100 protein-coding genes and 2 tRNA genes (2 of these 102 cut by a window edge) are annotated in these 115343 nt (G+C 37.4%); 35 read left to right on the top strand and 67 right to left on the bottom strand.

Translation table 11 applies throughout. The annotated features are described in order from the left end of the window. The 5 genes in view from BW964_RS15375 to BW964_RS15355 are tightly spaced (at most 52 nt apart) and all read right to left on the bottom strand, a layout consistent with a single transcriptional unit that may run on beyond the window. A protein-coding gene (locus BW964_RS15375; RefSeq protein WP_076508478.1) for a TlpA family protein disulfide reductase crosses the window boundary here: on the bottom strand, positions 1–260 show its 5' end (the start). The gene continues 280 nt to the left of window position 1, outside the view; only the first 260 of its 540 coding nucleotides appear in the window; its start codon is at positions 258–260; the stop codon falls past the left edge of the window. 48 nt (positions 261–308) lie between these two features. Next, positions 309–872: a thioredoxin family protein gene (locus BW964_RS15370; protein WP_076508476.1), complete on the bottom strand. Its 564-nt coding sequence runs from the start codon at positions 870–872 to the stop codon at positions 309–311. A gap of 17 nt (positions 873–889) precedes the next feature. After that, a complete protein-coding gene (aroC, locus tag BW964_RS15365; protein ID WP_076508475.1) occupies positions 890–1960 on the bottom strand; it encodes a chorismate synthase in 1071 nt (356 codons plus the stop codon). Between the two features lie 50 nt (positions 1961–2010). After that, positions 2011–3642 (bottom strand): LIC_10190 family membrane protein, encoded by a 1632-nt coding sequence (locus tag BW964_RS15360; protein WP_076508473.1) that lies wholly within the window; start codon positions 3640–3642, stop codon positions 2011–2013. 52 nt (positions 3643–3694) lie between these two features. Further along, positions 3695–4246: a glycine zipper domain-containing protein gene (locus BW964_RS15355; protein ID WP_076508472.1), complete on the bottom strand. Its 552-nt coding sequence runs from the start codon at positions 4244–4246 to the stop codon at positions 3695–3697. Between the two features lie 251 nt (positions 4247–4497). Here BW964_RS15355 and BW964_RS15350 point away from each other — a divergent pair, with 251 nt between their 5' ends. After that, entirely contained in the window at positions 4498–4944 is a 447-nt protein-coding gene (locus tag BW964_RS15350) for a hypothetical protein (RefSeq protein WP_076508470.1), read from the top strand. 512 nt (positions 4945–5456) lie between these two features. Here BW964_RS15350 and BW964_RS15345 read toward each other — a convergent pair. Beyond that, positions 5457–6284, bottom strand: coding sequence for a glycosyltransferase family 2 protein (locus BW964_RS15345; RefSeq protein ID WP_084175916.1), 828 nt, complete (start codon positions 6282–6284; stop codon positions 5457–5459). Between the two features lie 1004 nt (positions 6285–7288). Here BW964_RS15345 and BW964_RS15340 point away from each other — a divergent pair. Then, complete coding sequence (locus BW964_RS15340; protein ID WP_076508469.1) at positions 7289–8740, top strand: serine hydrolase; 1452 nt, start codon at positions 7289–7291, stop codon at positions 8738–8740. 395 nt (positions 8741–9135) lie between these two features. On the opposite strand, the gene BW964_RS15335 is transcribed toward BW964_RS15340, so the two are convergent. Continuing rightward, positions 9136–9396, bottom strand: a complete 261-nt coding sequence (locus tag BW964_RS15335) for a SemiSWEET family transporter (RefSeq protein WP_076508467.1) — start codon at positions 9394–9396, stop codon at positions 9136–9138. Between the two features lie 225 nt (positions 9397–9621). Between BW964_RS15335 and BW964_RS15330 the strand changes: the two genes are divergently transcribed. Next, the gene (locus tag BW964_RS15330; RefSeq protein ID WP_076508466.1) at positions 9622–9807 is read left to right on the top strand and encodes a hypothetical protein; all 186 of its coding nucleotides are present in this window, start codon (positions 9622–9624) and stop codon (positions 9805–9807) included. 725 nt (positions 9808–10532) lie between these two features. On the opposite strand, the gene BW964_RS15325 is transcribed toward BW964_RS15330, so the two are convergent. From BW964_RS15325 to thrA, 7 genes are all read right to left on the bottom strand, one after another. Beyond that, positions 10533–10603 (bottom strand) — tRNA-Cys (locus BW964_RS15325). Positions 10604–10661: 58 nt separating this feature from the next. Further along, positions 10662–11168, bottom strand: a complete 507-nt coding sequence (locus BW964_RS15320) for an RDD family protein (protein WP_076508464.1) — start codon at positions 11166–11168, stop codon at positions 10662–10664. A 26-nt stretch (positions 11169–11194) separates the two neighbouring features. Next, positions 11195–12553, bottom strand: coding sequence for a DUF4403 family protein (locus BW964_RS15315; protein WP_076508462.1), 1359 nt, complete (start codon positions 12551–12553; stop codon positions 11195–11197). A 29-nt stretch (positions 12554–12582) separates the two neighbouring features. Next, a complete protein-coding gene (gene folB / locus BW964_RS15310; RefSeq protein WP_076508461.1) occupies positions 12583–12954 on the bottom strand; it encodes a dihydroneopterin aldolase in 372 nt (123 codons plus the stop codon). After that, positions 12951–14264: a threonine synthase gene (gene thrC, locus BW964_RS15305; RefSeq protein ID WP_076508978.1), complete on the bottom strand. Its 1314-nt coding sequence runs from the start codon at positions 14262–14264 to the stop codon at positions 12951–12953. The genes folB and thrC overlap by 4 nt, the downstream gene beginning before the upstream one ends. 10 nt (positions 14265–14274) lie before the next feature. Further along, a complete protein-coding gene (locus BW964_RS15300; protein ID WP_076508459.1) occupies positions 14275–15201 on the bottom strand; it encodes a homoserine kinase in 927 nt (308 codons plus the stop codon). Between the two features lie 10 nt (positions 15202–15211). Continuing rightward, a complete protein-coding gene (thrA, locus tag BW964_RS15295) occupies positions 15212–17662 on the bottom strand; it encodes a bifunctional aspartate kinase/homoserine dehydrogenase I (protein ID WP_076508457.1) in 2451 nt (816 codons plus the stop codon). A 533-nt stretch (positions 17663–18195) separates the two neighbouring features. Here thrA and BW964_RS22395 point away from each other — a divergent pair. From BW964_RS22395 to BW964_RS15280, 3 genes are all read left to right on the top strand, one after another. After that, a complete protein-coding gene (locus BW964_RS22395) occupies positions 18196–18396 on the top strand; it encodes a hypothetical protein (RefSeq protein WP_104669429.1) in 201 nt (66 codons plus the stop codon). A 143-nt stretch (positions 18397–18539) separates the two neighbouring features. Continuing rightward, positions 18540–18710, top strand: coding sequence for a bacteriocin-like protein (locus BW964_RS22575; protein WP_165789173.1), 171 nt, complete (start codon positions 18540–18542; stop codon positions 18708–18710). Positions 18711–18763: 53 nt separating this feature from the next. Beyond that, entirely contained in the window at positions 18764–18958 is a 195-nt protein-coding gene (locus BW964_RS15280; RefSeq protein ID WP_076508452.1) for a bacteriocin-like protein, read from the top strand. Between the two features lie 34 nt (positions 18959–18992). On the opposite strand, the gene nadA is transcribed toward BW964_RS15280, so the two are convergent. The 3 genes from nadA to BW964_RS15265 all read right to left on the bottom strand — a co-directional run bounded on the left by nadA (position 18993) and on the right by BW964_RS15265 (position 21640). Continuing rightward, entirely contained in the window at positions 18993–20012 is a 1020-nt protein-coding gene (gene nadA / locus BW964_RS15275) for a quinolinate synthase NadA (RefSeq protein WP_076508976.1), read from the bottom strand. A 103-nt stretch (positions 20013–20115) separates the two neighbouring features. Next, positions 20116–20682 carry a guanylate kinase gene (gmk, locus tag BW964_RS15270; protein ID WP_076508451.1) on the bottom strand — a complete coding sequence of 189 codons (567 nt, stop codon included), beginning with the start codon at positions 20680–20682 and terminating at the stop codon, positions 20116–20118. 112 nt (positions 20683–20794) lie between these two features. Continuing rightward, positions 20795–21640, bottom strand: coding sequence for a YicC family protein (locus BW964_RS15265; RefSeq protein WP_262484546.1), 846 nt, complete (start codon positions 21638–21640; stop codon positions 20795–20797). Between the two features lie 143 nt (positions 21641–21783). Here BW964_RS15265 and miaA point away from each other — a divergent pair, with 143 nt between their 5' ends. Further along, positions 21784–22698 carry a tRNA (adenosine(37)-N6)-dimethylallyltransferase MiaA gene (gene miaA / locus BW964_RS15260; protein WP_076508448.1) on the top strand — a complete coding sequence of 305 codons (915 nt, stop codon included), beginning with the start codon at positions 21784–21786 and terminating at the stop codon, positions 22696–22698. 90 nt (positions 22699–22788) lie between these two features. On the opposite strand, the gene BW964_RS15255 is transcribed toward miaA, so the two are convergent. The 4 genes from BW964_RS15255 to BW964_RS15240 form a co-directional block, all read right to left on the bottom strand. Then, on the bottom strand, positions 22789–24201 hold the full coding sequence (locus BW964_RS15255) for an efflux transporter outer membrane subunit (RefSeq protein ID WP_076508446.1): 1413 nt from the start codon (positions 24199–24201) through the stop codon (positions 22789–22791). Positions 24202–24330: 129 nt separating this feature from the next. Next, positions 24331–27510: an efflux RND transporter permease subunit gene (locus BW964_RS15250; protein ID WP_076508445.1), complete on the bottom strand. Its 3180-nt coding sequence runs from the start codon at positions 27508–27510 to the stop codon at positions 24331–24333. 7 nt (positions 27511–27517) lie between these two features. Continuing rightward, the gene (locus BW964_RS15245; RefSeq protein ID WP_076508443.1) at positions 27518–28711 is read right to left on the bottom strand and encodes an efflux RND transporter periplasmic adaptor subunit; all 1194 of its coding nucleotides are present in this window, start codon (positions 28709–28711) and stop codon (positions 27518–27520) included. A 357-nt stretch (positions 28712–29068) separates the two neighbouring features. Continuing rightward, on the bottom strand, positions 29069–29665 hold the full coding sequence (locus BW964_RS15240; protein WP_076508442.1) for a TetR/AcrR family transcriptional regulator: 597 nt from the start codon (positions 29663–29665) through the stop codon (positions 29069–29071). A 156-nt stretch (positions 29666–29821) separates the two neighbouring features. Here BW964_RS15240 and BW964_RS15235 point away from each other — a divergent pair, with 156 nt between their 5' ends. Beyond that, positions 29822–30376 carry a thioredoxin family protein gene (locus BW964_RS15235; RefSeq protein WP_076508440.1) on the top strand — a complete coding sequence of 185 codons (555 nt, stop codon included), beginning with the start codon at positions 29822–29824 and terminating at the stop codon, positions 30374–30376. 463 nt (positions 30377–30839) lie between these two features. On the opposite strand, the gene BW964_RS15230 is transcribed toward BW964_RS15235, so the two are convergent. The 3 genes from BW964_RS15230 to BW964_RS15220 form a co-directional block, all read right to left on the bottom strand. Further along, complete coding sequence (locus BW964_RS15230) at positions 30840–31679, bottom strand: GLPGLI family protein (RefSeq protein ID WP_076508439.1); 840 nt, start codon at positions 31677–31679, stop codon at positions 30840–30842. A gap of 49 nt (positions 31680–31728) precedes the next feature. Next, on the bottom strand, positions 31729–32031 hold the full coding sequence (locus BW964_RS15225) for a hypothetical protein (RefSeq protein ID WP_076508437.1): 303 nt from the start codon (positions 32029–32031) through the stop codon (positions 31729–31731). 314 nt (positions 32032–32345) lie between these two features. Then, positions 32346–33230: an AraC family transcriptional regulator gene (locus BW964_RS15220; protein ID WP_076508436.1), complete on the bottom strand. Its 885-nt coding sequence runs from the start codon at positions 33228–33230 to the stop codon at positions 32346–32348. Between the two features lie 123 nt (positions 33231–33353). On the opposite strand from BW964_RS15220, the gene BW964_RS15215 reads away from it, so the two are divergent. The 3 genes from BW964_RS15215 to BW964_RS15205 are packed head-to-tail and all read left to right on the top strand — an operon-like array spanning position 33354 to position 38541. Then, the gene (locus BW964_RS15215; RefSeq protein ID WP_076508434.1) at positions 33354–34583 is read left to right on the top strand and encodes an MFS transporter; all 1230 of its coding nucleotides are present in this window, start codon (positions 33354–33356) and stop codon (positions 34581–34583) included. Positions 34584–34585: 2 nt separating this feature from the next. Beyond that, positions 34586–36064 carry a trehalase family glycosidase gene (locus BW964_RS15210; protein WP_076508433.1) on the top strand — a complete coding sequence of 493 codons (1479 nt, stop codon included), beginning with the start codon at positions 34586–34588 and terminating at the stop codon, positions 36062–36064. Between the two features lie 20 nt (positions 36065–36084). Beyond that, positions 36085–38541: a TonB-dependent receptor gene (locus BW964_RS15205; RefSeq protein ID WP_076508431.1), complete on the top strand. Its 2457-nt coding sequence runs from the start codon at positions 36085–36087 to the stop codon at positions 38539–38541. Between the two features lie 249 nt (positions 38542–38790). Here BW964_RS15205 and BW964_RS15200 read toward each other — a convergent pair whose 3' ends face one another. Further along, entirely contained in the window at positions 38791–39429 is a 639-nt protein-coding gene (locus BW964_RS15200) for an MBL fold metallo-hydrolase (protein ID WP_076508430.1), read from the bottom strand. 69 nt (positions 39430–39498) lie between these two features. On the opposite strand from BW964_RS15200, the gene BW964_RS15195 reads away from it, so the two are divergent. Together BW964_RS15195 and BW964_RS15190 are read left to right on the top strand one after the other, a co-directional pair. Further along, positions 39499–40713: a type IX secretion system plug protein gene (locus tag BW964_RS15195; RefSeq protein ID WP_076508428.1), complete on the top strand. Its 1215-nt coding sequence runs from the start codon at positions 39499–39501 to the stop codon at positions 40711–40713. A 401-nt stretch (positions 40714–41114) separates the two neighbouring features. Next, positions 41115–43064, top strand: a complete 1950-nt coding sequence (locus tag BW964_RS15190) for a M4 family metallopeptidase (RefSeq protein WP_076508427.1) — start codon at positions 41115–41117, stop codon at positions 43062–43064. Positions 43065–43131: 67 nt separating this feature from the next. Here the strand turns inward: BW964_RS15190 and hemH are convergent, their stop codons facing one another. The 3 genes from hemH to BW964_RS15175 form a co-directional block, all read right to left on the bottom strand. Further along, positions 43132–44160 carry a ferrochelatase gene (gene hemH / locus BW964_RS15185; RefSeq protein WP_076508425.1) on the bottom strand — a complete coding sequence of 343 codons (1029 nt, stop codon included), beginning with the start codon at positions 44158–44160 and terminating at the stop codon, positions 43132–43134. A gap of 11 nt (positions 44161–44171) precedes the next feature. Then, positions 44172–44591 carry an NADPH-dependent FMN reductase gene (locus tag BW964_RS15180; RefSeq protein WP_262484548.1) on the bottom strand — a complete coding sequence of 140 codons (420 nt, stop codon included), beginning with the start codon at positions 44589–44591 and terminating at the stop codon, positions 44172–44174. A gap of 126 nt (positions 44592–44717) precedes the next feature. Next, a complete protein-coding gene (locus BW964_RS15175) occupies positions 44718–45596 on the bottom strand; it encodes a NifU family protein (protein WP_076508424.1) in 879 nt (292 codons plus the stop codon). A gap of 200 nt (positions 45597–45796) precedes the next feature. Here BW964_RS15175 and BW964_RS15170 point away from each other — a divergent pair, with 200 nt between their 5' ends. Beyond that, entirely contained in the window at positions 45797–46324 is a 528-nt protein-coding gene (locus BW964_RS15170; protein WP_076508422.1) for a gamma carbonic anhydrase family protein, read from the top strand. Positions 46325–46650: 326 nt separating this feature from the next. Here the strand turns inward: BW964_RS15170 and BW964_RS15165 are convergent, their stop codons facing one another. Beyond that, a complete protein-coding gene (locus BW964_RS15165) occupies positions 46651–47100 on the bottom strand; it encodes a hypothetical protein (RefSeq protein ID WP_076508421.1) in 450 nt (149 codons plus the stop codon). A gap of 82 nt (positions 47101–47182) precedes the next feature. Here BW964_RS15165 and BW964_RS15160 point away from each other — a divergent pair, with 82 nt between their 5' ends. After that, on the top strand, positions 47183–49315 hold the full coding sequence (locus BW964_RS15160; protein WP_076508975.1) for a helix-turn-helix domain-containing protein: 2133 nt from the start codon (positions 47183–47185) through the stop codon (positions 49313–49315). A 34-nt stretch (positions 49316–49349) separates the two neighbouring features. Here the strand turns inward: BW964_RS15160 and BW964_RS15155 are convergent, their stop codons facing one another. After that, positions 49350–49790 carry a hypothetical protein gene (locus BW964_RS15155; protein WP_076508419.1) on the bottom strand — a complete coding sequence of 147 codons (441 nt, stop codon included), beginning with the start codon at positions 49788–49790 and terminating at the stop codon, positions 49350–49352. 309 nt (positions 49791–50099) lie between these two features. Here BW964_RS15155 and BW964_RS15150 point away from each other — a divergent pair, with 309 nt between their 5' ends. The 3 genes from BW964_RS15150 to BW964_RS15140 all read left to right on the top strand — a co-directional run bounded on the left by BW964_RS15150 (position 50100) and on the right by BW964_RS15140 (position 52980). Then, positions 50100–51104 carry an LLM class flavin-dependent oxidoreductase gene (locus BW964_RS15150; RefSeq protein ID WP_076508418.1) on the top strand — a complete coding sequence of 335 codons (1005 nt, stop codon included), beginning with the start codon at positions 50100–50102 and terminating at the stop codon, positions 51102–51104. 67 nt (positions 51105–51171) lie between these two features. Next, a complete protein-coding gene (gene ribB / locus BW964_RS15145; RefSeq protein WP_076508416.1) occupies positions 51172–52293 on the top strand; it encodes a 3,4-dihydroxy-2-butanone-4-phosphate synthase in 1122 nt (373 codons plus the stop codon). A 105-nt stretch (positions 52294–52398) separates the two neighbouring features. Then, positions 52399–52980: a Crp/Fnr family transcriptional regulator gene (locus BW964_RS15140; protein WP_076508415.1), complete on the top strand. Its 582-nt coding sequence runs from the start codon at positions 52399–52401 to the stop codon at positions 52978–52980. Positions 52981–53179: 199 nt separating this feature from the next. On the opposite strand, the gene fmt is transcribed toward BW964_RS15140, so the two are convergent. From fmt to folK, 5 genes are all read right to left on the bottom strand, one after another. After that, on the bottom strand, positions 53180–54124 hold the full coding sequence (gene fmt / locus BW964_RS15135) for a methionyl-tRNA formyltransferase (RefSeq protein ID WP_076508413.1): 945 nt from the start codon (positions 54122–54124) through the stop codon (positions 53180–53182). Positions 54125–54392: 268 nt separating this feature from the next. Then, positions 54393–56306, bottom strand: a complete 1914-nt coding sequence (locus BW964_RS15130) for a RecQ family ATP-dependent DNA helicase (RefSeq protein ID WP_076508411.1) — start codon at positions 56304–56306, stop codon at positions 54393–54395. Between the two features lie 76 nt (positions 56307–56382). Beyond that, entirely contained in the window at positions 56383–57819 is a 1437-nt protein-coding gene (locus tag BW964_RS15125; protein WP_076508409.1) for an OmpA family protein, read from the bottom strand. Between the two features lie 67 nt (positions 57820–57886). Continuing rightward, the gene (locus BW964_RS15120) at positions 57887–58996 is read right to left on the bottom strand and encodes a flagellar motor protein MotB (protein ID WP_076508407.1); all 1110 of its coding nucleotides are present in this window, start codon (positions 58994–58996) and stop codon (positions 57887–57889) included. Between the two features lie 25 nt (positions 58997–59021). Further along, the gene (folK, locus tag BW964_RS15115; protein WP_076508405.1) at positions 59022–59438 is read right to left on the bottom strand and encodes a 2-amino-4-hydroxy-6-hydroxymethyldihydropteridine diphosphokinase; all 417 of its coding nucleotides are present in this window, start codon (positions 59436–59438) and stop codon (positions 59022–59024) included. A gap of 20 nt (positions 59439–59458) precedes the next feature. Between folK and sppA the strand changes: the two genes are divergently transcribed. Next, positions 59459–61213, top strand: a complete 1755-nt coding sequence (sppA, locus tag BW964_RS15110; protein WP_076508404.1) for a signal peptide peptidase SppA — start codon at positions 59459–59461, stop codon at positions 61211–61213. Positions 61214–61285: 72 nt separating this feature from the next. Here the strand turns inward: sppA and BW964_RS15105 are convergent, their stop codons facing one another. The 6 genes from BW964_RS15105 to rpmB form a co-directional block, all read right to left on the bottom strand. Then, positions 61286–61540 carry a GlsB/YeaQ/YmgE family stress response membrane protein gene (locus BW964_RS15105; RefSeq protein ID WP_076508402.1) on the bottom strand — a complete coding sequence of 85 codons (255 nt, stop codon included), beginning with the start codon at positions 61538–61540 and terminating at the stop codon, positions 61286–61288. Positions 61541–61605: 65 nt separating this feature from the next. After that, positions 61606–62559, bottom strand: a complete 954-nt coding sequence (ftsY, locus tag BW964_RS15100) for a signal recognition particle-docking protein FtsY (RefSeq protein ID WP_076508400.1) — start codon at positions 62557–62559, stop codon at positions 61606–61608. Between the two features lie 9 nt (positions 62560–62568). After that, positions 62569–63036, bottom strand: coding sequence for a RidA family protein (locus tag BW964_RS15095; RefSeq protein ID WP_084175910.1), 468 nt, complete (start codon positions 63034–63036; stop codon positions 62569–62571). Between the two features lie 99 nt (positions 63037–63135). After that, a complete protein-coding gene (locus BW964_RS15090) occupies positions 63136–63288 on the bottom strand; it encodes a DUF4295 domain-containing protein (RefSeq protein WP_002976755.1) in 153 nt (50 codons plus the stop codon). Between the two features lie 19 nt (positions 63289–63307). Continuing rightward, positions 63308–63490 carry a 50S ribosomal protein L33 gene (rpmG, locus tag BW964_RS15085; protein ID WP_027373683.1) on the bottom strand — a complete coding sequence of 61 codons (183 nt, stop codon included), beginning with the start codon at positions 63488–63490 and terminating at the stop codon, positions 63308–63310. A gap of 6 nt (positions 63491–63496) precedes the next feature. Next, positions 63497–63739: a 50S ribosomal protein L28 gene (gene rpmB, locus BW964_RS15080; protein WP_002976757.1), complete on the bottom strand. Its 243-nt coding sequence runs from the start codon at positions 63737–63739 to the stop codon at positions 63497–63499. A gap of 240 nt (positions 63740–63979) precedes the next feature. Between rpmB and BW964_RS15075 the strand changes: the two genes are divergently transcribed. Continuing rightward, positions 63980–65692 (top strand): T9SS type A sorting domain-containing protein, encoded by a 1713-nt coding sequence (locus BW964_RS15075; RefSeq protein WP_076508399.1) that lies wholly within the window; start codon positions 63980–63982, stop codon positions 65690–65692. A 414-nt stretch (positions 65693–66106) separates the two neighbouring features. On the opposite strand, the gene lnt is transcribed toward BW964_RS15075, so the two are convergent. Beyond that, the gene (gene lnt / locus BW964_RS15070) at positions 66107–67741 is read right to left on the bottom strand and encodes an apolipoprotein N-acyltransferase (protein ID WP_076508397.1); all 1635 of its coding nucleotides are present in this window, start codon (positions 67739–67741) and stop codon (positions 66107–66109) included. 55 nt (positions 67742–67796) lie between these two features. On the opposite strand from lnt, the gene BW964_RS15065 reads away from it, so the two are divergent. Beyond that, entirely contained in the window at positions 67797–68210 is a 414-nt protein-coding gene (locus BW964_RS15065; RefSeq protein ID WP_076508396.1) for a VanZ family protein, read from the top strand. On the opposite strand, the gene proC is transcribed toward BW964_RS15065, so the two are convergent. From proC to BW964_RS15020, 9 genes are all read right to left on the bottom strand, one after another. Next, on the bottom strand, positions 68200–69003 hold the full coding sequence (proC, locus tag BW964_RS15060) for a pyrroline-5-carboxylate reductase (RefSeq protein WP_076508394.1): 804 nt from the start codon (positions 69001–69003) through the stop codon (positions 68200–68202). The genes BW964_RS15065 and proC overlap by 11 nt on opposite strands. Positions 69004–69031: 28 nt before the next feature. Further along, complete coding sequence (locus tag BW964_RS15055) at positions 69032–69589, bottom strand: hypothetical protein (protein WP_104669430.1); 558 nt, start codon at positions 69587–69589, stop codon at positions 69032–69034. Between the two features lie 67 nt (positions 69590–69656). Continuing rightward, positions 69657–70805 carry a cytochrome-c peroxidase gene (locus BW964_RS15050; RefSeq protein WP_076508391.1) on the bottom strand — a complete coding sequence of 383 codons (1149 nt, stop codon included), beginning with the start codon at positions 70803–70805 and terminating at the stop codon, positions 69657–69659. 3 nt (positions 70806–70808) lie between these two features. Continuing rightward, positions 70809–72332: a DUF6850 family outer membrane beta-barrel protein gene (locus BW964_RS15045; RefSeq protein ID WP_076508390.1), complete on the bottom strand. Its 1524-nt coding sequence runs from the start codon at positions 72330–72332 to the stop codon at positions 70809–70811. 18 nt (positions 72333–72350) lie between these two features. Then, positions 72351–73577 carry a DUF4876 domain-containing protein gene (locus BW964_RS15040; RefSeq protein ID WP_076508388.1) on the bottom strand — a complete coding sequence of 409 codons (1227 nt, stop codon included), beginning with the start codon at positions 73575–73577 and terminating at the stop codon, positions 72351–72353. A 21-nt stretch (positions 73578–73598) separates the two neighbouring features. Next, positions 73599–76352, bottom strand: coding sequence for a TonB-dependent receptor plug domain-containing protein (locus BW964_RS15035; RefSeq protein WP_076508387.1), 2754 nt, complete (start codon positions 76350–76352; stop codon positions 73599–73601). A 139-nt stretch (positions 76353–76491) separates the two neighbouring features. After that, positions 76492–77505 (bottom strand): UDP-N-acetylmuramate dehydrogenase, encoded by a 1014-nt coding sequence (gene murB / locus BW964_RS15030; protein WP_076508385.1) that lies wholly within the window; start codon positions 77503–77505, stop codon positions 76492–76494. A gap of 4 nt (positions 77506–77509) precedes the next feature. Beyond that, the gene (locus BW964_RS15025; protein WP_104669431.1) at positions 77510–77998 is read right to left on the bottom strand and encodes a hypothetical protein; all 489 of its coding nucleotides are present in this window, start codon (positions 77996–77998) and stop codon (positions 77510–77512) included. 10 nt (positions 77999–78008) lie between these two features. After that, a complete protein-coding gene (locus BW964_RS15020; protein WP_076508384.1) occupies positions 78009–79214 on the bottom strand; it encodes a pyridoxal phosphate-dependent aminotransferase in 1206 nt (401 codons plus the stop codon). 405 nt (positions 79215–79619) lie between these two features. Here BW964_RS15020 and BW964_RS15015 point away from each other — a divergent pair, with 405 nt between their 5' ends. Next, positions 79620–81416 carry a T9SS type A sorting domain-containing protein gene (locus tag BW964_RS15015; RefSeq protein WP_084175904.1) on the top strand — a complete coding sequence of 599 codons (1797 nt, stop codon included), beginning with the start codon at positions 79620–79622 and terminating at the stop codon, positions 81414–81416. A gap of 115 nt (positions 81417–81531) precedes the next feature. Next, positions 81532–82014, top strand: a complete 483-nt coding sequence (locus BW964_RS15010) for a DUF1801 domain-containing protein (RefSeq protein WP_076508380.1) — start codon at positions 81532–81534, stop codon at positions 82012–82014. 232 nt (positions 82015–82246) lie between these two features. Here the strand turns inward: BW964_RS15010 and BW964_RS15005 are convergent, their stop codons facing one another. The 6 genes from BW964_RS15005 to BW964_RS14980 all read right to left on the bottom strand — a co-directional run bounded on the left by BW964_RS15005 (position 82247) and on the right by BW964_RS14980 (position 90900). Beyond that, positions 82247–83506 carry a TolC family protein gene (locus BW964_RS15005; protein WP_076508379.1) on the bottom strand — a complete coding sequence of 420 codons (1260 nt, stop codon included), beginning with the start codon at positions 83504–83506 and terminating at the stop codon, positions 82247–82249. Further along, a complete protein-coding gene (locus tag BW964_RS15000; protein WP_076508377.1) occupies positions 83496–86591 on the bottom strand; it encodes an efflux RND transporter permease subunit in 3096 nt (1031 codons plus the stop codon). The genes BW964_RS15005 and BW964_RS15000 overlap by 11 nt, the downstream gene beginning before the upstream one ends. A gap of 68 nt (positions 86592–86659) precedes the next feature. Next, complete coding sequence (locus tag BW964_RS14995) at positions 86660–87754, bottom strand: efflux RND transporter periplasmic adaptor subunit (RefSeq protein WP_076508376.1); 1095 nt, start codon at positions 87752–87754, stop codon at positions 86660–86662. 61 nt (positions 87755–87815) lie between these two features. Next, complete coding sequence (locus BW964_RS14990) at positions 87816–88511, bottom strand: MgtC/SapB family protein (RefSeq protein ID WP_076508374.1); 696 nt, start codon at positions 88509–88511, stop codon at positions 87816–87818. A gap of 322 nt (positions 88512–88833) precedes the next feature. Further along, the gene (locus BW964_RS14985) at positions 88834–90186 is read right to left on the bottom strand and encodes a sensor histidine kinase (protein WP_076508373.1); all 1353 of its coding nucleotides are present in this window, start codon (positions 90184–90186) and stop codon (positions 88834–88836) included. 9 nt (positions 90187–90195) lie between these two features. Continuing rightward, the gene (locus BW964_RS14980; protein WP_076508371.1) at positions 90196–90900 is read right to left on the bottom strand and encodes a response regulator transcription factor; all 705 of its coding nucleotides are present in this window, start codon (positions 90898–90900) and stop codon (positions 90196–90198) included. Positions 90901–91003: 103 nt separating this feature from the next. On the opposite strand from BW964_RS14980, the gene BW964_RS14975 reads away from it, so the two are divergent. The 4 genes from BW964_RS14975 to BW964_RS14960 all read left to right on the top strand — a co-directional run bounded on the left by BW964_RS14975 (position 91004) and on the right by BW964_RS14960 (position 94952). After that, entirely contained in the window at positions 91004–91672 is a 669-nt protein-coding gene (locus tag BW964_RS14975; RefSeq protein WP_084175901.1) for a YiiX/YebB-like N1pC/P60 family cysteine hydrolase, read from the top strand. Between the two features lie 255 nt (positions 91673–91927). Then, entirely contained in the window at positions 91928–92245 is a 318-nt protein-coding gene (locus BW964_RS14970; RefSeq protein ID WP_228431969.1) for an NIL domain-containing protein, read from the top strand. A 229-nt stretch (positions 92246–92474) separates the two neighbouring features. After that, positions 92475–93023, top strand: a complete 549-nt coding sequence (locus BW964_RS14965; RefSeq protein ID WP_076508370.1) for a LemA family protein — start codon at positions 92475–92477, stop codon at positions 93021–93023. Positions 93024–93026: 3 nt separating this feature from the next. Beyond that, entirely contained in the window at positions 93027–94952 is a 1926-nt protein-coding gene (locus tag BW964_RS14960) for a DUF2207 domain-containing protein (protein WP_076508368.1), read from the top strand. 74 nt (positions 94953–95026) lie between these two features. On the opposite strand, the gene murA is transcribed toward BW964_RS14960, so the two are convergent. Beyond that, positions 95027–96334, bottom strand: a complete 1308-nt coding sequence (gene murA, locus BW964_RS14955; protein WP_076508366.1) for a UDP-N-acetylglucosamine 1-carboxyvinyltransferase — start codon at positions 96332–96334, stop codon at positions 95027–95029. Then, a complete protein-coding gene (locus BW964_RS14950; protein ID WP_076508365.1) occupies positions 96334–97020 on the bottom strand; it encodes a DUF4290 domain-containing protein in 687 nt (228 codons plus the stop codon). Before BW964_RS14950 ends, murA begins: the two co-directional genes overlap by 1 nt. Before the next feature lie 188 nt (positions 97021–97208). On the opposite strand from BW964_RS14950, the gene BW964_RS14945 reads away from it, so the two are divergent. Further along, entirely contained in the window at positions 97209–98642 is a 1434-nt protein-coding gene (locus BW964_RS14945; protein WP_076508363.1) for an alpha-amylase, read from the top strand. Positions 98643–98724: 82 nt separating this feature from the next. Here the strand turns inward: BW964_RS14945 and BW964_RS14940 are convergent, their stop codons facing one another. Next, the gene (locus BW964_RS14940) at positions 98725–99138 is read right to left on the bottom strand and encodes a thiol-disulfide oxidoreductase DCC family protein (RefSeq protein ID WP_076508362.1); all 414 of its coding nucleotides are present in this window, start codon (positions 99136–99138) and stop codon (positions 98725–98727) included. A 10-nt stretch (positions 99139–99148) separates the two neighbouring features. Then, positions 99149–99610, bottom strand: a complete 462-nt coding sequence (locus BW964_RS14935; protein ID WP_076508360.1) for a heme-binding domain-containing protein — start codon at positions 99608–99610, stop codon at positions 99149–99151. Positions 99611–99941: 331 nt separating this feature from the next. On the opposite strand from BW964_RS14935, the gene katG reads away from it, so the two are divergent. Then, positions 99942–102221 carry a catalase/peroxidase HPI gene (gene katG, locus BW964_RS14930; RefSeq protein ID WP_076508358.1) on the top strand — a complete coding sequence of 760 codons (2280 nt, stop codon included), beginning with the start codon at positions 99942–99944 and terminating at the stop codon, positions 102219–102221. Positions 102222–102503: 282 nt separating this feature from the next. Here the strand turns inward: katG and BW964_RS14925 are convergent, their stop codons facing one another. After that, on the bottom strand, positions 102504–104696 hold the full coding sequence (locus BW964_RS14925) for a peptidase domain-containing ABC transporter (protein ID WP_076508357.1): 2193 nt from the start codon (positions 104694–104696) through the stop codon (positions 102504–102506). Positions 104697–104702: 6 nt separating this feature from the next. Next, positions 104703–107684 (bottom strand): thiopeptide-type bacteriocin biosynthesis protein, encoded by a 2982-nt coding sequence (locus BW964_RS14920; protein ID WP_076508355.1) that lies wholly within the window; start codon positions 107682–107684, stop codon positions 104703–104705. An 85-nt stretch (positions 107685–107769) separates the two neighbouring features. On the opposite strand from BW964_RS14920, the gene BW964_RS14915 reads away from it, so the two are divergent. From BW964_RS14915 to BW964_RS14900, 4 genes are all read left to right on the top strand, one after another. Beyond that, positions 107770–107967 (top strand): hypothetical protein, encoded by a 198-nt coding sequence (locus tag BW964_RS14915; RefSeq protein ID WP_167369808.1) that lies wholly within the window; start codon positions 107770–107772, stop codon positions 107965–107967. A gap of 66 nt (positions 107968–108033) precedes the next feature. Next, positions 108034–109209 carry a lanthionine synthetase LanC family protein gene (locus BW964_RS14910; protein ID WP_076508352.1) on the top strand — a complete coding sequence of 392 codons (1176 nt, stop codon included), beginning with the start codon at positions 108034–108036 and terminating at the stop codon, positions 109207–109209. 16 nt (positions 109210–109225) lie between these two features. After that, positions 109226–110053: a carboxypeptidase-like regulatory domain-containing protein gene (locus BW964_RS14905; RefSeq protein WP_076508351.1), complete on the top strand. Its 828-nt coding sequence runs from the start codon at positions 109226–109228 to the stop codon at positions 110051–110053. Further along, positions 110043–110819, top strand: a complete 777-nt coding sequence (locus tag BW964_RS14900; protein ID WP_076508349.1) for a hypothetical protein — start codon at positions 110043–110045, stop codon at positions 110817–110819. Before BW964_RS14905 ends, BW964_RS14900 begins: the two co-directional genes overlap by 11 nt. 94 nt (positions 110820–110913) lie before the next feature. Here BW964_RS14900 and BW964_RS14895 read toward each other — a convergent pair. Beyond that, positions 110914–110984, bottom strand: a tRNA-Gln gene (locus BW964_RS14895). Positions 110985–111241: 257 nt separating this feature from the next. On the opposite strand from BW964_RS14895, the gene der reads away from it, so the two are divergent. Continuing rightward, the gene (der, locus tag BW964_RS14890) at positions 111242–112552 is read left to right on the top strand and encodes a ribosome biogenesis GTPase Der (protein ID WP_047450295.1); all 1311 of its coding nucleotides are present in this window, start codon (positions 111242–111244) and stop codon (positions 112550–112552) included. Between the two features lie 83 nt (positions 112553–112635). Then, entirely contained in the window at positions 112636–113289 is a 654-nt protein-coding gene (gene upp / locus BW964_RS14885) for a uracil phosphoribosyltransferase (RefSeq protein WP_076508348.1), read from the top strand. Between the two features lies 1 nt (position 113290). On the opposite strand, the gene BW964_RS14880 is transcribed toward upp, so the two are convergent. The 3 genes from BW964_RS14880 to BW964_RS14870 form a co-directional block, all read right to left on the bottom strand. Beyond that, complete coding sequence (locus tag BW964_RS14880; protein WP_076508346.1) at positions 113291–113980, bottom strand: alpha/beta fold hydrolase; 690 nt, start codon at positions 113978–113980, stop codon at positions 113291–113293. A 142-nt stretch (positions 113981–114122) separates the two neighbouring features. Beyond that, positions 114123–114776, bottom strand: a complete 654-nt coding sequence (locus BW964_RS14875; protein ID WP_076508345.1) for a ComF family protein — start codon at positions 114774–114776, stop codon at positions 114123–114125. A 132-nt stretch (positions 114777–114908) separates the two neighbouring features. Beyond that, positions 114909–115343: the end of a helix-turn-helix domain-containing protein gene (locus tag BW964_RS14870; protein WP_084175898.1), read on the bottom strand. The gene runs 1050 nt beyond the window's last position; the window shows 435 of its 1485 coding nt (coding positions 1051–1485); its start codon lies off the right edge, out of view — the gene reads right to left on this strand; the stop codon is at positions 114909–114911.

Genomic DNA, 115343 nt, shown 5'->3' with positions numbered 1-115343 from the left:
GGCCATTCTTTTCTGCAAGGTGGGCACCATGTTCCCCAGAAATTCAGGAAAACAGGTTTATTCTTAAAAGCTTTAAGATTGGTATTCGGTACATTGATTCCTTTCAGCTCAATGTCATAATCTTCTTCGCTTACATGAACGGCATTTTCAATGGTCGCGATCGGAAAGAACTGGTCTTTCAGGTACTCTTTTACTCCCGGAACAAAAGCGATCACACCGATAATAATGATGAGGACAAGATAAATGATATTCTTTTTCATACGTAAATCTTTACTGTTATTTTCTGCCGTTTGGAATTCGATGAATGCTTATAATAGTTCTAAAATTTCTTCCACTGCATCTTTTCCTCTGTTTTTAGCATAATAGAGTTGAAGGTCGTTATAAAAATTATCTTTTGGATAAGCTTCAGGATCTGCTTTATGTTTCATTAATAATTCATGTCCGAATTTCGGACGCGGACCCCAGGAATTTTTTACATTGAAATCTTTGTCCAGAATAATTACCTTGGGAATAGATTCTGTACCGTTGGTCAGATATTGGCTGATTAAACTTTTATCACTGTCTCTGAGGAAAACTCTGACCTCATTGTGTCCTTCAAAAAATTTGACAAGTGCAGGAACGGTAGCACTTGCATCACCACACCATGCTTCTGAAATGATCAAAATCTTTCCGTCAAAATTTTTGGATGCCAATTCTTTGAGCTGTTCTTCGTCCGGAACATACTTTTTCAGCGTTCTGTCCATTCTCTGAAGCCCAAGTTCGTAGTATTGTTGATATTCGATTTCCTGTTGGTTGGAAGGATTTTCTAACCTTTCTTTTCCGATGCGCAGATATTCTTCAAAAGAAATCCCCTGATCCCAGTAATTTTTCATTACTAAAAATATTTATATTAAAAATTATTGATGTTTCTTGTTTTGTTGATCAAAAACAGATCAGCCAGCACAAATGCCGCTAAGCTTTCCACAACAGGAACTGCTCTTGGTACTACACATGGATCGTGGCGTCCCTTTCCTTCAACGATGACCGGGTTACCATATTTGTCCACACTGTCCTGAGGTCTTAAAATAGTCGCTACAGGTTTGAATGCGGCCCGGAAATAAATATCCATTCCATTGGAAATGCCTCCCTGTATCCCTCCTGAAAGATTTGATTTTGTGGTAAAATCTGTATTAAAGGCATCATTGTGCTCCTTTCCTGTCATTTTAGCGCCACAGAAACCGCTTCCATACTCAAATCCCTTGCATGCATTGATGTTCAGCATCGCTTTACCCAATTCAGCCTGAAGCTTTGAAAATATAGGTTCTCCGATTCCTACAGGAACATTTTTAATGACGCAGGTAACGGTTCCGCCAATCGTATTGCCTTCTTTTTTGATCTCTTTGATTCTTTCGATCATTTTTTCGGCCGTTTCAGCATCCGGACAACGTACATCATTACTTTCCGTTTTGGAAAAATCGAGTGCCTGATATGGTTTTTCACAGAAAATATCACCTACGGAAGAAACATAAGCATTGATCTCGATGCCGGACAAAAGCTGTTTAGCTAAAGCCCCTGCAACGACCCAGTTAATCGTTTCCCTTGCTGAAGATTTTCCGCCCCCGCGATAGTCCCTTATTCCAAATTTCTGGTCATAAGTGAAATCTGCATGACTTGGACGATATGAATCAGCAATGTGATCATAATCCTTAGACTTCTGATTTTCATTTTCGATAATAAAACCGATTGGGGTACCTGTTGTTTTTCCCTCAAAGATCCCGGAAAGGAACTTTACCGTGTCGCTTTCTTTCCGTTGAGTGACAATCGCAGACTGGCCTGGCTTTCTACGATCCAATTCATATTGAATTTTATCGAAATCTACCGTTAATCCTGCCGGAAAATTATTAATGATACCGCCGTAAGCCACGCCGTGACTTTCTCCAAATGTTGTAAGACTGAGAAGATTACCTAATGTGTTGAACATATTACAAAATTACCTATTTTTCTTCAGATATTAAAGTTTCTGGATTTGTTCTATTGATCAGTATGTTTGATAGTATTGATAATGTTCTCTGCTTCCGTTTTTTCCAGTGGGCTCAGTTTTTTCCAGATCACTCCTTTTTTTACGTTTTTGGGATCAATATACTGAGGGAAAATTCCTGACTGTATATTTTCAATAACATATCCGGATGAAATGGCAGGAATCGGAGTGTCAAAATTAAAAGGGTAATCTTTTGATATATTGAATTTTAAGTTTCCGGTTTGGAATGTTTTAAATTGGTTGTAATGGTAAGTCGACGGTTGGTACAGCTGTTCTTTTTTCAATCCCACCATAAAATTTCCTGGCCTGAAACTCGGAATATATTGACGGATAATGTTTGGAAAACTTAGAGATGCTATGATAAATAAACTTAGTGAAGTGAAGAATAGGAGTGACGTTTTTTTACTCAAATGAATGAACAGAACAAAAAAGATCACAAAAAATACATCAATAAAAAAACGATACTGCGCAGAAAACGCCAATACCAATAGACTTTTTATCCACAAGGAAATACAGATCAGCGTGACAATTTTTTTCTTTTTGATAAAAGCGAAAACTGAAAATATAGCCAAACCTGAAATAAAGAGGATATTAATTTTTGATTTTATTCCTTCCAGCGAAAACCAGTTTCTGACAGCATCATAAGGTGAAAATTTTTGAATTTCCTCATAAGTGTACTGCATATCATATGTTTTCTGAATAGCATATTCTGAAGAAATTTTCAGTACTTCCGGATTGGGTTTCCAGCTGATGCCAAGATCGCCGATAGCTACTGGAAATATAGGATAACCAAACGTCCATATATTTTTGATAAAGAATAATAAAAGGATAAGAATTCCGAAGAAGGTATGTTTATAATTAGGTTTGGAAACAAGCCCTGAAGAAAGGAATATCAGTAATGGGAGCCAGATCATGGTAGGCTTTATAGAAAAAATAAAAACAGCATAGGCCCAAAGGAGGGTGATATTTTTATTGCCTGTTATGAGCTCATTTAAAATAATCAGGGATAAAGTGATGACAGGTAAATCAGGGCTTGGCGACTGTGAAAAGAGCAAAAGCACCGGAATGAAAGATAGCTGAACCCAGCTTTTTCTTTCAAAAATATAAAGGGTATAAATAATGAGTAAAATAGCATTCATCCTTAAAAAAGGGTCTGAAAAACCAGAAAATCCAGCCTGGAAAATATGCCAGACCGACATCTGCCCCAATGTAAGATCCAGGTTGGAAATACCTTTCACCAGGCCATATTCTGTAAGCCATTTGATCGTAGGAACATAGTATCCGAAATGATCTAATATATAAGGATAGAAGGAACTGCCATATAAGATGACAAGTGAAATACTGCCAATTAAAACCGAATCTTTTTTCGAGAACCGATACAAATCGAGGTAAAGCTTCTTTTTGAAGAAAAACAAAATACCTGCTACAACAAAAGGAACCTCTACATAAAGATTGATAGGAATGAAAAAGGCAAAAACAGTCCAGATCAGACTAAGGCCTAATATCCCAGCTAAAATAAGTCCCGAAATTCCACGAAACAAATTCCCGAAAATACTTTCCATGATCTTTCCCCAACCCAAAAGGACCGAAAGAATGAAGACCGAAGAAAGTAAAAGTAGTATCATAAAAAAAGATTGCCTAAAAATAAGCAATCTTTAAATGGTATCGTGAAAAATATTAATTACGGGGTTGAACTCTTCCGTCTTTTCTGTCCCCGGCTCTACCGATCGTATAACCTGTTGCACCACCAACTACACCGCCAATCACGGCACCCAAACCTCTGTTTTTCTTAGCTACAATAGCTCCGACAGCGGCACCTCCTACTGCACCGATAGCCGTTCCTTTGGCGGCTTTACTCCATCCTTTTTTCTTTTGGGTTGTTCCTTGTGACGAACTGTTTCCATTGTCTGCATACGTTCCGCCTCCTGAGTTGGAGTTGGATCCCCGGTCTCTATATACTGTTCTCGTTTCTCTTATAACTTTAGGTTTTGAATTGCTGACAGCAGCTGCCTGGGCTTTTTTGCTTTCTGAGATGCTGTCGACTTTTTTCTGTGCCTCGTATACCAATTTTTCTTTTTCAATAGCCAGCTTCTGCTTTTCTATATCAAGTTGTCTGGCCTGGAATTCCAGTTTTTGTTCTTCCAGTGATTTTTCAGCTGTTCTGTCGTCTTTTTTGCAGGCCGTCATTAAAAAGACTGATAAAAAACCTGCTAATACTATCTTTCTCATAATTCAAATTTTAATAAGTAGTTTTAGCCAAAACGGCGGCAACTATCTATATATTCTCAATTATGAAGCCAACATTTAGTTAAGGAATGTTAAAATCTTATATTTTAAGATAAAATTTGTTTTTCATGGATAATTCGTAGAGGGTTGTTTGTGCTTCCAGCCGCGGTTGCGGAATGTAATTTTTAGTTCATTAAGTGTTTTTATTCAGTTCATATGAATTGGTTACTTTTGGAATACCAAATTACTTTCATATGAAAATATCAATTTTTAAAACAATGGCTTTTGTAGCTCTGTCGGTTATGGCTGTATCATGTTCTAATGACGAAATCATGGCAGATACTCAGCCGCAGGCTCATTCCGGAACCTCTAAAGAAGTTTCAAAAACGAAAACTTATAAAGTAAGGTTTGGCCTTATTGCTTTGGACGGAACCAAGATGCTCTCGGGTAATCATGATGTCGGAAGCTTTCTGGCTGAGAATACGGTAACAGGAGAGGTTTATGATACCTATTACAGCGGAGGTTTTCAGACGCTTCCAGGGTATTATGAAGGAATCCCTGCAGGAACATATACGTTTTCTGCGATGCAGGGACAGGGAGGCTGGACAGGTTATGGATCTGTAACGGGAACGATATCTGATGCTCAGGTAGATGCAGATGGATATGTTACCGTGTATATTCCGGTGACCTGGGCAGAGTAAACTTTGTGATAGAATAAGGATAATATAGATTTTCGAAAGAGGATTTTTTTAAAATGAATTTTAGATATAGTTTGTTTTATTCACATTGTTTTGCGTTTTATTAAATATATAACATTATAAAAACTGAAAACTATTAATTATGGACGTCTATGACTATTCATTTATCCTAAAAATGATTATTTTATTTATTCTATCAATGCTTGCTATTTCTGGATGTTGTCTGATTCTGAAAAAAATAAATCGTAAGTCGGACTTTTGGTGCTACAGCTATGATTTTCCGTACTGGAAAAAATATACTAGAAAAAGATAGTGAGACATTCAGTGTCGACGGATTTCTGTTTAGAATTTTCTAAACAGATTTTTTTCATCATTTGTGTTTTAGGCCTCCTGAATGGGAGGTCTTTTTTTTGAATTCATACGGGAACAAACGCCCCCTACGAATCATTATGATCATGATTGCTAGCGTATATAACGAATAAAAAAGGCTTCTCGATATTGAGAAGCCATGTATATTATATATTGAATGTTACCTTTACTTTATTGATCAGCCGGTGAAGTTTTTGTGTCTGATAATTCAGGAGCTCATAGATTTCCTGTGGGTTAGTATATACTTCCGGAACGGTCTGGTTGTTGATCTTTCTGATTCCTCTTCTTTTCATCGTATCATGGATGACTTTAGCAAAAGATTCTTTGGCGCTTGGTTTGGAACTCTGTTGGGAAATACCTTTGGAGTGCAGCCTGTACATATAAAGCGGTTCTTTTATGTATTTTACGCTTCCGTGTTCAAGAATCTTTAGGTATAGATCCTGATCTACAGCGCTTTTCAAATGGGGATTGATGCCTGAAGTTTTTAGATAAGTTTCTTTTTTAAAGGTGAAAAAATGGGCAAACTGAGTAGGGCAGTTGAAAAAAAATCTGCTGTTGTAAATCTGTTTTGTACTTGCAAATACCTTATCTGGAATAAGATTTTCATCACATAGCATCATTTGGGAATAGGCTGCCGTAATATCATTTTTTACAAATTCATGTGTTATCTTTTCCAGAGCATCTGTATAAATAGCGTCATCGGGGTCCAGATAAGCACATATTTCTCCTTCTGCATATTTCATGCATTCTCTTTTGGTGTATCCGCAGCCCTGATTAGTGGCGTTGCGATACATCTTGAAACGGGGGTCATTTTTAATAATGGTTTTAATAACTTCTACAGAGTCATCGGTAGATGCATCATCAACAATTATAACTTCCCAGTTTTGATAGGTCTGGCTAATCAACGAGTTATAACAGTCTCTAAAGTACCTCCCATTATTGTAATTGGCTATAAGTATAGAGAATTTTATCACGTTATATTGAATTAAATATTAATGTAAAACTATAAAATAAAATAGTTTAAAAATATGACCTGGATCAAGGTATATTTGGTAAATTTTTATTATATTACAACATTATGATACAGAATGATCTTATATAATGGATTATAGGTATAGATCTTTTATCGTTTAGGAAGTCTTTAAAATGCTATAAATGAATGTTTTTTAGACGAAAAACAATGAAAAGAGTAGCGAATAAAATTAATTTTCAGAATTTTTTTTCAATGTAGATTTTGATGCATCAATTAAAGGGTGTGGTGTAAACTCCACATTTTAACCCCGGTTTTGCTGGTAAATATGTTAAAAAAGGGCTTTATGATTCAACTCATAAAATTTACAGACTGAATGTTATACTTTTGAATATAGAATTAAACGATCGATAGTTTTATATAGATTATAAAAATTTTTTTCATCATTTGTGTTTTTTGAGGCCTCCGTCAGGAGGCTTTTTATTTTTCTCACCCTTTGAGTCAAAAAAGGGAACTGTTTCTAACGAATACTAGGGTAGTAAATAAAGCCAAACATGATATTCGTCATAAAAAGAGGAAGTATATGGTTTTTATAGTTCAATTGAAAATAAAGACATTATGCATTTTATCCCTTATAATTATACGTTAACTTCTCATTTTATAGGATTTTTTTATTTATTACCCCCGATAATTACCATATCCTGATTTTTTTAATAGATAATAACTTTTAAAAATATCCGAAAGTATTTTTGTCATCACCTACTTTTGGCATGATTTTTCAATACATGAAGCAACTCATGTTTAATTTGAGTTTTCATGGTTATTAGTTTTTATCCCCGGAGCAATTCGGGGATTTTTTTTTACTTTTTTTTTATCATTATTTAATGATGATAAAATCTTTAAGAAATGCCTGGATATAAGGATCGGGAAGACTTCAACATTGTGTTAAACTATTGACAGGATGTAATAGATTTAATTTTCAGTTGTTTTATATGTAAAATATATACCATGAAAATGTACTCTCTTTTAGTGTCATTACTCTTTTTTTCTTCTTCTTTTGCACAGCATGTCAATACTGATGTGGATGAAATCATTCACAGGGAAATGAAGCTTAGGCGAATTCCGGGAGTACAGATTGCCGTAGTTCAAAATGGTAAAATTGTTTTGAATAAATCCTATGGATTGGCAAATGTCCAGGATAGTATTCCGGTAACAGGCAAGACTATTTTTCCTCTTAATTCAAATACGAAAATTTTTACGGGTGTTGCCGTTATGCAGCTCGTTGAGCAGGGTAAAATAAAGTTGGATGCTCCCATTCATACCTATTTAAGCGACCTGCCTGTAGAATGGCAGAAAGTAACTGTTGACCAGTTGCTGACTCACATTTCCGGATTACCAGATATTTTACAGCTTTTTGATCCTGTTACCGGAAATATAGGACCGTTACGGACGGAAGAAGCTATTTGGGGAAAACTTAAAACGATTCCTCTTGACTTTAAAACAGGAGAGCAGTTCCGCTATAATCAAACCAATTATTACTTACTGGGAAAAATAATTGAAAAACTTACCAACCAGCCGTTTGCTGATTTTTTTGAAAAAAAACAATTTGAACCCATTCATTTGAAGCATACTTTATTTGGAGACTCAAGAGATGTGATTCCTCAGTATGCACCGTCTTACAGTTACAGAAGTTTTTTTGACGGGAAAAAAATGGGTGAGGAAAAGTTAGTTAATAATTATTATGAGTTTCCAGATTTTAGCCGTACGGCTGGAGGTCTTAACAGTACAGCTGAAGATGTTGGGAACTGGATCATTGCTTTACAAAAAGGACAATTATTTGAAAAGCCTGCTACTTTAAATTTGATGTGGTCACCAGGTCACTTCAATAATGGAGCTCCTACTGGCTGGGTAAGAGGCTGGGGGATTGCAAAGCTTAGAAAGCATCATAAAGCCGTAGGAATGTCAGGTGGAAACAGATCTGCTCTGATGGTGTATCCGGATGATGGTTTATCCGTCATTGTGTTGACTAATTTGGGTGGCAGCACGCCTGAGGATTTTATAGAAGAGATTGCCGGGTGCTATATTCCAGATATTATTAAGGCTGATGCATTAACTTATCTTAGAAAAAATCTTCAAAAAATCGGATTTGAAAAGGCAATAGATTTTGTAAAGAAGGAGAAGAAGCAAAATCCGGATTTTAATCCGCAGGAACTTGAACTGAACAACTGGGCCTATCGAATGCTGTCAGCCCATCAGCCCAAAGAGGCATTGGAAATTTTTAAGCTTAATGTATATTTGTTTCCTAAAAGCTGGAATGTTTATGACAGCTATGGTGAAATACTTTTAAAAGAAGGGGATAAGAACAAATCGGTTGAGATGTATAAAAAATCTTTAGAACTGAATCCGGAGAATGATAATGGTAAAAAGATTCTGGAACAGATTCAAAATAATAAAAACTAAGTGTACAAGATTCTATGCTTGTTGACAGAGTATATTTTCCGGGATGAATATCAAAAAAAAACTTCCCACATATCAGGGAAGTTAAAAGATTTAGGTGTGATGATGACATCACTAAGATTATCAATTCAAAGATAGGTGATATATTTTAATTTTATTATGATTAAGATCATAATATTTAATTTTTTTATCTGCTTTGTTTTCAAAAAAAGCCTTTCGGGATACGAAAGGCTAAAATGTAAATTTTTCAGAAATGAAAATATATTATAAAGTGATGGTGCTTTTGTATTACCAAACCGTATGCCGTTTTGTTCTATACATCCACAAATCGTGATTTTTGTGGTACTTTTTTTTCAAAACCAGAAGGCTTTCGGGAGGATTCTGTTAAATCTATGATATTATAATGCGGTAAAAAAGGCGAAAAATCCAAAAAATATTCCCGGAGAATTGGCCACTACAATAGGCCAGTCTTTTTTAGGTTTCTTTACAAATCCATACGTGACCCACAGGGTACAGTTGATTGCCGCAACCAATGGCTGGAGCCAATCGCCTTTTTCACCGTTTAAATTATGTGTGATTTGGGGAATATAAGAAAAGTACATCGCCATAGCAGTGACTGTAGCTACCCATCCTAATACCTGCATAAACTTTTCATTCATAACATTCTTTTTAAGAGTTAGCTATCAATAAGAGAAATTATTATGCCAAGCGTCTTGCCAAGAGCTTGTAGAATAGTAGGTATCTAAAGTGGTGGTTATTATTTTTCTATATATTTAATTAATTATGGTGTAAAATAAATCAAAATAATGATTTTAATGAAAAAAATAATTCTCACTAACTGGAATATTCCTATATTTGAAGCCTAACGAATAACTATTCAGAGCATGAGAAAATTAACGAGAAAAGAACTCAAAAAAACAATTGCAGGAAAAGCAATCAATCCAACTGACAAAAAAATTCCAACAGATCCGATAGGGGTTGCATGTGGAGGTTCACATTGTCCTGATGATAACTACAGATGTTGCTATCATCCAGCTGGAAATTACTGCAGTACTCAAACATGTACTTAAATAGATGACCCCTCTTTTTCAAGAGGTTTTTTATTATTTCCTTATCAATACCAAGTAGTAAACTAATTTATTGCAATGGTGTGATGTTCTGGAAGTTCCTATTTTTTAAGTATTGGGTATAATTATGATTCACTAATACCATTTTAACTGTGAATCTTTGACCGGTATTATAACATGCGGAAAACTCTGTACGAATAAAAAAATCCCCGAATTGCTTCGGGGATAAAAACTAATAACCATGAAAACTCAAATTAAACATGAGTTGCTTGATTATATTGAAAAATCGTACCAAAATGTAAAACATTTGAAAATAATTTGATTTTTTTTGTAAAACTTAATTGGAAAAGTCTGTTATATAGAGTCGTTTTCATTGCTCTCTCTTCTGTTAATGCTTCATATTCAAGCATTAACATTAATTAATTTAAATTGTAGGTGTAGCATACTATTTTTTCTGCGTACATTGTTTTTTATTTCTTCTATTTTAAAATAATCATTGATTTAAAAAAAATGAGATCGCTTATAGTTTATGTACAGCCTTATGTCAAACTATTCCATCAGTAATAAGAAGGTATTCCATTTTACACTTGTTTTTAGGGAAAGTAGAGAGGGATGATGATAAGTGGAAAAAAAGTATGGGTGAGGCTTGCTATTATAATGACTGAAAAAAATATCTGAACATATTAAAAAACAAAAAAACCTCTAATTAAATAATTAGAGGTTTTAAGAGGTACCTAGCGGATTCGAACCGCTGTAGATGGTGTTGCAGACCACTGCCTAGCCGCTCGGCCAAAGTACCATTTTTACCATTTTTGAGGTGTGCAAATATAGCAAAAATTATTAATGAACAAAAATTTTCAACGAATTTCTTTCGCGCCGATGCTGTTTATTTCTTCTTTCAATTGTCTTTCAGCAACATAGTTTTTACCTTTTATGACTCTGGTATCGCTCCAGCTGTCATGCCAACCGTTATTCCCCAAAAAAGATAGCGAGTCAAAAGGGACAGCACGTGAAAATGTACGGGCAATAATCTGTCCGGCAGTAGGTTTATTTCCATCGATACTGATCACTTCAGTTCCGGTAATATATTTAGCAATGGTTTTGCCAAGATAAAATTCCATACAAAAGAAATAGGAAAAAGATAGGATGAGGTAAATAAGAAGCGTGATCAGCTTAAACATCACACTCTGATTAGCACTTTCTGTATCAAATCCCTCCCCATATACCACTGCGTAGCCTACTCCGAAAACAAAAAAGAATGAATAATAGATGACCTGTATAAAAAGTCGGTCTAAAAAAAAGTTGATAAAACGCGTCCCTGATGTGGCTTTGTGTCTGTCCACAACTACCAGATATTTTCTCATGGTTAAATATTAGTTTTTTTATTAATTTAAATTCCGTTGATGATTAGTTTTAGAGTGGCGCTGGTTTCAATGACTGCGGTAATGCCGGATTCGTTTAAAAGAATGCTGCCGGGTTTCAGAGTGTACACCCTTCCATTCATCTTTAAACCTTTATAATATTCTTTATTGAAAGCTTCCTCAATGCTTTTCTTTGAAGCCAATTCCAGATCCTGAGTGGGAATACCATATTCATCTTCAATCATCTTTACTATTTTTCCCTTAAAGATAAGAGTAGCCGTTTTTTGCAGAATATTAGCAGTTCTAAGGTTGAATTTAGTATTAGACAATACGATTTTCTTTTTCGTTTCATCATACACCGGAATTCCCGAAATGAGTGCTCTGCCGTTGACATAGCCCTCGGTTTCAGCCTCAACGATGACTCTTCCTTCTGCACCATAGACTCTCACATCTTTGATCTTTATTTTAGAGCCTCTCACATCATATTCTTTGTTCATGAACATAGTCCTCGCGATATTCGTTGCCTCAGAGAAAGGAACATTCGCTGTGGTTTGCAGCAGAAATTTGTCCGCTAAAACCGGGACCACCTTAAAGTTGCCCACTGATTTTACTGTTGGTGACGCGGCAGGTTTACTTCCTGTAAATGTTTCCGAATAAATATCCATTCCGATATTCGTCGTGATTTCATTTCCATAGAATTTCAGCGGAGTGATATTTACGTCTACCGGACTTATTTTTAGCCATGTATTATATTCCTCTGAAATAGTAAAGGGCTGCGAAAAAACATTCCATGCCATGACCGCATACTGCTGAAAATTCAATTGAGTAGTCATTTGCTGATCAATCGTTTTAGCAAATTTTCCCTGCTGCTCCTTCAGACTTTTTTCTACAAGAGAAGTAATAGGGATCTGTATTTTGCCATAGTCAAGAACAGGTTTGGTGACCCATCTGAATCCGTTGGGCTGTGTATTGGTGGAGACAGTCCAGTTATTGTTAAAGCTGATGGTAGTATTAAAGGACATTACTGTTTCAAAAGTCGTATTTTGATACGAGTACACGCCCAAAGTCCCAATCCCTTTTTCAGCCCAGATTTTTAACGGAACTTCGATCAGAAGATTTTGGCTGGTTCCACCTACCAGTCGGATAGGGCGGGTTTTCCATACCTTTACTTTGAACTGGTCATTATTGTTATCCGTATACGAATCGTCCTGAAACACCAGATCTTTCACGGAAGCATTGATCATATTACTGATCTCCGAAAGCGGAATGGTTACCGGCATTGTAATGCTGGACCTGATCTTAGGGAAATTGTATGCAGGAGTATCTGTAGCAGTTTGTCCGAAAACGACTGCAAAACTTAGTAAAAATAATAATTTGATGAATTTCAATTGCTTTATGTTTTTTGTGAAATAAAAATTTACAGTTCGCCGGGTTGAAAGCTTCTTTCCAGTTCAATACTTGCGCCTTTCATTTCGCCCTGCATCGGTGGGGAAGTTTTTGTGATTTTCAATTTGATGTAGGAAACCTGGGGAAAACTTTCATGAATCTTCATCGTTATCCTTCCTGCCACATGTTCCAGCAATTTCGATGAAATGGCCATTTCTTGATGAATGATTCCATTGATATCTGCATAACTTATGGTGTCATTCAGATCGTCTGTTTCGGCAGCTTTCCAAAGATCCGTGTGCAGTTCCGCATTTACAATATAATAAGTACCGATGATATTTTCTTCGGGAAGTACACCGTGGTAGGCATATATTTTTACATCTTCAAGAAAGATCTTGCTCATTGTTCCTGGTTTTGATTCAGCAAAAATCGTTTTAATTCTTCAAAATCTGCATGAATTTCTACAGTTTTTTTCTCCTTTTTCATCAGATCATTCAATGCTTCCGGAATCTCAATTTTAACAGATGCTGCTTTTTCTACTGCTTCAGGGAATTTTACCGGATGCGCTGTTCCCAATATAAATCCTTTCTTACCCGGATTTTCATTCAGAAATTTTTCGAGAGAAGCAAAAGCAACCGCACTGTGAGGATCCAGCATATATCCGTATTTCTTATGAACCTCTTTTATCGTTTGCAGGGTAGATTCGTCATCTATTGAATATCCGGTGATCATGTTTTTAAGCGTATCAGAATGATGTCCGAAAAGCTCCATTATTCTTATAAAATTGCTTGGATCTCCGACATCCATGGCGTTGGAGAGTGTGGCTATGGCTTTTTTAGGTTGATATTGATTGGTTTTTAAATAGTCTGGTACTACATCATTTTCATTACAGGCAGCAATAAAGTGTTCTGAAGGCAGCCCACGGAAATAAGCCAGAAGCCCGGCGCAGATATTCCCAAAATTACCGCTTGGTACGCAGATGACAGGATCTGTATTTTCTTGTTGTTGCCATTGTTTTAAGGCTAATACATAATAAATCTGCTGAGGAAGCCATCTCGCAACATTAATCGAATTGGCGGAAGTTAAAAACAATTTAGCATTAATTCTGTCATCTGAAAAAGCTTGCTTTACCAGATTCTGACAGTCATCAAAATTTCCGTTCACCTCCAGTGCCGTAATATTTCCGCCAAGGGCTGTAAGTTGCTTTTCCTGAACCGGACTCACTCTGTTTTTGGGATAAAGAATAACGACCTTAATTCCAGGAACGTTATAGAAACCATGGGCAACGGCTCCGCCCGTATCACCGGAAGTAGCCACAAGAACGGTTACTTTTTTATCCTGATCTTGCAGAAAATAAGACAGGCATCTGCTCATAAATCGGGCTCCCACATCTTTGAAAGCCAATGTAGGTCCATGAAAAAGCTCTAAAATGGATATCTGCTCACTAATTTTTTTTAAAGGAATCGTAAAACCAATAGTTTCCGCTACAATTTCTTTTAAAACATCCAATGGAATTTCATCCCCTATAAAATCTTTCATACATCTCCAAGCAATTTCTTCATCAGAATACAAATGAAGATTCTTGATGAAATGTTCATCAAACTGAGGAATCGTTTCCGGGAAGAATAACCCTTTTTGGCTGCCCTGGCTTTTTATGGTGGCCGTTTTGAAATCAACAGCCTCCTGTTTATCTTTTAAATTATAATAATTCATGTTGTTTAATTTATTGTTCTTCAATGATTTCAATTCCTGCAGGATTTATTTTAGAGACATACACAAAACTTTCAATCTCAATCTCATCATACACCGATTTCATCAATCGGGCTATATGTTCAGCGGTTTCTTTTTTCTCCGCCAGCATGAAAATCGAAGGTCCTGAGCCTGAAATTCCGCCTCCGAGGGCACCAGCTTCCAAACTTTTTATTTTGATCTCATCAAATTTGGGAATCAGGATGCTTCTTACAGGTTCTACAATTACATCATGAAGGCTTCTTCCAATCAAAGGGATATCATTTTTTAGAATTCCGGCAACCAACCCCGCGATATTTCCCCATTGTTCTACCGCATCTTTCAGAAGGACATTTTTCTTTAAAATCTGACGGGCATCCGAAGTTTTTACCTCCACTTGCGGATGTACGGCAACAACAAACAGATCCGGAGCACTTAACGGAATAATATCGATAGGAGAGGAGGACTTCACTAATGTAATACCCCCAAAAATACAAGGGGCAATATTATCTGCATGGCGCACTCCTGAAGCAAGTTCTTCCCCGAACATCGCAAAGTGGATCATTTCTTCATCAGACAGACTATTTCCTAATAAAACATTAGCCCCGAAGGCAGCTCCTGCGGCACTTGCCGCACTGGAGCCGAGCCCGCTGCCCGGTTTGATATGTTTACGGATCGTCACTTCAAAACCCTGGGTCAGTTGAAAATGTTTTTGAATATTTTGAAGAACAACACCTGCTACATTTTGAGAAGGATCTTCCGGCAGCCCGAAGTCATCTTCATGTTTAATAATAATTTCGGGAGTATCCAGTAGTTTCAGTTCCATTTCATCATAAGGCTCATGAATTGCCATTCCCAGGATGTCAAATCCGCAAACCAGATTGGCAACGGTAGCGGGAACTTTTATTTTTATTTTTTTCATACTATTTATTTTAAACGGATCGTATAATATCTGCAAAAACTCCACTGGCCGTTACTTCAGCTCCTGCACCGGCACCTTTTACCACAAGAGGCTGTTCAGAATACCTTAAAGTTTTAAAGATGACAATATTATCTTTACCATAAAGATGATACAAATCGCTGTCCGGAGCGGCATGTTGCAACCCGACTTTGGCTTTTCCGTTTTTGAACTCGGCAGTGTATTTTAAAATGTTACCTTCTTTTTGAGCAGCATTCAATAAACTTTTGAAATGATCCTCGTAGTCGGTAAGCTTGTTGTAAAAGTCTTCCACACTTCCCTGAAGACATTCTTCAGGCAGAAAACTTTCATTTTCAATATCTTCAAATTGCAGGGTATATCCGGCTTCCCTTGCTAAGATTAAAATCTTTCGGGCTACATCGGTTCCTGTAAGATCCAATCGTGGATCCGGCTCTGTATAACCTTCCTTCTGAGCTTGGGCTACAACTTCTGAAAAAGTTCTGCTGCCATCATAATTATTAAAAACGAAATTTAAGGTTCCGCTTAGTACTGCCTGGATAGAGGTGATTTTGTCTCCGCTTTTCATTAAATCATTAATGGTTCCAATCACGGGAAGTCCCGCGCCTACATTGGTTTCAAAGTGAAAATTACAGTTATGGTTCCGGGCAGTGTGTTTTAACATTTTATACTGTTCAAAATCTGATGAGGCTGCTATTTTATTACAGGCAACGATATTGACACTTCTTTTTAATAGATCTTCATAAACGTCCGGTACCGATGAGCTTGCAGTGACATCAACAAATACTGAATTCCGTAGGTTTCTGGAAATAATCTCATTTGCAAATCCATGAACCGATGCTTCAGTCCCTTTTTCGCTCCAGTTGCTGAACTCACTTTCAGGAATTCCTTTCTCTGAAAAAAACATTTTCCGGCTGTTGGAAATCCCTACAATGCGTAAATTGATCAAATGATTTTCTTGCAGATAATTCTTCTGATCGTAAATCTGCTGCATCAGTTTTGATCCTACATTTCCGGTTCCGCAGACATACAGATGAACCTGCTTGATTTCTGATTCAAAAAATTCCTCATGAAGAACATTCACCGCTTTTCTGGTATCTTTTTCTGAGATAACGATACTGATATTCCTTTCTGAAGATCCCTGAGCAATAGCCCGGATATTAATTCCGTTGTTCCCCAGGCATCCAAACATTTTCGCACAGATGCCACTTCTGTTTTTCATGTTTTCACCCACCAGCGCAACAATGGATAGTCCTGTTTCTATCTTTACCGGAGCCATTCTGGACAGCCTGATATCATCTCCAAAACAGGCATTGACAACATTTTCGGCATGAAATACCTCCTTTTCATTAACAGCAATAGTAATAGAATGTTCAGACGAACCTTGAGTGATAAGAATGACATTTATTTTTTCAAAACTTAAACACTGGAAAAGTTTTGCCGAGATTCCGGGAATACCCACCATTCCACTGCCTTCCAAAGTAACCAGAGCAATATGGCTCATATTGGAAACTCCAGCCGAAGCCTGTTGCTGTTGGTCTGCTGACCTGTTCAGATGATGGGATACCAAAGTTCCGGACGCATCGGGATCAAAAGTATTTTTAATTTTAAGATCAATGTTTTTGGCCATCACAGGTTGTATGGATGGGGGATAGAGCACTTTAGCCCCAAAATGGGAAAGTTCCATGGCTTCATGATACGAAATCTCAGGGATGGGTTTTGCATTGGATGCCAATCTGGGGTCTGCGGTCATCATACCGCTAACATCAGTCCATATCTGGAGTTCCTCAGCAGAAACAGCCGCTGCGATAATAGCTGCGGTATAATCAGATCCGCCTCTTCCCAGAGTTGTCATATTACCATGCTGGTCTTTAGCAATAAAACCGGGTGCCACAATGATCTGATGGTGATGGCTGGCAATATAACTTTTCAAATTTTCTTCAGTGGTCTCAAAATCTACTTTCGCATGAGTAAAATTGCTGTCAGTTCTGATCAGTTCAGAAGCATTCATCCACATCGCGTCTAATCCTTCATATTGAAATCTGGCTGCGATAAGGTTTGAAGAAAGAAATTCACCATAGGAAGTAATCCTGTCCCTGATCTTATCTGTAAATTCACCTAATACAAAGATTCCGTTGTAGACATCTTCTATATCGTTGAAATGTTTTTTTACGAAGCTCAGCCATGCACTCTGTTCTAAAACGGGGATCAGTTCTTTGACGAGGTCCAGGTGTTTTTCTTCAAGATCTTTGAGGAGCGGAAGGTAACTTTCATCTTTAACAGAAGCATATTCTGCTGCTTTTATCAGATTGTCTGTAACTCCGTGAAGAGCTGAAACCACAACAACAATCCTGTTCTGCGAAGATTCTTTTTTGATAATATTTTCTGCCAGAAGAATATTCCCGGCGTTAGCGACAGATGTACCGCCGAATTTTAAGATTTTCATCTAATATGTATTTGAGGTTGGGTAAAACGAAATGATGACTCTTTAAAAAAAAGAGTACGGGTGCAGAAAATGATATGTGAAAATGTACCCCGCTACGGGGTAGTTGTTGTAGTTGTAATCGTTGATGTAGAAACAGAAGATAGCCCCGAAATAAGTAATTCCGGTAGAGAAATGGCTGATATGTTTCTTAGAAAGTTCATTCTTTACGAGACAAATGTACAAATTATTTTGAGACAGCAGCATTATTTTTAAACGTGCCATTATTGTTTTTTGCTAAAGGTGAATTTGGAGTAGGCGAGTCTGCTGAGCTAAGAGTATCTTCCATTAATCAGAAGTAAAAGGTGGAATGACGGTCTGGAAAGCCGTACTTTTTATTTGAAATGACGATAAACAATCAAAATACAACACTTACTTAATATTCGGCTACACCTGTCAATTCTGGTTTTGTTTTGAGATCTGAAGGTTTCATATTTGTCATGCCAATCAACAGAAAGTGAACAGATCGTGTAACTGTAATTTAAACTCAGAATATTATGAAAAAATTATCAAGAACAAAACTAAAAACGATTAATGGAGGGGCATGTCCCGGCGGCTGTCCTTATCCTCCCGGAACCGGTTATGGCCCAAGTTATGGCGTTCGTTCGTGTGCAGCCTATCAGGCCTTGTCCAATTGCTGTAAGAATCAGTATTTTTTAGAATGTAAATGTTCCGGAGATCCCTGCGGGCAGCATTAAATTCATAAGTCGGTCACATTGGATTTTTATCCTATAAAAGCACGGTGAAAGCGGTGCTTTTTATGTGTGTTTTGGATGATCATGAAATGTTTTTATTTAGATCAGAAGTATTTGTTATATTTATGAACCAAAATAAAATTAATATGAAAAATTTAAAAAAGCTTTCCAGAGAAGAGAAAAGTAAGATTAGTGGTGGGTTTACCGAGTTTCAGATTGAAACATGTGGTGGAGCGGCCTATGTATGTTTCCGTGGCGGCGGTGCCTGGGGTTGCTGGAGAAAACCCGGTGGTACCTGCTATGCTCCAATGGTGTAATTAATGATGTTTGCATCTTTTTGATGAATTGTAATCTTATTGATAATCTGACTATGAAAAATCTGAAAAAATTAAAGAGAGAAAATCTAAAATCGGTTAATGGAGGAAACGGCTGTTTTGAAAACTGTCCTCCCGGACCTTACGGACCTGGACCGGATTACCCAAAATCATGTGATGATTTTAATGCTTTGCCTGAATGCTGTAAATTACGGGTAAAGGTAGATTATTTGTGTTCCGGACCATTTTAAAAAAAATAAGCACTGCGAAAACAGTGCTTATTTTTTATTTTATACTTTTTGAAAGATCCAGCATCGCCTCAATGGGTTTCAAAGCTCTTAAACGAAGTTCTTCGTCAATAAGGATTTCAGGAAGTTCGTATTTCATACATAGGTATAACTTTTCCATGGTATTACGTTTCATATAGAAACATTCTGAACAGTTACAGCTTTCGTCAAAAACCAAAGCCGGAATCAATTCTTTGTGTGGAGCACGTTTTCTCATTTCATGAAGAATACCTTCCTCAGTGGCAATAATGAATTTCTGACAATCGTCTTTTTCTACAAAATTCAACAAGGCAGAAGTAGAACCGATGAAGTGTGCCAGCTTTAATACAGCTTCTTCACTTTCAGGATGGGCAATCATTTTCGCATCAGGATTGTCTGCTAATTGCTGCGCAATTCTTTCCATAGAAAATGCTTCATGTACTATGCAGCTTCCATCCCAAAGAATCATATCACGGCCGGTTTTTTTAGATAAATATCTTCCTAAATTTTTATCCGGAGCAAAAATGATCGGTCGGTCTTTTGGTAGAGCTTCAATCACTGTTTCAGCATTTGAACTGGTTACAATGATATCACTTTCTGCTTTAGTTTCAGCATTACAGTTGATGTAGGTAGCGATAAGAGCATTAGGGTGCTGTTCACGCATTTTTCTCAAACCTTCTCCTGAGCATCCGTCTGCGAGAGAACATCCTGCCAGGGTATCCGGAAGAACTACTTTTTTAGTCGGGTTCAGAATTTTGGCGGCCTCTGCCATGAAATGTACTCCACAGAATACGATCATGTCTGCATTGGTATCTTTAGCCTGTCTTGCCAGCTGTAAAGAATCTCCCAGGAAATCAGCGATGTCCTGAATTTCTCCCGGCTGGTAATAGTGGGCAAGGATGACTGCATTTTTTTCTTCTTTAAGCTTCAGAATAGCTTTTACCAATTCTTCTCCTTGAGGAATCGCTATATCTTTTATATCCAGAAATCCTCTTACAGGAATTGCAGATTTAGCTTTTTCTAATGTTTCGGTACTCATATCAACCTCAATTTTTTGATTATAGAAGTTAGACATTAGAAATTAGAGCTTCGGTGTGGCTTAAATGAATATATCGGCACAACTGACTTCTAATTTCTGGCATCTAGTTTCTTTCTATAAATTTTTTTATTAAACTTTCTATTTCTCTTTTTGCTATGTCAAGATCGGCATTGATGACAATCCTGTCAAACTCTTTTGCATAGGTCATTTCTTCTCCTGCCTTTGCTACCCGGGTTTGGATGGTTTCTGCATCATCTGTGTTTCTGGAGATCAATCTTCGTTCCAATTCTTCTATGGAAGGAGGTTCAATGAAAATGGACAGGGCTTTTTCTCCAAAATATTTTTTTAAAGAAATTCCTCCTTTTACATCCACATCAAAAATGACTACTTTCCCTGCATCCCAGATCTTTTCCACTTCAGATTTTAAAGTACCGTAATATTTATCAGTATACACTTCTTCAAATTCTACAAAAGCATTTTCCGCTATTTTCTGTCTGAATTCATCCGGACTCAAAAAATGGTAATCCACGGCATGCGCTTCACTTCCTCTGGGCTGTCTTGTCGTACATGAGATTGAAAATGCCAGTTCAGGAAATGTTTCCAGAGAATGCCTTACTAATGTAGTTTTTCCGCTCCCCGACGGTGCTGAAAATATGATAACTTTATTCATTTTTTAGTTATGAATTATGAATGACGAGTTATGAATTGTGAGTTATGAGTTATCAGTTGCTTTTTAGCGTAATTCCAATAACTCATAACTCATCATTAATAACTTATAACTTTTACAAAACGTTTAACGTCTGTTCTTTAATTTTTTCCAAATCATCTTTCATCATGACCACCAGTTTCTGGATTTCTGCATGATTGGCTTTTGACCCTAAAGTATTGATCTCCCTTCCGATCTCCTGAGAAATGAAACCAAGTTTTTTTCCGTTGAAATCTTCATTGTCCATTACTTCTTTGTAATATTTCAAATGCTGGGTAAGTCTTACTTTTTCTTCTGCGATATCCAGTTTCTCTGTAAAATAAGCCATTTCCTGGTAAAAACGGGTTTCGTCTACATTTTCAAATTCTTTTAAAGATTTTTGATAACGTTCTTTTACTGCAAGGATTCTTTCTTCTTCAAAAGGAATAACTTCAGAAAGATATTTGTCAATATTCTGAATATTTCTGGCCAGTTCTTCGTGTAAGATACCGCCTTCCGTTTTTCTGAACTCCATAAAACGATCCACCGCTGCATGAACAATCTTGGCTAAAGATTCCCATTCACCTTCCGTAAGCTCGTCTGGTCTGGATGTGATGGCATCAGGAAGTCTTACGGCCATTTTCAGATATTCGAAGTCTGGTCCGTCAGAAGCGATGTTGCGAAGTTCATTCATATAAGAATCAATTAAGCTTCTATTGATCTTCACATCATTAGTTTCCTCAAGGTTCTCCAGATTGATGTAGCAGTCTACCTTTCCACGGATAATTCTGTCGTTAAGGATTTTTCTGATTTCGAATTCTTTTTCTTTGTAACGTAAAGGAACTTTGATATTTAAATCAAAGCTTTTGCTGTTCAATGATTTAATATCTATTGAAATCTTTTTGCCTTCAAAAACACCTTCGGCTCTGCCGAATCCGGTCATTGATAAAATCATAGTTTTTTATTGTTGTACAAAGATAAACATTTAAATTAGCACTGTGAAATCGCAGTGATTTGGAAACCACAATTAATGAGGAAGATTTTAGATTCCATATGACCTTTAAAAAACAAATAGATAAACTACATATGAAAAATTTGATTTCTGTTGTAGGACCCACTGGAATAGGCAAAACGAGACTGGCTATTGATCTTGCCAACCATTTCAATACGGAAATTATTTCGTGTGATTCCCGTCAGTTTTTTAAAGAAATGAAAATAGGCACAGCGTCGCCTTCGGAAGAGGAACTGGCGCAGGCACCTCATCATTTTATTGGGAATCTTTCGGTTAAAGAATACTATTCCATCGGTCAATATGAAGAAGATGCTTTAAAAAAACTCCGTGAGCTTTTTACCAATCACGATACCGTTATTCTGGTCGGGGGAAGTATGATGTATGAAAAAGCAGTTATCGAAGGTTTGAATGATCTGCCTGAAGCTGATGAAAATAATCAGAAAAAATTACAGGAAATTTTTGAAACGGAAGGAATTGAAAAACTTCAGGGGATATTGAAAGAACTGGATCCCGAGTATTTCGAAGTAGTAGATTTTCACAACCACAGAAGACTTTTACGTGCGATTGATGTGATCTGGCAGACGAATAAAAAATATTCTGAGCAGATCGCTGTTTCACAGGATTCCAGAGATTTCAATGTGATCCGTATCGGAATTGAAGCTCCGAGAGAAGATCTGTACGACAGGATCAACAGAAGGGTAGATATCATGATGGAAAAAGGGCTTTTGGCAGAAGCGGAAGGCCTGGAGGAATTTAAAGAACTTACCGCATTGAAAACGGTGGGGTATTCCGAACTGTTCAAATATTTTGATGGAGAATGGGATCTTGAGTTTGCCGTTTCAGAGATCAAAAAAAACAGCCGCAGATATGCAAAGCGTCAGTTGACATGGTACAGGAAGGCTGATGATATTCATTATTTGCAATTGGGTTATTCACAAAATGACTTTCAGGAATTGCTTCAATGGATTTCCGGGTTGTTTCAAAAATAGATTTTCAGAAGATTTTTAGACTATTACTATTACAATAAAAAATGCGGCCCCTGAAAAGAGACCGCACTAAAAACAATATAATTAAATTTACTACTTCCAACCGCCACCAAGAGCTCTGTAAAGATCTACAATGCTGCTTAGTCTCTGTCTTTTTACAGAAGCAAGATTCAGTTCAGCCTGCAGAGAATTTCCCTGCGCTGTAATCACTTCTAAGTAATTGGCCATCCCGCCTTTATAAAGCATTTCGGCACTTTTTATTCCGTTTTTCAACGTGGTTACCTGTTCTGTTGCTTTCTGTTCCTGAACTTTTAAGCTTTCATTAGATACCAATGCATCGGAAACTTCACCTACGGCATTTAAAACAGACTGACGGAATGCCAGAACGTTTTTCTCTCTCTGGATTTTAGCCACATTCAGATCTGTTTTCAATTGTCTTTTCTGAAAAATTGGTTGGGTAATTCCTCCCAAAACAGATCCGAACAAAGATGCCGGAATCTGAAACCAGTTATCAATTTTGAATGAATTCACTCCTCCGTTGGCGGTAATTTTCAAAGCAGGATACATATTCGCCTGAGCAATTCCCACCATTGAATTGGATTCCAGCAAAACCAATTCTTGCTGACGGACATCCGGACGACGGCTTACCATGGCTGCCGGAAGTCCTGCTGAAATATCCTGGGGAAGAGAAGTGTCAGACATCTCAATCGTTCTGTTGACTTTATTTGGATTTTCACCCACGAGGATACTCAAAGCATTTTCCTGGATGGCAATATTCTGTTCCAATTGTGTAATCAAAAGTTCCGTTGACTGTTTCTGAGCAGTTGCCTGCTGCACGCCTAAAGAAGTGGTATCTCCGCTTTGCCACATTTTTTCAGTAATGGAAAGGGTATTGGTGCTCAATTCCAGATTTGATTTGGCAATCTGGATCTGTTTATCAAGCATCAATAAATTGTAATATCCCTGGGCGATAGCTGCTACAACCTGGGTCTGGACAGCTTTTGTTGCTTCGTAAGTCTGCAGATACTGCATTCTTGAAACTTCCTGCTGGTTTTTGATCTTTCCCCAGATATCTGCTTCCCACGAAAGATTAAATGCTGCATTATAATCTTCAACGTGACTCTGACCTAAAAATGAATTCAGGCTTTTCCCGTTCATACTGTTTTCTGAAGGTTTTGAAATTTGCGCCGAAACACCAAAGCCTACATCAGGGTATTGAAGATATTTTGCCTGTTTCAGTTTTTCCTGTGAAGAAGCTACCTGTTTTAAAGCAATCTGAAGATCATAGTTATTTTTAATTCCTTTTTCAATCAATCCCTGTAAAATAGGATCGCTGAAAAACTGTTTCCATTCCAGATTGGCAACGCTTGCTGTATCCGCTGTAGCGGTGTACTGGAATTTTTCCGGAAGCTGAAGGTCCGGCTCCGTATATGCCAATTTGGATACACAGGAGACTGCGCCTAAAGCCAATATAAGGGTTAGAATAAAATTCTTAATTCTTTTCATAGTTTTAAATAGACTTTTAATTGAAAACAAAACTTTGAGACGGTTTTAATAATGCAAAGAGGTCTTTAGTAGGAGAATACTTTGCTTTTATTGAACCATTAATGCCTCAAAGTTTCGATATCATATATATTAATGAGCAGTAGCCAGAAGTTCTTCCTGCTGTTTTTTCAGAAGTCTTTTCTTTTTTCTGCTCGGCATTTTTTCATGCAGATACTGGAAGATCACGTACATTACCGGAATAATGAAAATCCCGAATACCACCCCTGTAAACATTCCTCCTACGGTGCTGATACCAATGGAATGGTTACCTTTTGCAGCAGCTCCCTGGCTCCAAACCAATGGAAGCATCCCGATAATAAAGGCAAATGAGGTCATCAGGATAGGTCTCAAACGTAATCTTGAAGCCTGAAGCGCAGACTCAATCAATGTTTTTCCTGCCTTTCTTCGCTGTACGGCAAATTCTACAATCAAAATCGCATTTTTTGCCAAGAGCCCGACAAGCATGATCAAACCAACCTGAACGTAAATATTATTGTCAATTCCAGCTAGTCCCGTGAAAGCAAATACTCCGAAAATCCCTGTAGGAACTGTAAGAATAACAGCAAAAGGAAGAATATAACTTTCGTATTGGGCAGCTAATAAGAAATACACAAATAATATACTTAGGAAGAACACAAAGGCAGTTTGTCCACCCGTTTTGATTTCTTCACGGGTAATTCCCGTCCATTCATATCCGTATCCTCTTGGCAATGATTTCTGAGCTACTTCTTCAACAGCTTTAATCGCATCTCCGGTACTGTAACCTGGTTTTGGAGTTCCGTTAATGGTTACCGCGTTGAAAAGGTTATTTCTGGTTACTGTTTCAGGTCCGAAAGTTCTTTGTAAAGTAACCAGGGTCTTTACAGGAACCATTTCGCCTGATTTATTTTTAACATAAATTCCTTCCAGAGAATTCGCATCGGTACGGTAAGGAATATCTGCCTGAGCCATTACTCTGTAGTATTTCCCAAATCTGTTGAAATCCGAAACGAAACTACTTCCGTAATAGATCTGCATAGTCTGCATCAACTCTGTTACAGAAACACCCAATTGATTGGCCTTATCAGCATCTACATCAATCGTGTACTGAGGGTTTCCTGCTGCATAGGTCGTAAAGGCGAATGCAATTTCCGGACGTTTCATCAGCTCCCCGATGAAAGCTTGAGTGGTTGTTCCTAACTGTTCAAATGAACCGTTGGTTTTGTCCTGAAGCATAAATTCAAATCCGGAAACGTTACCAAAACCTTGTACCGTAGGGAAATTGAAGAAGAATGCGTTGGCATCTTTCACCTGAGATACTTTTCCTGTTAATGCAGCAGCAATTTGGTCAGGATCTTTCATTTCGCCACGGTCTTTATAATCTTTAAGTTTAATAAAACCTGCAGAATAAGGAGAAGCGTTGGCATTACTGATAAAGTTCATTCCATCGGCTACCCAAAGGTGCTTCATGGATTTTTCTGCATTAACAATTTTATCAATCTGTTCAGTAGCCCGGTTGGTTCTGTCCAGTGAACTTCCCGGAGGCGTATTCACGGCATACAAAACAAATCCCTGATCTTCTGTTGGAATAAATCCTGTAGGCGCTTTATTGATCAGAAAAACACTGGCAGCAATAATAACCGCTAAACCTCCTACGGCTACCCATTTGTTTTTGATTAAAAACTTAAGACTGTAAATGTATTTTTTAGTCATATTATTAAAGGCCACATTGAACGCGTTGAAAAACTTCGCTCCAAAACCTTTTTTATGACCGTGCTCGCCATGTTCTCCCTGAGGGTCGTTAAGTAATAATGCACAAAGAGCCGGACTCAATGTTAATGCATTGACTGCTGAGATCATGATCGCAATGACCAATGTGAAGGCAAACTGTCTGTAGAAAACCCCGGCAGGACCCTGCATGAAACCAACCGGAATAAATACGGCACACATCACCAAAGTAATGGAAATGATCGCTCCGGAAATTTCACTCATAGAGTTGGTGGTGGCTTGTTCCACAGGCATTCCTGTCTGCTCCATCTTGGAATGGACGGCCTCAACCACAACGATAGCATCATCCACGACAATACCAATGGCGAGTACCAGTGCAAACAATGTAAGCATATTGATACTGAATCCAAATAATTGAAGAAAGAAGAAGGTCCCGATAATAGCCACCGGAACCGCAATGGCCGGAATCAAAGTAGATCTGAAATCCTGAAGGAAAATATACACTACAATAAATACCAGAATAAATGCAATCACTAAAGTTTCTACCACCTGATGAATAGAGGCATCCAGGAAATCTTTAGAATTGTACATAATGATCGGTTTTACTCCTTTTGGAAGGGTCGTTGAAAACTGATCGACCTGCTTTTCAATTTCAGTCAGAATTTCATTGGCATTGGAACCCGCCGTTTGAAGGATCGCGAATCCTGCTACAGGTTTACCGTCCACTCTGTTGGCTGCTGTATAGGTATAGGAACCGAATTCTACTCTTGCAACATCTTTTAATCTTAAAAATGAACCGTCATTATTGGCTTTAATCGCAATGTTTTCGTAGTCCTCGTTTTTGCTTAATTTACCTTTATACTTTAAAATATATTCGTAAGTTTCTTTACTTCCCTGTCCAAGACGTCCTGGTGCAGCTTCAAGGTTATGATCTTTGATCGCTGCCATTACTTCCTGTGGAGAAAGATTATTAGCGGCTAACCGGTCTGGCTTCAGCCAGATTCTCATCGAGTAATCCCTCGTTCCGAAAACCTGTGCCTGAGCAACTCCCGGAATACGCTGTATCTGTGGAATAACGTTGATTTTTAGATAGTTTTGAAGAAACAGCTCATCATATTGCTTAGGATCATCACTTGACAACCCCATAAACATAATCATACTGTTCTGTACTTTCTGTGTGGAGATTCCGGCCTGAACTACTTCCTGAGGAAGCTGGCTCATAGCTTTGGATACCCGGTTCTGAACGTTTACAGCGGCATTATCCGCATCTGAACCCTGCTTGAAAAACACACTCAGGGTCATAGTACCGTCATTACTCGAGTTGGAAGTCATGTAAGTCATATTCTCAACGCCATTCACTGCTTCTTCAATAGGAACAGCAACGGAGCGGGCGACAACTTCTGCATTCGCACCCGGATAAAAGGCGGTTACCTGAACGCTTGGAGGGGCAATGTCGGGAAACAGCGTGATCGGCAGATTGAATACCGAAAGAGCTCCCAGCAATAGCAGTATAATGGAGATGACCGTTGAAAGTACCGGTCTTTCTATAAATTGTTTTAGCATAAGAAGTTTATTTTTTTAAGTCTTCCGTATTCGAAATAGAGGACAGAGGTTTAGCTCTCAACAGGCTATCAGATGAAATCGCTTTCTGCTTGATAGAAGCTCCATCTTTTAAGCTTCCAATTCCTGTGTATACGATCTTTTCTCCCGGAGCAATTCCTTCAGAAATAAAATAATAGTTTTCTGTTTTTCCGGAGATTTTAATCGGTTTGCTGGTTACTTTGTTGTCTTTCCCTACACTATAGACATAGGTTTTATCCTGAATTTCAAACGTAGATTCCTGAGGAATGACAACGGCATTGGAAAGTAATTGAGGCATACGCACTCTTCCTGTATTTCCTGTACGTAAAGAACCTTTTGTATTGGGAAAAATAGCACGAACGGTAATGGCACCAGTGGTTTTATCAAACTGTCCGTCTACAATACTCATTTTTCCTTTTTCAGGGTAAGTACTGTTGTCCGCGATGATAAGATCTACCATAGGCATATTTTTCAGTTTTTCATCTAAAGTTGCTCCGGGATATTGATTCTGAAACGCAATAAAATCCAGTTCACTTAAAGAGAAGTAGGCATAAATTTCGCTGATATCCGATAACAAAGTCAATGGGCTCGGATCCGTTCTTGAAATCAGGCTTCCTTTTTTGTAAGGAATTCTTCCGATATATCCGCTTACAGGGGCGGTAATGGTTGTGAATCCTACATTGATTTTAGCGCCTCCTACAGATGCTTTAGCCTGTGATGCGGCAGCTACTGCGGCAGCGTAATTTGCTTTGGCTGTTTTCATCTGTACATCAGAAACTACTTTGGCAGCTACCAAAGGCTGAAGTCTGTCAACTTCTACTTTAGCTTTCTGGATATTGGCATTGGCTACCTGTAAATTAGCCTGAGCCATATTCATTTGCTCGCCATAGGCTCTTGAGTCTATTTTAAATAAAGGCTGTCCGGCTCTTACGTAAGAACCTTCTTCTACGTAGATCCTGTCCAGATATCCATCGACCTGAGATCTGATTTCTACGTTGTTTTTACCTTCCAGTGCGGTAGGGAATTCCTGATATGTTGTAGCTGGAGAGGTGATCACGGTATAAACCGGAAGCTCCGGAGCAGGCGGTGCTGCATTGGAACCTTCTGCTGCTTGGGTACAGTTCTGCAAAAGGATAATACTTGATATAAGTACGATAAACCTTATTTTTCCAGGTATTTTCATTGTGGGTTTAATTTTTTTAATGAAGTGTTAGATTTAAGTAATAGTGTTCTTTTAATGATTTCTGTTATTTTTCCTAACAGTGTTAATGATAAGGTCAAAAAAAATCAGAATTTTTAATAACGGAGTCAGATCGTCATTTTCATAATAGCTGTCTGTTTTTTAATATAAGTTGTATAAAAAATGGGGTGTATTAATCATGTGTTAATTTAACTAACAGTGTTAAGCTGTTTGATAGAGGCTTCCAGAGATTTTAGATTATCGTTTTCATTGTTACTTTTTTTAGTTTTTTAAACGGATATTTTATAAATATCTGATGTTATTTTTCCTAACGCTGTTAATTTTTAATTCAAAAAAAATTTACAAAGACTTAACGAATGCTGAAACAGTTTCGTCTAAAGTTGTTTTATTCATTGTGGAAGGAATATCGGCATTTCGCATCATCATAATAGAGATCAGACCGTGCACCGCCGAAAATAGAGCGTGTGACATATGGCAGGCATTGTCAGGATTGGATCCATTCTTCTTAATGATATTGAAAGTACATTCATAGATGAGGTCCTGAAATGATGAAAACTCTTCTTTCATCTGACCTTTACCGCTGCACTGCATTCCCAAACCAAACATCAGCTGATAGTATTCTTTATTTTTAAAAGCAAAATTCCAGTACGCATCTACTATAGCAGTAAGCTGCTCTTCAGGAGTTTCAAACTTGCTCTGCGCTTTTAATAATTCTATATGAAGGCAGTGAAAGCCATTGATAGAAATTTCATACAAAATCGCTTCTTTGTTCTCGAAATAATCATAGACTACAGGAGCACTGTATTCAATGGCATCTGCAATCTTACGCATTGACAACGAAGCCCAGCCCTCTGTTTTAGCCAAACCGAAAGCCGCCTGCAAAATATTTGCACGGATGGATTCTTTCTCTCTTTGACGACGTTCATGTAGGCCCATGATATTTATTTACTAACAGTGTTAGCAAAACTACAAACTTTTCAATATAACTTCCAAATAATATTTGATAATTAACATTTAACGCAAGTTTATAAATTCACAGATTGGCTTATATTAAAAGAAACTTTATATTTGCCGTTAAAGAAAATAAAGGATATGAATACTCCCTCAAATATGTTGGCTCTAGGAACGAAAGCTCCGTTTTTTGAACTTCCGAACCCCTCAAAAACTAATGAGATCCAATCTCTGGACGACCTGAAAGGAGAGAAAGGAACACTGGTGATCTTTATGTGCAACCATTGTCCGTTTGTTCTTCACGTGATTGATAAGATCAACGAATTATATGAAGACTACAATGAAAAAGGAATTGAATTCATTGCCATCAATGCCAATAATGTAGAGAAATATCCGGCTGATGCTCCTGAAAAAATGATAGAATTCCAGATTGAAAGAAATTTTGATTTCCCTTATCTGTATGACGAAAGCCAGGCCGTAGCCAAAGCTTATGACGCAGCCTGTACACCGGATTTCTATTTCTTTGATGATAAACTAGACCTTATCTACAGAGGGCAAATGGATGATTCAAGACCTGGAAATAATAAAGATGTAACCGGAGAAGATCTGATCATCGCTTTCGAAAATCTTTTGTTGGGTGAACCACAGGAGGAGATTCAGAAACCAAGTATGGGATGCAATATCAAATGGAAGTAATCATAGGAATGGTTGAAATTTTTAAACGTTATATATAAGTATAAAGCTGTTCTTTTTTAAGAACAGCTTTTTTTATACGTAAACATCTGCATCAATCTGCAAAATGTACTAGAGGCTTTTTCAATATAATAAATAAGCAGGCTCATCATGTTATTTCTCACAGATGCAACCTACCTTAATTTGTTGGGGGATCGGGCTTATTAAGCCACACATAGAAGTAATATTATCCTAATGCAAAAGTTATCTGCAATGACTCTGATAGCTATTCTTACCGCTTAGAAAAAGTAGATAAGACAAATGCTTTACTTTCAGATGTAGGTGAAATTTTTGCAAAGTCTGAGACTAGAAAGGAGCGTTTAAATGATGATATTTACTCTGAGATTATAGGTAGCATATCGAAAGAAGAGAGTCAATGATTAATCAAAAGTACTTTATATTAACGGTGCTTTTTTAAGATAGTTAGCTACTCTAATTCTATAGGATTATAAGGAATTGGTCTTCCTTTGTCTACAATTGAATTTCCATTTGCATCATAAGAACCACCAAAGAAAAAGCCTGGATTTTCGTGAAAGTTTTTTTGAACTTTTCTAAATTGTTCTCTTGAAACGTTAATTATATGTTTTTCATTTCTCAAATATATTTCCTTAGATTTTTTATCGATTGCTATTGCAGTAAAATGATAATCTCCTTTACTGTCTTCTATTTCCATGATTAAACCAGGAAGCCCTTGAAAAATATATGGTCCGCTATTAATAGGAATTTCTTTAGCATGCCATGCAGTATATTTTCTACCTCTGTATTGGGTAGTTGCTTTTTGACAAACATAACCTAAGATTTTTTTATTCTCTTTTTCAAGAGTCCAAAGGAATTCGGGTTGCTTTTCTTCATACTGATAAATGTCTTTTGCGACATCTTGAACATAAACTTTTTGTTGTGAGATATCCTTTACTAACACATTAAACCATTTGACAGGGAAAGATTGAAGATTGCTAAATTCTTTTGCATTTATCTCATTTTGATGACTGTATTTTTCTTCTAATGAATCTGTTTTCATTCCATTATGATCAGAAAATCGAGAAAACTTTTCACTTAATTGTAGGGTACAAATGGTTTCCCGCTTGTTTTTAGGATTTTTAGTATCACGAACATAACTCAATTGATAGTATATATTTTTATTGCTGTTACTTAAAACATGTGATGAATATGGGAATGCTTTTATTGTAGAATTTCCAGTTAAGCTAATTCGCCCTTGTGCATTAAATAAAGCAAATAGTAAGCAGAAAATGAGTGAATAAATTTTCATTATTTATATTTTATATGTAGAGAGCCGTAAGAAACGGCTCTAAAAAGCTCTAATTACATTTAACATCGTTATAGTAGTCCATAGCCGCATGCAACTGTTGTGTTCCCCAATAGTTATTCCCACATAGATAATATATGGCACCACAAGGAGCTTCTATTGTATACCATTGAGTGCATGTTCTAGCCGTTTCATTTTCAGATTTTGAATCTTCTTTAAATTGCTTTTCTTCAGATATCCCCTTACTAACTTCCGTTTTTTCTTTAGGTTGTACTGTTGTATTTGGTACAGGCGCTCCTTTTGCGCTTAGTAATCCTGCAACTCCAAAGGCTGAAACTAAAATAATTTTTTTCATAATGTTTTATTTAAAAATTCGTTTCGAAAGTAAAAAATAAATCCTATAGTGTAGGAATTATTTTTTTATGTTAAGTCTCACTATCACTTATATTTGCATAGGTAATGGAAAATGATTTTATTTTTTTTACGGATATCCGTAAGGTGGTAATAAAAATAGAATTAATAAGGGTGCATTATAGAAAATAAAACTTTCAATATATTTTATTAAATGTAAAACTCCCCCCCAATAGAGTGCGTTTAAATCAGATTTAAATAGCATTAAAAATCTCGTTATTTTCCCGTGAGAAATTGGCAGTTTTAACCGTATTTTTTCTACTTTTGGTTTTGCCGATTATGCAAGTCCACATTATTATGCGAGAAGTTTTTTATGAACTCAGAAGGGGTCTTCTCCGTATACTTCTTAAACATCCGGTTGAAATAAGTCACATTATTAAATCCACAGCTGTAGCTGGATTCTGAAATACTTTTATCCTGAGCCATCAGCATACAGGCTTTATTGATGCGGTACCGGTTCACAAATTCTGTAAAGGTGATCTGGGTTGCTTTTTTGAAAAAATTACAGAAGGCCGGCAAGGTAAGATTCGCCAGTTTTGCGACATCTTCAATATTGATTTCCTTATCATAATGACGTTCTACGTAGGTGAAAATATTTTCCAGTCTTGTTTTATTTTTTGAAATAATGGTGTAGGGCATAATCTCTTTGTTCAAAAGATCATAATCCTTACATTTTGAAAGTTCAAATAAAATATCAAGCAGCAGGAGATATCTTTTGTAGCCTTCCGATTCCAGCATCAGTTTCAGCTTCGGCAGCATTGCTTTTTTAATCTTATGGTGAAAATGAATTCCGTATTTGGAAAGTTCAAGCAGATTTTTAATAGATCGGGCTTCCACTTCCTGTTCCGGAAACTGAAGAATTTCCTCCCGGAACTGAAGCACAATTTCTTCATGCGGATCTGTTGAATTTAATCCAAACCCTGAATGGGGAATATTGGAACCTATTAAAACCAGATCACCGTTGGTATAATTGCTTTTGTGATAGCCGACGTGACGGGTCCCGTTCCCCGAAATAACGCACACCAGCTCGATTTCGGGATGATAATGATATTCCCACTTGAATTCGCTGATCGGTGAATTGTTGTGCAACGTACGGAAGGAGCTCTTTTCACTTGCTATTATTCTTTCAAAACTAACTTTCATCTCATTAATCGTATTTAATCAATAAAAATACTAATTATATTAATATAGTTCAAATATTGATTTATTGTGTTAAATTAATGTTAAGTGAAATGCTTCTATCTTAGCCGACAAGAAATGATCTCCATGAAAAATTTCAATATTAAAGCGGTATTATTTTTAAATTATTTTGTTTTCGCGATTCTTTTGAATTCCGTGGGCACAGTTATTCTGCAGGTACAGCAGAACTTCGGAATCTCAAAATCTTCAGCCAGTATTCTGGAAGGTTTTAAAGATCTTCCGATTGCCCTATGTTCCTTTATTCTGGCATCATTTCTCCCCAAAATAGGGATCAAAAATTCAATGCTTATCGGGCTTTTTCTGGTGAGCTGCATGTGTTTTGTCATGCCTTTTGCCGATGATTTCTGGTTTTTCAAATTGTTATTTGCCATTGTAGGAATTTCATTTGCCTTAATAAAAATCTCAGTTTTCACTTCTATTGGTCTTGTGACGGATACAGATAAGGAGCATTCAAGCTTTATGGGCTTTCTGGAAGGTTTTTTTATGATAGGGGTATTGGCAGGAAATGTACTTTTCAGTTTGTTTATTGATGATCATAATCCAAAATCTACCCAATGGCTGAACGTATATTGGGTTTTGGGAGCTGTTTCAGCATTGTCATTTTTGTTCCTGTTTTTTTCAAAATTGAATGAAAGCGAAGCCAGAAGTGAGAAAACCGATTGGTTAGGCGATCTGAAAAACAGTATCAGCCTGTTCAGTTATAAAAAAGTATTGTTTTTCCTCTTGTGCGCCTTTTTGTTTGTACTGGTAGAACAGAGTTTTCAGACCTGGACGCCCACTTTTTATAAAGAAATTTTAAAACTTCCGACTTCTATGAGTATTCAGGCCGGAGCAGTTTTAGCCGGAGCTTTTGCACTGGGACGATTTTTATCAGGCTTTTTCTCTAAGAAATTCAGCTGGATCTATGTGGTTTCTTTTTGTGTAGTCGGCTTTGCGATTAGTATTGTTTTAGTTTTACCATTAACCCACAATGTCCAGATTGATGAAGGGACAGGCTGGTTTAACGCACCTCTTGTTGTGTATTTATTTCCGCTGATGGGAGGTTTGCTGGCCCCTATTTATCCAAGCATCAATTCTGTGATCCTGGCATCCATTCCAAAATATTTGCACAGTGCTATGTCCGGATTGATTGTTGTTTTTTCGGCAATCGGAGGCACCATCGGTTCTATGATCACAGGTTTTGTCTTTCAGGAATTCAGTGGGCAGCAGGCGTTTTATCTTTCATTGATACCGCTTTCACTGCTGATCATTTCAGCCATTTTCATGAATAAATTAAAAATAAATCCTAAGAAATAATAATGAATAAACAGTTTTACATAAACGAAATTCAGACTCTTTTTGATGATGTACAAAGAGCAAAGATCTTTGAAGACCAAAAAATGATGACCGATGCCGTTCCCTTGTTCCCTGTTTCGGAGATCAATGCGGAATATGAAAAGAAAAAGGGGATTGAAGGATTTAATCTGAAAGATTTTGTAATGGCAAATTTCGACTTTCTGGGAGCGAAAATTTCAATCCGTCGGGAAGATCATCTGCCCATTGAGCAGCATATCGAAAAGCTTTGGGATGAATTGACCCGCACTGCTTATGAGGAAAAAGGAACGCTGTTGAAGCTTCCGAAGCCTTATATTGTACCGGGAGGCCGTTTCAACGAGTTTTTCTATTGGGACAGCTACTTTATTATGCTCGGACTGCAGGCATCGGGAAGAACAGAAATGATGGAAAATATTGTTGAAAACTGTTCTTATTTAATTCAGAATGTTGGTTTTGTTCCCAATGCGAGCAGAACTCATTTTCTGAGCCGTTCACAACCACCTTACTTTTCGCTGATGCTGGATCTTATTTTTGAAACCACACCCGACGAAAAAATTTATACCCGGTATCATGATACTTTAGAAAAAGAATATGCCTTCTGGATGAATGGTGAGGAGAGTCTGGATAATGATTCCAGCGTGAAGAGAATAGCCAGAACCAAAAACGGAGATCTCCTGAACCGCTACTACGATGCAGACAATACACCGCGTCCTGAAAGTTATCTTATCGATATTGAAGACAGTGAAAATACGGGAGAGGAATTTTACAGAAATATTAGAAGTGCCTGCGAATCAGGCTGGGATTTTTCCAGCAGATGGTTTGCAGACGGAGAACATATACAGACAATAGAAACACTGAATATTGCAGAAGTGGATCTGAACAGCCTTTTATGGCATTTGGAGAAAACACTTGCAACATCATCAGGGCTTCTGAATCTGGCAGAAAAAGAAAATTATTTTACTCAAAGAGCAGCCGTACGCAGGCAGATGATCGACACCTACTTTTGGGATGAAAAGACGGAATTTTATAAAGATTATCACTTAAAAAAACACACCACTACACCGTCTGAACATATCGCTGCTCTTTACCCATTATTTTTAGGACTGGCAGATCAGAAACAGGCAGAGTCTGTGGCTAAAAATATTGCGGAAAAGTTCCTGTATCAGGGAGGGCTTGTCACCACCACAAAAAAAACCGGTCAGCAATGGGATCTTCCGAATGCATGGGCGCCCTACCAATGGTTAGGCTTTAAAGCCATGAAGAATTATGGTTTCGATGAACTGGCTGAGGAAATAAAAAGCAACTGGTGCAAAAATGTAGAAAGGGTCTACAGCAACACCGGAAAATTAATGGAAAAATATAACGCGTTAGACACTGAAACCATTGCGGGAGGCGGAGAATACCCGAATCAGGACGGATTCGGATGGACGAACGGGGTCTATCTCAAATTAAAACAAAACTAACTCTATAAAAATCATATGCTATGAAAAAAAAATCGATCTTTTTAATGGCTGCCACCGCGACGCTTTATTTTAACAACGCGTATGCCCAGGAAACTCCACAGGATAGCATCAAGACGTCTTCTATAGACCAGATCGTTATTACCGGGAACTCCGGTCCAAAAAAGAAAATAGAATCCAGCACCGCGATTTCTACGTTTAGTGCAAAAGAGATCCAGAAGCAGAATCCCATTAGTGCTGCCGCTCTTTTACAGAGGGTCCCGGGGTTTGCTGTGGAAACTTCCGGTGGAGAAGTAGGAAATAACCTTTTTGCCAGAGGTATTCCTTCCGCAGGAGCGTACGAATTTGTACAGGTTCAGGAGGACGGACTTCCGGTTTTTGAAGACGGAGCCCTTCAGTTTGCCAATGCAGATAATTTTTTCCGGGTAGATAATTCGGTGAGCCGTCTGGAAGCTCTGAGAGGAGGTTCAGGTTCCATTTACGCGAACAATTCTCCGGGAGGTTTGATCAACTTTATTACCAAAGAAGGAAGCAATGACTTTAAAGGAACGGCTAAACTGGAAACCAGTACGTACGGATTGATGCGTACCGATATGAATTTAGGCGGGGCTTTGGTGAAGGATAAACTATTCTTCAATGTCGGAGGGTTCTACAGAACCGATAATGGAATCAGAAAAACCGGATTCAGAGCCAACAATGGGGGACAGATCAGAATGAATCTTAAGTATGTCTTTGATAAAGGATATGCTAAAGTGTATTATAAAAAACTGGATGACAGGAATACATTCTACCTTCCGATTCCTTTATTACAAGATGGAAATGATCTTAAAGAATTTCCTGGTTTTAATGCAAACTATGGAACCTACAGCTACAGAGGAGTAAGTCAGCTTAATATTCCACAGGCCGGCGGCGGATTTTTTAAGAGAGATCTTGAAAATGGAATTCACCCAAAAGTAGATGTGCTGGGCGCAGAATTTAAATATGATCTTGGAAATAATTTCAGCGTCCTGAACAAGACGAGATACACCAATATCAATATGGAATATACGGGAATGTTCCCTGCAGGGGCTCCTAAACTGGCTTCCGATTATGCGACTAAACCTGTCAGTGAGGGTGGTTTGGGAATGAGCAATTATCAGTATTCTTTGGTGAGCAATGGCTCGGTAGTGAATCCGCAGTATATACAGAAATTAGGATTCTGGGCGATTGATAAGCAGATGAATAATTTCGTTAATGATTTACAGTTGAATTATAAATTTGATAAAGGAAGGGTGACAGCAGGTTTCTATAAGTCCAACTGGAAATCTCATCAATATTGGAACTGGAGTAATGTTTTAGCGACAGCTTCAGACAGGCCAGCGCTTTTAAACCTGGTCAATCCATCGATAAGCCCTTCAGGTGCAGGATATTCTCAGACCTATAATGGGGTGAAAGATATGTCTTTTCTGATCAGAGATTCACAGATCCAGGGAAGTCTTAATGATGTTTATCTGAATTTAGATTATAATGTAACAGATGCTTTAAGTCTTAACGGAGGAATGCGTTACAGCCGTGATTACTATAAAGGATATGGAGTCAATACAACAACAGCGAATCTCAATAACTCTGGTTTAACGACTGACGGAACCCACAGTTTTGTGACGACTACAGCAGATGATAATATGGCGGTGCTGGGTAATAAGTATACCTACTGGAACTATGATATCAATAAAGTATCTTATACATTGGCGGCGAATTATAAGCTTAACAAAGGAAATGCAGTATATGCGCGTTTCTCTCATGGTTTCAGATCTCCAAATGAAGAAGCTTACTATAATAATATGTCGGATCTGAGCGCTATCAAAGCGGTTGATACCAATCAGCTTGAAGTAGGATACAAATATTATTCACGTACTTTCGATATCGGAATTATTCCTTTCTATTCTACCCTTAAAAATCTTTCATTTACTGATGTCTTCTCAGACGGGACTTCAGAAAATAAATTTGCTAATACAACGAATTTCGGGGTAGAAATCGAAGGATACACAAGACTGTTCAATAATATCCTTGAAGTGACTTTCAACGGGACGATCCAAAATCCCAAATACAAAGATTTTGTAGGGAAAAATGCAGACGGAACTCCTTTTGACTATGATGGAAACACCGTAAGAAGAATGCCTAAGTTCTACTTCAATATCTCTCCTGCAGTGAATATCACTAAAGAATGGAGAGCTTACGTAAGCATGAACTATTACGGGAAACGTTTCCAGAACGAAGGAAATACGGAAGATAATGTTCTGCCTTCATTCACTGAAATGGGTGCCGGAATGTCTTATCAGTTAGGGAAAATACGTTTTGCAGTAGACGGAACGAATATCTTTAACACCATTGGTATTACAGAAGGAGATCCAAGATCCCAGATTACCCCGGGAACGAATATCAGAATGGCAAGACCCATTATGGGCGCTGCTGCAAGAGCATCCATCACACTGGATTTTTAAACTTATATTTATTTTCTTCATAAAAAAACCGTCAGGATATTTTCTGGCGGTTTTTATTTTTTTATTGAAAAGAGGCAAGAGCCAGGAATCACGATTTTAAATGTTAGAGAAGAGACTGAGATTCGAAAATTTCAATGGTGAATTTTGCTTCGCAAGTGAATGGTGAATTTCAGCAACTCATAAATTTCCGGGATGCGGGATTGGCGGTTCGAACTAGCAACTGTCAACCAGCAACTCTCCAACTCGAATTTACTTAAAGAAAGGATTATACTGCTTCTCAAATCCGATTGTCGTAGGATTGCCGTGACCTGAAAAAACCTGGGTTTCGTCATCCAGAATAAATAATTTATGGGTGATTCCATCGATCAGTAAATCATGGTTTCCTTTGTAAAGATCCGTTCTTCCGATACTGCCTTCGAAAAGAACATCGCCTGAGATCATGAATTTCTGGGTTTCATTATGATAAACGACACTTCCCGGAGAATGTCCCGGAACATGGTAAATTTTAAACTGTTCTCCGTCCAGTTCAAGAACTTCGCCTTCACTGATGTAGGTAATGTCTGCTTTTACAGGATCTACCGGGAATCCAAATCTCATTCCGCTGGCCTGAAGCATATCCAGAACTTCCTGATCGTCCTGATGCATATGTACAGGAACCTTGAAAGTATCAAAAGCCCACTGCAAACCAAGAACATGATCGATATGAGCATGAGTCAAAAGGATCTTTTCGATCTTCAGTCCGTTGTCAGAAATAAAGCTTTCAATCGCCTGGGTTTCCTGCTCATTCATATTTCCCGGATCGATCAGCCAGGCATTTTTATTTTCGTTGTAAAGGATGTACGTGTTTTCGCTGGCAAAATTAAATACGAAGCCTTGGATCTGAAGCATAACTGATTTTTTTATTTCAAAAATACGATAATATTAAGAAAATCCCGATTTTTCGTTATCTTCGTCATAATGAAAACTTTGCGAATACTTTTACTTTCTTTGGGCGGACTGGTTTTTGGACAAAATATCCAGAGTATCCAGCTTTTTAACCCGCAGACAAACGATGCAACTCCTGTGATTAAGTTTGGAGAACAGCTGGTTTTAAGCTTTGATGACCTTACCAATGCCAGTGAAATCTACAGATACACCATTAAACATTATGACAGAAACTGGAATGATGATAACCTGTTCTTTACAGAAATTGCAACAGGAAGTCTCAACGGACTTTTAGATCAGTTTCAATATTCTTTTAATACCTTACAGCCTTATACCCACTATAAACTTACATTTCCGAATGATAAAATTCAGCCGAAAATTTCCGGGAATTTTGAGCTGATTGTTTATAAAGATTCGGCAGACCGACCGCTTTTCAAAAAACGGTTCTATCTCGTAGAAGATGCTGCCAATATTGCTTTAAATATTTCAAGAATTGCAGATGCTAAAAGACCTAATATCAACCAGCGAGTAGAAGTTAAAGCCACTTCAAAAGCAGGAGATCTTTCTTCTAATGTCAATTCTATGACTTTGAATGTGATGCAGAACAACAATCCTAATGTCGTGGTCAATAATCTTAAGCCAAGTGCTACCTTAGGCAATCAGCTGCTTTTTCAGCAGATGAATTTAGCATTTCCGGGCAATAACGAATTCTATTATTTTGATAACAAGAATATGAATATGGCCGCAGATATGGTGAGAGCTACGGAACTGAAGGATGGGGTTAATCAGACCTATCTGCATCCGGTATGGGCTTTTCCTCTCAATTATCAATACCAGCCGGATGTGAATGGCGCATGGTATTACAGACGAAATGATCTGGGACTGGAAAGAAATGCAGAGAGAGAAGCTGATTATTCTTGGGTCTATTTTTCTTTAGACTCCGATCCTGTGGATAAAGAAATCTATGTGATGGGTGGTTTTAATAATTTTCAGGCAAGTAAAGAAAATCTGATGCAGTATGATGCAGCCAACAAAAGATATGTAGCCAGAATATTTCTAAAACAAGGTTTCTACAACTACATTCTTGCAACCAAAGAAGGCGACGGATCACTGAATTTCGGAGAGATCAACGGTAATTTCTGGCAGACGGAAAACCTGTATCAGGCGTTTTTATATTATGCTCCGTTCGGACGTAATTATGACGGATTGATGGGATATGGTGAATTCAGAACACCGATTGGGAAATAATTTGGGGTAAAATGGACGCTTTTTATAAAAAATATTCGTAGAATAATAAAAAATAAATAGATTAAATACTATACAGGGGAACCATTTCGTAAGAGATGGTTTTTTTTTTGAAACAATGATGAATAAATGATTTACCGCGAAAGCTAAGGTTTTGGTAAGTAATTATGTATGATGCATTGCATAGTGAAAAATTAATTCACAATTAATTGATTTGTGTTTAAAAATTTTAATGATTGTTGTTTATTTTAATTAAATTATTTTTAATTAATGATCTTTTTGGGAAAAATGATGATTAAATTTTATGTATTCATATTTTAATTTACTTATTATTTGTTTATTTATTTTATCATTTTATTGTGAATAATTTCTAAATTAGTTTTAAAATTTTAACAAATATTATTATGAAAACGAAATTTATTCTGGTAGTAAGCGTTGCAGCTTGCTCCTTTGCTTTTGGACAAGAAACTCCATCAAAAGTAGTTCCGGGTAAAAGCGGACTTCATGCAGAATTTTTGAGATTTGATAAGAACGGTCCTGCTTTTAAAGGTGAGCCTGTTTTATTTGATGAAACGTCCCAGAGACTTTCACCCGGACAGGCACGTAAACTGGGATCAGAAAAAGATCAGTTGGGTTTTGAAACTCACAGATTTCAACAGACTATTAATGGAATTCCGGTAGAGTACGGAATGATGGCTGTCCAAACCAAAGGCGGGAAAATTATAGGAGAAACTGGAAAATGGATCCTTAAAGAACCTGCAACAGCAGAGAAAAAAGCAAATATTTCTGAAAGTACAGCTTTGCAGAGTGCTTTGTCTTTTGTAGGCGCTGATTCCTATAAATGGCAGAATAAAGAAGAAGAAGCATTCATTAAAAATGAATCTAAAAATACGACGGCAAGTTTTGCTCCAAAAGGAGAATTGGTGTACTATTCGGATCCTTCTGATGAAAAAATGGGAGATCTCAAGCTTGCCTACAAATTTGATATCTATGCAGAAAAACCATTAAGCAGACAATATGTTTTTGTAGATGCTAAAGATGCTAAAGTTTTAGGAACAAATGCTTTGATCCATGAAACGAATGCTCCGGGAACGGCCACCACAGGGTATAGTGGAAACAGATCTATTGTTGCCGACTCGTATAACGGAAGTTATAGACTAAGAGAAACAGGAAGAAACGGTGGAACGGCTGTAGAAACATACAACCTTAAAAAAGGGACCAGCTATGCATCAGCCGTAGATTTTACGGATACTGATAATAATTGGAATAATGTCAATACAAATAAAGATCAATATGCTACCGATGCGCATTGGGGAGCTGAAATGACCTTAGATTATTATTATACTAAATTTGGAAGAAAAAGCATAGATAACAACAATTTTGCTATAAAATCTTATGTTCATTACTCAACCAATTATTTTAATGCCTTTTGGGATGGCTCCAGAATGACTTACGGAGACGGAAGTTCTTCTACCAACGGAGGTAAACCATTAACAGCTCTTGATGTTTGTGGACACGAGATTACCCATGGTCTGACCACTAAAACAGCCAACCTTGCTTATCAAAGAGAGTCCGGAGCCTTAAATGAAGGGTTTTCTGATATTTTTGGAAATACAATAGAACGTTGGGCAAGACCAACACAAGCTAGCTGGAAACTGGGAGAAGATTTCAGTTATGTAATCAGAGATATGGCCAATCCTAACGCATATAGCCAGCCTGATACTTATTTAGGAACCTACTGGAAAGCTACGACAACGTCAGGTTGTTCATCACCAAGCCAATCCAACGATTATTGTGGAGTACACACCAATTCAGGAGTCCTTAATTTTTGGTATTATTTATTAGTAACCGGAGGAACCGGAACTAATGATAAAGGTTTTGCTTATAATGTATCAGCAATAGGAATAGATAAAGCAGGAGCCATTGCTTACAGAACACTGACCAATTATCTTACTTCTTCCTCTACCTATGCTAATGCAAGAACCTATTCACTTCAGGCCGCTGCAGATTTATACGGAGCCGGAAGTAATGAAGTAACACAGGTGATCAATGCATGGAATGCAGTAGGTGTTGGTGGTGGTACTTCGGCAGCGGGAAAGACAGCAGCAGATGCTTCACTGTATACCATCAGTCCAAATCCGGCAACCGACAGGTTCACTGTAGAGTTTGAAGGAAAAGAAGGAAAAGGATTGGTAGAAGTAGTGAGTCTTACAGGAAAAAGAGAGATTTCTGAAAAATTCAAAATGATCGACGGTTTGAATAAAGTAGATATTCAGCTTCCATCCGGTATCCTTTCAGGAGTATATATTGTCATAGTGAATGGACAGAAAGCAGGAAACCTGATCAAAAAATAAACTTTAATATATCCAAAAAGGGCCACAAAATGAATTTTGTGGCCCTTTTATTTTAAGTATGGTGAAGCTATACCAAATAAAAATCATTCATTTTTTCTTCGCACAGTATTTTAACAACATCGATCCAGCGGTCCTCATCATTCAGGCAAGGAATATAGTGGAAGCTTTCACCTCCTCCATGCTGAAACTGTTCTTTACCTTCTACTGAAATTTCTTCCAGGGTTTCAAGACAGTCGGAAACGAAAGCCGGACAAACAATAGCCAGATTTTTCACTCCCTTTTTAGGAATCGTTTCTAAAGTCTCATCCGTATAAGGCTCAATCCATTTATCTTTTCCTAATCTAGACTGGAAAGAAACAATAGTTTTTTCTTTGGGAAGATTTAATTTTTCAATAACAAGGCTGGTCGTTTTATAACATTGATGACGGTAACAAAACTTATGACTTGGATTGCTTTCTCTTGAACAACAGTCGTTAAGATTACAGGTATGGGTAGGATCTGTTTTATAGATATGCCTTTCCGGAACACCATGATAAGAAAACTGCAGCGCATCGAAATTTTCTGGAAGTTTTTCCCTGATGCTTTCTGCAAGACAGTTGATGTAGATATCCCGGTTGTAAAAAGGCTGGATATAATTAATCTTTACCTTCGGAAATTTCTTTTTCCGTACTTCTTCAGCTTTTTCAATGACTGTTTCCGTTGTACTCATTGCATATTGCGGATACAATGGGAAAAGAACAATCTCGGAAACTCCCTGATCCACTAATTTCTGAATTCCCGCTTCAATGCTGGGCTGAGCATATCTCATTCCGATCTCTACAGGAACATCAACAATTTTCTGAAGTTTCTTCTGAATTTTTTGAGTAATGACAATCAAAGGAGAACCTTCATCCGTCCATACTGTTTTATAAGCTTCTGCAGACTTTGCAGGTCTTGTTTTAAGAATAATTCCCTGAACTAGCAGTGCCCGGAAAAACCAACGGTAATCAATCACCTTTTCATCCATCAGGAATTCGTCAAGATATTCCTTTACATCATTGACCGCCGTTGATCTTGGCGATCCCAGATTTACCAGTAAAATTCCTTTTTTAGCCAATATTTTTAATTTTAATTATGTGAAACAACGCTTTCAAAATCTGTTATCAATGTTGATACTCTGGCAAAGGTATTATTTTCAAGCAAGCCATCTTTAAATCTTCCTTTTATACCTTTGATTAAAAGCTGATGCTGATGTTCTATTGTCGCCCCTAATGTTTTCAAAATCATTACCAGTTCTTCGTGCCCTTTTTCTCCATCGGCAGATGCAGTAATTACAGCAACCTGTTTTCCGGAAAAAACAGTAGTGGAAACACACCATTCCAATAAGTTTTTCAACCTGCTCGGAATACTGAAAATATATTCCGGAGTAGAAAATAACACTCCCGCTGAATGTTCTATTTTCTCTCTGATATTCAGTACTTCATCCGGTGTATCCCTATCTGTTAATGAAGTGTCAAAATGGGGAAGGGCAGAAAGATCATCATACAGGTGGAAATCAATACCCGTATCTGATTTTTTTCCAGAACCTGTTCCAGGAATTGATGATTGCTGGAATTTTTTGTAGCACTTCCAACAATGATTAAAATCTTCTTTCCGGGTGTCATTGATGGTTGATTATCCGTTGACAGCTTCCACTCTCTCCACCAGATCCGGAACGAATTGTTTTAAAATATTTTCGATTCCGTTTTTCAAAGTAGCGGTAGAACTCGGACATCCTGAACAAGCACCCTGTAAAAGCATTTTAGCAGTTTTGCTTTCCTGATCGTATTCCATCAGGGAAATTTTTCCACCGTCATTTTCTACTGCAGGAGCTACATATTCATTTAAGATATCTGAAATTTTCTGCTCGTCATCCGTATAATCTCTGTTGATGATTTTTTCAACAGGGTTTTCATGTTTCTGAGGATCAATGGTTGAAATCTCGCCTCCGTTCTGAAGGTATTCAGCAATAAAACCACGAACAGCCATCATCACCTGATGCCATTCTACAGAATCATCTCTCGTCACGGCAACAAAATTATCAGAAATAAAAATTTCTTTAGCGAAATCAAATTCTTTAAAGATTGCTTGTGCTAAAGGAACTCCTTCCGCGGCCTCTAATGATTTTACTTCCACAAAACCGTCAATAAGCATCTTGCTGGAAACAAATTTCATCGCATTAGGATTAGGCGTCATCTCTGCATAGATCTGATACATTTCCTTCTTTTTCTGAAGGTAAATTCTAGGATTAGCCAATAATTCATCCTCAATCACATTTTTAAGGCTGTCAGCTACATGTTCCCATTCTATTGTATCCTGCTTGGCAATCGCTACAAAATTGGCAGTAATGAAAATTCTTTCCACAAAAGGATAATTGAAAAGTTCCTGGGCTAAAGGAATTTCTGAAATATCTGAACTTCTGTCCAACTCTAAAGAGCCCGGGATCAGGTTATAATCCGCGACAAATTTCATCACTTTCGGGTTTTCAGTTGGTTCTATAAGTATCGTACGCATTTTTTCGTTAAATTTGAGATACAAAAATACGCAATTAGAAATTAGAAGTTGAAGATTAGAAATTAGATTTTTGCTATCACACTCATTTAAAATTAGAGGTTACAGATGAGAAGCTAGAATTTAGATGTGAGATATCAGATATCAGACTTTAACAATTACTATTTTCAATTAACTCATTTTCAAATCATCAAATTAAAATTATGGCAATTGTAAAAGAACTTTTAGGAAAAAAACCTCAGATAGGAGAGGATACTTTTTTGGCAGAAACGGCAACCATTATCGGAGACGTTACCATGGGCAAAAATTGCAGTATCTGGTATAATGCAGTAATCAGGGGAGATGTGAACTACATCAGAATGGGCGACAAAGTAAATGTTCAGGACAATGCAATGCTGCACTGTACTTATCAGAAATACCCTTTACACCTTGGGAATAATGTTTCCATCGGCCACAATGCGATTGTTCACGGATGTACCATCAAAGATAATGTGTTGATCGGCATGGGCGCTATTGTGATGGATGATTGTCTGGTAGAGGAAAACTCTATTGTAGGGGCCGGTTCAGTAGTAACACAGGGTACTCACATCAAATCAGGAGAAGTTTGGGGTGGTGTTCCGGCAAAAAAGATTAAAGATATTTCTGCCCAGCTATTGGAAGGAGAAGTGAACAGAATTGCTGATAATTACGTAAAATATTCTTCCTGGTATAAGGAAAATCTTGAAGTTTGAGAATAGCAGAGTATTAGGGTTTGAGGGAGTAAAAGGATTTTAGAGGGAATAAGTTCAGTGATTAAGGGTTGCTATTCTAAATAGCACAAAATTTTGAATTAATAACCTGAACCTCTCAAATCTCATTTCTGAAATCTGAAATCTGTCAATCTTATTTCGTGACCCTATTCACCATTCATTCGTGAAGTAAAATGTACATTAACTTGAAAATAATAAAAGCTCCATCCTGTCGATAGAGCTTTTTTTTGATCCTTAGTATCAACCCCTGAGTGAGTTTTGCTGATGATTCAAACGGATATATAACCTTTGCTTTGATTTTTATTTTTTTACTGTTCTGCCGTTATGAGAAGTGCTTTTCCGGCAATACATTTAATAGAAGTAGGAGACATCACCATCATACAGTCAGAAGTGATATTGTACTTCTCGTTGAAGGTTTTCACTTTCTGGGTATAGTCTTCAACTCTTGGTAAAAAGGTGGCTTCTATTTTTTTAGGATAAGCGATATATTGCTGAGGTCCTCCGCATGCTTTGGCTCCCATGGGCGCAAATGTCCAATCTGAAGCAGTAGTACATTTTTCTTTTGAGACTTCAGATTCAATAGATGCTTTTAGCTTATCCAGCTGGGCCTGTTCATATTTCTGACTGTCCTCATCGGCAGGCCTTTCTGAAATATCTTTAGGAAGATTGGTATTAACGTTCTTGGATGTATTACATGAAACCAAGGTAAGAGTAGTGCATAATGCTAGTAATGGAATATTGATGAAAAATTTTTTCATTATAATTTCTTTTCTGTTAAAGAATTTTCAAAAGTTATGCCAAGGTAACAAATTCAAATTCATTTTCCGTAATTTTGGAACCGTGAACAATCATTTTTTTGACTTAATAGAGCATACGAACAGAAGCGTTTTTCTTACAGGAAAAGCGGGAACCGGAAAAACAACTTTCCTTAATGATTTTGTAAAGAAAACAAGGAAAAAGTACATCGTGGTAGCACCTACGGGAATTGCCGCAATCAATGCAGGAGGAGTAACCATCCACTCCATGTTTGGTTTGCCTTTAAGGACCTTTTTACCGACTACAGACCGTATCGATGGAAGTTTGGCGAATAATATTGCCGATCTGATGCCCCATTTCAAATACAGAAAAGATAAACTGAAGCTTTTAAGAGAAGTAGAGGTACTGATTATTGATGAGGTTTCTATGCTGAGAGCTGATGTTCTTGATATGATGGACTTTTCGCTGAGATTTATAAGAAGGAATAATCAAAGATTTGGTGGTGTTCAGATGTTGTTCATTGGAGATCTTTATCAGCTTCCTCCCGTTGTAAGGGATGAGCATATTTTAAAGATCTGCTACCAGTCACCTTTCTTTTTCGACAGTCATGCCGTTAAAGATATTCCATTGCTGACTATTGAACTGACTAAAGTGTACAGACAGTCGGATGAAAAGTTTCTGGATATTCTGAACGCCATCCGTGACGGTGATGTAGCCAATATCAATTTTGATGTTCTGAACGAAAGGTATGATCCTGATTTTAAAGCTGGAACGGATTCCTATGTTTATCTCTGTTCACACAACAGGATGGCGGATGAGATCAACCAGCAAAAACTGGAAGAAATTGATCTGACGGTAAAAACCTATGAAGCCAAGCTTTTTGGTGATTTCAAGGAAAACCAGTTTCCCAATGAACAATTTTTAGAATTGAAAGTGGGGGCACAGGTGATGTTCATCAGAAATGATATTACCGGAGAGAAAAAATATTTCAACGGAAAGTTGGGGGAAATCATGTCACTTGATGATAACGAAATCAAAGTCGTTCTCGATGGAAGCGAAAGAGAAATTGTTGTGAAAAGAGAAGTCTGGGAACAGAAAAAATATTTCCTCGATACTGAAAAAAATATCAAAGAAGAAGTGCTTGGAAGCTTCGAGCAGTTTCCGATCAAACTGGCCTGGGCGGTTACCATTCACAAAAGTCAGGGTTTAACGTTTGACAATGTCATTATTGATGCCGGAAAAAGTTTCACTGCAGGTCAGGTTTATGTGGCCTTATCAAGATGCCGAACGCTGGAAGGGATTGTTTTAAAATCCAAAATTACTCCTGAAGTTATTTTTAAAGACAACAGAATTCTGCAGTTTCAGGGAAATACCTTTGCCAATGATAATGTAGAAGCAATCCTGAACCGTGAAAAATATGATTACAGCATCAAGAAAGTTCTTCGTACGGTCAATTGTCTTTGGTTTCTGCATGAAGTGGAAGAGTGGAATAAACTTTCTATTACCACCAAAAGCATTGATCATGTCAAAACCAATCAGCTTTATCTTCAGCTAAAACATGAGATTGTTAACCTGGGAAAAATTTTCGAAAAGCTCGAAAGGGTGATTTCACAGAAGGTTAATAATTTCATTGAGAACAAAGAAGAATGGTCTGAAATTGAAAGTAAAACCAAAGGTGCAGTTAATTTTTTCTTTACTGAAATAAGAGATAAAGTATTCAATCCGCTGAAGGAATTTTATGCTGAAATTAAAGGGACAAAAGGCTTAAAACAATACAATGAAGAATTCAGAGACTGGCTGGAGGATACTGAAGAGTATCTGAACAATCTGAAAGAAGCTCATTTACTGGAAACGAAACTTTTAGATGAAAAGAATGATAAAGAAATCAATTTAAAGATCGCAAAAGTTCCTTCTCAGGTCTTAACTTTTCAATTGTTCGAGCAAGGAAAGACCATTGGTGAAATTGCTATGGAAAGAGGTCTGGTAAAAGAAACTGTCATCGGGCATTTAGCAAAATTTGCTGAGCAGGGATTACTTGATATTTCAAGAGTTATTACCTCAGATAAGATCAAAGCATTTGAAGACCAGTTCTACAAAAATCCACTTGAAACTTTAACGGAATGGAAAAATGCATTGCCGAATGATTTTGAATTCAATGAAATCAGGATTTTGATCAATCATTATACTTTTAAGAAAGAGAAGAATGATTCGATATAACAAAAAAGACTGTCCCAAAAATGAGACAGTCTTTTTATTTGTTTAAGAGATCCTGATTAACCTTATATCCAACGATCTTGATATCTCCGTTTTTATCTTTCTCCATAGAAAAAGTTTCTTCTGTTTTGGCCGTACCTCTTTTGACATCATATACCAGTAGATACTCACTTTTGGCATTAGATCCTTTTACAATGAGAGTTTCCCATTTTACTAAATCATATTCTTCAACCCTCCCTATATCATTTTGAGTAGTGTTGATGATCTGAAGTAATTTTTCCTTGTCTGTTACTTCAAAAAACTTATCACCAAACAGGTTGTAAATTGTATCCAGATTACCTCCGTATTTTAGCTCCCAAAAGAATTTTTTTGAAATTTCTTCTGCCTCTTTTTTATCTTCTTCTCGGTTTGAAAAGGTTTGGTTAAAAGAACAACTGATCAGAAGAAAAGAAATAAGAATAAGATATAATTTTTTCATGGGATAATTTTTTATTAAGTAAGCTTTGGGTTTTTATGGAAGGTTTACAAATCGAATTAAGTTATTTTTATTCTACCTGTAAAGCTCAGATCACTTTCAAAAATACAAAATCGGAAGCATAAACAAAATCATTGACAGAGAAATTTAATTTCAATAGTTTTTTCTCACAACACCGATCAGACTTATCAATTACAAAAAGTAACTAATACAAATGATATGGTTTAAATTTGTATGGTTTTTAGAACCTAAAATTTAAAATAATGAAATTGAAAGGAGATTCTTGATCGCCTTTAAAACAAATATCTTGATATGAAAAATTTTGAAATATCGGTGCTGGACCTTGCTCCCGTAAAGCAGGGGAAAAGCATTCACGATACCTTTCAGGACAGTTTATCTTTAGCAAACCATACTGAAAGTTTAAATTATAAAAGATTCTGGCTGGCCGAGCATCACAATATGGAAAGTATTGCAAGTTCTGCTACCTCAGTTCTGATCGGCTTTATTGCCAACGGAACAAAAACAATACGAGTAGGATCAGGAGGAATTATGCTTCCCAACCACAGCTCACTGGTCATTGCAGAACAATTCGGAACCCTGGAATCTCTTTTTCCGGGAAGGATAGATCTCGGTCTGGGAAGAGCTCCGGGAACAGACGGACTTACCGCTCAGGCTTTAGGAAGAAATCCTGCGATCATCAACCAGCAGTTTCCAAGACAAATTTTAGAACTGCAAACGTATTTTTCAAAAGAAAATTCTGATGCTTTGGTCCGTGCGATTCCTGGTGAAGGTCTGGATATTCCATTGTATATGCTGGGTTCCAGTACAGACAGTGCGTGGCTGGCTGCTGAACTTGGACTTCCGTATGCTTTTGCAGGACATTTTGCTCCGGAGCAGATGGAAATGGCGTTTAAAATTTACAGAGAACATTTCCAACCTTCACAACAGCTGGATCAACCTTATATTATGGCTTGTGTCAATGGTATAGCTGCAGAGACGTCTGAAGAAGCTCATAAAATGTCTACTACTTTGTTTCAGGCCTTTATCAATATCGTAAGAAATGACCGTAAACCTTTTGCCCCGCCGGTAGATGATATGGATGATATCTGGTCACCGATGGAAAAATCAATGGTGCTTCAGAAACTAAGATATACGTTTATCGGAGATCAGGCAGAAGTTGAAGAAAAAATGAGAGATTTTCAGGAAAAATTCAATGTAGACGAATTGATTATCAATTCACACATCTACGATCATCAGAAAAGACTGAGATCTTATGAGATTTTCAGAGAGGCAGCCAACTCTTTATCCAAAGCCTAACAAACCCTCTATATTAATTGGCAGATGCTTATTTTTATAAGTATCTTTGCACAAATAAAAAGTAAACATGTCTGATATTAAATTAAATACTATTCCAGAGGCTATTGAAGACCTTAAAAATGGTAAAATAATCATAGTAGTAGATGATGAAGACAGAGAAAACGAAGGAGATTTTCTTTGCGCTGCAGAATTGACGACGCCAGAAATTATCAATTTTATGGCACTTTACGGAAGAGGACTTATATGTATGCCCCTTCCTGAAAAAAGATGTGACGAGCTTGGTTTGGAAGTAATGGTAAGCAGAAGCAGTGATCCTAAGGAAACCGCTTTTACCGTTTCTGTTGACCTTCTTGGAAACGGAACCTCTACAGGTATTTCTGCCGGAGACAGAGCCAAAACAATTTTAGCTTTGATGGATGAAAAATCCAAACCGACAGATTTCATGAGACCCGGACACATCTTCCCGCTTCGTGCAAGAAAAGGAGGTGTTTTAAAGAGAGCAGGACATACGGAAGCTGCTATCGATCTGACTCAGTTGGCAGGTTTAAAAGAAGGTGGAGTGATCTGTGAAATCATGAACGATGATGGAACGATGTCGCGTTTGCCTGAGCTTCACGCTTTCGCTCAAAAGCATGAGATGAAGATTGTTTCTATTGAAGATCTGATCCATTACCAGCTTAAAAAAGGAAACCTGATCGAGAGACTGGAAGAAAGAAAAGTAAAAACAGCCTATGGTGAGTTTGATTTCTATGCTTTCAGAGAAACCTCTAACGACCAGATCCATTTTGCCCTGACAAAAGGAACATGGACGGTTGATGAGCCTGTTTTGGTAAGAGTTCAGTCTTCAGATTCTTATTTCGATGTGCTGACCAGACTCAACAATGGTGAGAAGCCTTTATTGGAAAAAGTAACCAATATGGTGAATGAAGCTGGAAAAGGAGCTGTAATTTTCATCAATAACGTTTCAAATTCTGAAAATACATTGAGAAAACTTCAGCAGTTCATGAATTATCAGGACGGGCAGGAGCAGCATCCTACTTTAGCTTACAACTACAGAGACTACGGTATCGGAACGCAGATCCTGAAAAATCTTGGAATCAATAAATTCAAGGTGATCACTCAGAATCCTAATATCAAGCCACAGGTCGGTGGATATGATGTAGAGGTGACAGAGCTGGTTCAGCTTTAAAAAGTGAATTCTGAATGATCAGTAGTGAATGCTACAGATTATTTGTACAAATAAAATCAAAAAAAAGGTTTAGGATTTTTCTAAACCTTTTTTTATTTTTAAGCCATGATAGATGCCTTAAAGAAACACATCAGGGAGTACATTGAAATCTCGGATGAAAAGCTCGAGAAATACTGCAGTGCTTTCAGTCTTCAGAAGATCAAGAAGAAAGGTTTTCTTTTGAAAGAAGGAGATATCTGTGAAGCCGAAGGATTTGTAATGAACGGGTGTTTCAAAGTTTTCCGTACAGACAGCAATGCAGACGAGCAGATTCTCTATTTTGCAGTAGAAGACTGGTGGATCTCCGATATCGACAGTTTCATTAATCAGATTCCTTCACAGCTGAATATCCAGGCTATTGAAGACAGTGAAATTCTTCTCATTTCAAAAGAAGACAAAGAAAAACTCTATCTGGAAATCCCTGAAATTGAAAGGCTGATGAGACTTAAATTTCAAATGTCAATCATTGCCTTGCAACGAAGAATTATAGACAATTTAAGCAAACCTTCTGATGAACTCTATCGGGACTTTTTGAAAAAATACCCCAAAACAGCCCATCGCCTTACCAATATTCAGATCGCTGCGTATTTGGGAGTGACTCCTGAATTTATAAGCAGAATCAGGCGGAAAATGGTGAGCAGAAACTAGTAAGAGTGAATCGTAAATGTGAATTTTACTTCGCTAATGACTGCTCAATAGAGTCAAAAAACAAGATTAAAGAATCAAGATTTTATACATCAAATATTAGACATGAAATCTTTATAATGTAAAACTATCAACTGTCGGCAGCAAATAAAATACAGTTTCATATACTCTCAACCTACCTACTCCCGAGCTCAAAAATTCCCTACAAACTTATCTCTTCGAAATTTCTAAATCCATTCAGAAAATCTTTTACCGTCATCCTTTTTTTCCCTTCAAGCTGAAGTTCTTGTGGAAAGTAGATGCCGTCTTCCGTGTAAATTTTGAATTCATTTTTAGAGATGTCCAACGTTCCGGAAGGTTTTCCATGATTTGACATCTCAAATTTTCCTGCAAATATTTTTAATCCTTTTTCTTCTTCCCCAATTTTGATTGTAGTGAAAGCAGCAGGATAAGGTGACATCCCAAGAATAAATTGATGAACCGTTTTTGAAGATGATTTCCAGTTGATTCTGGTGTCTTCTTTAAATATTTTATAAGCATTTTTAGGATGCTCCACATGAGGCTGAGGTTTTTCTACGATGGCATTTTCGGCAAGACCATCAAGTGTTTTGACCACCAGCTTTGAACCCATTTCCATTAACCGGTCGTGAAGACTTCCGGCATTTTCGTCCTGCAATATTTCCAGTTCTTCCTGAAGAAGAATATTCCCCTCATCAATTTTTTCATTGATAAAGAAGGTAGTAGCCCCTGTTTTTTCTTCCCCATTAATTACGGCGTAATTGATGGGAGCCGCACCTCTGTAATCAGGGAGTAGGGAAGCATGAAGATTGAAAGTTCCCAGTTTAGGCATTTCAAAAAGAACCTTAGGCATCATTCTGAAAGCCACAACTACAAAAACATCGGCATCCAGTTTTTTCAATTCCTCTAGAAATTCAGGATTTCTCAATTTCTCAGGCTGGAAAACAGGAATATTATTTTCCGAAGCATACACTTTTACGGGTGACTGATTGATCTTCTGTCCACGTCCGCTGGCTTTATCAGCAACAGTAACAACGCCTACCACTTCATGTTTTGACTGATGGATAGCCTCCAAAGAAGTCTTTGCAAACTCCGGAGTTCCTAAAAAAACGACTTTCAATGATTTCATAGGACAAAGATAAGGGTTTTTGGGAGAGTTTTCGAGTTGGAGGGTAGGAGAGTTGGAGGGTTTTAGGGTCGGAGAGTTCTATAGTTTAGAGTGTTTTAGTTGCCAATTGATAGTTACTGGTCCGAACCGGGTAGCTCTTATCCCGACCTTGATTGCCATAAGCTAATCCAAAATCCTAGTTTACCACAAATTTGTCTGAAATCGGATATCTGACATCTGCTGTATAAGATTCACCATTCACTTGCGGAGCAAAATTCAGGATACACCATTACTCATTACTTATATTCAGTGCGTACGTTCTGAAATTCAGCATTTTTATTTTTCCGGCATCCAGAAGGAAGATCAGATTTTCTAGAATATTATTTTTAGAATGATAGTTCAGCTGAACAGAAAGATCTTCGATGGTTGACGGTTTTTTAGCCAATATATTAATGATTTGCTGGGAAATATTTTTTCCGAAGATCGACTGTTTGTTTTTTTCACAGACTGAGCATTGGCCGCAGTTTTTCATATTCTTTTCGCCAAAGTAAGCGAGAATAAGTTTCATTTTGCAGTAATCATTATTTTCAATAAAAAACTTGATTTCTTCCCATTTCTGAATCTTATTCTTCTGAATATGTTCAAAAAGTTTCCAGTAGGCTGCATTCGTTACTCTTTCGTCACGCGGTTTTAGAAATTTAATGCTTGCAAGAGCACCATCTACATATTCCAGATAATTTTTCTGCTGAAGTTCTTTTAAACGTTCTTTGATGAGAGGAATGCTTACTCCGATTTTATTGCTCACCTGCTGTTCGCTGAACATAACCTTGTGGGTCGTGATTCCTGATATTGTACGAAGCAGAAGCTCTATGAAATAAGCGTCTTTCTGTGGTAACTGGTCTATCTCATCTGCGTTGAAAAGAAGCTCCAGTGATGACAGGCTTTTGTTGTCGTTATGATAGATGATTTCCTGATTATGAAGAAAATTAAGAACATTACTGATCTTAGCTTTCGATAGTCTTGTGAAATTTTGTATTCCTTGTGTATTGAGCTGGAACACTTTTTCCGGCAGTTCATATTCTGCCACCTGGAAAATGGAATAGAGGTAGGTGATGATTTTTAAAAACTCTGCCTTGTTTGGAATTTGATTTTTCAGGATCTCATCAAAATTAAGAAGTTCCTGTTTGTTCCAGAGAAGAAATGCAAAACTATCCTTGCCATCCCTTCCTGATCTTCCGATTTCCTGGTAATAATTCTCTAGTGACGGTGCAGGAGAGTAGTGGATGACAAAGCGAACATTGTCTTTGTCTATTCCCATTCCAAAAGCATTGGTTGATATCAGGACGTGGTGGTCACTTTGATTCCAGATATTCTGCCTTGTATTTTTCTCTTTTGTCGTTAAACCCGCATGGAAATAATCTACATTTTTTACCTGATTTTTTTTTAGAAATTCAGCCAGCATTTCTGCGTCCTTTCTTGTTCTTACATAGACAATTCCTGAATCATTGTTGTGTTTTAAAATATCAAAAACACGTTGATATTTATCAGACACTTCATCCATAAAGATTCTGATATTTTCTCTTTTAAAGCTTTTCTGAAAAATAACAGGTTTTTTAAGCTCCAGTTTATTTTTAATTTCTTCCAATACCTTGGGAGTCGCAGTGGCAGTTAAAGCCAGACATGGAATCTTGGGGTTGTTTTTTCTAAATTCCTTAATATTTTGATAGCTTGGGCGGAAATCCTGGCCCCATTCTGAAATACAGTGCGCTTCATCTACTGCAATAAACGAAAGCTGAATTTCTTCAATATTCTGTAAAAATTGGCCATTGGTCAATCTTTCCGGAGATACATATAATAGCTTGGTAAGTCCGTCTTTACAACGGTCATAAACTGCTTCTGCGTCATATTCATCCAGTTCGGAAGACAGATAATCTGCCTCGATACCTCGATGTTTGAGTTGTCCTACCTGATCTTTCATCAGAGCAAGCAGTGGAGAAATAACAAGACAGGTTCCTTCTTTCAATAAAGCAGGCAGCTGGTAGCAGAGTGATTTTCCAGCACCGGTAGGCAAAAGGACCAGGCTATCTTTTTCATTGATGACTGCATCGATGATCTCCTCCTGAGAATCTCTAAAACGGTCATAGCCCCAAAAAAACTTTAGGGTATCATATTTTAATTTTTGGAAATCCTGCTGAGAAATCATAAGGTAAAAGTAATAAAAGTATTACAACAAAAAAAGCCGTGCAGGGCACGGCTTTGATATATTTACTGCTAAGATATTATTTAGCTTCGAAGTATACTCTTCTGTTGGCTCTGTTTTTCCATTCAGGGCATTTAGTAGCTGGTTCACACTCAGGATATTTAAGGTCTTTTTCACCTCTTCCTATTGCGTTGATTTTTCCAGACTGAACTCCGTTTTTGATTAAATAAGTCTTAACGTTATTTGCTCTTCTTTCAGAAAGTTTCTGATTGTAAGCATCCGTTCCTCTTGTATCAGTAGCTCCAATTACGCTATAAGCACCAGTTGAAGAATTGATATAGTTAACTGCATTATTTAAGATTGGAGTATTTGATGGTAAGATTCTGTCAGAATTTAAATCAAACTCAATTCCTTCTAATTTTGTAGTTGTTTCTTCTACTTTTCCTGGAGTTACAGTAGGACATCCGTTGTTTTCAACAGGTCCCGGAACTGTTACACACTTATCGTAAAGGTCGATTACGCCGTCAAGATCTGTATCAAGAGCAACACCAGCACCATCCACTCTTGCCCCAGCAGGAGTATCAAGCTGTCTGTCCCAATCGTCACAAACTCCGTCGTTATCAGCATCTCCTTTTTTACATACTTCAATATCCTGGTTTTTGTTTGCCAAAACATCAAGCTTGTAATAGATTTCCTGAAGAGGATCATGCCACATTAAGTGAGACTCATGTTTTCCAAGTTTCAATGAAATACCTAAAGTAGCATTGAAGAAGTTATCCGATACTTGCTCTTCACGTTTGTTGATAGCACTGTATTTGTCACCTCCACCATCGAATTCATCATCACCAGTTACTACATACATCAATCGGCCTTCAAGGTCAATTCTTCTGTTGATTTTATATTTTAAACCGGCACCAGCCTGCATAAACATAGATCCGAACTTAAATGGTTTAACTTCAGTAGCCAGTCTTTGTCCTGTGATATCTTTCTGGTATGCTCTGTAAGCAATAGTACCGATACCTGCATACCCGTGAAGTGCCCATCTGAAAGGAGAATGGTTATCAACTCTTCTCAATAAGTTAGAGAAGTTGATATCTCCAAGTAAAGAGATTGCATCATACTGAGTTCTTGCCCCTACCGCTGTTGCGTCAGGTGCAGCATCTTTAGTATTGAACCATCCTTGTCTTGTTTCACCTCTGTCATATTGTAATTTTAAACCGAACGCATGCGTGATCGCTTTATCAATACTTACGTAAGCAGAGTATCCGAAAAGGTTTTTACCGTTACCATTCTTAATAGAAGTTAAATCTGCAGACTGGATTAGAGGTACACCTGCACCTGCTGAAATAGACCAGTCGTTAAATCTTTTGGATTGATTGGTAAACGGGGAAACGTTGGCAGAACCGGAAGAAAATGTGTTTGGATATTCTCCATTTGAAACTGCCGTTGAGTCTTGTGCATAGCTTGTGGCTGGAATGGCCATTGCTAATGCTACAATTGCTAAACTTAATTTCATAGTGTATTTTTTATTTAGTTAATTAAATGATTTTATTTTTACATAAACAGTCTTGAAGTCCTGTTTATTATTTTGTAGGGCATCCGTTGTTTTCAACAGGTCCAGGAACCGTTACACACTTGTCATACAAATCTATCACTCCGTCAAGATCCATATCTAAAGCTACACCGGCACCATCTACTCTTGCTCCTGCAGGAGTATCTAGCTGTCTGTCCCAATCGTCACATACGCCGTCATTGTCCGCATCTCCTTTTTCACATACCACAAGCTCTGTCGTTGCATTTTCTAAAACGCTTGTTCTGTAGTATGCTTCCTGAAGCGGATCATGCCATGCTAAATGAGAAAGATTTTTTCCCAATTTGAAAGAAACTCCTAGAGTTACTGTCCATGCATTATCAGATCTTGAATCGCTGATCATGTTGTACTTTGAACCAGGTGTTGCAGGGTCATAGTCATTTGGACCTGCCCATCCGCCTCCATCAAATTCATCGTCACCGCTGATGATATACATTGTTCTTGCTTCAATATCGATAAGTCTTGAAACGTTGTATTTCAATCCTGCTCCAAATTGATAGAATAGAGAGTTAATGTCTAAATTCTGTTTGATAAACAAAGGAACTCTTTTTGGAGTCTCACTCCATCTGTATTCATTTCCGTCATGCAGAGAAGTATTATACCCCTGGAAACCAATTCCTGCATACCCGTGGAAAGCCCATCTGTATGGGGAATGATTATCAACTCTTCTCAATAAATTGGAAAAATTAATGTCTCCCATTAATGCAACCTGATCAAATTTGGTCGTTGCAGTACCTACACCAGCCAGCGCACCTGCTACTCCTTCTAATTGTGCTTTCTGCTTTGTTTCACCTCTCTGATAGATAAGGCTTAATCCAAAAGCATGCGTGATCTGCTTGTCAATACTTACATAAGCATTATAACCCCAATTGACCTTTTTGTCATAAAAAGATCGTAAATCGGAATGAGCCATAAATGCAGCACCACCACCAACAGAGATAGACCAGTCGTTGAAACGTCTGGACTTATTGTCAAATGGCTTTACATTAGCAGAACCTGAAGAGAAGGTATTAGGATACTCAGTTGAAGAGTTTACTGTTGTACTGTCCTGAGCATAAGCTGTGATAGGAAGTGCGGCCAATAATAATAAACCTAATTTCATATTGTATGTTTTATGTTTTTTTATTTTAGATAAAATCTTTCAATAATATTTTAGAAAAATCCCTTTCAAATAAATGCTTTTGATGGGGTATTTCTAATCTTTCGGATCTGAATATCAGATCGTTATATTTAATGATATCAATATCTATTATTCTATCGCTATAGCCTCCAGATGATGTTGAATCATTAATTCTACCCATTTCAACTTCAATACTTTTAACAAAATCAAGGAGTTGAATAGGTGAAAGACGCGTGAATATTATTGATGCAATATTACAAAAAATATTGGAACTAACAAATTCTACAGGTTCAGTAATTAAAAATTCGCTTATTTGTGATATTTCATTCCCGCCCTCACTGATTTTCTGTAAGGCGTGTTCTAAATTTTTTTTTTGGTCTCCCAGGTTACTTCCCAGTAACAAAACGACCTTATTCTGCGACATATTAGAAAATTGATTGATTTATGAGAAGTTTCTTTAAAAACGTATTGGCAAATATAGTGGCAATTGTCCTATTATGTGCCGTATTTTTCGTCTTTTTCATTATGGTGATTGTATTCAGTTCCATGGGAAATGAAAAATCCATTGCAGTGAAAGATAATTCTGTGCTGACGATTAATTTAAAGACCAATATAATAGATAGCCCAACGGAAGAGCAAGTAGGACTGTTTAATATCAGTGATAAAAGCAAAAGCGTTTTGCTTTACGATGTCCTGGAAGCGATCAGGAAAGCTAAGACCGATGATCATATTAAAGGGATCAGTATTGAAGCTGATGATTTGCATGCAGGAATGACGCAGATAGATGATATCAGAAATGCTATCGAAGATTTTAAAAAGAGCGGAAAATTTGTTTATGCTTATGGAAATGCTGTATCACAGTCTTCTTATTATTTAGGATCTGTGGCTGATCAGTATTATCTTAATCCATCAGGAATGATAGACCTGAAAGGACTGGCTACGGAAGTTACATTTTTTAAAGATTTTGCAGATAAATATGGGATTGGTATAGAGGTTATCCGCCACGGAAAATTTAAGTCAGCGGTAGAACCTTTTTTAAGAAATGACATTTCTCTTGAAAATAAAGAACAGCTGGGGACACTTTTAAATGATATCTGGAAAAATACATCAACCAAGATGGCCGTTTCAAGAAAAATTGATACTGCACAGTTTAAAACGGTTGTTGATAGTTTGTACGGAATGATTCCTGAATTAGGTTTAAAATATAAACTTGCTGATAAGCTTATCCAGAAAGGAGAGTATGATCAGATGATCAAATCGAAGCTGAGTCTTAAAGATAAAGAAAAGCTGAATAAGGTATCCTTGGCTGGCTACATCAATTCTTATGCTGACGAAGATAAGTCTGGAGAGAAAGTAGCTATATTATATGCTTCAGGAGGAATAAACAATGGTGATGGTTACAATGAAATTTATTCTGAAAAATACATCAAGTATATCAGAGATCTTCAGGATGATGATAAAGTAAAGGCGGTGGTCTTCAGAATCAATTCTCCGGGAGGAAGTGCCAACGCTTCAGATGAGATTTTATTCGAGCTCCAGCAGCTGAAAAAGAAAAAACCGTTAGTGGTTTCTTTCGGCGACTATGCAGCTTCAGGAGGATATTATATCGCAATGGCAGCAGATAAGATCTATTCTGAGCCTAATACTTTGACTGGGTCTATCGGAGTTTTCGGGGTTATCCCTTATTATAAAGACCTTGCTAATAAGAACGGGGTTCGTTCCGATATTGTCGCTACCAATGCGAACTCGCAATATTATTCAGCGCTGAATGGTGTGACGCCTTACGGAGTAAACCTGATCACGAGAAGTGTAGAAGGAACCTATAAGAGATTTGTACATTTCGTGACTCAAAACAGAAAGCAGACTTTCGAGCAGATTGATAGTGTAGGAGGGGGAAGAGTATGGAGTGGTGTTCGTGCCAAGCAAATCGGGTTGGTAGATGAGCTGGGAACATTGAATGATGCTGTTAAATTTGCTGCACAAAAAGCAGGTTTGAAATCTTATCATGTTTCTTCTTATCCTAAAAAGATGACGCCGTTTGAGCAGATCTTCAAAGACCTGAACGAGGAAGATATTTCTGCAAAAATCATTAAAAATAAAATAGGAAAAGCCAACTATGAAATCCTTCAGCAGATCACCAGTGAAAAACTGAAGTCTGAGGTGAAAATGGAAATGCCTTATCAAATCAAGATCGACTAAACTAAATTATATTGTACAAAAAATCCCGGAACTGAAATTCAGTTCCGGGATTTTATTTTTTATTTGCTACTGTTAGCCTTTCCTTGTTGCCATACCGTATATCCAAAGAACAATTAATGCTCCTCCTACAGCTAATAGCATACTTCTGAAATCAAAACTGTTGACAGTTCCCCAGTTCAGAAGACTGCCTACAAATCCTCCTACGAAAGCTCCAACAATTCCTAAGATAATCGTCATCAGCCAACCTCCGCCTTGTGTTCCCGGCATGATAAGTTTTGCGATTGCGCCTGCGATAAGGCCAAAGATGATCCAAGTTAAAATTCCCATAGTCCTAATTTTTAGTTGTTAATAATATATGAAAGTTGATGTTTTCAAGATAAGGATGATAAAAATCATCTTTTCTTGAAAAAAGAATCTACAAATTCTATACCATTAAACAATTGAAGGTCCTGCATCTTTTCTCCTACCCCGATATATTTCACCGGAATCTGGAACTGATCTGATATACCAATGACCACGCCGCCTTTGGCTGTACCGTCAAGTTTTGTTACTGCTAATGCATTCACTTCAGTGGCTGCCGTAAACTGTTTGGCCTGCTCAAAAGCATTCTGCCCGGTAGAACCGTCAAGAACCAGCAGGATCTCATGAGGAGCATCAGGAATCACCTTTTGCATTACCCTTTTAATCTTAGAAAGCTCGTTCATCAGGTTGATCTTATTGTGAAGCCTTCCTGCGGTATCAATGATGACCACATCTGCGCCCTGGGCAACGGCGCTCTGTACCGTATCAAAAGCTACAGAAGCGGGATCTGAGCCCATATCCTGCTTTACAATAGGAACACCCACTCTTTCGCTCCAGATCGTCAGCTGGTCTACTGCTGCTGCTCTGAAGGTATCTGCTGCCCCCAGAACGACCTTTTTGCCTTCGGATTTAAACTGGTGAGCAAGTTTCCCGATTGTAGTTGTTTTTCCAACACCGTTGACGCCAACGACCATGATGACATAAGGTTTTTTAGAATCGTCTATATTGCCTGTTCCTGCGTGTGGATTTTCAAGAAGCAATCCTGAAATCTCTTCACGAAGGATATTATCAAGTTCACTTACACTTACATATTTGTCACGGGCAACACGTTGTTCAATCCTTTCTATGATCTTGATGGTGGTAGATGCGCCTACGTCAGATGCAATCAGTATTTCTTCAAGGTTATCCAGTACTTCATCATCTACTTTGCTTTTACCGACTACGGCCTTCGTCATTTTTTCAAAGAAACCCTGGCTGGATTTTTCCAGACCTTTATCTAAAGTTTCTTTTTCTTCTTTTTTGAAAATATTTTTAAACCAACTCATAGTTCATTCTTATTTGTTTTTTATAACTGCCGTGGCTTCAACTTCTATCAGTACGTCATCTCTGAAAAGACGGCTTACTTCTACAAGGCTGCTCACCGGAGGATTTTGAAGGTTGATATACAAGTCACGAATTTTTCTAAAGTCTGATGTTTTGGAAATATCGGTGATGAAGATTCCCAGTTTTACAATATCTCTTCCTGTAGCTCCATGTTCTTTCAGGATGCTTTCGATATTTTTAAAGACCTGCCGGGTTTGATTTTCTACATCGTTTCCCACGAGGTTGCCAGTCTTGTCCAAGGGGACTTGTCCGGAAAGAAAAATCATTTTAGAATTTCCACAGTCGATGCTTGTTGATTGTGAAAGTCCCGGAATGGTAAAAACTTCAGCTGAGTTTTTAAATGCTACATTATCCATCTTTTTCTGACTGAATGAAAATATAAAAATTTCTATGAAAATCAGAATAAGAATCTTTTTCATACGTATTTATATTGAATTGATTAATAATCTGGTGAACAAAGATAACAAAAAAACTACCCAAAATCTGAGTAGTTTTTTATATTGTAAATAAAGTGGAGATTATTTCTTCAAATAACCGTCTACTTCGTCTGCATTCATTACTTTTTCTTCAAAAACGTAAGCACCTGACTTAGATGACTTAACCATTTTCACAACTTTAGTCATTTTTTTTGACTGTCCGCTTTGTAGGGTTGCTACTACTTTCTTTGCCATGGTAAATTATATTTATAAATTACTTGATTTCTTTGTGAAGGGTAGATCTTTTAAGAACAGGATTATACTTCTTAAGCTCTAATCTCTCTGTAGTGTTCTTTTTATTTTTAGTAGAAATGTATCTAGACATTCCTGGCATACCACTTTCTTTGTGCTCTGTACATTCAAGGATTACTTGAACTCTGTTTCCTTTTTTTGCCATGATTTATTAATTCTTTTTAATCAATCCGTTTCTAGTAGCTCTTTCAATAGCTTCCTCGATTCCAATCTTGTTAATCACTCTCAATCCATGAGCTGATACTTTCAGTGTTACGTGCTTATCTTGCTCCGGAAGGTAAAATTTCTTCTCTAATAAGTTAATTTCAAAACGACGCTTCGTTTTGTTATTAGCGTGAGAAACGTTGTTACCAACCATTGCACGCTTTCCTGTTATTTGGCAAATTCTTGACATATCTCGATGTTCTTATTTGTATAATATTTGAGAGTGCAAAATAACGAAGAATTTTTTATATAGGCAAATCTTTTGGAAAATATTTACAAATAACAAGCTGATTAATAATCAGGAATTTTAAAATAAAATAAATCCGTACATACCCTGAGCCAAGTGACTGATATATTTCATGTAAACTTTCTTCTCAAAGCAAATCCTAATGTTTTACCTTTGTTTTTAATTAATCTAAATAAAAATAATATGAAGAGAATTTGTATTCTTTTATCTATGCTTCCCGTTGGACTGATCGCACAGGATTATACTGAAATCCAGACCGGTATGAAGAATTTTTATTACGGGGCAGCTGATGCAGCTGATATGGACGGTGATGGAAAACTGGATATAGTGATCAACGGAGCTATTGATAGTGACAGTGATGGAAATGTAGACAGCTCTTTTAATGAAGTATACAAAAATAACGGGACTTCACTGGTACCTTATGCTAATCTGGGAGTGAATGCAACCCACCTGGGAGATATCAAATTCATGGATTTTAATAATGACGGTCTTTTGGATATTATTTCTACAGGATTAAGTTATAATGATGTAGTCAACTATAAACATTACAGATTCAGGAATACAGGAACTGGCTTTTTAAAAGAAGCGGATCTTGCAGGAAAGATCTATGGGTCTCTGGAAACTTTTGATTTCAATAATGATGGCAAAATAGATTATGCCCTCAATGGAACTCAATATGTAGAAGGAGCCGGTTTTATCAATAACCTGGACTTTTACGAAAATACGGGAACTGGTTTTAATCTCACCAAAGGCTGGCTGCCGGGGACACAAAACGGAAGCTTCAAATTCGTAGATCTTAACAATGATCATCTGCTGGATCTCGTTATTTTGGGAGTGGCTGATGGGGATACACCAGTCGGTAAAGTCTACATCAATCAAGCAGGAACATTGACGCTGACACAGGATTTCATGTCTATTACCGGAGGAAAAATGGACTTCGCAGATTTCAATGCTGATGGATATCAGGATATTGTCGTTACTGGCCAGGATACCAGCTATTCAGGATTTCTTGCAGTACTTATGAACGATGGAACCGGGCACCTGAATATACAACAGATCAATGTTGATGAGATTGCTGATTCTTCTGTAATGACAGGGGATGTGAATAATGACGGATACTATGATTTCATCGTTTACGGAAATGACGAAAACAACGATGCCGTTGTAAAAACATTTTTATATCATCCTTTAAACCATAATTTTACTGAAAGTATACCTACAGGACTGCATGCTTTAGGAGGTCCGGGTTTTGTTAATTTACTTGACTTTGACAATGACCACCGTCTGGATGTTTTGCTGTCGGGATTTGATTGGGCAGATCCTGGCATGCCTTCACTTACCAAAATTTTCAAAAATACTTCTACTGAAGTTAATATGAAACCGGCACCTCCTGCAGTCCTAAATGTAATAAAGACCGGAAATCGTTTTAACTTCTCATGGAGTGGTGCATCTGATGATAAAACACCGGTAAATGCCCTGCGCTATGAAATCAAGGTAGGGTCTACCCCCGGAGCCGGCAATATTGCTAAATATATAGTGACAACACCATCATGGTTTCTGGATCTGGACCCATCCATTCAGAAGGTATATTGGAGCGTAAGGTCAATAGATGCCTCAAAAGTATTTTCCGACGCGTCTGCTCAAAATACATTAGGAACCCGTGATATGACTATTGACAACCTAGTTTCAATGTATCCGAATCCGGCCTCTGAGAAGGTATTCATTAAAGGAGACAAAGTTTCAGGTGTTGAAATTTATTCTATAGACGGCAGGAAACAGAATGTTGTTTTAAATAACGATCAATCTGTCAATATATCTCATCTTACAAAAGGTGCTTATGTAGTAAAACTGAAAATAAAAAACGAAATAATCATCAGAAAACTAATGGTTAAATAACTGAATCGTTCTATTAGTGAGAAAAGCCAGTCGTCCAGCTGGCTTTTCTATTTCTTATGGTGAAGATGGATTGTTCATCTTAAAAAAAGAACTTTATCCGATCGGACAAAGTTCTTTTTTGGGTTATTCTGGTAGACCACCCCGTCAAAAATTCTTTGAATTTTCGCCACCCCTCCATGGGAGGGGAATTTTCGCCGTCTGGATGATTGTCATCTATTTTACGGGAATATATTTCCCGGTAGAAAAAAATCTTAAGTGTACTTTTTGTAGGTAAGCATTTAAACTTTAGAAATAACTTAAATATTATCTTTTGTGACTTTTGTGGTTGAAATTTCTTCACAGTCTGTACATGAAATTGTGTTTATTTGTGCAGACCATTATGGCTATTGGTGTCTAAAAAGATTATCATGAATATTAAGCTTTTTTAATCTTGCTTCTGAACTTCTCAATTAAAAAGTAAAACAGTAAAAAGCCCAGGGCAAAAAAGGAAAATCTTGATAAAAGATCTCCTGCTCTGGTGTAGAAGGTCATTGTTTCATAAAGATTCACTTTTGCGAATAATGTGGTCTGATCTCCATAGAAAGTATCGGCTACTACTTCTCCTTTGGCATTGATATGGGCAGAGATGCCGCTATTGGCTGCGCGGGCAATTTCTCTTCTGTTTTCTATAGCTCTTAGTTTTGCGTAGGATAAAAGCTGTTTGTGTCCTTCTGTAACGCCCCACCACGAGTCATTGGTCATAATCCCAAAGAAATTGGCTCCTTTCTTCACATAATCGGTGGTAAACTCACCGTAAATACTTTCGTAGCAGATGATCGGTGCCATACGGCCTTTGTTGTACGGATTTGAAAATGCCATTCTTTCTTTATCTATTCCCAGAGAGGCCACTGTTCCGCCCAGATTGAGCATGGCATCTCCTAGAAGAGGTTTTAAAACGGTCATATAAGGAAAGATTTCAACTCCAGGAACAAGTTTCCCTTTGTGATATACCTGAACTTTTTGCTGGGGTGCAACCTGAATGGCTGTATTATAACTTTCTACCCAAAGTTCAGGATTGAGCTGATAAGCTTCTTTAGGAAGGTTTTCTTTATTTTTATAAAAACGGTGTGAAGAAATTCCTGTTGCGAAAACAGAGCCCGGATGTTTAGATAAAAATCCTTTGACATTATTTAAAAGGATACTTTTTTCAAAAGCGGTTTCAGAAATGGAACCTCTTCCGGGAAGGGCTGTTTCCGGTGCGATATAATAATCTATTTTTCCTTTTGAATTATTTTCAGCTAACGTTAAAAGGTCGTTTTCGATGGTAAGGCTGTCTTTGGAGTACTTTTCAGCGTAAGGATCAAGATCGGGCTGAAGCATCAGAACGTTTACCTGTCCTGAAGGTTTTTCGTCGAAGTTATTGTATTTGATTAATGAAATAATCATCGGGAGGATGATTAGAGTCCCTACAATGGCTACATTTCTGATCAGATCTTTTCTTTTTCTTCCGGCTTCCCAGGTTCTTAAAGTATAAAAAATCAAAACATTAATCAATAAGATCCAGAAGCTTCCACCAGTGGCTCCTAAAGTATCATACCATTGTATCAGCTTGGGGTAGTCTGAAAATACGTTTCCTAAATTCAGCCAAGGCCATGTGAGCTCCCAGTTAAGATGGAATTTTTCAAAACTCATCCAAATAGCGATCAGGAATCCTAATCCCCAATAGGTTCCCTGTGCATTTTTGTACCAATGGTAGCACTGGAAAACAAGAGAATACAGGAATGAATTCACAAGTACCGGAAACACTACGGCCATCATAGAATGACTTCCGTCCGGATTTTTGGAACCGTACAACCATCCCGTCGTCACGATATTCCAGATCACAAAGCAAAGGTAGGAGAGCCCGAAGACCATCCAGCTTTTCCTGTTGTAAGAGGAAAATTTTGATATTCCGTGTTCCATCATCAATAGAGGAACAAGGGCAAAAAATATAAAGAACGGTACTCCGTAAGTGGGCCACGAGACAGACAGCAACATGGCTGAAATAAGCGTAAGTAAAAGGTATTTCATTAAATTAATTTAACACACAAATTTAATGTTTTTGAAATGAATAAATTTGCACTTGATGTTAAAGAAATTTTATAAAATCATTATTGTTCCGTACACACTGGTTTTGCTCTACCTCATGTTTCTAGGAATGGGCAGATTTCAGTATGAAGATAACCAGATTACGGTAGAGCCTGTTCTCTCTACACTGGAGTTTATCCGCCATACGATCGGATGGAAGAATATTGTGGTCATTGTTTTAGGCAATATCCTTATGTTTATTCCTTTTGGATTTTTAGGCTGGATCTTTCCTGGGCTTAAAGATTTAAAATTGTTGCTGTATACTTTCATTTCTTCCATCGTCATCGTTGAAGCGCTTCAGTATTTTACCAGAATGGGCATATTTGAGGTAGATGATATTATCCTAAATACCTTTGGCGTTTATCTGGGATGGCTGCTTTGCAGGTTGATAGAAAAGGAATTTATCCGTTGAGCTCTTTAGCTCTTTTTTCGGCATTCAAAATTCCCTTTTTCAAAATTTCTTTGAAATGGTTGTCTTCAAATGTTTTTAATGCTGCTTCGGTGGTTCCGCCTTTGGATGCAACGTCTTTGATGAGCTCTTCAAGGCTCTTTTCAGAGTTATTGATCAGATGATAAGCACCCAGCATGGTCTGCTGTACAAACAGTTTGGAAAGATTTTCATCAATACCCATTTCCACCCCTGCCTTGATCATGGTGTCTATGATATAATAGAAGTAAGCCGGTCCGCTTCCTGAAAGTGCCGTAACCCCATCCATAAGATCTTCATTTTCCAGATATACCGATCTTCCGGTACTGTTCAGAAGTCTTTCAATATGGATCAGCTGGCTGAAAGAGATGCCACTGGCCGCAGTATATCCGGTAATTCCCATTCCCAGAAGAGTAGGAGAGTTGGGCATTGCTCTTACCACAAGCGGATGATTGAGTAATTGCTGAATCTTTTCAATTTTAATTCCGGCCATGATAGACAGGACCATTTGGTTTTTTTGCAATGTAAACTGAAAGTTTTCAGCTACCTGTTGAAAGTCCTGGGGCTTTACGGCAATGATAATAAGATCGGCATCCAATTCTTTGGTTTCTTCAAAAGTGGAAATTCTGGATTTTGGAAACTCTTCTGCAATCTTAGCTATTTTAGACTGATTTCTTGTGATCAGATGAAGATGTTCCGGCTTGATCAGTTCATATTTTAAGAATGATTTGGAAAAGGAAAGGCCCATATTGCCAGCTCCGAGAATAGTGATTTTCATACGTGTGTTTTTGTTTATCGGTGGATTTTTATTTCAAATATTTTCTAAAAACTTTGGAGTAGTTATCATTAAAGTTGATGATATCTATATTTTTGAAGGAAATTTTATCAGGTTTTTTATTGATTCTACCCGCCGGATCATAGTTGTTGATGACAACGTATTTTGCATTGACCTCTATAATTTCACCAATGGAGAACAAATCTTTTTTATTCTTTTGACTTTCAATGATGCAATGATAGTCCTGCTTTTTAATGGATTTAAAAAGAGATTCTGCATTGTCCAAATTCGTTTTGTCAATAATTTTTTGATTCAGTCGGATCAGGTTCTCTGCCTGATAAATTGCCTTTGAAGCTTTGTCATATATATTATTTCGAATACTTATGACTCTGTCGAAGGGGACAATTTTAGTGCCTGCAAGCGTGAATTCATTGGTCTCTTCAATCATAACGAATTCGTCAGAGAATTTAACCAGAAAACCGGATATCATAGAATCATCCTCAAGATAAATCTTCACGAAATCGGTCGCATCAATATGTTTTTGAATTATTTTTTTAAACTTTTTATCCGAATATTTTTTGCCCATCATCTAGATATTTTTAGCTAAAATAAACTATTTATGGTAAAAAAAAGATAAGAAGATGAGGAACTTAAAACTATTCCACCGGAAATTCCGGGCGTCTCATTTTAAACTTCGTTCCTGAAAGAGATTCAAGGAAAGACACAAGCGCTTTCTTTTCCTGAGGCGTCAGTTTTAAAGGTTTCAATAAAGGATCGGCAGAAGGATAAAGCGGATCCTGAAGTTTCTTTTCAGGAGAAGGATCCATCATGTGCATGCCGCTGTCATAGATATTCACGACCCCTTCCAGATCGCCGAATAATCCGTTGTGCATCCAGGGTTGGGTAAGAAGAAGGTCTCTTAGCTGAGGCGTTTTGAATTTTCCGATGTCTTCCGGTTTTTTGGTGGTATGATAGAGCCCGAGATCTTCATATTTTCTTTTGTAATACGTGAGTCCAATGTTGTGGAAAGATTCGTCGGTAAGATACTGACCATTGTGGCAGTTCATACATCTTGCTTTCGTTCTGAAGATATGCATCCCGTAGATCTCTTCATCAGATAAAGCACTGTATTTTCCTTCCAGAAATTTATCAAAACGGCTTGGCTGGCTTTTGATGGTTTTCTGAAAATCAGCAATGGCTTTTACAATTCTGTCATAAGTTACTTTTTCATCACCGTATGCATTTTTAAACAGCTGAGGATATCCTTTTACAGCCTGGATCTTTGCCGGTAAAGTTTTGACATCCATTGCCATTTCGTGGTGTGCACCCAGAGGTCCTGCAGCCTGTTCTTCCAGGGTCTTAGCTCTTCCATCCCAGAAAAATGACTGTCTCTCCGAAATATTGTAAAGCGATATTGTATTTCTGTTTCCTAAAAGATGATCGTTTCCTAAAGCAACCCGTCTACGGTCAGACCATCCCATTTCAGGATCATGACAGGAGCTGCATGAAATTTGACTTGATTTGGATAATTTAGGATCAAAGAACAGCATCTTGCCCAAAATTACATTCGGTTTATCCTGGTCCTTAAAATAGGCAGAATCCATGGTGATGGGAGCAAATTCTTTCCATTTCACGCCATAGTCAATAGTCGGTTTCGGCCATTCTGAAATCGCTTTTTTATAGCTTTTTACAATATCTTCCATCGTGGGATCCTGAATTTCCATCAGGTCCTGATTGACTTTTGGCGTAAAACTTAATAAAATAAATAAAACGATCCCTACCCCCGCGAATATTCCTTTTTTCATGTCTTAAAATGTTATTCCTATACTTGCACCGGCAAAATTATTATTTTTTTTCTGAAGTTTTTGAGTCTGATATTGGGCACTTACAAAGAATGCCGGTAATTTTTCAAGTTTGAAGTCATATCTCAGCGATGCTCCATAGGTGCTGATGTCGCTGGCCTGAAAATTGAAATCCTGTAGCAGCCATGCATTAACTTCTGCATTTGCTGTGGCAGTCAATGCATTAATGGATTTACTCACCGTTCTTTTGGAGAAATAAGGCTGGAATGTCAGTACTTGATTGTCTTTGATTTGTTTTTTTACGTCAGCATTGATTCCGAAATAGGAATAAACAAATTTTTGCCCTGCATCAGGATACAATCTTCTTTCTTTGATTTCTTCATGACCAAAAAAAGGAATGGCTGTAATGGAAAAATTGTTTCCTGTATACTGATAGAACCCCTTTATAGTACTTTCATAATTTTCCCTGCGGTATGATTCTCTTTTGAAAATCTGGGTTAGAGCTACTGTATTCAGGGAATATCCATATTCAGAACCGGTATTTTTCACTGCTTTGTAATTCACTAATAAACCTATTCTGTGTTTTTCGTGAACCGTAAAAAATTTAGCCCCTTCCAGTTCGAAATTTTCACTTTTCAGATCGGTAATATCAAAGAAATTATTGGAGCCGTCGTTATAGCTTTTCAGATTGTTTCCTCTTCCGGCAGATGCCTGAATATAAAAATCCTGTCCTCCTTTTCCGGATATCTGGACTCCTCCTTTATAGGCAAATTCTTCAAATGTATTTTTGGGTAATGTTCCCCCGTTAAAGAGGTAGTTTGAGAAACCGAAACCAGACATCTGATACACATAAGGTCTTCCCAATAAACTTTGAAAGCTGACAGAATTATTCTGGGTATATTTATTCAACTCACCAAATACTCCGACTTCATATGCTCTGAAAACCCTGTAATTCAAACCGGTAATAATTTTCAGATCAGACGTTGTACTTCGCATTCTTGGATCTTTTGAACGGTATCCGAGCTGAGCGGCATAGCTTACCTGTCCTGCAACAGTCCAGCGGTTCATTTTCTGCAAATAGCCACCGGCAAACTGGTAACGTTCAAGATTCACTTTTCCTCCTACGGAATCTGCGGTGGTGTAAGGAGCGACACGATCATAATCTAAGGTTTCATTCCACTTGACAGAATTGATTTTTAAATTTTGATAGCTGGCATTTCCCCACACATAGCGGTTGGGTTTTAGCTTTTGAAAAGATTTTGCTTCTACAGTCAAGCCTTTGCTTCCACTGCCCAATTGCTGCCGGTAGATTTTTTCATGGTTGTCATGATATCCGGTATTAAATTCTGAGAAGGAAGCAGAACTATAATCCGACATGGATGCCGGATTATAGTAAAATTGAGTTTTAAAATCCCTTTCTGTATTATATTGATTATTAATTGTTTTGAAGAGGCTTAGGCTGTCCTGGGCTTTCAACGTCAATGAAAATCCTGTCAATAATATGAAGAAAGCTGCTTTGGTATGTAGCATAATAGAGTAATCTGGCTTTTAGTGTACAATGCCGTTTTTAAGACTCGGCTCCGCATCTTTGGTGAAGTCATTGGACGAATTATTGGTGTCCATATAAAGATTTTTGCCATTGTCCATTTGTCCGGTTACTTTACGTCTTACAGACTTTCCGTAACGGGTCGGGTCTTTATCTATCGTTCCTACTGAGGTCCATCCGCCGTCAATGCTTGCTGAAGTCAGTACATGGACAAATTTGGTTGAAACACTGTTGTTGACACCGTCTATTACCCAGGAATTTGGAATGGAATAAGCACTTTTAGAAGTAACTCCTCCTGCGCTGTTTTGGTAGGTATAGTCATACTTGAAATTCTGAAGGAAAGTATTTTCATCTTCTCCGGCAGGGAAACGGGCAATAATGTAGCTTTCAAATCCACGGTCGTGAAGAAAGAACATATTGAAGTTCATCTGAGTATAAATGATTTTTGCATTCGGCACAGAAGGGTTATCTACCTGTCCCAGAGCAGGGTTGGTAGATGGGAATTCAAAGTCTGCATTGTGAAGGTCATACGCTGTACTTGTATTGCTTTTATGATTAATGGCATTGTCTGCAATAACAATGAAATCACCGGGCTGTACAGGATATTGAGTTCCTGTTCCTGGTAGAACCATTACTCCTTTTACGGCAAAATAAAGATTTTTGCTGTATGGGGTAGGATTTTTATCATCGGTTGTTAAAAATTCTGACTGTCCCACAATAAGCTTGTCAGCATACAATACTTTTTTCGTGTTGTTGGTTAATTTGAAGTAACGGCTGGAATTGTAATTTTTACCATCGGCTGTTTTTATTCCGGTAAAAAACACTTCTTCAATAATGAAATCCTCATGAAATTTCTTTAGAATAAGCGGAATGTTAAGATTCGTCGCCAATGTTGCGATATCAGTTTGTGCGGAAGCACCCACTCCAATTTCATCATTGTTCGAAATCACGGCACCGTTTACTGTAATCTTATATGAACCGTACGGAACCTCAAAAGTATGGGCATTTTTGTTTTCTATTTTTTGTAAAATGATAGCGCCGGTGTTGACTTCTTTCAATTCTATATCCAGCGTCTTGTAAGAAGATATATTATCTCCCGAAAAAGACAAAGTTAAAACTCCTTTTTGGGCAGTTGTTACTCCGAAATCATCATCACTGGAGCAAGAAGTTACCGTAAATGTAGCGGTCATCATTGCTGCTAAACTTAATAGTAAAACTCTTTTTTTCATGTTATTTTCTTTTGATCTATATTAAAAATTATAATTTAATTCCATTCCGAAATACGGAGTATTCAGTCCTCTTCTGTATACTTTGACATTGTTGAAAGTATAAGGAGCACTGTAGTTGAAAAGTCTGTTGACAAACAGTGATGTCTTTAAAGCCTTATAAATGCTTTTCGTTACTTTAATATTTCCCGTAAGGGTAAAAGTGGTCAGCCGGTCCAGATTATCCGTTACCGATACATTTCTTACCAGCCATTGTTTATAGGTGTCTGTTCTGTCGGCATCCGTGAAAGGGTGGATGACACCATCTGCTCCATAATAAGAAATAGGTTCCGCAATTCTTCTGTCATTGATTCGGTGGTCATATAAACTTCCCTGTAAGGAGGCGGATACAATCAGGTCAAGACTTGGAAGATAGGTGTCAATTAATAGATTGTAATTGATATTGGAATTATTGTATCCATCATCATTTTTATAAATTCCATAATAAGGGAATGGTCCTACACCAATTGATACATTGGGTTTGAAAGCAAAAGGGACAGAATTTCTGTACTGAGTTTTGAACCAGGCTCCCGTGAACGTAAACCTTGTATTAATTGCTTTGATCCTAGGTGAAGTATACCCGAATTCAATACCTTGCTTCAACGTTTCACTTCCATTTTCTGTGATCACATATTCAGCAAGATTTGTCTTTACTTCGTACGGAACATGGGTAAGATCGGGTCCGTTGGGTGTCCATTGGGATAAATCTACCTGGGTGGCATCATATTGTTTATAGGACTGCGCTGCTGTATGAACCATATTACGAAAACCATTGCTCATATTTTCTTTAAAATAAGTGACGAAAAGCTCATGATTTCTATAGCTCAGGTCAAGTCTTATTTCTTTTTTAATGCTTTTAGCAGCTTCAATAGCCTTGTTTTCTCTGGATTGAACATACGTCATAAAATTGACATAGCGGTATTGTTCATCATTGTGATAATAATTCAGCTGGGTATAATCCCAATAATCTTTATTCGGATAAAGCATCAGGAGAGTAGGCTGCTTGTAAAAAAGACCGTATCCTAAAGTAACGTCTGTCTTTAAAGGATAGTTGTTGATCATCAGATGTGGCAGACTGTACTGGAAGTTCAGTCTGGGTTCGGTAAAAACTTTTTTACTGATCGCAAATGAATTGTCAATACCTAAATTCTTTGACATTCTTAAACCTGCATATAAAGTAAATTTATGCTGATCGAGACTATAGCTCATCTGATCTCCCAAAAAGGCAGCCAGCAGATTGGATGCCGGAAGCTCATTATATGACCTGGGTCTTTCAATATTCACACTTGCAGAGGGAGGTGTTCTCATATCATATTGGAGGCCTTGTCCATTATTTTTTGAATACCTCCAGTCAAGTCCTGCCTCATAATGATGCGTAATTCCTCCTGTTTTCCTCATTCCATTAGCTTTGAAAAGCGCCGTCATATCCAAAGGTTTTCCCTCTGTTGAAAAATTGGCGACATATCGAAGAGCCGGATAGAATCCTACATTTTCCCCTTGCTCAGTAGCCAGAGAAAATGAGCGGGGCCCCGAAAGCTGAATCAGTTTTACCTGTTCAATCTTTTCAAATCCCTGACGAATAGCAGTATTTAAGGTGAATTTATTTAAGAAAGAAGTTTTATCCAGCTGATAAATAAAATTGTTGGTGAAGCTGATTCTGATGTTAGTAGATTCATACAGATCTGTAGAAGGATATCCGTTGTCCGGATCATATTTCTTTTTGTCAATATTTGTGGAAAAGTCAATATTGGATCTCCATTCCAAAGGCCTTGACCATAGCGTCAGTGTTTTTTTTGAACGGATAGAAGCGGTCATACGCTGGTAGTTTTCAAACGCATTGGTAGGATCAGACTTAGAATCAAGATAATCTGCACTCGCACTCAGTTGCCATTTGTCAGTTATTTTAAACCCCTTGCTTAGGTAATATTGTTTGCTGTAGCCATCTGCTTTGAAACGGGCCTGTAAAGGAGATTGTCCTATTTTACGTTCTATTTTAATCAGTCCCGAAGTAAGGTCTCCGTAGGATGCGGAAGGTATTCCCCTGATGATTTCTACTTTTTCGATATCATTCGTGGAGATGGTTCTCATATCAACACCGGAAAAAGCAGTTTGTCTGCTTCCGGGTGCTCCCAGAAATTGATTGGGATCTACCGAAATCTGCATATCAGCATTAGAATTGATGATATTGTCGTCGACCATAAACTGAACGCCAAGAGATGAAGTGCTGTATTTATCGCCGCTAAGTCCTCCTGTATTTTCTCTCAGAGTAGCCTTGTTTACAGCACCTAAAAACGGAGCACTCGAGAGTCCTCCCGGCAGTAATTCCATTAAATCTGTAAAACTGGATGGTTGTAAGTGCTGCATAGCCTGCCTGTCGATGACAGATTTTGTGGTCAGGCCTTTGCTTTCTTTTGAAAATAGAACGACCTCTTCCAGTTTATTGACAGGCTGTAGCTGAATCGTAAGGTTCTGCCCGCCGGATAAAGTTAAGCTCAGTTCCTTTTCCTGGTAATGGGGATGAGTAACTTTTAGATTATATTTTCCATTGGGTAGGGTAAAGATAGTGCTGCCCTCTTTACCTGTCGTCTTGGAAATCTGGTTAATGGTAATGATAGCTTCTGCCAGTTCTTTGTTTTGTTCATTGAAAACACGAATGTTCAACTGGGATTTTTCATCCTGAGCATGCACAAATTGGGTGCAGAAAATGAAAAAGAAAGCGAAAGATAAAAATCGGATCATCCTTATTTAGTCTAAATAAAATTGACCGCAAAAGTATTGATTAAAACAATGCAGTGATGTATTTATTTAGAATAAATTAAAATAATTGACAAAAGTCAGGAATATAACCGGTAAAAATTTACATAATACTCCGTTGGATTTATATAATATTCACCTCTCTTTCCAGTTCTATACCGAACTTTTTCTGTACAGAATTGATAATTTCTGTTGAAAAATCATAGATTTCTTTTCCGGTAGCATTTCCGGTAGCATTCACGATCACCAATGCCTGAAGTTGATGTGAGGCTGTATTTCCGATTTGTTTTCCTTTCCATCCGCACTGTTCTATCAGCCATCCGGCAGGTACTTTTACGACCTTTCCGTTGGGGTATCCGGGGATATTTTCAAATTTCAGCTTTAATTCTTCAAACTGGGTTAAAGGGATGGTGGGATTTTTAAAGAAGCTTCCTGCATTACCAATCACCTTCGGATCCGGAAGTTTGCTCTGTCTGATATTGATGACCGCTCTGGAAACATCCTGAATCGTAGGATTAGTAATTCCTAAATGGTCAAGCTCTGTTTTGATCGCTCCGTATTCCGTTTTAATGTGATGGTCTTTTTTGGTTAATGTAAAACTAACCTCAAGAATCACATATTTTCCTTTTCCTTCCTGTTTGAAAATCGAATCCCTGTAGCCAAAATGACACTGTTCAAGATTAAATGATTTCAGCTCAAGATTTTCAAGGTCCAAAACCGTACAGTTCACAAAAGTATCCTTTATCTCAGCTCCGTAAGCTCCGATATTCTGCATGGGTGAAGTGCCTACATTTCCGGGAATCAGGGAAAGGTTTTCCAGTCCTCCATAGTTTTTTTCAAGGCTATACATCACAAATTCATGCCAGTTTTCCCCGGCTTTTGCCGTTACAAGAACTTTATTTTCACTCAGATCTTTCTCTTCAATTCCTTTCAGGCTAAGTTTGATGACAAGACCCTCAAAATTCTTTGTCAGCAGAATATTGCTTCCACCACCTAAAAATAAAATCTTAAGGTTATGATTTTTAGAATAGCAGATAGCCTCCTTCAATTCTTCAATGGTAGTTATTTCAATAAAGTATTTTGCTTTGACGTCAACGCCGAATGTATTGTAAGGCTTTAAGGAAAAGTTTTCTTGCATATTTTTATTGGTATTCTGTTGGAAGAATGATGTTGAGTTGTTCTTTAAATTGCTTCAGCTGTTTGTAATGAAGCGTATCTGCATAAGAGTTAACGTAAATATGTGATTTTTTCGGAGTTCTGATCTGAAAAGTTTCGTCGATGCCGTCTACAGACTGTTGGCTGGGAGAACTTTTGATCTCATCAAGATCTTTAGTCTTGATCGAAGAGATCAGCTGTTTCCAGATCGGTACACTGATCGCTGAATGCCATTCCTGATGCGTCCTGCGGGCCGTTATGCCCTTCTCTGCATGGATGGAATCCCGGGTGACTTTGATGATCTTATAATCGCCCTCATCTCCTCCGATATTGGATATACTGATGAACGTTATTTCATCAGAATTTTGTGAAGGAAAGGGGATGTCTTTCTTTTTTTTGTCACAGGAAAAAAATACCGGCAACAAAAATATTGAAAACAGAAGTTTCAGATAAGTATTTTTTATTGCCGGCACCATAGATTATATTTTAAAGACTAAATTCTTCTCTGTATTTCTTCAGCGCTTGTTTAAGAATTTCAGCACTTCTTTTAAGATCTTCTTCTTTCAGTACGTAAGCAATTCTTACCTGCTTTTTTCCTAATTCCGGGTCACTGTAAAAACCTCCTGCCGGAGCTACCATGATCGTTTCATTATTAAGAGCGTATTTTTCTAATAACCACTGGGCAAATTTCTCAGTATCATCTACCGGAAGCTCGGCAACACAATAGAATGCTCCCCTTGGTTTAGGGCAGATTACTCCTGGAATAGAATTCAGAAGATCTACCAGAATATTTCTTCTGTGGGTGTATTCTTCTCTTACCGCTCTGATGTAGGCACCGTCATTCTGATGAGCTGCTGTCGCTGCGATCTGTCCCAGAAGAACCGGACTTAATCTGGCTTGTGCAAAAAGCATCGCTGCATCATGGATCTTTTTAGAACGGGTCAGCATACATCCGATTCTTACCCCACACATGGAATAACGCTTGGATTCTGAATCAATGATAATGCAATTTTCACTAAGTTCAGGGAAATCCAGCATAGAGATCTGCTGCTTTCCATCATAAACGTATTCTCTGTATACTTCATCAGAGATGATCACGATATCATATTTCAAAGCAATTTCAGCTAGCTGCTGGAGTTCCTCACGAGTGTAAAGATATCCTGTAGGATTACCCGGGTTGCAGATCACGATTGCTCTTGTTTTTTCTGTAATTTTTTTCTCAAATTCTTCGATCGGAGGAAGGGCAAAACCTGTATCAATAGTAGATGGAACCGCTACGACATTCACGTTGAATGTACTGGTGAAACCATTGTAATTAGCATAATAAGGCTCAGGAATAATTACCTCATCACCGTCATCACATAAGGTAGAAATCGCGAAGTTGAGTGCTTCAGAACCTCCATTCGTTACAATGAAATTATCAGGCGTAAGGTCTGAAAAACCTAAAGTATGATAATACTCTGTAAGGGCACTTCTGTATTCTATATTACCTTCAGAAAGTGCATATTCCAATACTTTAAGATCAATGTTCTTTAAAGCATTTAAAGCGGTTTCCGGTGTTTCAATATCAGGCTGCCCGATATTAAGGTGATATACTTTTATTCCTTTTTGTTTCGCTTTTAAAGCGTAAGGAACCAGTTTTCTTACCGGTGATGCCGGCATATGCTGTGCTCTGTTTGAAATATTTGGCATTGTTCAAAAAATTTGTATGGCAAAAATAAGATTTAATTTCTCAATAATAAAATAACCTGTTGTCCATTTTGAGTGCTTTTTAATTGTTTTGAAAATCAGTGAATTAAAATTGATTGTTACTCGTTCTTTTAATTGAAAACGTAATCCTTGTTATTTTATGCTTGATCCTGGCCATCAGATTGTTAAAAAATATTGCCCATTCTAGATCGGTAATGGGTCAAAATGAATGAAATTGTTAAAATAATACATTAAAATGTGAATAAAATATTTGGTCAGAAAATAATTTTTGTATATAGTTGAATATATTGATATCTTAATGTTATTGATGTATTATTGGTTATTTAATAAAAATATCTGTTTTGTATTGTGTTTTTTATTAAATTTAGGCGATAATAAAAAACAATCATGAAAATACATTTACCATTGAGAGTCCTTCCTATTGTGACTCTTTTTGCGGCATCAGCGATGAATGCCCAAAATTTTCAAACCATGCCAGTCCAGTCCGGATATACGGCAGATGTTATTGCCAACGATGTAGGGTCCGCAATGACGTCTACTACAGAAGATGTTGACGGCGTGTCGTTTGCATTTGTTGCAAGGGATTTTAAGCTTACCTCTACAAGTACCCCCATTACCTACGGACTTCCTGTTAATGGAATTATTAATTCTGCAGTGGCGTCTACACCGGGACTGAGCTTTAAACTGGGAGATTTGTATGGAAACAATTCCTTAAAAATTTCCAGTAATACTACAGGAAGCAATAGTGGAACCCTATCATTTATCACCCCTGTTCCCGCTTTTAAAGTCTATATGCTTTCCACTGGAGGAAGCGGAACGTGTACAGTGAATGTAACTGTCAACTTTACAGATGCTACCTCTCAGACATTTTCCGGAGTAGCGATCTCCGACTGGTATGGAGGAACAAGTTATGCAGTCCAGGGAATTGGAAGAATTAACAGAAGTAATAACGTTCTGGAACCGAATTCTACAAATCCAAGACTGTACCAGTCTGTCTTAACGATAGATGCTGCCAATCAGACAAAACCTATTCAAAGTGTTACCGTAGCTAAAGTTGGGGGGACTGGAATTGCCAATATTTTCGCCTTCTCTGCCGATGCTTATACCGACTGTGTAGCTCCTACACTTCAGCCTGTAGGGACGCTTAGCTCAACTTCTGCCCAGGTTTCATGGACAATTCCGGGAAGTGTTCAGGCGGTGAGCTATGATGTGTATTACAGTACGACTAATACAGCACCAACAAGTACGACAGTACCTAATCATCAGGGAGTAACAGGAAATTCCTTTACGATTCCCTCTTTATCACCAAGTACAGTCTACTATTACTGGGTAAGAAGTAATTGCAGTACGGCAACGGCACAGAGCGGTTGGTCATTGTCGGGAACATTTACCACACTGTGTGGTACGGTTGTCCCTTCGTATACTCATGATTTCAGCAGCTTCCCGGGAACATGCTGGACGGCTGGACTTTCGGGGGGAACTCCTGCAACAGCTCCTACCGGGACCACTCCCTATTGGGTGTCGGGTGGCTTTTTAGGAGTCGGGTCTGGCGGATCAGCAACGATCAACTTATATACTACCGGAAGAACAGGCTGGCTTAAAACATTACCGTTTAATCTGTCCGCAGGTTCTTACAAAGTGAAATTTGATTATGGTGTAACGGCCTATTTTAGTACCGCTGCTTCACCTATGGGATCTGATGACGTTGTTCATTTCCTGGTATCGAACGATGGAGGAACAACATGGACCATTCTTGAAACATGGAATGAGGCCAATGCTCCCACCAATACTTCGACTCAATATTCTTATAATTTAACGGGATACAACAGTGCCAACACCGTATTTGCTTTTTACGGAACGGACGGAGCCGTGAATGATGATCCTGATTATAATTTTTATGTTGATAATTTTAAGGTGGAAAGTGCTCTGTTAAGTACTTCAGAAATAAAAGAAGGAGTGAAGAAAGCATCAGTTCATCCTAATCCATTCAAAGATATTCTGTATATCTCAGACAGCAGAGAGGTGAAGTCTGTAACCGTAGGAGACACTTCCGGAAGAACTGTAAAAACTTTTACAGGAGCTTTGAAGGAACTTGACTTAAGTGTACTGAATACTGGACTATATTTTGTTACGATCTATTTCAAAGACGGTTCACAGTCTACGGTGAAAGCAGTCAAAAAATAATTTTTTTTACGATCAATAAAATTAAGCGGCAGTGCATTGATGTACTGCCGTTTTTTTTTCATTCAACATATCCATAAATTTTGTTATTTTGGAAGATCATAAAATTGAATTGAACATGCAAATTCCAGCAGACTCTGTAGCCGATTATATCTCAAAAATCCCTGAGGAAAGACAGGAGGTATTCAAAAAGTTCTTCGATACCGTGAATGATCATTTGCCGGAAGGCTTTCAGGAAACTACTGCTTATGGTATGGTAGGTTGGGCAGTTCCACTGGAAAGATATCCTGCAGGCTATCACTGTACGCCAGGTTCACCTTTGCCATTTATAGCATTAGCTTCGCAAAAGAATTTTATTGCATTGTATCACATGGGAATGTATGCAGATCCTCAATTGCTGGAATGGTTCGTTGCTGAATATCCAAAGTATTCCAAAAGAAAGCTGGATATGGGGAAATCATGTATCCGCTTTAAGAAAATGGATGATATTCCTTTTGAACTTATTGCTGAGGTCAGCAAGAAAATAACGCTGGACGAATGGATTGCTATGTATGAAACCCAGTTTAAAAAGAAAGAAGAGCCTACTTCAAAAAAGAAATAGACTCCAGACTTCTTAAATTTTTCAAGTACAATACTTATCGCATAGAAAGTCTATTTAAATTAAAGACTAAATATTGTTATTCAGTATAATACACCCAAGTGAAAATAAGCTTACTATTCAAACTGCGACCATTCCCCTCCCATGGAGGGGTGTCAAAAATTCAAAGAATTTTTGACGGGGTGGTTAACAATGAAAACCCACCCAAAATCTCACCCTATAAATACACTCATCATCAAAAATCAATATCCCAGATCCCTGTTTTTCTCTCCAATTCAATAAGCGCCACCGCATTATCTGCAAGCGTTTCAATATAGCGTTGTCTGATATCATTATAGGTTCTCTGTGCATTCAAAACTTCCAGAATAGAACTTTCACCTCTCTGATAACTATAAATGATGCCATCCAGAATACTTTTGGCTTCCGAGAGCATTCCGTGATCAAATTGTTGCAGCTGTTTCTGTGTCGCCTGATACTGATAATAAGCCTGCATAACTTCTGTGCGGATGCTGTTTTCGATCTGTTTATACTCGGTTTCTGCCTGCATACGTCCCATTTCTGCGATTTTCAGATCAGCATTTCTTCGGTTTGAAAACTTCAGAGGAATGCTGGCTCCCAGCTTTATGGCGTTCACAGCAGGTGAAGGAGCAATTTCATTGGTTGCCCAGGTCGTATGCTCCGCGCCTAAACTTAATCCCAAATCAATGACACGGTTTGCCTTTTCAAGCTTAATCAGGCTGGTCGCCGTATTGATATTCTGTTTTGAGGCTAGAAGATCAGATCTGGTATTGACAGCCTCCAAAATAAGATCTTCAGGATTAAAGTCTCTGTTAAAAGCCTTGAAGTTTCCACTAATGTTTTTTTCTTGCTGATCACTTCCCAGAAATATAGAAAGTGCTGATAATGATTGCCTGCTGATGCTTTCTGCCTTATAGAGATCATTCCGTAAAGATGAGGCTTCCAGTCTGCTTTGCCTGGATGTGACCTGAGAAATGGCCCCCAGCCTGTATCTGATGCTGTCGGATTTTGCAAGTTGATGCATGCTGAGGTAAGAATCTTTCTGAACGTCAATGAGCGCTTTTGTTTTTAAAGCTTCAATATATCCAACAGAGGCATCCGCAATCAGATTTCTTAAAAAGTCCTGTAACTGAAGCTTAGAATAGTCAGCCTGATTTTTTGCGGTCTCTATCCTCGCTTTTCTTTTCTGACCAAGTTCCAGAGTCCAGCTTAATGAAGTTCCGATGGTATATCCCATTTTTTTTGAAACGCCATTATCTGAGGTTTCCATTTCCAGCTGGGGATCCGGAAACATTCCCGCCGTCAGGATAGAAGCTTCTGCCATACTGATAGTATATTTTTGGGCAGCATAGCTTAGATTGTTTTCTCTGACCTTATTCAGATAAGAAGCAAAATTTAAAGTTTCTTTCTCCTGGGCATTCAGGGGAATTTGAAATAGAAGCCCAAGGGATATGGTGAAAATGATGTTAGATTTCATTCGAATTTATTTTTTGTTTGTCAAAATGATATTCTGCGAGATAATAGATCGCCGGCAGGATAAATAAAGTAAGCAGCGTTGAAAACATCAAACCATATACAATCACGGTAGCCAGAGGTCTCTGAACATCAGAACCTATTCCCGTAGCGAGTGAAGCCGGAAATAATCCGATCACAGCAACGGAAGCAGTCATCAATACAGGTCTGAAACGATCTTCCGCTCCTCTAACCACAGAGGTTTTCAAATTAAGTCCCTGCTTTCTGAGCGTATTGATATGAGAGACCATAATAACTCCGTTTTGTACTGCTACTCCGAACAGGGCAATAAAACCTACTGCCGAAGAAACATTTAAGGTCATACCCCGTACATTCAATGCCAGCATGCCTCCGAACAAAGCAAGGGGAATAATACTCATCAGAACAAGCGCCTGTCTGAAGCTTCCGAAGGCTCCGTAAAGCAGTAAGAACATCACAGACAGTGCAAGTGGAACAATGAATGCCAATCGGGAATAAGCCCTGTTTTTGTTTTCAAACTGTCCGCCCCATTTGATCTGGTATTTCTGATGATCGTAGCGGATATTTTTTTCAATCGTATTCTGCGCTTCTTTCAGGAAGGAGGAAAGATCCCGATCCCTTAAATTCAGTTTAACGGTGAGATGTCTCTTATTCATTTCTCTGGTAATGGTACTTTCTCCCGTGCTCAATTTAATCTCAGCTACTTGTGAAAGCGGAATTTTGGCGCCTGAAGCTGAAGAAAGCATAAGATTTCCGACCTTATCCGGAGTATTTCGGCTATTTTCGGCATACCGGCATGAAATGTCATAGACTTTATTGCCGATGAAGATTTGTGAAATAGCCTTTCCGCCCAAAGCTGTTTCGATGAGGTCTGCCACATCGGAAACATTCAGTCCGTACCGGGCAATTTTATCCCGGTCTGCAATGATCTGAAGTTGGGGAAGCGGCGGTTCCTGATCAATAGCAAGATCTGCGGATCCCGGAATCGCTTTTAAAGTAGAAAGAATCTGTTCTGCAATTTTTCTGGTTCCGTCAAAATCATCACCGTATACTTTCACAACCAGTTCACTGTGCGCACCGGAAATTTTGTCCATAACCCCGTCAATCATAGGTTGTGAAAATCCTACCGAAAACCCCGACATATTTTGATAATCATCAGCCAGTTCTTTGATAAGATCCGCTTTGGTTTTGCCTGATGCCCATTCTTTGTAAGGTTTTATGCCTACAGAAACTTCAAAATGGGAAGCCGTCCACGGATCTGTTCCGTCATCATTCCTTCCGGCCTGTACCATTACATAAGTAACCTCGGAATGCTTCATCGTCTGAGTACGTAATGAATCACTCATCTCCCTGGCTTTATCCAATGAAATTCCGGGAGGAAGCTGTACCTGAAGCCAGATAGATCCTTCATCCAGTTCCGGAAGGAAGTCTTTGCCCACCATAAAAGAAAGCAGTCCTGCGGAAAAAAGGATGATGCCTGCCGGAATCAGTATTTTTTTAGGAGCCTTTATGATCTTATCAATTCTTTTACCATACAAACTGCTTATTTTTTCGAGCCAGCGGTTATGAAATATCTTCTGGGGCTTTCTGTAAATAACATAGGCAAGCCCGGGAATCAAAATCAGGGCTGCTGCCAGTGCCCCAAGCAATGCATACCCGATCGTAAAAGCCATAGGAGTAAAGAGTTTCTTTTCTACCCGCTCAAAAGCAAACAGGGGAAGATAAGCCGTAATGATAATGACGGTAGAAAAGAAAATCGGTTTTGCGATTTCTGTTGCTCTCTGAATGATGGTTTTTTCTTCCAGTTCCTTTTCCGGAGCTTCTTCTCTCTTTTTTAAAATAACTTCCAGCATCACAATCGATCCGTCTACAATGATCCCGAAATCTATTGCGCCTAATGACAGCAGATTAGCAGGAATATTCGTGAAATACATCAGGATAAATGCAATAAGAAGCGACAAAGGAATGGTAATGGCAACAAGCAGTGCTCCTCTCCAGCTTCCCAAAAATACAATCAGGATAATGATCACCAAAACAATTCCTTCCGTTAAAGTATGGGTGACTGTACTCAAAGTGGTATTAACGAGATCGGTTCTGTCCAGATAAGGATGGATTTTGACACCAGCCGGAAGAATATTGCTGTTCAGTTCTTCAATAGCCTGATGAACATCTTTTAGAACTACTGAAGGATTCTGGCCTTTTAACAGGAGTACAATCCCTCCGGTACTTTCATTATAATTTCTTTCTCTATCGGTATACCCCAGAATTCCTTTCCTTTCAAGATTACCGTACTTCAGAGTTCCCACATCATTCAAAAATAGCGGAACCCCTTTTTCTGTTTTGATCACAATTTTGCCTAAATCATCTAAGTCTTTGATCAATCCTATTCCCCGGACTACATACGCCAGATCACCTCTTGGGAGCATACTTCCACCTGCGTTGCTGTTGTTTTTAGTAATCGTTTCAGTGACTTCAGATAAAGAAAGTCCATATTGATCCAGCTTCTGAGGATCCAGCTCGATCTGAAACTGGGTCGTGATTCCTCCAAAATTGGTCACATCTGCGATACCTGTTACCTGTTTGATTCTTGGAATAATGACGAAATTCTGCAGGTCCGTCAGTTCTCTCAGACTTTGGCCGTTTCCTTCAATAATATAGCGGTAAATTTCTCCCACAGGAGAGGTCAGAGGATCTAAGCCCGGCTGTGCATTGTAAGGAAGTTCAGCCTCGGAAAGTCTTTCCTGAATGCGCTGTCTTGCCCAGTAATCATCGACGCCATCATCAAAAACCATGGTAATGATAGAAAGCCCGAAAGTACTTTTGCTTCTCATGATGTGCATTCCCGGCAAACCGTTGAGTGCTCTTTCCAAAGGAATCGTGATCTGCTGTTCTATTTCTTCGGCAGCAAGTCCCGGAACCTGGGTCACCACCTGCGATGTCGTGTCGGCAATATCTGGATAAGCCTCTACAGAGAGCTTGGTCCATGAATAATATCCGAAAATTCCTAATAGTAAGAAAAGGGCAAGCATCAGCCATCTCTTCTGTATAGAGAGTGTGAGTAATTTTTTCATAAAATTAATTTAATAGTCCGGAAATCGTTTTGCCGGAGCAGACGTTTCCGGAAAGATGAAAAGAGGTATTATTTTGTCTCGGGCATATAAATTCCACCTTGAGCCATGATGATATCTCCTGGTTTAAGCCCTGAATTGATTTTGGTTGTCTTCTCAGAAGTCGTACCGGGAACAACGAGACGTTTTGTAAATTTATTTCTTCCTGTTTTTATCCAGACATACTGGCGGTCGCCTTGCTGCATCAGTGCACCGGAGGGAATAATCACTGCTTTTTCTGTCCCCGCGGAATAGGTGACAGCGGCAAACATTCCTGGTTTTAATTTTCTCTGCGGATTATCACATTGGATTAAAACCTTGATACTTCGGGTATCTTCATCTACCAGTTCACTGATGTGATAAACCTTTCCGGTGATCTCCATATCCGGGTAGGTGTTCACTTGTACTGATACAGGGTCGCCCGGACTGATAAAACGGATGTCTTTTTCTTTCACCGCACCTGTGATCCATACTTTTGAAAGTTCCGCGATGATGACTACCGGTTCGGAATCTTCTTTCAGATATTGCCCGGTAACCACCTTATTGGAAATAATTTCTCCACTGATCGGCGCTTGGATAATGTAGGTTCCTCCTGATCCCTTGCTGTTATAAGCGTTCAATGCAGAAGAAGCATTGGAGAGAGAGGTTTTCTTATTCTGATATTCAGTTTCAGCTTCTTCCAGTTCTTTTTGGATGCCTACACCGTGTCTGACAAGATCTTGCTGACGTTTGTAATTTTTTTCTGCAAGTCTTACATCATTTATGGCATCAGAATAATCTTTACGGACGGAAGAATATCCGGGGGCAAGAATCTCAAAAATGGGACTTCCTGCCTTTACAGTTTGCCCGATATTAATAAAAGATCTGATCACCCGCCCCGAAAATGGACTGGCTATTTCTGCATAATTATTCGGAATGGTTTCTATAGTCCCGGCCGAGGTGATACTTTTGCTGTACTGCTGCTCCGTAACCGTTTCAGTGGTGATTTTCTTTAATACCGGATTGCTTTCTGCCAGGATAACATGATTTCCCTTGATGCTGAAGTTTTCTTTCTGCTGAGGTTCTTCCTTCTTACCGCTGCATGAAATGATAAAGGCAAGAACGGGAGTGAAGAATACTGCTTTCATTGAGAATATTTTAATCAATAGGGGTTCATTTTTTAGAATCATTGTACATTCAGTTTTAAGTTTATAAATCGTTTTCAGTTCCGATGATTTCCCAGCTGACTCTGGTGATTTTATCTTCCAGAGTGAGCCTGCTGATCGCTTTTTCGATCATGTTGTCCTGAGGTGATGAAGAATAGACTTCAGCAGAAATAATAATGCTTTCCGGAGTTTCAGTATCATCGCTGGTCAGGGATTTTAACAGGATCTGATCCGTTGAATTGAAAGACTGCATCAGCAATACTCTTGCGTGGTTTTCGATCTCTGTTCTGCATTGAATCGTAATAAGATATTCGGAAGTGCTGGCGCGGATTGTCTTGGAGCCTAATGTTTTTCCTAGAGGACGGAGCAGAGTATGGGTTAGGATGATGAATCCCGCAGTCAGTCCGGCTTCAGTCACGAATCCCAAAGCAGCCAGGGAACCTACAGAGGCAGAGCACCAGATGGTCGCAGCAGTGTTCAGTCCACGTACGGTAAGCCCGTCTTTCATGATAACGCCACCGCCAAGGAAACCAATGCCGCTAACGATATATGAGGCTATTCTACCCGTAGCGTCACCGCCGATTTTGAGAGATAATAAAACAAATGCTGCCGATCCCAGACATACCAGGGTATTGGTTCTGAGCCCTGCACTTTTCTGATGCCATTGTCTTTCAAAACCAATGGATGCACCCAAAATAAGAGCAGCAAGTAAGCGGGTGGCAAATTCTAATGTATTCATAACTTTTTCTTTTTTGCAGGCCTTTTTCAGGCATACAGAAAAAGCATGCTCAGAAAAGGCTTATGGTTGATAATAACTGGAAGGATCTGCGTCCATAGTTGGAATTATTTTGCTGCAAAAGTAAGTGTAACGGCTGGGAGAAGCTGTTAGAGATGGTTTAGAATGTTATTAGAATTTGATTAGAGAAGTTATAAGTTATAAATTAGAAGTTAGAAGAGGGAGGTTATATAGGTAGTATTCTGATATCATTAACCTATATTTAAATTGTGACGTCTATGATCTATCTTCTTTCATCTTTCATCTTTTATCTTTTCTCTTCTGTCTAAAAAATGATTTGAAAGTGGGTCGTGTTTTCTCCGGAAGAAATCTGGATTTGAGCATGATGAAGACTAATGATTTTTTGAGTAAGGTAGAGGCCTATTCCGTATCCTTTTTTGTCAAAGGAATTTTCTGCTCTGTAGAAGGGTTTAAATATATTCTGCTGATCCTTTTCGGAAACAGGCAATCCTTTATTAATAAACTTAATGGAAAGGTGATCAGATACAGCTGTAACATCAATAAAACAGGTATTGTCTGATGCATATTTACAGGCATTATCAATCAGGTTATTGAAGGCTACCAGAAGAAGGTAAGGATTTCCTGTATGAATCAGCTTCTGTTCATCAATTTCCGGATCAATGTTGAGATTGATTTTATACTGAGGATTTTCTTTCCTGATCTTGGCGTAAGATTCCATCAGGATTTCGTCTATTCTGATTTCAGAAAAACTTATTTCAGCCGGGTCATAGCTGGCTTTGGCCAGATCCATTAAACTTCCGGAAAGCTTGGTCATATTTTTCACATCCGTTAATGCATTCAGGATAATTTTTTGATATTCGTCCTGGGTGTAATTTTTCTTTAAAGCCAGTTCCAGTTCAGCGGTCATGGCAGCGAGAGGGGTGTTGAGTTCGTGAGAAATATTGGAGACAAAATGTTTTTGTGTGCTGAAAGAGTGCTCCAGTCTTTCCAGCATTTGGTTGAAGTTTTTTTCAAGTTCGTGAAACTCTCCTTTTTCTTCAGATTCGTCCAACCGGAGTTGCAGTTTTCCGGCGTTGATCCTTTTAATCTGTTCCACCATTTTCTCAGCAGGACTGAGGGCTTTTTTAGAAAGAAAAAGACCTGCGAGATAAATAAGGACGAGAATAGTAATAAATGAAATAATACTGATGGTCAATAAATGATTGATGGAATTATAACCATACTGATCATAAGCGGCCGCCGTGATTGCATACTGTTTTCCGTTATGGGAATAAACAATTCCTGTTACCTGCAAATCGTCCAGAAAGAAGAAAAGCTGTTTGCTATTAAAGATTTTTGAAAGCATTTCAGGAGTTTCTTTCACGTAATCTACTTTAGAATCATCATGATATACAAGATTAAAATGGGAATCATAGATCGCGACCTGAACTTCACTCAGAGTCTGGGTATTGTTTTTATACAGCTGATGCATTTCCTTTTCACTCAACGCTCCCTGGAAAAAGAGATTGGCTTTGGCAACAGCTTCACTTTTAAGTTCCGTGTAAAACGAAGTTTCTCTGGCTTCCTTTGAAGAATAGTAGATGGCAAACCCATAAAAACTAATGAGCATCGCGGTTACTAGTGTAAACAATAAAGTAAGCCTGGTTCTAACTTTCATGCCGGATCTTTAAGCGTTTGAATTGTCTTCGTAGCCCTTTTTTAAAATAAATCCCATGCCTGCTTTGGTATGAATAAGCTTGATGTCAAAGCTGCGATCTATTTTTTTTCTGATATAATTAATGTAAACATCAATAAAATTTGTGCCTGTGTCAAAATGAGTTTCCCATACATTTTCTGCGATCTCATGACGGGAGAGAACCCTTTCTGGATTTTCAAGCAGGAATTTCATCAGATTGAATTCTTTGGGAGTAAGTTTGATCGGATTTCCGGCACGAATGACGGTTTTTAATTTCAAATCCATCTCAATATCTTCGTATTGCAGTACAGATGAGGTTTCCGGACGATAGGTGGAATATCTTTTAAGCAGAACTTTGACTCTCGCCATGAGTTCCCTCATTTCAAAGGGTTTGGTAAGATAATCATCTGCCCCTGAATCAAAACCTTCCAGTTTGTCATCGGTTGTTCCTAATGCAGTCAGCATAATAACCGGAATTTCAGGTTTCACTGCTTTGATTTCCTTGCAGAATTCCAGTCCGTTTTTAACGGGAAGGATAATATCAGTGATGATAAGATCAAAATCCATTAATTCAGTGAGTTTGAGTGCTGTTTCACCGTCGGCAGCAATATTTACTTCCATATCATTTTCCATTACTCCTCTCGCAATCAGCTGCGAAAGTCTTTTATCATCTTCAACTAACAGGATATGAGGCATAGAAGTCAGGTTTTATTGCTGGTGTTGCAAAGGTAATTAAGTATTTTCACATACATATAATGAATGCAATTTGTAAATTTGACCGCTTAATGATAGACGTGTTATGATTAGATTAAAAAAAGATCCGTTTTTGAACTTTGTAAAACCATTGATTTATAGTATAGTAGCTGTACTATTTTGGGTTCACAGCTGTACGTCTCAACCCGGAGCAGGCCAATTAAAGAACGGCGATCTGCTTTTTGTCACGGCAAAAGAAACAGGACTGTCAGGAGCAATTAATAATGTGACACAAAAGCAAAAAGAGGCCTCTTTTGATCATATTGGAATTGTGGAAAAGGAAAATAATCATTGGTATGTGCTGCATGCATCTCCAAAAGGAGGTTCCCAGAAGCAGGACCTGCATTCTTTTGTTAAAGACCAGTCTGATGACGGGCAGAAAGTAATCATCTACCGCTTAAAGTCTGAATATCAGAAATCTGTTCCTACAGCACTTAAAAAAGCAGAGTCTATGGTGGGAAAACCTTATAATTTCAATTATATTTTGGATGAAAATTCGTATTACTGCTCAGATTATATCGAAAGGGCATTCCGTGAGAGTCATATTTTTAAATTAGAACCCATGACCTTTGTTGATCCTAAAACAGGTAAGACCAATGAATTCTGGACAACATTTTATCAAAAGAAAAATCTGGCCGTTCCGGAAGGAGAACCCGGATGTAATCCCAATGGATTGGCAGCTTCAGAAAAATTGGAAAGAGTAGGAGAACTCTAAATAAACGATAAGAACAATACAACCCCCTAAAGATTTGAATGATTTTTAGGGGTATTTTTTATTTTAAATTCTGTGATCTTCCTGTAATTTGTGGGAAATACTTCGCTTCTATTATACCCTTAAAAAAAATTATGTTAAAATTTAAAATTATTAGTCCACTAATTTGGTGGACTAATAATTTTTTATACTTTTGTCAAAGATTTAACGCAAGAGAGCAATCATGATCTAGAAAATGTTTAACCAAAAAATTGTTTAATGATGATTACACCTAATCCAACATTACAGGTAATACCGAATAATACAATCGGGCTGCCTAAAAAAGAACTGATCCTGGAAATAGAATTGAATGGCAAAATGAAATTTGAGCATTTGATGAATACCATTTACAATCAGTTTGGGATCTGCCACAGGGTGTTATCTGCCAATGTAGAATATGTGAATGGAAACAGTTTTGGTTCGGTACAATTGTATATTAATGTCAATTCAGAAGACTACCAGCAGCTGGAGTTTTATCTGAATAAAAATAAACTTTTAAATACCATGGTGGAATACAACTGCCGGAAGTATTTTTAGGGGAGGTTCATATAGTTTTAATTACAGAAAGTATTCGGTTTTTCCGGATACTTTTTTTTGTGGCATCACCATAATTTTTAAGATCGAAATTTTGATTGACTTTGCTTTCATCTATTCAATATTTTTAATGGTTTAAAAGAAATTTAATTAAAATAATTCCAGGCTATTCTTAAATTTCTATTTCCGATTCAAAAAAACAGTACTTTTAATGGATATAAAATAAAAATGTATGAGTATAGTTATTATTGCTTTAATCGCAGCGTTTGCTTTTTACGCAGTGTCCATCTACAACCGTCTTGTAAAACTGAGAAATCTGGTTCAGGAAGCGTGGAGCAGTATTGATGTGATGCTTAAAAAACGCCATGACCTTATTCCCAATCTTGTAGAAACAGTGAAAGGCTATGCTACCCACGAACGGGAAACTCTTGACAGTGTAATCAGAGCGAGAACGCAGGCTGTAGGGGCAGATTCTGTTCAATCCAAAGAGGCGGCTGAGAAAAACCTGAATCAGGCGATGATGAATTTATTCGCTGTTGCAGAACAGTATCCTGATCTGAAAGCGAACACCAATTTTCAGCAACTTCAAAGCGAACTTACTTCCATAGAAAATGATGTGGAGAAAGCAAGAAGATACTACAACGGAACAGTGCGTGAAAACAATACTTTAGTTGAATCTTTTCCAAGCAATATCATTGCGAATATGTACAAATTTGAAAAATCGTCTTTCTTTGAACTGGATCATATTGCAGAAAGAGAAGTACCAACTGTAAAATTCTAAGAAATGAAAAAGGGGTTACTACTTTTCTTTCTTCAGTTTTTTTTCATTGCTTTTGCCCAAAATGAATTGGCAAGGGCAGATCAGTTGTCGATAATCGGACCGGAAAAAATTATTTCTTTCCATTCCGATATTGATGTGGATAAAAATTCGGGAATTACCGTTACAGAAAACATTAAGGTGTACAGTCTCGGAAATAACATCAAAAGAGGAATTTTTCGGGCACTTCCTTTATCTAGAAATCTGAATAATAAAACACAGAAAGTACAATACGATATCATCTCTGTGAAAAAAAATGGAATCGATGAAAATTACCATGAAGAGACAGGAGATGGCTATTTAAAAATATATGCAGGAAATAAAGATATTATCCTGGATCCCGGAACCTACGACTATGAAATAAAATACAAAGCACAGAACCAGATCGGATTTTTTGCGAAGTATGATGAATTTTACTGGAATGTAAACGGAACGTACTGGGATTTCGATGTAGATTCTGTTTCTGCTAAAGTGAATCTTCCCGAAGGAGCCGGAATTATCCAAAACTCTTGTTATACCGGAGCTTACGGCAGTAATAGCCAAAACTGTACAGCTCAGGTATTGTCTGAGCATTCCATCGAATGGAGTGCGGCAGGGCTTCGCCCCAATGAAGGCCTTACCATTGCAGTAGGTTTCAAAAAAGGGCTTATGATTCCCCCACCGCCGCCGACTTTCCTTGAAAAATATGGAATTCTGATGGGTGGGTGTATCCTGTTTTTGATTCTGTTACTGTATTTGTATTCGACCTGGCGAAAATATGGGATTGATCCTGAAACCCCAACGGTTTATCCACAGTTCAATGTTCCCGAAAATCTTTCACCGTCTTCTCTCGGTTATATCAATTCCGAAAGTTTTAAGAATAATTACCTTACTGCGGCCGTTGTCAATCTTGCCGTCAAAGGGTATGTGAAAATCATTGAAGGTGAAGACTCCCGTCTGCTGGGACTTTTTAATACCAAAACTTTTACGCTGCAAAAACTCAAACCGGCAGATGAATCCCTTTCCAAAGAAGAAATAAACCTCATGAACAGCCTTTTTTCAGAGGCTGAAAATGCTGTAAAGTTTGACGGAAAATATAATTCGAAAATTGAAAAAGCAGTTCTCAATTTCAAAGAAACACTGAAATTCCAGCATGAAGACTTTTTAAATGAAGGAAATAATACAAAGAAATTATTACTCCCATGGCTTATCATTACGCTGGCGTATGGCTTGGGCTTGTATATAAGTTACACCATACTGCCTGAGTTTGAAAGAGTACTTGCCGGAGGACTTTTATATATTGTTCTTTTTATTGCATTTGTTTTGATAGCCTTTTTAGCGAATAAACTATCATGGAAGCTTCTGTTCCTGATTCCTATCCCCATCAGTATTATTTTAGGAATAGTAGGGATTATTTCTCAGGAAGGGACAGATGATGCAAGTATCAGTTTCAGTGTGTGTTATATTTTTCTTGCTCTGGCTTTTTCGGTGATGGTGCTGTATCAGTATTTGATCAAACAGCCATCGAAAGAAAAGCTGAGAAAAAAATCATTGATAGACGGTTTCAAAATGTATATGGGAGCAGCCGAAAATGAGCAGCTGAAATTCCATAATCCTCCGCAGATGACTCCCCAGGTTTTCGAAACCCTTCTTCCTTTTGCGATGGTGATGGGAGTGGATCAGATCTGGGGTCAGAAATTTGATGATCTGCTGAAAAAAACATCAATGGAATATAACAATACCTGGTATTACGGAGGCGTGATGAACCATTATGCATTTGCCCATACGCTGAACTCCAGTCTTACCCATTCTATACAGTCTGCATCTACCCAACCTTCAAGTTCCGGCAGTGGATCCGGTGGAGGTGGATTCTCCGGCGGTGGCGGAGGCGGTGGAGGCGGAGGCGGCTGGTAACCGATGAATCAAAAAAAAATAAAAGCGTTCAAAAATTAATTTTGAACGCTTTTTTATTGGAATACAATGTATTTTTAAATTCTTTCAATGTCAGCACCAATTGCTTTCAGTCTTCCGTCAATATTTTCGTATCCTCTGTCGATTTGCTCGATATTGTGGATGATAGATTTTCCTTCTGCAGAAAGTGCCGCGATAAGAAGGGCGTTTCCGGCTCTGATATCAGGAGAAACCATAGTGGTTCCTCTCAACGGAGCTTCCTGGTTCAATCCGATTACTGTCGCTCTGTGCGGATCACATAAAATAATCTGTGCCCCCATATCGATCAGTTTATCCACAAAGAATAATCTGGATTCAAACATCTTCTGGTGAACCAAAAGACTACCTTTCGCTTGGGTAGCGACTACCAGAATAATCGATAATAAATCCGGTGTAAATCCTGGCCATGGAGCGTCTGAAATGGTAAGAATAGATCCGTCGATAAACTTTTGGATCTTATAATTTTCCTGAGCAGGAATAAAGATATCGTCATTGCTCTGTTCAAGCTGAATTCCTAATTTTCTGAATGTATTGGGAATTACGCCAAGCTGGCTCCAGTTGACATTCTTGATGGTAATTTCAGATTTTGTCATAGCAGCAAGGCCGATCCATGATCCGATCTCTACCATATCCGGAAGCATCGTATGCTCCGTACCGTGAAGATATTCTACCCCTTCAATCGTTACCAGGTTGGACCCGATTCCGGAAATATTGGCTCCCATTCTGTTCAGCATCTTACAAAGTTGCTGAAGATAAGGTTCGCACGCAGCGTTATAAATTCTTGTTTTTCCTTTAGCAAGGGCTGCTGCCATTACGATATTCGCAGTTCCGGTGACGGAAGCTTCCTCAAGAAGGATAAATTTCCCTCTCAGTTCTTTCGCTTTTAAAGAATAGAAATATTCCTCTTCATCATAATTGAATTCTGCTCCAAGTTCTACCAGTCCCTGGAAATGCGTATCCAACCTTCTTCTTCCTATCTTATCACCTCCCGGAGTCGGCATATAGGCTTCACCGTAGCGGGCAAGCATCGGACCCATCAGCATAATGGACCCTCTCAGTTTAGCACCGTCTTTTTTAAATTCGTCTGATTTTATATAATCGAAATTGACCTTATCGGCTTTGAATGTGAAATCGCCCTGGCCGTTTTTGGTTACTTTTACTCCGAAATCACCAAGAATTTCGATCAGCCTGTTGACGTCGTGGATATCAGGAATATTTTTAATTCTTACCTCCTCATCGGTTAACAGGACAGCACATAAAATTTGTAAAGCTTCATTTTTTGCCCCTTGTGGAGTTATTTCCCCATGCAGTTTTTTTCCTCCCCTTATCTGAAATGTTCCACTCATTACTTTCTGTTTTTATGGTTGTTGTTGTTATTATGCCTTCTTTTATTTGTATTAGTTTGGTTCTTATTGCTATTGTTATTGCTATTGCTGTTGTTTCGTCCGTTGTTGCTGTTGTTTCTGCTATTGTTGTTGGTGGTATAATAGATTTTGCTCTTCTCAAGAGATTCTATTCCCGTAAGGTCCAGCCTGTTTTCAGACAACTCTTTAAGGTGACGGAAAATAACATCATCCGTTACATGTTCCTTATTATATACATTGTAAGACTTCTTCATGTTGTTGGCGATCACCTCGATCAGGGCTTCCTTTTCGTCACCCGGTTCAAGTTCGATGGCTTTTTCAATCAGTTGAAGGATACTTTTCCCGTAAAACTTAAAATCTCCCTGAAGTTTAGGGTATTCCATTCTTTTAGGCTTTTCTGCCAATTGTTCTCTGGTAGGGAAAGGATATGGGGATTCTACATCAAGATCATATTCTGCTAAAATGAAAAGATGATCCCAAAGTTTATGTTTATAATTGTCTTCGTCACGGAGTTGAGGGTTTCTCTGACCCATAAAATCGATAATAGCCATTGCCATTTCACTCCTTTCCTCTTTGGTAGGGAGTTCCTTGCAGCGTTCAACCAACTGCTGTATGATTCTGCCATATTCCGGCATATGAAGCTGAGTTCTTTGGGTGTTATATTCCATAATATGCAAATATATGGATTAAAAGAAAAATTGTTTTGAAAATATTAAAAGTTTATGATTTTTTAATGAAAATTTTATGCAGTCTTTTCCGGGGATCTTTTCGTGAAAATGAAAATATTTCACATTTTATAGAATTTGTTTTAAGAAAATTGTAATTTAGTTAGTAGGTTAATAATTAAAATATTAGTATGAAAAAAACACATTTCTTAGTTTCAATGCTGGTTTTAACAATTTTTAATGCCTGCCAGAGCCGTGATGAAAACGACAATGAAAATCCTCGGAGTGATGAGGTTCATTCTAAAACAGTAAACGTCACGACTCATGACGGACGACCCTTCAGTACCGGAAGCGGATCTGTATCCGGGAAATTTGTATCCGGTCCCGGAGGAGGAGTTCTTATGCAGGGATTTTACTGGGATGTTCCCGAAGGTGGAAACTGGTGGAATACCGTGAAAGACAAACTTACCGCCTGGTCAGATTCAGGGATTGGGGCAGTATGGCTTCCTCCTGCCTCAAAAGCACAGAATGGAGCGTATTCAATGGGATATGATCCTACGGATTATTATGATTTCGGAAATTTCAACCAAAACGGAAGTGTAGAAACACGATTTGGGTCAAGAACTGAACTGGAAGCATTAATTACAAAAGCGCATGCTGAAAATATGCAGGTCTATGCAGATATTGTGATCAATCACAACAGTGGCGGACAGTCTCAGGCGAATCCTTTTACCGGAACAAACACCTGGACCGATTTCTCCGCCATCGCTTCAGGGAAATTTCCGAGAAGCTACAATGATTTTTACAAAAACTCCTATGGAAATAATGATGAAGGAGCTTTTGGAGGATTCCCGGATCTTTGTCACGCTAATCCCTACGTTCAGGGTTGGCTTTGGGGAAGAGATGATTCTGTTGGGAAATATTATAAAAATGTCATGAAATTTGACGGTTGGAGATTTGATTATGTAAAAGGTTTCGGGCCTTGGGTCGTGAATAACTGGAATGCCAGTGTAGGTGGATTTTCAGTAGGCGAACTATGGGATTCCAATGTGAATACTCTGGAATGGTGGGCGAATAATGCCAACAGTTCCGTGTTCGATTTTGCAGCCTATTATAAAATGGATGAAGCTTTTGATAATGGAAATCTGAATGCTTTGAATGACGACATGATGTGGAAAAGAAATCCTTACAAAGCTGTGACCTTCGTAGCCAATCATGATACGGATATTATTAACAATAAAATGCCGGCCTATGCCTATATTCTGACGCATGAAGGGTATCCTACAATTTTTTACCGTGATTATGAAGAATGGTTGAATAAACAAAAACTGAACAACCTGATCTGGATTCATAATAATAAAGCTACCGGAAATACTTCTATTCTTTATACAGATAATGATGAATATATCGCTAGGCGTAACGGGTACAACGGAAATCCCGGGCTGGTGGTCTATATCAATAATTCATCAAGCTGGCAGGAAAGATGGGTGGAAACCAATTGGAGTAGCAAGCAAATAAAAGATTTTACAGGTAATTCTACCTGGTATCCTACAACACAGGGAGATCAATGGGTGAAGATCCAGTCTCCGCCCAACAGCTATTCCATATGGTCATTGAACCAATAGCAAAAGCTTTAATAAGTAAGAAAGCAAAGATGATTCATCTTTGCTTTTTCTATAGGCGTTTTTGAAGATACATCATTGAAAATCAGACTTCAATAAATTTTTTCTTTTGATTAGAATCAGGAAGAAAGCATTTCTGGTTAGCCAGTTTCATTCTGTTTCTTGAAATGAGATCATATACCTGATCACTTAAAAATGCAGGAATTATTTTTCCAGCTACCGAAAGCTTATAAATACCCCCAAGTATATTGGCAATCTGGAGTACTGCCCTTGATTTTATATAATAATAATGGCCCGGTTTCCATAGATAAAGTGTGTTGAATACTTTAGTTTCCAGACCTCTTTCAGCCAAGAACTTTTGTCCGAAATCAGACTGAAGGGACGCAAACATAAATCTGTTATTCTTATCCCGCTCAAGGATCCATTGTACCCAGAAATTACAGACGCCGCAGTCGCCGTCAAAAAACACAATATGTTGATCTTCCCAATTATCCTGCATGACTTTGATTTTAAAATACCATTTTCCTTTCGGTGTCTTCTTTTACTTTTTTGAAATATTGGATCAATTCTTTACGCTGTTCAGCGGTCAGTTTTGCATCCTGATGTCCTACATAATAAGATTCCAAAGGCATTTCTTCCTTTTCGATCATTTCTATGCATTCTTCCAGTTTATGAGCCTGTATCTTGGGCTCGTATACAGCAAAGGTAGAGAAATTTAGATGTTTCCGGCCCTCATCGATATGATTTTTAACAAACCATGAAGCGGGTGAAATGCTTGAATACCATGGATATTGGGTGTCATTGGAATGACAGTCATAGCATGAGGTACTTATAATCTTAGCAATAGGCTGTGGCGTATTTTTGATTTTCAGAAAATCCATTCCCGGTGTAGGAGGCGGATTGGTTTTATCAATCGGAAAAAACTGGATAATAATGAAGACAACAAGAAGAATAACGAGTAATTTTTTCATATCAGTGGTAGGCTTGGAATTATAAAAATAATCAAATTTTATTAAACTGAATGAACTGATTATCAAATTGTATACCGTTCATTTGAATCATTCTAAATATGATCGTTTAATCTTGCTTATTGTATAGACATTCTCTAATTTTCATTAATTTAATTGCATTATTAATTGTTTTAGTCTGATATGATCAAGCGATTTGTAAAAATTAGTTTATTATAGTTTTTAACTATGGTTTAAATTAAAATTAATAGATTGTGTATATTGAGTAGGCTTTGTAAGTTTGTCAGGTATTTAAAAATAAACTGTATTGAACAACATAAAATATTAAACGACAATGGAAAAAGATTCGAATGACATCAGTAAGTGCCCATTTCATAACGGAACAATGAAAAAAGAGGCTGTAGCAGGCGGAGGGACCAAAAATTTAGATTGGTGGCCTGAGCAACTGAGAGTAGATATCCTGCGTCAGCACTCATCACTTTCAGATCCTATGGATAAGGATTTTGACTACGCTGAAGCATTTAAAAGCCTCGATCTTGAGGCGGTAAAAAGAGATCTTCATGCATTGATGACGGACTCTCAGGATTGGTGGCCCGCTGACTTTGGCCATTACGGTCCTCTGTTTATCCGTATGGCGTGGCACAGTGCAGGTACTTACCGTGTAGGAGATGGAAGAGGAGGTGCAGGAGCGGGACAGCAACGTTTTGCCCCTTTGAACAGCTGGCCGGATAATGTAAGCTTAGACAAGGCCAGAAGACTATTGTGGCCTGTTAAACAAAAATATGGAAAGAATATTTCCTGGGCTGACCTTTTAATCCTGACGGGAAATATGGCTCTGGAATCGATGGGCTTTAAAACTTTCGGATTTGCAGGAGGGCGTGAAGATGTATGGGAACCGGATATGGATATTTACTGGGGTTCGGAAAAAACATGGCTTGGAGGTGATCTTCGGTATGCGCACGGATCAGAAGGAGTAGCGGAACAGCATGGTGTACTTCCTACAGATGATGATGCAGATGGTGATATTCATTCCAGAAATCTTGAAAAACCACTTGCAGCAGTACAAATGGGACTTATTTATGTAAATCCTGAAGGTCCGGACGGAAATCCTGATCCTATTGCTGCAGCTAAAGATATCAGAGATACTTTCGGACGTATGGCGATGAATGATGAGGAAACCGTAGCCTTGATTGCCGGTGGACATACCTTTGGGAAAACACACGGTGCCGGTCCTGCTGATAACGTAGGAAAAGAACCGGAAGCTGCCGGAATTGAACTTCAGGGGTTAGGGTGGAGCAGCACCTATAAATCAGGAAAGGGAAAAGATGCCATTTCCAGTGGTCTGGAAGTAACGTGGACAGAAACTCCTACAGAATGGAGTAATTATTTCTTCAAGAATTTATTTGAAAATGAGTGGGAACTTACCAAAAGCCCTGCCGGTGCTCATCAGTGGGTAGCAAAAGAAGGTGCTGAGATTATTCCTGACGCCTTTGATCCTAATAAAAAGCACAGACCTACCATGCTTACGACAGACCTTTCATTACGACTGGATCCTGTTTACGAAAAAATATCAAGACATTTCTACGAAAACCCTGATGCCTTTGCTGATGCCTTCTCCAGAGCATGGTTTAAACTTACCCACAGAGATATGGGCCCTAAAGCAAGATATTTAGGACCGGATGTTCCACAGGAGGATCTTATCTGGCAGGATCCTATTCCGGCAGTTGATCATGAACTGGTGAATGATGGAGATATTGAGGCATTAAAAGAAAAAATAATCAATTCAGGACTGACTATTTCTGAGCTGGTATCTGTTGCCTGGGCTTCTGCGTCTACCTTTAGAGGGAGTGATAAACGTGGCGGAGCTAATGGCGCCAGAATCCGCCTGGCTCCTCAAAAATACTGGGCAGTAAACAATCCTTCTCAGCTTCAGAAAGTTTTAGGGGAATTGGAAAAGATTCAGAACGAGTTTAATGACTCTCAAAGCGGAGGAAAGAAGATATCAATGGCCGATATTATTGTTCTGGCGGGAAGTGCTGCTGTGGAAAAAGCTGCAAAAGCTGCCGGTCAGTTCATTAAAGTTCCTTTTACACCGGGAAGAATGGATGCTTCGCAAGAGCAGACCGACGTTGAATCTATGGCATATCTGGAACCAGCCGCAGACGGATTCCGTAATTACCCGAAAAGTAAATTCTCGGTATCTACTGAATCTTTATTGATTGATAAAGCACAGCTCTTAACGCTTACCGCTCCGGAATTGACGGTATTAATAGGGGGAATGCGTGCACTGGATACCAATTTTGACGGATCTAAACACGGTGTATTTACCAGCCGTCCCGGAGTACTTACCAATGACTTCTTTGTTAATCTCCTGGATATGGGAACGCAATGGAAATCAATTTCTGAAGACAGTGAATTGTACATGGGTACTGATCGTTCAACAGGTCAACCTAAATGGACTGCCACCCGTGCAGATCTTGTTTTCGGTTCAAACTCTGAACTGAGAGCTATTGCCGAGGTGTATGGAAGTTCCGATGCTCAGGAGAAATTTACAAATGATTTTGTAAGAGTATGGACAAAAGTAATGAACCTGGATAGGTTTGATGTGATTTAACAAATAAAATTGTCGAATTTATTTCAGAACTAAATGATGGGGGGGTAAAGTTCTTCCGGATCAAACATTTCGCTCAGACATGAGGCTGAGAGAAGATATAACAAAGGCCGTTTTCACAATTTGTGATACGGCCTTTCTTATTTGGCGTGTTATTATGTTATTGAGAATATTTTCACGTTCAGAAGTTTTTAAAATATTCTTTACAGCAAGTTAAAACTTTCTTGAATTCTGTATAAAAGAACAGTATAGATGTTTAGAAAATATTGACCTTTCTTGTATAAATTAATTTCCTAATTCTAGTTGATTCTTAATTAGATTAAAATAATCAGCTTTATTATCTACTAATTGGTCGTGATTTCCTCTTTCCACAATTTCACCATTTTTAAGAACAATAATTTGATCAGCACTCTTTACGGTAGAAAGCCTATGAGCAATGATAATCGCTGTTTTACCTTTAAAAAATTCTTGCAGATTATTGTGGATTACTTTTTCATTTTCAGCGTCCAGGGCACTGGTAGCTTCATCAAAGAAAAGGTAATGAGGGTTTTTATAAATTGCTCTTGCAATCAGGATACGTTGTTTTTGCCCCCCTGAAAGTCCAATTCCTGATATTCCGATTCTTGTTTTTGTTTTTAAGGGTAACTTCTTTACAAAATCTAGTATATTGGCAACATGCATTGCATATTGGAGCTTTTCAAAGTTAATGATATCATCACTTGTCGCGATATTGCGTTCAATAGTATCTGAAAAGATGTATCCGTCTTGCATTACTACACCACAATTTTCTCTTAGTGCCTTTGGGGAAATACCGTTAAGATCATCATTGTTTATTATGATCTCTCCGGATAAAGGATCATAAAATTTCAATAAAATTTTTAATAAAGTTGTTTTACCACTTCCACTTGCGCCTACAATTGCTGTTATTTTTCCTTCCGGAATTTCTACGCTCACATCTTTGAGTATATAATCAGAATCAGAACCCTCATATTGGAAATAAACCTTTTTTAAGGTAATGCCTTTCTCCTCAACATCGTTTCCTATCGAAAGCTTCTTTTGATTTGTGGATTCTTCTTCTTTGTGATTTTGAACCTCGTCCAGTCTGTCTAAGCTCAATCTTGCATCTTGAAGAGATCTGAAAAAAGTGATAATTTGATTGATAGGAGAATTCATTTGACCAATAATATAAGATACACTTAATAGTTCACCAATGGTCATGTTTCCCTTAATAACAAAATTGGCGGCAAGAAATGTTACAATAATGTTTTTTAATTGATTGATAAAATCAAATCCTGACAGTTGAACCTGGTCAAGTTTTAAAATACGGACATTTATTTTAAATAATTTTTTTTGAATTTTCTTCCACTCGGATATTTTAAAGCTTTCGTATTGATTGAGTTTCATCTCTGAAATCCCATTGAGTATTTCATAAATAGCTTCCTGGTTTTCACTTTTCTGCCTAAATCTGAAGTAATCTAAGGCCTTTCTTTTTTTCATCCAGAATAAAGACCATAAAATAGATAAAACTGTTAATAATAAATAAACGAATAGAATCGTAATATTATAATACCATAAGATCCCGAAAAAAACGGAAAAAGTAATCAATGAAAACAAAGTCGTTAAACTATTAGATGTGAAGAACTGTTCAATTCTTTCATGATCCTGAATCCGTTGATTAAAGTCTCCCAAGAGTTTAGTGTCAAAAAACTTAATGGGAAGCTTTACAAATTTCATTAAGAAATCAGAGATAACATCAATATTTATTTTTGTTCCAATGTTTAATGCAATAAAATTCCTGAATACTGAAAATACCATATTCCCAATAAAAAGGAATAATTGAGCAACCAAAACAAAAAATATAACATTAACGTTCTTTTTGTCAACACCATCATCTATAAGTTTTTGAGTTAATATTGGAAAAGCTAGGGTGGAAATTGTTCCTAAAAGAAGAAATAAAAACATATAAAGGAGTTGTCTTCTATAAGGTTTTACATATCTTATCATGTCTTTTAATGAACTTGATTTTTCCTCATGAGCATTTTGCAAATAAAATTTTTCTGTTGGCTCAAAAAAAACAGCAATACCCTTCTCTCCATCAGATAGCCAGGCATCCTTAAACTTTTCTTCTGAAAGAGATAGTAAGCCGTGTGCAGGATCAGCTATTTTATATATTTTCTTTTTATTGAAATAATTTTTTGAGATTTTATATAAAACAATAAAATGATCCTGATTCCAATGTAAAATACATGGAAACATATTATGCTCAAAACTATCTGTTGTCAGTTTTCCGGTAGTAACTTCAAATCCTAAATTTTCTGAGGCTTCTCTTATTCCTGAAAGTGATACACCTTCTCTGTTTACAAAACATTTTTCCCGAAGATAATGTATACCAAAGCTTTTACCATAATGATTGCATATCATTTCTAAACATGCAGGGCCACAATCCATCTGATCGCGCTGAAAAACAAAGTTGAACATTAGCTTTTATATTTTGTTCTTATTATAAACTGCCTCACTTAATCTTTTATCTAAAATTGAATAAACTAAAAATTCGTAAAGTATATTTTCCTTATTTGAGACTCTTGTAATATGCATGTGAATCATATTGCCAATATAATACTTTGGAGTATGAGTATTTGAAAATCGGAGCTTTAAAAACTGATCTTTAATTTTTTTCCTAAACACAGCAGGAACAACCGCATCATTCATGAAAACATTGGTAATATTTTCAGCATTACTCAAATACTTTTCATTGACCCATTTTGTTTTATTTGAAATTCCATTACCTAAACGATTCTCCAAATTATTCTTCATTTCTCTGACGAAAGATAATTTGTCGGTGATTTTTTCAAATACCATATCAATGTAAAAATCAATTAATTTAATACTATATATCCAACTATCTATTTTTTTTGTAAAAGAAAGATTAATGAACTTCATTGATTCTTCTGAATCTATGTAGAAAATTGTCTCTATGACATCTATATTAGAAGATTCATACCTTTCTATTTCGCGTACATAAGTGTCAATAAGTATATTGTTTACATATAACTGCTCCATCAATGAACCAAGGAAATAAGTTAGCTTTTCATTAACATGACCATAGTGCTCTTTACTGATATTTATTCTTAACCTGATATGGAACTCAGAATCAATAAACATAAGATAAAAAAACTTCTTAATTTCTTCACTCGCTACCATCTTCTTTAATTTATCAAAAAGAAGTATGAGAAACTTTGTTGAATATTCCTGATTTATATAAATCTTATAATACAACCATTCAGAACCGGGAATAAAAAATCTTTCTTTCCTGCTAATCTTTGAACTGTTGAAAATTGGCTTGTAATTAGGTGCAGTAAAATCATGATTTTTAAAAGGGATAAAAAACTCATTGTTATGGGGTTCTCCATTGTCAGAATAGATAACGGAGTCAAGGTTTTTTGTCAATACTTCATACAATAACATTTCTTTCCTTTTATTCAGCTCAGTCAGAAATATTTTAATCATTTTTTCATTTTCACTGTCAATATAGGTTTCTATATCATCAATTACAAATTCAAACCAACGAGGTATTCCAATCTTTTCTCTCTTTGTATTAAATATTTTTACTGCATTTTCTATGTCTTTTTTATTGTATTCATTTTTAATATTATCCTCATATAAGAAATCATGTACATTCACTTGCCAGCTTTCCTTGTTTAGTATTATGTTCTTGTACATCAGTCTTGGAATGTGCTTATAGTATTTATGATACTTTATTATATTAAGAAAACCAATAGTATGGTTAAATTGAGTATAATAGTAATCAACCAAAAATTTGATCATAGGTAATATATCTGATTTATCGAGATCTATTGCCGTTGAAAAACAAGGGATTACTATTTTTTTTAATTTTTTAGATATAATTACTAATTCCCCGCGATGTATTTTTAAAAACAAATCATTTATTGGAATACAATACTTTGAATTTTCTTTACTGTGTATAATAATTCTATACTTTCTAAATCTTGATCTATTGAGGATATTTCCCTGATAAATATTAGGTAAAAAATCAAGTTCGGCTAGTATAGTTTCAGAAAACTCATTATCTTCATAATGGGCTATTTCTGAACATAGTGAATGGATCTCTTCATTAGAATTGGTAAACCGTGATAAAATCCTTGTAGGACTATGCGGAGATATGGATTTGATATAAATAAAATCAGAATCATTTTCTTTATACAAACTAATTCTAGCACATCCTGTAGGACTTCTATTTGTCTGATGGGTTTCTTTCAGTTTTAATATTTGGTTTAATTCAGTATCACTTATCGAGCCTACTTTATTACCGAGATTCTTATTTATTTTTTTTAGGAAAAAACTATCTATTAATTCAAAATCATTTTCTTCAGATTTATTATTTACATATAGAATACCTTTTTCAGGATCTAAAGCATCTAAAATTGAAACGGACTCTTCTTCAAATCTTCTTTCAAATTTCTTTTTGAAATCATTGATGTTAATGGCAAAAAAATCATCCTGTTTGAATCTTACTAGAAATTGATTGAGAATATTAATCGACTGTTTGATCAGTGAAGTTTGTGTATTGGAAAAATTTTCTTCAGACGAAAAAAAAGTATTCACATAGAGTAAATTATCATTTTGAGAAATATTCCCGCTTTTTGCTTGCTTTTTTTGTACATTATATTGGAGCTTTATCCTATCATTAAAGTTAAGATGGTCCATCTTATCCAATAAATTATTGATTTTATTGTTACTTTTCTGTAAATTATCGAACCCTATGGTTGAAGGTTCAAAATCGGAGATAAGTATTTTGCTTTCAATAAGTTCATTGATGAACTCACTAGCGTCTTCATATTCTATATCCTCGTCAACTATTGAATAAATGACTTCTTTAATAGTTTTTCCCTGGTTCATTAAAGAAAATATCTTTTTGATATAAGAATTGCTATCAAATGAGGTGTAACTATAATTGATATTGCCATTGGTATCAACCTTAAAATCAACATACCGATACTTTCCTTTATTATATTTAACGGTTGGGTTTACACTAAATTCACAGTCTTCATAATTTTTTTTCGATAGTAGATAAATGTTTCTTTTGTAAGATAGGCTTAGATCAAGTAATGATTTAGTGCGGGTATCCTTAATTGTCAATTTTCCGTTGTTATTTTTATCATAATCTGTCTTTATTAATCCTAATCCTGAAAAAACACCAAATGGAATCGTTCTATATCCAATTCTGCTAATATATTTTGTTAATGTATTATTTAATTTTTCATTTTCATTTTTTTCATTGATTAGTTGAAAATATAAAGAAGGAGAAGATAAAAATATAGAATATGTTAAAAATTTATCATCCATAACGTTATATGAGTAGTTTTTATCACTTGTAAGGGAGTTTAATTTTGACAAGGAATAGGCTGGTACTCTAAAGATATGGTAGGAAAAAAAAGATATTTTCATGGTTTTTTGTTGCGAATTTAGAAAAATATTATATTTTTGTCAAACTAATTTTAACTAATAAATCACAATGAAAAAACAAAAAACATTGAAGAAGCTAGTGTTGAACAAAGAAAAAATCGACACTATTGTAAAAGGAGAAGAAAAGTCAATTAAAGGAGGCTTTTTCGGATCAAGAGTGCTTTGTACTCAAACTAATGCAGATGTAGGATGTACAAGTCATACCAGCTGTAACGGTAGCGGACATAGTCCGGGAAGTGGGACAGTATTTTGTGATGTATTTTAACTTTTACCACTAAAAATTATAATGTGCTATATAAATTGTATAGCACATTTTTTTTAATCATTTGTAATGGAATATAATCAAAGAATAATAGAGTCAATAGAGACGATTAAAGATTTTGTTATAAGTATCCAAGACCCTGATGATTTCTCAATTGGTTCAGGTTTATCTGCTAAAAATCTTTTCTTATATAATTATGCTTTAACTTTTAAAGATGAGGAGGTATTAGAGTCTGTAATTAGTAGCTTTGAAAGCGTCTATGAATCTTTAGAAAATAAACTTAATAATTCTGGGCTTATAGGTGGCTGTACAGGAATTGTCTGGTTATATCTGTATTTTTGTAAACACGGAGCCTTTGATCTGGATTTGGATCTTATAGATTTTTTCGATGAATTTTTTATAAAGAGCACGTTGCTTGAAAAGGAAAATGGCAACTATGATTTATTTTATGGTTTTTTAGGATATGCCGTTTATTTTTTGCAAAAATCAAAGATGGGACTATCTCAGAATAATGATCATCTTATTTTGTTTGTAGATTCTTTAGAAGAAACTGCTCAAAAAGATGAAAATGGAGTTTTTTGGGTAGACAAATATGATAGCACTACCATAAATTTGGGTCTAGCTCATGGAATTCCTTCGATAATATCATTTCTGGGAAAGGTTTATTCAGAAACTAAATATGAAAAAGCAAAAATATTAGGAGAGCAGAGTATCAACTGGATCTTGTCTCAAAAAACGGATCAACTGGATTATTGCTATTTTCCAAGTAAAATTAAATTAGATAACACGTCTGAAGTAAATCATAAAGGATCACGAATGGCTTGGTGTTATGGAGATTTAAGCATAGCTCATTCGATCATTGCTTTTGGCCAAAGTACAGATAATGAAAATATAATTAAAGAAGGAGAAATCATTTTGCTTAAAACCTTGAGCCGGAAAATTTCTGATGAAAGTTCAAGTATTAATGATAAAGGATTTTGCCATGGTACCTCAGGCGTTTTTTATTTATATAAAAAAATAAATGAATCCTTAAATAAGTATGATATTACGGAAAAATACTGGAAGGATGAGCTAGTGAAACAAACAGACTTAGAATCTTTTTATAGTCATGTTTTTTATGAAAATACTTATAAGTATGCTCCTGATATAGGATTAATAACAGGATTTTGTGGTATAGGTCTTGTATTACTCAGTATCGTCAATGAAAAGCAAGACAATAGCTGGGAAGATATTTTTATGATATAGTAAATAGTAATTTTTTATGAAATTTTTATTTTTTTTTATTTTTTTAGGGACTTTATTAGATGCTCAAACCATAACAGGCAAAGTACTATCGCAAGATGACGGAAGTCCTGTTCCTTATGCTAAAATTGGCATTGGTACTGAAGAAAACGGAACTATTGCTGACGAACAAGGCAATTATACGCTTGATTTAAGTGCGGTAAATAAAGATTTAAACTTAACGGTAGTTGTGGGAGGTTTTGATCAATTTTCATTTCCTATAAACAGCTTCCTAAAAAATAGTACCCACAATATTCTTCTAAAAGAAAAAGTGAGAGATATTGCCGAAGTTGTCCTTACTCCTAAACGATTTAAAGAGAAGCATTGGGGAGTAGATTCTAAATCGAAGAAAATTTTGTTTGCGACCTATCCTGAAAGAAAAAAGGAAAAAGAAGAACAATCCCGGGAATTAGCGATTAAGTTTTCGAACAGTAAAAAGGTGAAAATTCAGAAAATAAACTTGAATATTGCAGATTTTCAAACCGATGTACCTGTTGAATTACGAATCAATGTATACAATGAAAAAAATGGTACCCCAAACGAATCTGTTTTATATAAGGATGTTACAGCGGTCGTAACAAAAAATTCTATTAAAGATGGTACATTTACCCTTGATGTAAGTGATCAAGATATTTATGTAAACAGCGATTTTTTCGTTAGCATACAATTTATGAATTTTTTTAAAGGACACATATTTCTTAGCGGAGCTTTACTTAAAACGGTATTTAAAAGAAAATACTATGGCAGCTGGGAAAAGTCATCAGTAGCTTCTCCCGCTATCAATATTGATGTAAAAGTTGAAAAATAAGTATTTGATTTTCTTTTGTTGTATATGCTTATGTATTGCCAATACGGTAGATGCACAAACTATTATTGATGGAATTGTTTTATCAGAAGAAGGACATTATATTCGTGATGTACTGGTATATAATATGGGAAATCAGAAAAAAGGGTATACTGATTCTGAAGGAAAATTTTCCATTGAAGGAAATATTAATGATGAGATTAGATTTCTCAAAGACGGATATGAAAGAAAGTCAGAAAAAGTTAATAATATCTATGCTTTAAAAGTTATACTCATAAAAAAACCTTTTGAAATTGAGGAAATTAAAATAAATAATCTTTCGGGTAATTTGTTGAAGGATTTAAAACATACAAAGATTGATCATTCTAAAGAAATATTAGAAAAAGAAATTGGGCTTCCAAAACTCAAAGGTGTCCAAAGGGAAAGAATACCTACAGTGAGTAATGACGTTATTGTCCCTCTTTTATTCGGGTCAGTAAAAATTGATGCTGTATATAAATTAGTTAGTGGTGATGCCAGAAGAATGAAGTCTTTATACAAGTATCAAGATTTACAGGTCAAGGTTCAATGGATTAGAGACCGAATTGATGATGAGTATTTTATCAAATTTGACATTCCTACTGAAAAAATAGATGAATTTTTAGAATTTGCGCTTCAATCTAATCCCAAAATACTTTCAGGTATAAAATCCAACAGAATTGAGACCGTTCGTTATGAATTAAATAGTTCTATTGATGTATTCAGGTCACGGCTAAATAAAAAACAATAATTATTATTTTCGAGTTTAGATTGGTTTTAAAACCGAATCTTTGCCATTGATAAAAAAACAAAAGCAATCATAATTGATTGCTTTTGTTTTGTTGTAGACCCACAGGGATTCGAACCCCAACTGATGGTACCAAAAACCAGAGTGCTACCGTTACACCATGGGTCTATGTTATTTTTTGGTGATGCAAAATTATAAAAAATATTTGATTGAAAAAATATTTTTTGCAGATCGATGACAAAAAAAAGTAGTGTTTATCTATAATGGCGTGATTTTTAATTAAATACATGACCGAGTAAATTCATGAAAAGGAGTTCTCGAAATGGTATTTTTTAATCACTAAATAATAAAATCTTATCTTTGCAAAAAATTGGGCTCCAAAAGTTGGAGATACCCATTAATAATTTCATTTATTAAACATTTTTATGTCAAATATTGTCGCAATCGTTGGGCGTCCCAACGTAGGAAAATCAACACTTTTTAACCGTTTACTAGAAAGAAGGGAAGCCATCGTAGATTCTACGGCTGGTGTTACCAGGGACCGTCATTACGGGAAGTCGGACTGGAACGGAGTAGATTTTACAGTTATAGATACCGGCGGATATGATGTAGGAACGGATGATATTTTTGAAGAAGAGATCCGTAAGCAGGTTCAGCTGGCAATAGATGAAGCTACGTCTATCATTTTTATGATGAATGTAGAAGAAGGCCTTACTGATACCGATTACGAAATTCACGAACTTCTTAGAAGAGCAAATAAACCCGTTTACATCGTTATCAATAAAGTAGATTCTGCCAAAGAGGAAATAAATGCTACTGAATTCTATCAGTTAGGAATTGAAAAATATTACACTTTGTCTTCAGCTACAGGTTCCGGAACAGGAGAAGTCTTGGATGATATTGTTAAAGATTTCCCTACTACAGATTATAAAGATCCTTTCGAGGGATTGCCGAAAATTACGATCGCAGGTCGTCCCAATGTTGGTAAATCCACTTTAACGAATGCTTTGCTTGATGTAGAAAGAAACATTGTAACTGATGTTGCAGGTACTACAAGAGACAGTATTCAGACTCTTTATAATAAATTCGGACACGAATTTGTTTTAGTTGATACTGCCGGAATGAGAAGAAAATCTAAAGTAAATGAGGATTTGGAATTTTATTCGGTCATGAGATCTATTCGTTCTATTGAATTTTCAGATGTTGTGATCATTATGGTGGATGCAACGCTTGGCTGGGAATCTCAGGATATGAATATTTTCGGTTTAGCACAAAAGAACAGAAAAGGAATTGTGATCGTTGTGAATAAGTGGGATCTTATTGAAGATAAGAAAACCAATACGGTTAGGGATTTTGAAAATTCAATTAAAGAGAAGATCGGGCAGTTCAGTGATATTCCAATTCTTTTTGTTTCAGCATTGACGAAGCAGAGAATCTTGAAAGCGGTGGAAATGGCAATGGTTGTATACGAAGACCGTAAGAAAAAGATCAAAACTTCAAAATTAAACGAAGTGATGCTTCCTATTTTTGAGCAGACTCCGCCACCAGCTAACAAAGGAAAGTATATTAAAATTAAATATTGTGTACAGCTTCCAACGCCGTCACCACAGTTTGTATTTTTCTGCAACCTTCCTCAATATGTAAAAGAACCTTACAAAAGATTTACTGAAAACCAATTGAGAAAGCAATTCGGGTTTACCGGAGTTCCTATTGAAGTGTATTTCAGACAGAAATAAAAAATGATCCCTTTTAGATTTTTCTAAGAGGGATTTTATTCATATAAAATTTAATTGTTTAAATAAAAAGTTTTTTCAGAATAATGAATACAATTGTATTGTCAAAACAATTTTCTTTAGTAAACTCCTGGATCAATGAGCTTAGGAATATAGACATCCAGCATGACAGAATGAGGTTCCGTAGAAATATGGAACGTATCGGCGAAATTGCAGCTTTTGAGATCAGCAAAGGATTGGAATACAAAGAAGTAGAGATTCAAACCCCTTTAGATAAGATTAAAGTTCAGGAGATTGCGGTTCAGCCTGTGATTACCACCATTTTAAGAGCCGGAGTGCCTTTGTTTGAAGGGATCCTGAGTTATCTGGACAGAGCAGACTGTGGTTTTGTTGCAGCCTACAGAAAGCACGATGCCAATGATTACTTCTCGATCAAACAAGATTATCTTACCTGCCCGAATATTGAAGGAAGACCACTGATTGTGGCTGATCCGATGCTGGCAACAGGTGCCTCTTTAATTGAAGCCATCAAAGACCTTTTAACCAATGGAACTCCAACCCAGCTGCACATTGTTGTGGCAATCGCTTCCAGACAAGGAGTGGAAACCATTGAAAAAGCTTATCCTGATGCAAAAATCTGGGTAGGGGCTATCGATGAAGGATTGACATCAAAAGGATACATCACACCAGGACTTGGTGATGCCGGAGATTTAAGCTACGGTGAAAAACTACAACGATAAATTAAGAAAGACTCCAGAAATCTTTCATCAGATCAAATAATAAATTGGGCCGTACTTTTTCCATAGGATGCTTTGTATCGGGAAGTATGGCCAATTTTGCATTCGGAATACTACGGTAAGCAGCAATACTTTCCTCTATACTGACCATCTGATCTTTATCTCCGGTCATGATTTGTACCGGAATCGCAATAGCCCAAAGGCTGTTTTCATTCAGAGGTGGATTTCTGCCCAGTGAAACCATCATTTTTGCAATCGCAGGCAGTAACTGTTTCCATTGAGGCCCGTGTTGATTTTCCAGTTGTTCATCATATTTTGGCACCTTCAAAACAATCGCTTCCGCGTCAAGCATTTTACTTTCCTTTAAAGCCTGTTCCTCCGTCCAGTCGAATTTTGTGCCCAGGGTCATAATAGAGTTAATTCTTTCAGGATATCTCAGCGCACAGCAAAGTGCTGCATAACCTCCCATGCTGTGTCCGAAAATACAGACCTCTTCTAAATTTTCTTTTTCCAGATAATCCTTTACTTCATCAGTATATTTTTCAATGCTGATACCACTTTCCGGGAGCTCTGTATTTCCATGTCCCGAAAATAAAAACGGATGGATATTAAAATATTTTGACAGAACCTTTTCATAAGGCTTAAAAATATCGCGGTGTCCCAATGCACCATGAAGTAAAAGAAGATTTTTCATAATCAATAGTTGACTGGAAAATTAAGAAAAAGAATTGAGTTTAAGGGGTCCGAAGGAAGGTTTTGAGTTTCAATATGTGAGTAAGCCACTCCAGGATTTGCAAACTCCTTACCTCGAAACCCACGCTCCGGGAACTTTCAAACTATACATCGACTGCCATCACCAGAATGCTGACCTTATTATCACCAGCATTTAAAATTTCCCAGGCGATTGACGATACTGTGTTTCCCGTTGTGAAAACATCATCAATCAAAAGAATATGCTTTCCCGAAATTAATTTTGAAAGAGAAAATGGATTCGTCGCTTCCTGACGATGTTTTTTATCCTTTAATGCCTGAGCTTTTGAGTAGTGATTTCTTTGGATCAATTCGTGGTCAAACGGGATGTGATAAAACGTTGACAATGTTTCTGTAAATACGTGCAGCTGATTATACCCTCGCTCCTTTAATTTTTTAGGATGAAGCGGAACAGATACCAGAATATCAGGTTTGTCATCATTGAAATTCAAACGTTCTGTGGTCCATTCGGCAAGAGTTTTACCGGCATTTTCCCTGCGCTTATATTTCAGTTCATGAATAAGCTTTTGGCTTAAACTATCCTGCTCAAACTTCATTAAAGCATAGGTATTTTCAATGGGAAACAATAGTGTACATTTTTCTTTAATGATGTTATCACCAAAATAATCAAAATGGGTAAAATGAATCTGTTCAAAACATAAACTGCAAACCAAAAGATCTGCATCTATGATCCGGTTGCATTCAATGCAGCGGTTGGGAAAAAATAAATCTAATATCATTGTGTGTGTTTTTTTTAATTAGAAGTTAGATACCGTATGTGGAAACTTTAATTTTGCATCTATCATCTATCATCTATCATCTATCATCTATCATCTATCATCTATCATCTATCATCTATCATCTATCATCTATTATCTATCACTTATCACCTGTTTCCTGATCTTCTCAATCGCATTTTTCATACCAAGGTTAAAATGTTCCTTTTCCAGCCGGATCGGCGGTGACTGCCTTACTTCACAATCCGGAATGCTGCACGACTCGCAGGTAACTCCTACATTGATTGTCTTTAAAGTCGGGGATTTTATAAAACCTATTTTTTTAATGGTTTGAGAATTAAGTAAAATTCCCAGGCAATAGCTTCTGTTGCTTCCATCTGAAAACGGATTCTTCTGTGAAGTGGAAATCACCAGATAGCTCACGCCCTGATCTTTGTAATGTGAGATCTGGGCATCGGTAAGGGTTTCATTTTCCTTTAGATGATGCAGGTTTTTTACGGCAATCCATCTCCGGCAATAATGTTCGTTCATCGCATTGGCGTGCGGCGCCTGCTGGTGATTCAGGTGAAG

This window comes from Chryseobacterium shigense, assembly GCF_900156575.1.
Lineage (GTDB): Bacteria > Bacteroidota > Bacteroidia > Flavobacteriales > Weeksellaceae > Chryseobacterium > Chryseobacterium shigense.
The sequence above is the reverse complement of the archived record's forward strand: the minus strand, read 5'-3'. Positions and strand labels throughout refer to the sequence as shown.

Bases quoted from the DNA above. Each gene is read 5' to 3' on its own strand.
- BW964_RS15370 (WP_076508476.1), bottom strand. From the start codon at position 872: ATGAAAAATTACTGGGATCAGGGGATTTCTTTTGAAGAATATCTGCGC.
- aroC (WP_076508475.1), bottom strand. From the start codon at position 1,960: ATGTTCAACACATTAGGTAATCTTCTCAGTCTTACAACATTTGGAGAA.
- BW964_RS15360 (WP_076508473.1), bottom strand. From the start codon at position 3,642: ATGATACTACTTTTACTTTCTTCGGTCTTCATTCTTTCGGTCCTTTTG.
- BW964_RS15355 (WP_076508472.1), bottom strand. From the start codon at position 4,246: ATGAGAAAGATAGTATTAGCAGGTTTTTTATCAGTCTTTTTAATGACG.
- BW964_RS15350 (WP_076508470.1), top strand. From the start codon at position 4,498: ATGAAAATATCAATTTTTAAAACAATGGCTTTTGTAGCTCTGTCGGTT.
- BW964_RS15340 (WP_076508469.1), top strand. From the start codon at position 7,289: ATGAAAATGTACTCTCTTTTAGTGTCATTACTCTTTTTTTCTTCTTCT.
- BW964_RS15335 (WP_076508467.1), bottom strand. From the start codon at position 9,396: ATGAATGAAAAGTTTATGCAGGTATTAGGATGGGTAGCTACAGTCACT.
- BW964_RS15330 (WP_076508466.1), top strand. From the start codon at position 9,622: ATGAGAAAATTAACGAGAAAAGAACTCAAAAAAACAATTGCAGGAAAA.
- BW964_RS15320 (WP_076508464.1), bottom strand. From the start codon at position 11,168: ATGAGAAAATATCTGGTAGTTGTGGACAGACACAAAGCCACATCAGGG.
- folB (WP_076508461.1), bottom strand. From the start codon at position 12,954: ATGAGCAAGATCTTTCTTGAAGATGTAAAAATATATGCCTACCACGGT.
- thrC (WP_076508978.1), bottom strand. From the start codon at position 14,264: ATGAATTATTATAATTTAAAAGATAAACAGGAGGCTGTTGATTTCAAA.
- BW964_RS15300 (WP_076508459.1), bottom strand. From the start codon at position 15,201: ATGAAAAAAATAAAAATAAAAGTTCCCGCTACCGTTGCCAATCTGGTT.
- thrA (WP_076508457.1), bottom strand. From the start codon at position 17,662: ATGAAAATCTTAAAATTCGGCGGTACATCTGTCGCTAACGCCGGGAAT.
- BW964_RS22395 (WP_104669429.1), top strand. From the start codon at position 18,196: ATGAAAAAATTATCAAGAACAAAACTAAAAACGATTAATGGAGGGGCA.
- BW964_RS22575 (WP_165789173.1), top strand. From the start codon at position 18,540: ATGAAAAATTTAAAAAAGCTTTCCAGAGAAGAGAAAAGTAAGATTAGT.
- BW964_RS15280 (WP_076508452.1), top strand. From the start codon at position 18,764: ATGAAAAATCTGAAAAAATTAAAGAGAGAAAATCTAAAATCGGTTAAT.
- nadA (WP_076508976.1), bottom strand. From the start codon at position 20,012: ATGAGTACCGAAACATTAGAAAAAGCTAAATCTGCAATTCCTGTAAGA.
- gmk (WP_076508451.1), bottom strand. From the start codon at position 20,682: ATGAATAAAGTTATCATATTTTCAGCACCGTCGGGGAGCGGAAAAACT.
- BW964_RS15265 (WP_262484546.1), bottom strand. From the start codon at position 21,640: ATGACCGGATTCGGCAGAGCCGAAGGTGTTTTTGAAGGCAAAAAGATT.
- miaA (WP_076508448.1), top strand. From the start codon at position 21,784: ATGAAAAATTTGATTTCTGTTGTAGGACCCACTGGAATAGGCAAAACG.
- BW964_RS15255 (WP_076508446.1), bottom strand. From the start codon at position 24,201: ATGAAAAGAATTAAGAATTTTATTCTAACCCTTATATTGGCTTTAGGC.
- BW964_RS15250 (WP_076508445.1), bottom strand. From the start codon at position 27,510: ATGCTAAAACAATTTATAGAAAGACCGGTACTTTCAACGGTCATCTCC.
- BW964_RS15245 (WP_076508443.1), bottom strand. From the start codon at position 28,711: ATGAAAATACCTGGAAAAATAAGGTTTATCGTACTTATATCAAGTATT.
- BW964_RS15240 (WP_076508442.1), bottom strand. From the start codon at position 29,665: ATGGGCCTACATGAACGTCGTCAAAGAGAGAAAGAATCCATCCGTGCA.
- BW964_RS15235 (WP_076508440.1), top strand. From the start codon at position 29,822: ATGAATACTCCCTCAAATATGTTGGCTCTAGGAACGAAAGCTCCGTTT.
- BW964_RS15230 (WP_076508439.1), bottom strand. From the start codon at position 31,679: ATGAAAATTTATTCACTCATTTTCTGCTTACTATTTGCTTTATTTAAT.
- BW964_RS15225 (WP_076508437.1), bottom strand. From the start codon at position 32,031: ATGAAAAAAATTATTTTAGTTTCAGCCTTTGGAGTTGCAGGATTACTA.
- BW964_RS15220 (WP_076508436.1), bottom strand. From the start codon at position 33,230: ATGAAAGTTAGTTTTGAAAGAATAATAGCAAGTGAAAAGAGCTCCTTC.
- BW964_RS15215 (WP_076508434.1), top strand. From the start codon at position 33,354: ATGAAAAATTTCAATATTAAAGCGGTATTATTTTTAAATTATTTTGTT.
- BW964_RS15210 (WP_076508433.1), top strand. From the start codon at position 34,586: ATGAATAAACAGTTTTACATAAACGAAATTCAGACTCTTTTTGATGAT.
- BW964_RS15205 (WP_076508431.1), top strand. From the start codon at position 36,085: ATGAAAAAAAAATCGATCTTTTTAATGGCTGCCACCGCGACGCTTTAT.
- BW964_RS15200 (WP_076508430.1), bottom strand. From the start codon at position 39,429: ATGCTTCAGATCCAAGGCTTCGTATTTAATTTTGCCAGCGAAAACACG.
- BW964_RS15195 (WP_076508428.1), top strand. From the start codon at position 39,499: ATGAAAACTTTGCGAATACTTTTACTTTCTTTGGGCGGACTGGTTTTT.
- BW964_RS15190 (WP_076508427.1), top strand. From the start codon at position 41,115: ATGAAAACGAAATTTATTCTGGTAGTAAGCGTTGCAGCTTGCTCCTTT.
- BW964_RS15175 (WP_076508424.1), bottom strand. From the start codon at position 45,596: ATGCGTACGATACTTATAGAACCAACTGAAAACCCGAAAGTGATGAAA.
- BW964_RS15170 (WP_076508422.1), top strand. From the start codon at position 45,797: ATGGCAATTGTAAAAGAACTTTTAGGAAAAAAACCTCAGATAGGAGAG.
- BW964_RS15165 (WP_076508421.1), bottom strand. From the start codon at position 47,100: ATGAAAAAATTTTTCATCAATATTCCATTACTAGCATTATGCACTACT.
- BW964_RS15155 (WP_076508419.1), bottom strand. From the start codon at position 49,790: ATGAAAAAATTATATCTTATTCTTATTTCTTTTCTTCTGATCAGTTGT.
- BW964_RS15150 (WP_076508418.1), top strand. From the start codon at position 50,100: ATGAAAAATTTTGAAATATCGGTGCTGGACCTTGCTCCCGTAAAGCAG.
- ribB (WP_076508416.1), top strand. From the start codon at position 51,172: ATGTCTGATATTAAATTAAATACTATTCCAGAGGCTATTGAAGACCTT.
- BW964_RS15140 (WP_076508415.1), top strand. From the start codon at position 52,399: ATGATAGATGCCTTAAAGAAACACATCAGGGAGTACATTGAAATCTCG.
- fmt (WP_076508413.1), bottom strand. From the start codon at position 54,124: ATGAAATCATTGAAAGTCGTTTTTTTAGGAACTCCGGAGTTTGCAAAG.
- BW964_RS15130 (WP_076508411.1), bottom strand. From the start codon at position 56,306: ATGATTTCTCAGCAGGATTTCCAAAAATTAAAATATGATACCCTAAAG.
- BW964_RS15125 (WP_076508409.1), bottom strand. From the start codon at position 57,819: ATGAAATTAAGTTTAGCAATTGTAGCATTAGCAATGGCCATTCCAGCC.
- BW964_RS15120 (WP_076508407.1), bottom strand. From the start codon at position 58,996: ATGAAATTAGGTTTATTATTATTGGCCGCACTTCCTATCACAGCTTAT.
- folK (WP_076508405.1), bottom strand. From the start codon at position 59,438: ATGTCGCAGAATAAGGTCGTTTTGTTACTGGGAAGTAACCTGGGAGAC.
- sppA (WP_076508404.1), top strand. From the start codon at position 59,459: ATGAGAAGTTTCTTTAAAAACGTATTGGCAAATATAGTGGCAATTGTC.
- BW964_RS15105 (WP_076508402.1), bottom strand. From the start codon at position 61,540: ATGGGAATTTTAACTTGGATCATCTTTGGCCTTATCGCAGGCGCAATC.
- ftsY (WP_076508400.1), bottom strand. From the start codon at position 62,559: ATGAGTTGGTTTAAAAATATTTTCAAAAAAGAAGAAAAAGAAACTTTA.
- BW964_RS15095 (WP_084175910.1), bottom strand. From the start codon at position 63,036: ATGAAAAAGATTCTTATTCTGATTTTCATAGAAATTTTTATATTTTCA.
- BW964_RS15090 (WP_002976755.1), bottom strand. From the start codon at position 63,288: ATGGCAAAGAAAGTAGTAGCAACCCTACAAAGCGGACAGTCAAAAAAA.
- rpmG (WP_027373683.1), bottom strand. From the start codon at position 63,490: ATGGCAAAAAAAGGAAACAGAGTTCAAGTAATCCTTGAATGTACAGAG.
- rpmB (WP_002976757.1), bottom strand. From the start codon at position 63,739: ATGTCAAGAATTTGCCAAATAACAGGAAAGCGTGCAATGGTTGGTAAC.
- BW964_RS15075 (WP_076508399.1), top strand. From the start codon at position 63,980: ATGAAGAGAATTTGTATTCTTTTATCTATGCTTCCCGTTGGACTGATC.
- lnt (WP_076508397.1), bottom strand. From the start codon at position 67,741: ATGAAATACCTTTTACTTACGCTTATTTCAGCCATGTTGCTGTCTGTC.
- BW964_RS15065 (WP_076508396.1), top strand. From the start codon at position 67,797: ATGTTAAAGAAATTTTATAAAATCATTATTGTTCCGTACACACTGGTT.
- proC (WP_076508394.1), bottom strand. From the start codon at position 69,003: ATGAAAATCACTATTCTCGGAGCTGGCAATATGGGCCTTTCCTTTTCC.
- BW964_RS15055 (WP_104669430.1), bottom strand. From the start codon at position 69,589: ATGATGGGCAAAAAATATTCGGATAAAAAGTTTAAAAAAATAATTCAA.
- BW964_RS15050 (WP_076508391.1), bottom strand. From the start codon at position 70,805: ATGAAAAAAGGAATATTCGCGGGGGTAGGGATCGTTTTATTTATTTTA.
- BW964_RS15045 (WP_076508390.1), bottom strand. From the start codon at position 72,332: ATGCTACATACCAAAGCAGCTTTCTTCATATTATTGACAGGATTTTCA.
- BW964_RS15040 (WP_076508388.1), bottom strand. From the start codon at position 73,577: ATGAAAAAAAGAGTTTTACTATTAAGTTTAGCAGCAATGATGACCGCT.
- BW964_RS15035 (WP_076508387.1), bottom strand. From the start codon at position 76,352: ATGATCCGATTTTTATCTTTCGCTTTCTTTTTCATTTTCTGCACCCAA.
- murB (WP_076508385.1), bottom strand. From the start codon at position 77,505: ATGCAAGAAAACTTTTCCTTAAAGCCTTACAATACATTCGGCGTTGAC.
- BW964_RS15025 (WP_104669431.1), bottom strand. From the start codon at position 77,998: ATGGTGCCGGCAATAAAAAATACTTATCTGAAACTTCTGTTTTCAATA.
- BW964_RS15020 (WP_076508384.1), bottom strand. From the start codon at position 79,214: ATGCCAAATATTTCAAACAGAGCACAGCATATGCCGGCATCACCGGTA.
- BW964_RS15015 (WP_084175904.1), top strand. From the start codon at position 79,620: ATGAAAATACATTTACCATTGAGAGTCCTTCCTATTGTGACTCTTTTT.
- BW964_RS15010 (WP_076508380.1), top strand. From the start codon at position 81,532: ATGCAAATTCCAGCAGACTCTGTAGCCGATTATATCTCAAAAATCCCT.
- BW964_RS15005 (WP_076508379.1), bottom strand. From the start codon at position 83,506: ATGAAATCTAACATCATTTTCACCATATCCCTTGGGCTTCTATTTCAA.
- BW964_RS15000 (WP_076508377.1), bottom strand. From the start codon at position 86,591: ATGAAAAAATTACTCACACTCTCTATACAGAAGAGATGGCTGATGCTT.
- BW964_RS14995 (WP_076508376.1), bottom strand. From the start codon at position 87,754: ATGAAAGCAGTATTCTTCACTCCCGTTCTTGCCTTTATCATTTCATGC.
- BW964_RS14990 (WP_076508374.1), bottom strand. From the start codon at position 88,511: ATGAATACATTAGAATTTGCCACCCGCTTACTTGCTGCTCTTATTTTG.
- BW964_RS14985 (WP_076508373.1), bottom strand. From the start codon at position 90,186: ATGAAAGTTAGAACCAGGCTTACTTTATTGTTTACACTAGTAACCGCG.
- BW964_RS14980 (WP_076508371.1), bottom strand. From the start codon at position 90,900: ATGCCTCATATCCTGTTAGTTGAAGATGATAAAAGACTTTCGCAGCTG.
- BW964_RS14975 (WP_084175901.1), top strand. From the start codon at position 91,004: ATGATTAGATTAAAAAAAGATCCGTTTTTGAACTTTGTAAAACCATTG.
- BW964_RS14970 (WP_228431969.1), top strand. From the start codon at position 91,928: ATGATGATTACACCTAATCCAACATTACAGGTAATACCGAATAATACA.
- BW964_RS14965 (WP_076508370.1), top strand. From the start codon at position 92,475: ATGAGTATAGTTATTATTGCTTTAATCGCAGCGTTTGCTTTTTACGCA.
- BW964_RS14960 (WP_076508368.1), top strand. From the start codon at position 93,027: ATGAAAAAGGGGTTACTACTTTTCTTTCTTCAGTTTTTTTTCATTGCT.
- murA (WP_076508366.1), bottom strand. From the start codon at position 96,334: ATGAGTGGAACATTTCAGATAAGGGGAGGAAAAAAACTGCATGGGGAA.
- BW964_RS14950 (WP_076508365.1), bottom strand. From the start codon at position 97,020: ATGGAATATAACACCCAAAGAACTCAGCTTCATATGCCGGAATATGGC.
- BW964_RS14945 (WP_076508363.1), top strand. From the start codon at position 97,209: ATGAAAAAAACACATTTCTTAGTTTCAATGCTGGTTTTAACAATTTTT.
- BW964_RS14940 (WP_076508362.1), bottom strand. From the start codon at position 99,138: ATGCAGGATAATTGGGAAGATCAACATATTGTGTTTTTTGACGGCGAC.
- BW964_RS14935 (WP_076508360.1), bottom strand. From the start codon at position 99,610: ATGAAAAAATTACTCGTTATTCTTCTTGTTGTCTTCATTATTATCCAG.
- katG (WP_076508358.1), top strand. From the start codon at position 99,942: ATGGAAAAAGATTCGAATGACATCAGTAAGTGCCCATTTCATAACGGA.
- BW964_RS14925 (WP_076508357.1), bottom strand. From the start codon at position 104,696: ATGTTCAACTTTGTTTTTCAGCGCGATCAGATGGATTGTGGCCCTGCA.
- BW964_RS14920 (WP_076508355.1), bottom strand. From the start codon at position 107,684: ATGAAAATATCTTTTTTTTCCTACCATATCTTTAGAGTACCAGCCTAT.
- BW964_RS14910 (WP_076508352.1), top strand. From the start codon at position 108,034: ATGGAATATAATCAAAGAATAATAGAGTCAATAGAGACGATTAAAGAT.
- BW964_RS14905 (WP_076508351.1), top strand. From the start codon at position 109,226: ATGAAATTTTTATTTTTTTTTATTTTTTTAGGGACTTTATTAGATGCT.
- der (WP_047450295.1), top strand. From the start codon at position 111,242: ATGTCAAATATTGTCGCAATCGTTGGGCGTCCCAACGTAGGAAAATCA.
- upp (WP_076508348.1), top strand. From the start codon at position 112,636: ATGAATACAATTGTATTGTCAAAACAATTTTCTTTAGTAAACTCCTGG.
- BW964_RS14880 (WP_076508346.1), bottom strand. From the start codon at position 113,980: ATGAAAAATCTTCTTTTACTTCATGGTGCATTGGGACACCGCGATATT.
- BW964_RS14875 (WP_076508345.1), bottom strand. From the start codon at position 114,776: ATGATATTAGATTTATTTTTTCCCAACCGCTGCATTGAATGCAACCGG.